Annotated in this window: 112 protein-coding genes, 1 tRNA gene, 1 pseudogene and 1 CRISPR repeat array (1 of these 115 only partly in view); of the genes and pseudogenes, 52 read left to right on the forward strand and 62 right to left on the reverse strand. The window is 69.2% G+C overall.

Annotated elements, in window-relative coordinates:
* On the reverse strand, positions 1-240 hold a 240-nt coding region (locus AAFN86_RS29605; RefSeq protein WP_408906614.1), incomplete at its 3' end, for a helix-turn-helix domain-containing protein.
* 41 nt (positions 241-281) lie between these two features.
* Here AAFN86_RS29605 and AAFN86_RS19515 point away from each other — a divergent pair.
* From AAFN86_RS19515 to AAFN86_RS19590, 16 genes and pseudogenes are all read left to right on the forward strand, one after another.
* Positions 282-653, forward strand: a pseudogene (locus AAFN86_RS19515) (SOS response-associated peptidase family protein); the annotation flags it as partial.
* A 22-nt stretch (positions 654-675) separates the two neighbouring features.
* A protein-coding gene (locus AAFN86_RS19520) for an IS3 family transposase (RefSeq protein ID WP_347545222.1) occupies positions 676-1,913 on the forward strand; the annotation gives its coding sequence in 2 pieces (ribosomal slippage) (positions 676-1,012 and positions 1,012-1,913; 1,239 coding nt in all).
* Between the two features lie 1,098 nt (positions 1,914-3,011).
* Positions 3,012-4,250 carry an integrase arm-type DNA-binding domain-containing protein gene (locus tag AAFN86_RS19525; RefSeq protein WP_347545223.1) on the forward strand — a complete coding sequence of 413 codons (1,239 nt, stop codon included), beginning with the start codon at positions 3,012-3,014 and terminating at the stop codon, positions 4,248-4,250.
* A gap of 279 nt (positions 4,251-4,529) precedes the next feature.
* Entirely contained in the window at positions 4,530-4,772 is a 243-nt protein-coding gene (locus AAFN86_RS19530; RefSeq protein ID WP_347545224.1) for a helix-turn-helix domain-containing protein, read from the forward strand.
* Between the two features lie 58 nt (positions 4,773-4,830).
* A complete protein-coding gene (locus AAFN86_RS19535; protein WP_347545225.1) occupies positions 4,831-5,277 on the forward strand; it encodes a hypothetical protein in 447 nt (148 codons plus the stop codon).
* 84 nt (positions 5,278-5,361) lie between these two features.
* Positions 5,362-8,160: a hypothetical protein gene (locus AAFN86_RS19540; protein WP_347545226.1), complete on the forward strand. Its 2,799-nt coding sequence runs from the start codon at positions 5,362-5,364 to the stop codon at positions 8,158-8,160.
* Positions 8,161-8,747: 587 nt separating this feature from the next.
* Positions 8,748-9,593 (forward strand): hypothetical protein, encoded by an 846-nt coding sequence (locus AAFN86_RS19545; protein ID WP_347545227.1) that lies wholly within the window; start codon positions 8,748-8,750, stop codon positions 9,591-9,593.
* The gene (locus tag AAFN86_RS19550; RefSeq protein WP_347545228.1) at positions 9,569-9,886 is read left to right on the forward strand and encodes a hypothetical protein; all 318 of its coding nucleotides are present in this window, start codon (positions 9,569-9,571) and stop codon (positions 9,884-9,886) included. Before AAFN86_RS19545 ends, AAFN86_RS19550 begins: the two co-directional genes overlap by 25 nt.
* Before the next feature lie 509 nt (positions 9,887-10,395).
* Positions 10,396-11,088 (forward strand): recombinase family protein, encoded by a 693-nt coding sequence (locus tag AAFN86_RS19555; RefSeq protein ID WP_347545229.1) that lies wholly within the window; start codon positions 10,396-10,398, stop codon positions 11,086-11,088.
* Between the two features lie 536 nt (positions 11,089-11,624).
* Positions 11,625-12,305, forward strand: coding sequence for a hypothetical protein (locus AAFN86_RS19560; protein WP_347545230.1), 681 nt, complete (start codon positions 11,625-11,627; stop codon positions 12,303-12,305).
* Positions 12,302-12,937, forward strand: coding sequence for a hypothetical protein (locus AAFN86_RS19565; RefSeq protein WP_347545231.1), 636 nt, complete (start codon positions 12,302-12,304; stop codon positions 12,935-12,937). The genes AAFN86_RS19560 and AAFN86_RS19565 overlap by 4 nt, the downstream gene beginning before the upstream one ends.
* Before the next feature lie 38 nt (positions 12,938-12,975).
* Positions 12,976-13,521: a type I-E CRISPR-associated protein Cas6/Cse3/CasE gene (locus tag AAFN86_RS19570; protein ID WP_408906618.1), complete on the forward strand. Its 546-nt coding sequence runs from the start codon at positions 12,976-12,978 to the stop codon at positions 13,519-13,521.
* A complete protein-coding gene (locus AAFN86_RS19575; RefSeq protein ID WP_347545233.1) occupies positions 13,518-14,588 on the forward strand; it encodes an RAMP superfamily CRISPR-associated protein in 1,071 nt (356 codons plus the stop codon). The genes AAFN86_RS19570 and AAFN86_RS19575 overlap by 4 nt, the downstream gene beginning before the upstream one ends.
* 43 nt (positions 14,589-14,631) lie before the next feature.
* A CRISPR array of direct repeats spans positions 14,632-15,390; the repeat unit is 36 nt; unit sequence GATGCAGCCGCCCCGGATTTGGGGGCGGACTTCAGG.
* Positions 15,391-15,734: 344 nt separating this feature from the next.
* Entirely contained in the window at positions 15,735-17,630 is a 1,896-nt protein-coding gene (locus AAFN86_RS19580) for a helicase C-terminal domain-containing protein (protein WP_347545234.1), read from the forward strand.
* An 8-nt stretch (positions 17,631-17,638) separates the two neighbouring features.
* Entirely contained in the window at positions 17,639-18,196 is a 558-nt protein-coding gene (locus AAFN86_RS19585) for an HNH endonuclease signature motif containing protein (protein WP_347545235.1), read from the forward strand.
* 30 nt (positions 18,197-18,226) lie between these two features.
* The gene (locus AAFN86_RS19590; RefSeq protein ID WP_347545236.1) at positions 18,227-18,748 is read left to right on the forward strand and encodes a GIY-YIG nuclease family protein; all 522 of its coding nucleotides are present in this window, start codon (positions 18,227-18,229) and stop codon (positions 18,746-18,748) included.
* Between the two features lie 11 nt (positions 18,749-18,759).
* Here AAFN86_RS19590 and AAFN86_RS19595 read toward each other — a convergent pair whose 3' ends face one another.
* Complete coding sequence (locus AAFN86_RS19595; protein ID WP_347545237.1) at positions 18,760-19,281, reverse strand: hypothetical protein; 522 nt, start codon at positions 19,279-19,281, stop codon at positions 18,760-18,762.
* A 4-nt stretch (positions 19,282-19,285) separates the two neighbouring features.
* A complete protein-coding gene (locus AAFN86_RS19600; RefSeq protein ID WP_347545238.1) occupies positions 19,286-20,422 on the reverse strand; it encodes a hypothetical protein in 1,137 nt (378 codons plus the stop codon).
* A 690-nt stretch (positions 20,423-21,112) separates the two neighbouring features.
* Between AAFN86_RS19600 and AAFN86_RS19605 the strand changes: the two genes are divergently transcribed.
* The gene (locus AAFN86_RS19605) at positions 21,113-21,475 is read left to right on the forward strand and encodes a hypothetical protein (protein WP_347545239.1); all 363 of its coding nucleotides are present in this window, start codon (positions 21,113-21,115) and stop codon (positions 21,473-21,475) included.
* Positions 21,476-21,659: 184 nt separating this feature from the next.
* Here AAFN86_RS19605 and AAFN86_RS19610 read toward each other — a convergent pair whose 3' ends face one another.
* From AAFN86_RS19610 to AAFN86_RS19640, 7 genes are all read right to left on the reverse strand, one after another.
* Positions 21,660-21,797 carry a hypothetical protein gene (locus AAFN86_RS19610; RefSeq protein ID WP_347545240.1) on the reverse strand — a complete coding sequence of 46 codons (138 nt, stop codon included), beginning with the start codon at positions 21,795-21,797 and terminating at the stop codon, positions 21,660-21,662.
* A gap of 532 nt (positions 21,798-22,329) precedes the next feature.
* Positions 22,330-22,406, reverse strand: a tRNA-Met gene (locus AAFN86_RS19615).
* Positions 22,407-22,425: 19 nt separating this feature from the next.
* Complete coding sequence (mnmA, locus tag AAFN86_RS19620; RefSeq protein ID WP_347545241.1) at positions 22,426-23,529, reverse strand: tRNA 2-thiouridine(34) synthase MnmA; 1,104 nt, start codon at positions 23,527-23,529, stop codon at positions 22,426-22,428.
* 16 nt (positions 23,530-23,545) lie between these two features.
* Positions 23,546-24,247 (reverse strand): TenA family protein, encoded by a 702-nt coding sequence (locus AAFN86_RS19625; RefSeq protein ID WP_347545242.1) that lies wholly within the window; start codon positions 24,245-24,247, stop codon positions 23,546-23,548.
* Positions 24,248-24,251: 4 nt separating this feature from the next.
* The gene (locus tag AAFN86_RS19630) at positions 24,252-24,581 is read right to left on the reverse strand and encodes a ferredoxin family 2Fe-2S iron-sulfur cluster binding protein (RefSeq protein WP_347545243.1); all 330 of its coding nucleotides are present in this window, start codon (positions 24,579-24,581) and stop codon (positions 24,252-24,254) included.
* Between the two features lie 4 nt (positions 24,582-24,585).
* A complete protein-coding gene (locus AAFN86_RS19635) occupies positions 24,586-25,776 on the reverse strand; it encodes an aminotransferase class V-fold PLP-dependent enzyme (RefSeq protein ID WP_347545244.1) in 1,191 nt (396 codons plus the stop codon).
* Between the two features lie 370 nt (positions 25,777-26,146).
* Positions 26,147-27,058: a hypothetical protein gene (locus tag AAFN86_RS19640; RefSeq protein WP_347545245.1), complete on the reverse strand. Its 912-nt coding sequence runs from the start codon at positions 27,056-27,058 to the stop codon at positions 26,147-26,149.
* 289 nt (positions 27,059-27,347) lie between these two features.
* Between AAFN86_RS19640 and AAFN86_RS19645 the strand changes: the two genes are divergently transcribed.
* From AAFN86_RS19645 to AAFN86_RS19655, 3 genes are all read left to right on the forward strand, one after another.
* Positions 27,348-27,764: a DUF5990 family protein gene (locus AAFN86_RS19645; RefSeq protein WP_347545246.1), complete on the forward strand. Its 417-nt coding sequence runs from the start codon at positions 27,348-27,350 to the stop codon at positions 27,762-27,764.
* Between the two features lie 93 nt (positions 27,765-27,857).
* Positions 27,858-28,826, forward strand: coding sequence for a 2-hydroxyacid dehydrogenase (locus AAFN86_RS19650; protein WP_347545247.1), 969 nt, complete (start codon positions 27,858-27,860; stop codon positions 28,824-28,826).
* 300 nt (positions 28,827-29,126) lie between these two features.
* Positions 29,127-29,474 (forward strand): hypothetical protein, encoded by a 348-nt coding sequence (locus tag AAFN86_RS19655; protein WP_347545248.1) that lies wholly within the window; start codon positions 29,127-29,129, stop codon positions 29,472-29,474.
* 88 nt (positions 29,475-29,562) lie between these two features.
* Here AAFN86_RS19655 and AAFN86_RS19660 read toward each other — a convergent pair whose 3' ends face one another.
* Positions 29,563-30,684 carry an aminotransferase class V-fold PLP-dependent enzyme gene (locus tag AAFN86_RS19660; RefSeq protein ID WP_347545249.1) on the reverse strand — a complete coding sequence of 374 codons (1,122 nt, stop codon included), beginning with the start codon at positions 30,682-30,684 and terminating at the stop codon, positions 29,563-29,565.
* Positions 30,681-31,166 (reverse strand): Rrf2 family transcriptional regulator, encoded by a 486-nt coding sequence (locus tag AAFN86_RS19665; protein ID WP_347545250.1) that lies wholly within the window; start codon positions 31,164-31,166, stop codon positions 30,681-30,683. The genes AAFN86_RS19660 and AAFN86_RS19665 overlap by 4 nt, the downstream gene beginning before the upstream one ends.
* Before the next feature lie 256 nt (positions 31,167-31,422).
* On the opposite strand from AAFN86_RS19665, the gene AAFN86_RS19670 reads away from it, so the two are divergent.
* Positions 31,423-32,226 (forward strand): alpha/beta hydrolase, encoded by an 804-nt coding sequence (locus tag AAFN86_RS19670; RefSeq protein WP_347545251.1) that lies wholly within the window; start codon positions 31,423-31,425, stop codon positions 32,224-32,226.
* Between the two features lie 193 nt (positions 32,227-32,419).
* Here AAFN86_RS19670 and AAFN86_RS19675 read toward each other — a convergent pair whose 3' ends face one another.
* Complete coding sequence (locus AAFN86_RS19675) at positions 32,420-33,283, reverse strand: alpha/beta hydrolase (protein ID WP_347545252.1); 864 nt, start codon at positions 33,281-33,283, stop codon at positions 32,420-32,422.
* 218 nt (positions 33,284-33,501) lie between these two features.
* On the opposite strand from AAFN86_RS19675, the gene AAFN86_RS19680 reads away from it, so the two are divergent.
* Together AAFN86_RS19680 and AAFN86_RS19685 are read left to right on the forward strand one after the other, a co-directional pair.
* Positions 33,502-34,464, forward strand: a complete 963-nt coding sequence (locus AAFN86_RS19680; RefSeq protein ID WP_347545253.1) for a tripartite tricarboxylate transporter substrate binding protein — start codon at positions 33,502-33,504, stop codon at positions 34,462-34,464.
* A 5-nt stretch (positions 34,465-34,469) separates the two neighbouring features.
* The gene (locus tag AAFN86_RS19685) at positions 34,470-35,369 is read left to right on the forward strand and encodes a dihydrodipicolinate synthase family protein (protein WP_347545254.1); all 900 of its coding nucleotides are present in this window, start codon (positions 34,470-34,472) and stop codon (positions 35,367-35,369) included.
* Between the two features lie 29 nt (positions 35,370-35,398).
* On the opposite strand, the gene AAFN86_RS19690 is transcribed toward AAFN86_RS19685, so the two are convergent.
* The gene (locus AAFN86_RS19690) at positions 35,399-36,373 is read right to left on the reverse strand and encodes an AraC family transcriptional regulator ligand-binding domain-containing protein (RefSeq protein WP_347545255.1); all 975 of its coding nucleotides are present in this window, start codon (positions 36,371-36,373) and stop codon (positions 35,399-35,401) included.
* A 199-nt stretch (positions 36,374-36,572) separates the two neighbouring features.
* Here AAFN86_RS19690 and AAFN86_RS19695 point away from each other — a divergent pair, with 199 nt between their 5' ends.
* From AAFN86_RS19695 to AAFN86_RS19725, 7 genes are all read left to right on the forward strand, one after another.
* Complete coding sequence (locus tag AAFN86_RS19695) at positions 36,573-37,715, forward strand: 3-keto-5-aminohexanoate cleavage protein (protein ID WP_347545256.1); 1,143 nt, start codon at positions 36,573-36,575, stop codon at positions 37,713-37,715.
* A gap of 67 nt (positions 37,716-37,782) precedes the next feature.
* Positions 37,783-38,175: a VOC family protein gene (locus AAFN86_RS19700; protein WP_347545257.1), complete on the forward strand. Its 393-nt coding sequence runs from the start codon at positions 37,783-37,785 to the stop codon at positions 38,173-38,175.
* A gap of 23 nt (positions 38,176-38,198) precedes the next feature.
* Complete coding sequence (locus AAFN86_RS19705; RefSeq protein ID WP_347545258.1) at positions 38,199-38,939, forward strand: carboxymuconolactone decarboxylase family protein; 741 nt, start codon at positions 38,199-38,201, stop codon at positions 38,937-38,939.
* Positions 38,936-39,904 (forward strand): hypothetical protein, encoded by a 969-nt coding sequence (locus tag AAFN86_RS19710; protein WP_347545259.1) that lies wholly within the window; start codon positions 38,936-38,938, stop codon positions 39,902-39,904. Before AAFN86_RS19705 ends, AAFN86_RS19710 begins: the two co-directional genes overlap by 4 nt.
* Positions 39,905-39,909: 5 nt before the next feature.
* On the forward strand, positions 39,910-40,500 hold the full coding sequence (locus tag AAFN86_RS19715) for a chromate transporter (RefSeq protein WP_347545404.1): 591 nt from the start codon (positions 39,910-39,912) through the stop codon (positions 40,498-40,500).
* Entirely contained in the window at positions 40,497-41,018 is a 522-nt protein-coding gene (locus AAFN86_RS19720; RefSeq protein WP_347545260.1) for a chromate transporter, read from the forward strand. Before AAFN86_RS19715 ends, AAFN86_RS19720 begins: the two co-directional genes overlap by 4 nt.
* A 56-nt stretch (positions 41,019-41,074) precedes the next feature.
* Positions 41,075-41,662 (forward strand): hypothetical protein, encoded by a 588-nt coding sequence (locus AAFN86_RS19725; RefSeq protein WP_347545261.1) that lies wholly within the window; start codon positions 41,075-41,077, stop codon positions 41,660-41,662.
* A gap of 12 nt (positions 41,663-41,674) precedes the next feature.
* Here the strand turns inward: AAFN86_RS19725 and AAFN86_RS19730 are convergent, their stop codons facing one another.
* Together AAFN86_RS19730 and AAFN86_RS19735 are read right to left on the reverse strand one after the other, a co-directional pair.
* Positions 41,675-42,730 carry a site-2 protease family protein gene (locus AAFN86_RS19730; RefSeq protein WP_347545262.1) on the reverse strand — a complete coding sequence of 352 codons (1,056 nt, stop codon included), beginning with the start codon at positions 42,728-42,730 and terminating at the stop codon, positions 41,675-41,677.
* Between the two features lie 102 nt (positions 42,731-42,832).
* Positions 42,833-43,927: an anhydro-N-acetylmuramic acid kinase gene (locus AAFN86_RS19735; RefSeq protein WP_347545405.1), complete on the reverse strand. Its 1,095-nt coding sequence runs from the start codon at positions 43,925-43,927 to the stop codon at positions 42,833-42,835.
* Between the two features lie 66 nt (positions 43,928-43,993).
* On the opposite strand from AAFN86_RS19735, the gene tyrS reads away from it, so the two are divergent.
* Positions 43,994-45,226 (forward strand): tyrosine--tRNA ligase, encoded by a 1,233-nt coding sequence (gene tyrS / locus AAFN86_RS19740; protein WP_408906615.1) that lies wholly within the window; start codon positions 43,994-43,996, stop codon positions 45,224-45,226.
* A 17-nt stretch (positions 45,227-45,243) separates the two neighbouring features.
* Here tyrS and AAFN86_RS19745 read toward each other — a convergent pair whose 3' ends face one another.
* From AAFN86_RS19745 to folK, 11 genes are all read right to left on the reverse strand, one after another.
* On the reverse strand, positions 45,244-45,831 hold the full coding sequence (locus AAFN86_RS19745; protein WP_347545264.1) for a hypothetical protein: 588 nt from the start codon (positions 45,829-45,831) through the stop codon (positions 45,244-45,246).
* Positions 45,832-46,121: 290 nt separating this feature from the next.
* Positions 46,122-47,264, reverse strand: coding sequence for an alpha/beta hydrolase (locus tag AAFN86_RS19750; protein WP_347545265.1), 1,143 nt, complete (start codon positions 47,262-47,264; stop codon positions 46,122-46,124).
* 116 nt (positions 47,265-47,380) lie between these two features.
* Positions 47,381-49,603: a DNA topoisomerase IV subunit A gene (gene parC / locus AAFN86_RS19755; RefSeq protein ID WP_347545266.1), complete on the reverse strand. Its 2,223-nt coding sequence runs from the start codon at positions 49,601-49,603 to the stop codon at positions 47,381-47,383.
* Between the two features lie 36 nt (positions 49,604-49,639).
* Positions 49,640-50,383, reverse strand: coding sequence for a DNA repair protein RecO (gene recO, locus AAFN86_RS19760; RefSeq protein ID WP_347545267.1), 744 nt, complete (start codon positions 50,381-50,383; stop codon positions 49,640-49,642).
* 10 nt (positions 50,384-50,393) lie between these two features.
* A complete protein-coding gene (era, locus tag AAFN86_RS19765; RefSeq protein WP_347545268.1) occupies positions 50,394-51,290 on the reverse strand; it encodes a GTPase Era in 897 nt (298 codons plus the stop codon).
* Positions 51,287-51,955, reverse strand: a complete 669-nt coding sequence (rnc, locus tag AAFN86_RS19770; protein ID WP_347545269.1) for a ribonuclease III — start codon at positions 51,953-51,955, stop codon at positions 51,287-51,289. Before rnc ends, era begins: the two co-directional genes overlap by 4 nt.
* Positions 51,952-52,707, reverse strand: a complete 756-nt coding sequence (gene lepB, locus AAFN86_RS19775) for a signal peptidase I (RefSeq protein WP_347545270.1) — start codon at positions 52,705-52,707, stop codon at positions 51,952-51,954. The genes rnc and lepB overlap by 4 nt, the downstream gene beginning before the upstream one ends.
* 89 nt (positions 52,708-52,796) lie before the next feature.
* Positions 52,797-53,204 (reverse strand): holo-ACP synthase, encoded by a 408-nt coding sequence (gene acpS, locus AAFN86_RS19780; RefSeq protein WP_347545271.1) that lies wholly within the window; start codon positions 53,202-53,204, stop codon positions 52,797-52,799.
* Positions 53,205-53,541: 337 nt separating this feature from the next.
* The gene (locus AAFN86_RS19785; RefSeq protein ID WP_347545272.1) at positions 53,542-55,824 is read right to left on the reverse strand and encodes a bifunctional (p)ppGpp synthetase/guanosine-3',5'-bis(diphosphate) 3'-pyrophosphohydrolase; all 2,283 of its coding nucleotides are present in this window, start codon (positions 55,822-55,824) and stop codon (positions 53,542-53,544) included.
* A gap of 138 nt (positions 55,825-55,962) precedes the next feature.
* Positions 55,963-56,355: a DNA-directed RNA polymerase subunit omega gene (gene rpoZ, locus AAFN86_RS19790; RefSeq protein WP_347545273.1), complete on the reverse strand. Its 393-nt coding sequence runs from the start codon at positions 56,353-56,355 to the stop codon at positions 55,963-55,965.
* A 111-nt stretch (positions 56,356-56,466) separates the two neighbouring features.
* Complete coding sequence (gene folK / locus AAFN86_RS19795) at positions 56,467-56,979, reverse strand: 2-amino-4-hydroxy-6-hydroxymethyldihydropteridine diphosphokinase (protein ID WP_347545274.1); 513 nt, start codon at positions 56,977-56,979, stop codon at positions 56,467-56,469.
* Positions 56,980-57,068: 89 nt separating this feature from the next.
* On the opposite strand from folK, the gene AAFN86_RS19800 reads away from it, so the two are divergent.
* Positions 57,069-57,746, forward strand: coding sequence for an NYN domain-containing protein (locus AAFN86_RS19800; protein ID WP_347545275.1), 678 nt, complete (start codon positions 57,069-57,071; stop codon positions 57,744-57,746).
* The gene (locus tag AAFN86_RS19805; protein WP_347545276.1) at positions 57,743-58,378 is read left to right on the forward strand and encodes a uracil-DNA glycosylase; all 636 of its coding nucleotides are present in this window, start codon (positions 57,743-57,745) and stop codon (positions 58,376-58,378) included. Before AAFN86_RS19800 ends, AAFN86_RS19805 begins: the two co-directional genes overlap by 4 nt.
* Here the strand turns inward: AAFN86_RS19805 and AAFN86_RS19810 are convergent.
* From AAFN86_RS19810 to dapA, 5 genes are all read right to left on the reverse strand, one after another.
* Positions 58,359-58,814 carry a hypothetical protein gene (locus tag AAFN86_RS19810; RefSeq protein WP_347545277.1) on the reverse strand — a complete coding sequence of 152 codons (456 nt, stop codon included), beginning with the start codon at positions 58,812-58,814 and terminating at the stop codon, positions 58,359-58,361. The two genes, AAFN86_RS19805 and AAFN86_RS19810, sit on opposite strands and share 20 nt — an antisense overlap.
* A 353-nt stretch (positions 58,815-59,167) precedes the next feature.
* Entirely contained in the window at positions 59,168-59,725 is a 558-nt protein-coding gene (locus AAFN86_RS19815; protein ID WP_347545278.1) for a glutathione peroxidase, read from the reverse strand.
* Entirely contained in the window at positions 59,718-60,386 is a 669-nt protein-coding gene (locus AAFN86_RS19820; RefSeq protein ID WP_347545279.1) for a sulfite oxidase-like oxidoreductase, read from the reverse strand. Before AAFN86_RS19820 ends, AAFN86_RS19815 begins: the two co-directional genes overlap by 8 nt.
* 114 nt (positions 60,387-60,500) lie before the next feature.
* Complete coding sequence (gene smpB, locus AAFN86_RS19825; RefSeq protein WP_347545280.1) at positions 60,501-60,995, reverse strand: SsrA-binding protein SmpB; 495 nt, start codon at positions 60,993-60,995, stop codon at positions 60,501-60,503.
* 157 nt (positions 60,996-61,152) lie between these two features.
* Positions 61,153-62,031: a 4-hydroxy-tetrahydrodipicolinate synthase gene (gene dapA / locus AAFN86_RS19830; RefSeq protein ID WP_347545281.1), complete on the reverse strand. Its 879-nt coding sequence runs from the start codon at positions 62,029-62,031 to the stop codon at positions 61,153-61,155.
* Positions 62,032-62,140: 109 nt separating this feature from the next.
* Between dapA and AAFN86_RS19835 the strand changes: the two genes are divergently transcribed.
* From AAFN86_RS19835 to AAFN86_RS19865, 7 genes are all read left to right on the forward strand, one after another.
* On the forward strand, positions 62,141-64,102 hold the full coding sequence (locus AAFN86_RS19835) for a lytic transglycosylase domain-containing protein (RefSeq protein WP_347545282.1): 1,962 nt from the start codon (positions 62,141-62,143) through the stop codon (positions 64,100-64,102).
* A complete protein-coding gene (locus tag AAFN86_RS19840) occupies positions 64,099-64,950 on the forward strand; it encodes an alpha/beta fold hydrolase (protein WP_347545283.1) in 852 nt (283 codons plus the stop codon). Before AAFN86_RS19835 ends, AAFN86_RS19840 begins: the two co-directional genes overlap by 4 nt.
* On the forward strand, positions 64,947-65,396 hold the full coding sequence (locus AAFN86_RS19845; protein WP_347545284.1) for a phosphatidylglycerophosphatase A: 450 nt from the start codon (positions 64,947-64,949) through the stop codon (positions 65,394-65,396). Before AAFN86_RS19840 ends, AAFN86_RS19845 begins: the two co-directional genes overlap by 4 nt.
* A 2-nt stretch (positions 65,397-65,398) precedes the next feature.
* The gene (locus tag AAFN86_RS19850) at positions 65,399-65,881 is read left to right on the forward strand and encodes a nicotinamide-nucleotide amidohydrolase family protein (RefSeq protein WP_347545285.1); all 483 of its coding nucleotides are present in this window, start codon (positions 65,399-65,401) and stop codon (positions 65,879-65,881) included.
* A gap of 203 nt (positions 65,882-66,084) precedes the next feature.
* A complete protein-coding gene (locus AAFN86_RS19855; protein WP_347545286.1) occupies positions 66,085-66,696 on the forward strand; it encodes a DUF882 domain-containing protein in 612 nt (203 codons plus the stop codon).
* A gap of 106 nt (positions 66,697-66,802) precedes the next feature.
* Positions 66,803-67,288 (forward strand): hypothetical protein, encoded by a 486-nt coding sequence (locus AAFN86_RS19860; protein ID WP_347545287.1) that lies wholly within the window; start codon positions 66,803-66,805, stop codon positions 67,286-67,288.
* Positions 67,285-68,418, forward strand: a complete 1,134-nt coding sequence (locus tag AAFN86_RS19865) for a DUF2252 family protein (RefSeq protein WP_347545288.1) — start codon at positions 67,285-67,287, stop codon at positions 68,416-68,418. The genes AAFN86_RS19860 and AAFN86_RS19865 overlap by 4 nt, the downstream gene beginning before the upstream one ends.
* A 35-nt stretch (positions 68,419-68,453) precedes the next feature.
* On the opposite strand, the gene AAFN86_RS19870 is transcribed toward AAFN86_RS19865, so the two are convergent.
* Positions 68,454-69,521: a threonine aldolase family protein gene (locus AAFN86_RS19870; protein ID WP_347545289.1), complete on the reverse strand. Its 1,068-nt coding sequence runs from the start codon at positions 69,519-69,521 to the stop codon at positions 68,454-68,456.
* 78 nt (positions 69,522-69,599) lie between these two features.
* Between AAFN86_RS19870 and AAFN86_RS19875 the strand changes: the two genes are divergently transcribed.
* Both AAFN86_RS19875 and AAFN86_RS19880 read left to right on the forward strand, forming a co-directional pair.
* Positions 69,600-70,145 carry an amino acid synthesis family protein gene (locus AAFN86_RS19875; RefSeq protein ID WP_347545290.1) on the forward strand — a complete coding sequence of 182 codons (546 nt, stop codon included), beginning with the start codon at positions 69,600-69,602 and terminating at the stop codon, positions 70,143-70,145.
* A gap of 61 nt (positions 70,146-70,206) precedes the next feature.
* On the forward strand, positions 70,207-70,767 hold the full coding sequence (locus AAFN86_RS19880; RefSeq protein ID WP_347545291.1) for a DUF4337 domain-containing protein: 561 nt from the start codon (positions 70,207-70,209) through the stop codon (positions 70,765-70,767).
* A gap of 173 nt (positions 70,768-70,940) precedes the next feature.
* On the opposite strand, the gene AAFN86_RS19885 is transcribed toward AAFN86_RS19880, so the two are convergent.
* The 13 genes from AAFN86_RS19885 to AAFN86_RS19945 all read right to left on the reverse strand — a co-directional run bounded on the left by AAFN86_RS19885 (position 70,941) and on the right by AAFN86_RS19945 (position 84,349).
* Positions 70,941-71,588 carry a glutathione S-transferase family protein gene (locus tag AAFN86_RS19885; RefSeq protein WP_347545292.1) on the reverse strand — a complete coding sequence of 216 codons (648 nt, stop codon included), beginning with the start codon at positions 71,586-71,588 and terminating at the stop codon, positions 70,941-70,943.
* Positions 71,589-71,645: 57 nt separating this feature from the next.
* Entirely contained in the window at positions 71,646-72,260 is a 615-nt protein-coding gene (locus AAFN86_RS19890) for a hypothetical protein (protein ID WP_347545293.1), read from the reverse strand.
* Positions 72,261-72,265: 5 nt separating this feature from the next.
* Positions 72,266-72,742 carry a type II toxin-antitoxin system RatA family toxin gene (locus AAFN86_RS19895; RefSeq protein ID WP_347545294.1) on the reverse strand — a complete coding sequence of 159 codons (477 nt, stop codon included), beginning with the start codon at positions 72,740-72,742 and terminating at the stop codon, positions 72,266-72,268.
* A gap of 1 nt (position 72,743) precedes the next feature.
* Complete coding sequence (gene lipA, locus AAFN86_RS19900) at positions 72,744-73,772, reverse strand: lipoyl synthase (RefSeq protein ID WP_347545295.1); 1,029 nt, start codon at positions 73,770-73,772, stop codon at positions 72,744-72,746.
* Between the two features lie 137 nt (positions 73,773-73,909).
* A complete protein-coding gene (gene lpdA / locus AAFN86_RS19905; protein ID WP_347545296.1) occupies positions 73,910-75,304 on the reverse strand; it encodes a dihydrolipoyl dehydrogenase in 1,395 nt (464 codons plus the stop codon).
* Complete coding sequence (locus tag AAFN86_RS19910) at positions 75,304-75,792, reverse strand: GNAT family N-acetyltransferase (protein WP_347545297.1); 489 nt, start codon at positions 75,790-75,792, stop codon at positions 75,304-75,306. Before AAFN86_RS19910 ends, lpdA begins: the two co-directional genes overlap by 1 nt.
* Positions 75,789-77,063 carry a pyruvate dehydrogenase complex dihydrolipoamide acetyltransferase gene (locus AAFN86_RS19915; protein ID WP_347545298.1) on the reverse strand — a complete coding sequence of 425 codons (1,275 nt, stop codon included), beginning with the start codon at positions 77,061-77,063 and terminating at the stop codon, positions 75,789-75,791. Before AAFN86_RS19915 ends, AAFN86_RS19910 begins: the two co-directional genes overlap by 4 nt.
* A gap of 18 nt (positions 77,064-77,081) precedes the next feature.
* Complete coding sequence (locus AAFN86_RS19920) at positions 77,082-78,464, reverse strand: pyruvate dehydrogenase complex E1 component subunit beta (RefSeq protein ID WP_347545299.1); 1,383 nt, start codon at positions 78,462-78,464, stop codon at positions 77,082-77,084.
* 1 nt (position 78,465) lies between these two features.
* Complete coding sequence (gene pdhA / locus AAFN86_RS19925) at positions 78,466-79,488, reverse strand: pyruvate dehydrogenase (acetyl-transferring) E1 component subunit alpha (protein ID WP_347545300.1); 1,023 nt, start codon at positions 79,486-79,488, stop codon at positions 78,466-78,468.
* Positions 79,489-79,643: 155 nt separating this feature from the next.
* Complete coding sequence (locus AAFN86_RS19930; protein ID WP_347545301.1) at positions 79,644-81,338, reverse strand: mucoidy inhibitor MuiA family protein; 1,695 nt, start codon at positions 81,336-81,338, stop codon at positions 79,644-79,646.
* Between the two features lie 82 nt (positions 81,339-81,420).
* Positions 81,421-81,741: a septum formation initiator family protein gene (locus AAFN86_RS19935; RefSeq protein WP_347545302.1), complete on the reverse strand. Its 321-nt coding sequence runs from the start codon at positions 81,739-81,741 to the stop codon at positions 81,421-81,423.
* Positions 81,742-81,878: 137 nt separating this feature from the next.
* On the reverse strand, positions 81,879-83,156 hold the full coding sequence (gene eno, locus AAFN86_RS19940) for a phosphopyruvate hydratase (protein WP_347545303.1): 1,278 nt from the start codon (positions 83,154-83,156) through the stop codon (positions 81,879-81,881).
* A 302-nt stretch (positions 83,157-83,458) separates the two neighbouring features.
* A complete protein-coding gene (locus AAFN86_RS19945) occupies positions 83,459-84,349 on the reverse strand; it encodes a hypothetical protein (RefSeq protein WP_347545304.1) in 891 nt (296 codons plus the stop codon).
* 108 nt (positions 84,350-84,457) lie between these two features.
* On the opposite strand from AAFN86_RS19945, the gene AAFN86_RS19950 reads away from it, so the two are divergent.
* Positions 84,458-84,904 (forward strand): MaoC/PaaZ C-terminal domain-containing protein, encoded by a 447-nt coding sequence (locus AAFN86_RS19950; RefSeq protein WP_347545305.1) that lies wholly within the window; start codon positions 84,458-84,460, stop codon positions 84,902-84,904.
* On the opposite strand, the gene AAFN86_RS19955 is transcribed toward AAFN86_RS19950, so the two are convergent.
* From AAFN86_RS19955 to fusA, 6 genes are all read right to left on the reverse strand, one after another.
* Positions 84,894-86,198, reverse strand: a complete 1,305-nt coding sequence (locus AAFN86_RS19955) for a hypothetical protein (protein ID WP_347545306.1) — start codon at positions 86,196-86,198, stop codon at positions 84,894-84,896. The genes AAFN86_RS19950 and AAFN86_RS19955 overlap by 11 nt on opposite strands.
* 85 nt (positions 86,199-86,283) lie before the next feature.
* Positions 86,284-86,535, reverse strand: coding sequence for a hypothetical protein (locus AAFN86_RS19960; protein ID WP_347545307.1), 252 nt, complete (start codon positions 86,533-86,535; stop codon positions 86,284-86,286).
* A 13-nt stretch (positions 86,536-86,548) separates the two neighbouring features.
* On the reverse strand, positions 86,549-86,794 hold the full coding sequence (locus AAFN86_RS19965) for a hypothetical protein (RefSeq protein ID WP_347545308.1): 246 nt from the start codon (positions 86,792-86,794) through the stop codon (positions 86,549-86,551).
* A 200-nt stretch (positions 86,795-86,994) separates the two neighbouring features.
* Positions 86,995-87,993, reverse strand: coding sequence for a tripartite tricarboxylate transporter substrate binding protein (locus AAFN86_RS19970; RefSeq protein WP_347545309.1), 999 nt, complete (start codon positions 87,991-87,993; stop codon positions 86,995-86,997).
* Between the two features lie 15 nt (positions 87,994-88,008).
* A complete protein-coding gene (locus AAFN86_RS19975; RefSeq protein ID WP_347545310.1) occupies positions 88,009-89,421 on the reverse strand; it encodes an amidohydrolase family protein in 1,413 nt (470 codons plus the stop codon).
* A 158-nt stretch (positions 89,422-89,579) separates the two neighbouring features.
* Positions 89,580-91,661, reverse strand: coding sequence for an elongation factor G (fusA, locus tag AAFN86_RS19980; protein ID WP_347545311.1), 2,082 nt, complete (start codon positions 91,659-91,661; stop codon positions 89,580-89,582).
* 232 nt (positions 91,662-91,893) lie between these two features.
* Between fusA and AAFN86_RS19985 the strand changes: the two genes are divergently transcribed.
* From AAFN86_RS19985 to AAFN86_RS19995, 3 genes are all read left to right on the forward strand, one after another.
* Positions 91,894-93,195 (forward strand): DUF1800 domain-containing protein, encoded by a 1,302-nt coding sequence (locus tag AAFN86_RS19985; protein ID WP_347545312.1) that lies wholly within the window; start codon positions 91,894-91,896, stop codon positions 93,193-93,195.
* Positions 93,192-94,394, forward strand: a complete 1,203-nt coding sequence (locus AAFN86_RS19990) for a DUF1501 domain-containing protein (RefSeq protein WP_347545313.1) — start codon at positions 93,192-93,194, stop codon at positions 94,392-94,394. Before AAFN86_RS19985 ends, AAFN86_RS19990 begins: the two co-directional genes overlap by 4 nt.
* 226 nt (positions 94,395-94,620) lie before the next feature.
* Complete coding sequence (locus AAFN86_RS19995) at positions 94,621-95,292, forward strand: hypothetical protein (protein ID WP_347545314.1); 672 nt, start codon at positions 94,621-94,623, stop codon at positions 95,290-95,292.
* 9 nt (positions 95,293-95,301) lie between these two features.
* Here AAFN86_RS19995 and uraH read toward each other — a convergent pair whose 3' ends face one another.
* The 5 genes from uraH to AAFN86_RS20020 form a co-directional block, all read right to left on the reverse strand.
* Entirely contained in the window at positions 95,302-95,664 is a 363-nt protein-coding gene (gene uraH, locus AAFN86_RS20000; RefSeq protein WP_347545315.1) for a hydroxyisourate hydrolase, read from the reverse strand.
* A gap of 8 nt (positions 95,665-95,672) precedes the next feature.
* The gene (locus AAFN86_RS20005; protein WP_347545316.1) at positions 95,673-96,674 is read right to left on the reverse strand and encodes a hypothetical protein; all 1,002 of its coding nucleotides are present in this window, start codon (positions 96,672-96,674) and stop codon (positions 95,673-95,675) included.
* 5 nt (positions 96,675-96,679) lie between these two features.
* On the reverse strand, positions 96,680-97,339 hold the full coding sequence (locus AAFN86_RS20010) for a hypothetical protein (RefSeq protein ID WP_347545317.1): 660 nt from the start codon (positions 97,337-97,339) through the stop codon (positions 96,680-96,682).
* Complete coding sequence (locus tag AAFN86_RS20015) at positions 97,339-98,052, reverse strand: hypothetical protein (protein ID WP_347545318.1); 714 nt, start codon at positions 98,050-98,052, stop codon at positions 97,339-97,341. The genes AAFN86_RS20010 and AAFN86_RS20015 overlap by 1 nt, the downstream gene beginning before the upstream one ends.
* Positions 98,053-98,134: 82 nt before the next feature.
* Complete coding sequence (locus AAFN86_RS20020) at positions 98,135-99,313, reverse strand: urate hydroxylase PuuD (RefSeq protein ID WP_347545319.1); 1,179 nt, start codon at positions 99,311-99,313, stop codon at positions 98,135-98,137.
* Positions 99,314-99,465: 152 nt separating this feature from the next.
* Here AAFN86_RS20020 and serA point away from each other — a divergent pair, with 152 nt between their 5' ends.
* The gene (gene serA, locus AAFN86_RS20025; RefSeq protein ID WP_347545320.1) at positions 99,466-100,716 is read left to right on the forward strand and encodes a phosphoglycerate dehydrogenase; all 1,251 of its coding nucleotides are present in this window, start codon (positions 99,466-99,468) and stop codon (positions 100,714-100,716) included.
* Positions 100,717-100,864: 148 nt separating this feature from the next.
* Here serA and AAFN86_RS20030 read toward each other — a convergent pair whose 3' ends face one another.
* From AAFN86_RS20030 to AAFN86_RS20045, 4 genes are all read right to left on the reverse strand, one after another.
* On the reverse strand, positions 100,865-101,887 hold the full coding sequence (locus AAFN86_RS20030) for an amino acid ABC transporter substrate-binding protein (RefSeq protein WP_347545321.1): 1,023 nt from the start codon (positions 101,885-101,887) through the stop codon (positions 100,865-100,867).
* Positions 101,888-101,955: 68 nt separating this feature from the next.
* Positions 101,956-104,247: a TRAP transporter fused permease subunit gene (locus tag AAFN86_RS20035; RefSeq protein ID WP_347545322.1), complete on the reverse strand. Its 2,292-nt coding sequence runs from the start codon at positions 104,245-104,247 to the stop codon at positions 101,956-101,958.
* A 36-nt stretch (positions 104,248-104,283) separates the two neighbouring features.
* Positions 104,284-105,276 carry a TAXI family TRAP transporter solute-binding subunit gene (locus tag AAFN86_RS20040; RefSeq protein ID WP_347545323.1) on the reverse strand — a complete coding sequence of 331 codons (993 nt, stop codon included), beginning with the start codon at positions 105,274-105,276 and terminating at the stop codon, positions 104,284-104,286.
* A gap of 40 nt (positions 105,277-105,316) precedes the next feature.
* On the reverse strand, positions 105,317-106,348 hold the full coding sequence (locus tag AAFN86_RS20045) for an amino acid ABC transporter substrate-binding protein (protein WP_347545324.1): 1,032 nt from the start codon (positions 106,346-106,348) through the stop codon (positions 105,317-105,319).
* A gap of 198 nt (positions 106,349-106,546) precedes the next feature.
* Here AAFN86_RS20045 and AAFN86_RS20050 point away from each other — a divergent pair, with 198 nt between their 5' ends.
* From AAFN86_RS20050 to AAFN86_RS20070, 5 genes are all read left to right on the forward strand, one after another.
* Positions 106,547-108,133, forward strand: a complete 1,587-nt coding sequence (locus AAFN86_RS20050; protein ID WP_347545325.1) for an ABC transporter substrate-binding protein — start codon at positions 106,547-106,549, stop codon at positions 108,131-108,133.
* Positions 108,134-108,233: 100 nt separating this feature from the next.
* Positions 108,234-108,893, forward strand: coding sequence for a hypothetical protein (locus AAFN86_RS20055; RefSeq protein ID WP_347545326.1), 660 nt, complete (start codon positions 108,234-108,236; stop codon positions 108,891-108,893).
* 72 nt (positions 108,894-108,965) lie between these two features.
* Complete coding sequence (locus tag AAFN86_RS20060) at positions 108,966-109,433, forward strand: RidA family protein (protein ID WP_347545327.1); 468 nt, start codon at positions 108,966-108,968, stop codon at positions 109,431-109,433.
* Between the two features lie 96 nt (positions 109,434-109,529).
* Entirely contained in the window at positions 109,530-110,117 is a 588-nt protein-coding gene (locus tag AAFN86_RS20065) for a LysE family translocator (RefSeq protein ID WP_347545328.1), read from the forward strand.
* Between the two features lie 229 nt (positions 110,118-110,346).
* A complete protein-coding gene (locus tag AAFN86_RS20070) occupies positions 110,347-112,431 on the forward strand; it encodes a hypothetical protein (RefSeq protein WP_347545329.1) in 2,085 nt (694 codons plus the stop codon).
* Between the two features lie 267 nt (positions 112,432-112,698).
* Here the strand turns inward: AAFN86_RS20070 and AAFN86_RS20075 are convergent, their stop codons facing one another.
* Positions 112,699-112,701: the 3' portion of a tripartite tricarboxylate transporter substrate binding protein gene (locus AAFN86_RS20075; protein ID WP_347545330.1), read on the reverse strand. Its footprint extends 972 nt past the window's final position; 3 of the gene's 975 nt are visible here — the last part of the coding sequence; its start codon lies off the right edge, out of view; it ends in the stop codon at positions 112,699-112,701.

A 112,701-nucleotide genomic window follows, 5' to 3' on the forward strand; every position in this document is an offset into this window, starting at 1 on the left:
CCCTGCCTCACCCTCGGCGGCGAAGCGGGCGCGCCATTTGCGCACCGTCTTGGCGGTCACGCCCACCGCCGCCGCAACGGCCGCCACTGATTGACCCTCCGAAAGCCGCCGCACTATCAGCATTCGACCATGCGGCGTCGTTCGGGCATTCTTATGGCTGTCCATCCGGGGCTCCGAGTTGCTGGGTGTCGGCCTCGCAACCACAGCCAACCAACTCAGCCCCGGAGGGACAACCTCCATAGCAATGACATCTAGTCCTGGCACTGGTGCCGCGGGCGGGCGTGGAACATCGCTGCCTGGTGCCCTTAACCAGCTTCAGCGACCCCGAGCCGCAGCCTGATGGCAAGAAGCCGCCGGCATGATTCGCCTTGTCGAAGGATCGACCCCTCGCCTTCTTCGCCGGCGTCTGGACGCCGCAGTGGAAGTCCGTGCGCAAGGTGAAGGAGGGCGAGGTGACGGCCGACTTGTTCGCCTTCCTGACCTGCGAGCCGAATGACGAAGTCGCCGTGCTTCACCCCAAGGCAATGCCGGTGATCCTGACGGAGGAGCATGAGCGCGAGACATGGATGACCGCGCCGTGGGAGGAGGCGAAGGCGCTGCAGTGGAGCGGCCCCCAATTCGACCGGACAGGCGGCATAGCCCGGAGGGCCTAGGTTCAAGCCTAGGCGCACGCCTATGTCGAAGCCCATTGAGCGCGTCGAGATCATCACCGGCATCCACCGCCGCCGGCGCTACACTGCCGAGGAAAAGGTCCGGCTGGTCGAACAGTCAATGCAGCCCGGCATGACGGTCTCCGCCGTCGCCCGGCTGCACGGCGTCTCGTCCAGCCTGCTGTTCCAATGGAGGCGGCGCATGGCCGAGGGTGGGCAGGAGGCGGTCAGGGCCGACGAGGAGGTCGTGCCCATCAGCCGCGTCCGGGAACTCGAGAACCGCGTCCGCGAACTCGAACGCATGCTCGGCCGCAAGACCATGGAGACCGAGATCCTGCGCGAGGCCCTCGAGCAGGCACGCCCAAAAAAACACGCGTGGCGCTTGCCCTCGCCGCCACCGGCAGGTTCCCGGTGAAAGCCGTGGCCGACACGATCGGCGTCGCCAGGTCCAACCTGATCGACCACCTCCACCAGCCTGAGCGGCCGCGGCGTGGCCCCTATCGCCGCGCCGAGGATGATGCTGTGCTGGCCGAGATCCGCGTCATCACCGACGCGCGCCCAACCTACGGCTATCGCCGCGTCACGGCGCTGCTCAACCGTGCGAGGCGCAGCTCGGGCGAGCCGCCGCTCAATCACAAGCGTGTCTTTCGCCTCATGCGCCACGCTTCATTGCTGCTGCAGCCCCACACCGGCCGGCGCGCCATCCGCGCACACGAGGGCACCGTCATCGCCGCGGCTTCCAACCAGCGCTGGTCCTCGGATGGCTTCGAGATCCCCTGCTGGAACGGCGAGGTCGTCCGCGTCGCCTTCGCCATCGACACCCACGACCGCGAGGTCATGGCCTGGGTCGCCACCTCCGGCGGCGGCATCAGTGGCGAGATGATCCGCGACATGATGCTCGACTGCGTCGAGCGCAGGTTCGATGCCCTGCGCACCCCGCATCCCGTGCAGTGGCTCGCCGACAACGGTTCCGCCTACACCGCCGGCGAGACCACCGACTTCGCCGTCGCGCTGAACCTCGTCGCCTGCTTCAAGCCGGTCCGCAGCCCCGAGAGCAACGGCGTCTGCGAGGCCTTCGTGAAAACCTTCAAGCGCGACTACGTCCGTGTGAACCCAAGGCCCGACGCCATTTCCGTCCTGCAGCGCCTGGCCGAATGGTTCGAGGACTACAACACCATCCACCCTCACAGCGGCTTGCGCATGCGATCGCCCCGTGAGTTCATCGCTGCGCAGTCAGCAACCCACGCCGCTTGTCCGGTTTGATGGGGGCAACTCCATGCAGCGACCTCTGCCGGATGGCTCGCTGACGATTGTAGCGCGGGGCGAGAAGAGGGATGGCTGACCTGGACGCGCAACCGGCCCCCGGCGCCGCCTCCCGACGAAACCGAGGCACAGATGCTTTTCTTGCGATCTCTAGACTCAAGCGTTATCAATAGGTTGGAGAATTTTCTTCATCGCACAGCTTCGATTAGAGCAAATTTTGGTATTTTGATAGTATTTTAAGACTTTATGTGGCTATTTTTTAGATGCATAAAGTTCGTAGCAAGGTCTTGTGCCCCCGGCTTTGCTAAAGGTGGCCGCCGCACTTAGTGACCTGAGTGCGGCGGCGCCTCCGGCTGACACGCTTCGTCGCGGAAGCGGAAAGGCGCTGTCACCCCAAGAACACGCCAGTCTGGATGCCCGCGAACAAGGCCACGGTCAGAGCTTGGACCGGCCGCTGCTGAATTCGCTCGACAGTCCGAATGGCGCATACCGCTGCCGCGTAAACGGCACTCTTCGTAGCATCCGCTGCTGCCTACGCGGCGCCCTGCGCACGTTCGGATACGCCGTCGATCTGGTCGGTGTTGCCGCTCATGGTCGTTCGCTCGTGGAGACACAGCAGCGCCCGAAGAGCCGCGCCGTTTGAGCCCGGCGCGAGAATGTCCGAGTTCGCGGCGGCGCGGAAAGGGTTGCGGGGCGCCGACTACGACATCCTAGAGCAGTGGTCGGAAACCAACGCAGCTTCCGGCCCAAACACAACGGCCGCAGATCCGGGGGCGGCCCGCGTCTGCATCGGCACCGTAGGTCGGCGGTAGTGATGGGCGGGTTGGTGCGAGGGACCGCGTTTCGGGGCAACTTGCCCCAGGCTTGCCCCCGGGTCTTTCGATGGTAGCGGCGGGCGGACTTGAACCGCCGACCCCGGCATTATGAGTTTCGTGCTCCGCGAGGCACCAACTGGCCCTGCTGGGACATTATACCAGTAATAACAAGCTATTAAATGTTCCCATGGGTTCCTATCGTCTCTGGTGATTTCACAGCGTCGCGGCTATTTTGGGACCCGGTTGGGACCCGGAAATTGTCGGGTCCCACACGGGGCCGACCATGACACCGACCAAGAAGCCGCTGACCGACGCCTATCTCCGCAGCCTCAAGCCGCCCGCGGAGGGCGACCTCCTGGTCCGCGATCCGGGCCACGCCGGGCTGGAACTGCGCATCCGTTCGGGCGGCGCCGCCACCTGGGCCATCCGCGCCAGGAAGCCCGACGGGGAGCGCGTGAGGGTCACCTTGGGCCGGTATCCCACCATCGGGCTGGCAGCCGCCCGCAAGGCCGCCACGGTCGCGCTGGCGGCCGTCCAGGGCGGCCGGAACCCGGTGGAGGAGAAGCGGCAGGCAACGGCAGCCAGGGAGGCCGCAGCGGCCGAGCCGACTGTGCAGGATTGCGTCGAGGCATGGCTGGCCGCCCGCGCCCCCACATGGCGCCCAAGCACCTACGAGACAGCCGAAGGGCACATGCGCCGCCTGGTGCTGCCGAAACTCGGCAAGCGAACCTTGCGTGGCACCATGCGCGCCGACTGGGTGGGGCTGGTGGAGGAGAAGCGGCGCACGCATCCTGGCGGCGCCGCGACCGCCTACAGGTGGATCCAGTCCTTCCTGAACGACGCGGAGGCATCGGGCTGGATCGACGCGCCGCTGCTGCCGAGGAAGGGCGCGCAGCGCATCGCGCCCCAGGGCGCGGCCCGCGAGCGCGCGCTCTCCGACGACGAGTTGCGCGACGTCTGGCGGGCCGCAGGCAAGCTGTCCGCGAAGCCGCGCGCCTTCGTCCGGTTGCTCATTCTCACCGCCGCGCGCAGGGAAGAAGTGGCGGGCATCCAGGCCGAGGAGATCGACTTGTCGGCCGCGACATGGATGATCCCCGCCGCCAGGTCGAAGAACGGCACAGCGCTGACCGTGCCCCTGTCGAACCTCGCCATGGCCGAGATCCATGCCGTGCTGCGCGAGGACGCGACCGGCCATCTGCTGGGACGCCACGCCTCGGGCAGCATGTCGGGCTTCTCCAAGATCAAGGCGCAGCTCAACCAGCTCCTGCCCGCCGACATGGCAGCCTGGCGGCTGCATGACCTGCGCCGCACGGCGCGCACCGGCATGGGCCGCCTGGGCGTGGCCGACACCGCCGCCGAGGCAGCGCTGAACCACCTCTCGGGCCGTAGCGCCCTGGTGCGCACCTATGACCGGCACGACTACGCCGCCGAGGCCACCCAAGCCCTGACGACGTGGCAGGGGCACGTCACGGGGCTGGCGGGTGCAGGCGCCGAGGTGGTGCCACTGCCGAAGCGGGTGTGAAGGGGCGCTCGTCGCATTAAGATTTCGTTAGAATAGGTGTGTGGCTGACCCTTTTTTGTATCGTTTGATCAAACCTAGTGTCGTTCAACACCATTTCCTTCCTTCCCGCCTGTAATGCGAAAGTAAATCGTAGTGGACGGTAGACATTCTGGTTGAATAGTTCGTGGTCCCCACCCCTGGAGGACCACAGTGAAATCCCCAGCAACCACCACCTCCCACGACGCGAAGCGGGCGCGCGCGCCGCGCCGCCCACGCGGGGATGTTCCCGCGCCGAACGTCATGCTCCTGAACGGCAGGGAGGTGGCGGCGATGCTCGGCGTAGGCGCCAGCACGGTCTGGCGCCTGACGCAGGGCGGGCAGTTGCCAAAGCCCATCTATCCCACGCGCCGCGCCCCCAGGTGGCACCGGGCCGAGATCGAAGCGGCGATCTCGAAGATGTCTCGCGATCCGGCGAAAGCCCCGCTCACGCAGGAGTGGGATGGCAGCCGCCTGCGCGCGGCCAGCGTGGATCCGATGTCATGAGCGGCGTCCTGGCGCCTGCCGCGCGCGTGGGCGTGCAGGTCGTGCGGGGCCAGCAGACGTGAACAGGCAGCAGCGCCGCGCCGCCGCAGCTGACGCCCGCCGCACCGCCACCATCCGGCTACCAGACGGCACGACCTTCTCAGTGCCGCGCGCGCCGGGCGACAAGGATGAGGCATGGCTGAAGGGTGACCGGGCGTGGTTCGTGGAACATCCGCGCCGCCGCTTCCGCGTGCGCGATGCCGCGCCCGACGAGTTCAGCCCCAGCACGCCGCCCGCTCTCCTGCGCGACATGGCAGACGTCCGCGCAGCGGGGAGGCGTGTGGTGATCGTGGTCGAGCAGATCCGGCCGGGCGTGCGTTCGCGTCGCCCCTTCCTCCTCGGCCCGCTTATCGAGATCGAGGGTCTGACCGAGGCGGGTATCCTGCGCCTCTTCCCTGACGTCGCCGACCCGCCAGAGTTGGTGCGCCGTGTGCGCGAATGCTTGGAGCGCGACGCGCCCACCTAGCCATGAACGAGAAAAGGCCGCCCGCCGACAGGCGGCCCCACGCAGCCGAGCAGCCCAATTCAAACGCCCTCAAGGGAGCGTCCCGTGGACAATACCACGCCGCCCGGTGCTCCGGGTCCGGTTATCGGGTTTGACCCCCGCCTGCGGCCCTTCCGCGCCAACGGCGACGGCAACCTCACCGTCATCCGCGCCATCAGCCCCGGCTTCGTCGGCAAAACCTACAGCCGTGACAAGGCGGGCGAGGAGCGGAAGGAGGCGGTCGCCACGATCTTCGAAGGCATCGGCTTTCCGCTCACTGTGCCCGACGCGGCGGCGATGCAGAGCCTGCTGGAGGTGCTGACCAAGGCAGGCGATCTCGCCGTGTGCAGCGGGCACTTCAACGACACCGACGGCCAGCCTTTCCGCATCGCGACCGCGAAGGGTTTGGCGAAGGAGCTGAAGGTCCAGCTCAGGGACGTGCCGGCCGGGGTGCAGGTGATCAACGGCGAGCGCGTCGCGGCGCGGCTGAAGCACGACCCCAGGGAGGAGCGACGGGCGCGCGGCATCGAGGCGACCGAGCCGCTGCTGCTCGATGCGGACAACCCGGAAGGTATCCCCGAGGCGTGGGCCGTGCTCGACCTCCCGGCGCGTCTCGCGATGCTGGAGAAGATCGTGCCGGGCATCTCGGCATGCGAGCGCGTCGAGCTGCGCGGATCGACATCGCGCGTCGTGCGGACAGGCGGTGCGCCCGGCCCGCGCACGCATGCCTGGATCCGCGTCAGCGACCCCGACATGGTCGAGACGCTGCGCGAGGGCGTGCGCGTGCGGATGGTGAACGCAAACCTTTCCTTCCTCTCGCCGCGCCGGTCCAGAGAGACGGGTGGGATCATCGGCCACGAGCCTCGCACAGTGCTTGACCTCGCAACATGGCAGCACGGGCGCCTCGCCTTCTGCTCCCGGCCCGACGTGCGGATCGACGGCTGCAAGGTAGCCGATGCGGACGTCACCATCGTGAACGAGGGCGCCGGGCCGCTTGACATCTCCGGTGTTTCGCTGCCCGGCCAGGATGAAATGGACGAGTACAAGCGGCGCACCGGGCACGACATCAGCTACAGCCCGGGCGGCGGGCGCCTCCGCGTCGCGGTGTCGGGCGCCCTGACGCCGGATACGATCATCGAGCATCGCGGCCGGGAAAAGACGGCGCGCGAGTGGCTCTCGGAGATGAAGGAAGGGGACAAGCTGCGCTGCGAGGCGCCGTTCCGCGCCTCCAGCAGCGAGGCTGCCTTCCTTCTCAAGCTCACAGGCGAGCGCGCCTTCGTCTACGACGCCGGCACCGGCATCTCGTACTTCATGGGCACCCCGGCCGAGTTCGATTTCGCGGACCTCCCCGCCGAGCCGGGCGAGGATGCGGAACCGCATCCGGCGCCCGGCGATGGTGACGACGGAGAGGATGCCGCGGCGGAGGAGGAGGAGGAGGAGGACGAAGGTGTACCCGACGGGCTGCTCGACGGGCTGCGCGCGTATCCCGTTGTCGCGGCGCTGCTCGACTATTGCGACGCGCATCAGCGCGAACCCGCACCGGCCTTGCTAATCGGCACTGTCATCTCGGTACTGAGCGCGGCGGCCGGGCGTGGCTGGCGCCTCGACTACGCCGACCAGGGCCGCCTGAACCTGGTGGTGCTGGGTGTCGCGAGCAGCGGGCGAGGCAAGGACGCATCGTCCCGTGCCGCCGCGAAGGTCGTCGACGTTATGGCGCGGGACATGCTTCTCCGCGGCGCCGCCGGCAGCACAGCCGGGCTGCTAGACCTTCTCAGCGCGCCGCAGACCGGCGGCGAGCTGTTCTGGCTGCACACGGAAGCTGGCGAGGTGTTGCGCGGCATGTGCGGCGACCGGCGCGTCGGTCAGCACATGCAAAACTTGGGCGAAACCGTGCTCGATCTCTTCACATCGGCGACGAGCTTTTTTCAGGAACGCCCGCTCGCGCGCGACCGGCGCGCGCGGGGGCCAGCCCCGCTACCGCGGCGGATCCGGGAGCCATATCTGGCCGCGCTGTGGATGACGACACCTGAAGGCTACGACATGGCGCTGGATGGAACGGCCGCTGCCCAGACGGGCCGCGGCACCACCAACAGGCTGCTGGTGTTCCGCGAACACGGCGACGCAGATCCGGCCCTGCGTCGCCGGGGTTGGCGCGCGCCGGGCGCGCCGCCGGACGCCGTAATTCTATGGGCGCATGTCGTGCGCGCAGCGGGTCAGGACGAAGGGCTGCGCGTGATTGGCATCGAGCGAGGCGTGATGGAGGCCCTCGACGACGCAGTGCTGGTCAAGGAGCTGCGTGCACGCATCGCCCGGCTGCCCGAGCGGCGCCAGCGCATCGCCCGCGACGTGGCGGGACGAGCAGAGGAATTGACGCTGAAGGTGGCCGGGTTGTTGGCGCTGGCCCGCGTCGACCCGGTGCCTGTCATGGCCCGGGTGGAGCACAGCGAGGAAGGGATGGGGTTGGTCGAGCCCCGCCATGTCGTCGCCGCCGGGGTCGAGGCACCAGTCGTGACGGTGGTCGACTTCGCGCTGGCATGGCGGCTGGTGCGCTGGTGCATCGCAAGCGCGACCGGACTGGTCGTCGATGCCCACGAGAACCCCGACCGCATGCGCAGCGGCCCCGAGAAGTGCATGCGGCAGGCCGAGCGTATTCTGGTCGAGCAGCGGCAGCGTGACAGGAACAGGCAGGTGGCGGCGCGCGGATGGATGTCCCGCCGTGACCTCATGCGGCGCGGCGGCGGCACCATGCGGGAATGGACCGAGGCCCTGGGCACTTTGCTGGAGGCGGGCACCATCGAGGAGGGCCGGGTGCCGGTGCGCGGCAAGGCCGTTTCCCGCTACCGCCTGGCCCGCGGCGACGGCTGAGCGGCGTGTGGCCGGGCAGTGCGGCTTTGGCGCCGATCTCGGCGTCGGAAAAGCTCGACGCTATTCGACGCCGAGATCGACGGCCAGATCTGACGCAAAGCCTTACAAAGTATAGAGGAGAAGGGGGGGGGGAATGAGTGTCAGTGAGATTTCCACCCCCTGCCACCGTGCGGCCTGACAGGATCATTTCCCGGTGGTGTCATGTGTGTGTGTGTATGACCTCCCGCCGACGTCCGACGCCCTGGCCTTAAACCCGCAGGAAACTGCGATTTTGGCCGTCAAGTGGGCGTCGATCCGGTCCTCCGCGACAGCCGTCGCCACCGGCGGCCAAAACGGGCCGAAGCCGTGCGTAGGCGTCCACGGATGCCCATCCGGGGGCTGGAGGGCCTGTTCGCCGAGATCGAAGTTCGAGCGGCTTGTGCCCAAGCAGGTGGGGCGAAAAGGCGACTATCGCCATAACACTATCGATCCCCCCGAGCGCGATGGTTGTCGACGAAGTGGTCGGCGTGGTGGTCAGAGAAATGTGGTAATATGTTACCGCGACCTTTCCAGCTGCCGGAGCCGCTATGCCCCGTTACGACCCGCGCATGGACGCCGTGGCCGAAGGCCTTTTCCGCGGGCTGCCGGCCGAACACGCCGTAGTGCAGGCGGGGTACGCGACGACCACAGGCCGCCACAAAGGATCAGAAATCGCCAAGCGCCCGTACATCCAATTTCGCCTCAAGGAACTGCGCGGCGAGACGGTGCTGCCACCGCCATCCGCCACCAAGATTGTCCCGGCGTTCCGCCCCAAGCTGCGCCAGACCAGTATCTCGGCCCCGCTGTCGTCCACCGCGCGCCGAGCCGATGACATCCCCGTATCCCCCGCTGCACAGGACATCGCGCACGCTATCGAACTGGAACAGCCGACGACCTGCGTCCCGGCCATAGACTTCGGCATGGCCAGCCAGGCGGAGCTGCGGGCATGGTCGCTTGCGGTGCTTGGGGCGATCAGCCTCCAGGGCCTCGCCACAAACGACAGACGGGCGACCATCGCCGCCGTAGCTGAAGTCGGGCGCATCGCAGGATTAGCCACGCAGCGCGTCGAACTGGTGCAGCAAACATTCCTCGACAGGCTCCCCCGGCGCGAGTTGCAGCAACTGCGCGTTCATCTGCTCGTCCAGGCGCGCGAGCATGAGCAGGATGGGCGCCGCCTATCGTCCCTTAGCGCTGAGGATGCGCGGCTCGTCGGACTTGATCTGACCGACGCGGACATCGGTTCGGATGGCTTTGTCGTGCTCGCCTCCATGCGTGGCGCCGATGGGCGGCCTGAGTACCGCCTGCTGGCTGATGCCGACGACGATGCGGCCATCGTCGCCACCGCCGAAGCGCATGCCGACATCGGCCCCAAGACGCAGGAAGGATCGGCATGTACCGAAAATCCCCTCGACTGACGCGGCCTCAACCCGACATCGAACGCCTTCGCATCGAGGCGGTGACCGCGCCGCGCGACTACCCGTCACGGCTGCTGACCTTGCAGCATCTCGTCGGTCCAGGGCACGCCATCGAGCAGGCGGCGGCCGGGATGATGCGCCGCCTGGGCCGCGGCGACCGCCCGCTGCGGCAGGCGGCGCGGCTGCTCGCCTGCGTCGGCTTCACCGCTGACGGCAGGCTGCACGGCGAGCCACATCTGCGCCGCCTGATGGCGCAGTGGCTGTCGTATCAGACTGACAATCCGTTGGCCTGACCATGATCCGTTGCAGTTGGGCCGCAGGACCGCGCCGCCGGACCCGTTGCTGCGAGGCGCCGGGCAGCGCCGGGCCGTGTCTGCGCCGAACACGCCACACGCGGGCTCGCCGTACGACGTGCCGAGGCAGGGCTCGACGGCGACGCCGTCGGCTTCGACCTTTGTCCTGCGTCAGAACGGCCGCGCCCGCAGGCGGCGAGACGCCTCCGCCTGCACCTCGCGGAGCAGGGCCAGCGGCAGAAGGCGCTCGCGCGGAAGCGGGCCGAGGCGCTTCGGCCGATCCTGCTCGACCTGATCGGCGGCGGCGTCACCCTGGGCGGCATCGCCCCGCGCCCTGGCTGATCGCGGTGTTCCCACGGCGCACGGCGGGCGGTGGAACGGGCATCAGGTGCAGCGCTCGCTGCTGCGTCTCGGCCTTGATCTCAAAGCGGTGCCCATCGCGGCGGCTGAGCGGGTGCTGGCCGCATAGGGCCTTGAGCACAACAGTGAAGGTCGCTACACAGTTGTGTATGGACATCGCGCCGCGCCCAGCCGTCGCCTATATCCGCGTCTCGACCGAGCGTCAGGGCCGTTCCGGCCTTGGCCTCGACGCGCAGCGCGACGCCATCCAACGCTTCGCCGCGGCCGAAGGCTTCGAGGTCGCGGCGACCTTCACCGAAGTCGAAACCGGCAAGGGCCAGGATGCGCTGGAGCGCCGCCCCCGCCTACGCGCCGCCCTGGCGGCGGCCAGGAAGGCGAAGGCGCCCGTGCTGGTGGCGAAGCTCGACCGTCTCAGCCGCAACGTCGCGTTCATCTCGAACCTGATGACGCAACGCGTCCCGTTCATCGTCGCCACGCTGGGCGCCGACGCCGATCCGTTCATGTTGCACCTCTACGCTGCGCTGGCGGAGAAAGAGCGGGAGATGATCAGTGAGCGGACCCGCGACGCCCTCGCCCGGAAGAAGGCCGAAGGAATGCGTCTGGGCAACCTCGCGACGTTGCCGGAGGCCGCGGCGAAGGGGCGCGAGACGCAGCGGTTGGCGGCCGACCGGCACGCGGCGGAGGTCGTGCTGCCGCACGTCGAGGCGATCCGGCGATCTGGTGTCACCACGCTGGCGGGCGTAGTGGAAGAACTAACCCGGCGCGGTGTAACAACCGCACGGGGCGGCGCGTGGCACGTCACCACCCTGCGCCGCTCTCTCGTCCGAGTTCCCCTTGGCTAGTCATCACCCGGGCGACCAGCGGTCGCCATATCTGCTGGGGCCTCACAGAGGTCGCTTTCCCAGGCCGGGGCTATCCAGCAGCCAACCGCCGAACCTCCGTGCAGCGCCACACGAGGGGCGGCGTGCGGCATCCTGGCGCGTGGCTGCGTTTCTCGGAACGACCGCCGTCACCGACCCGCCCCGCGCTGCCCCCCCCCGTGCCCCCTCGACCCCAGGCAGGTGGAGCGGCCGGGGGTGTACCCCCTGCAACACCCCCCATCCCCATGTGTCTTCATGCCTGTCGCCGCCTGCAATTTTTGGCGGTGCGTTGTCGCGTGCCTACCGGGCCGTGGCCGACGTTCACGCCGCGGGGCGTCTACTGTGTGAGGCGCAATCGCCGATGTTTCACGGGATAGGATCTTCAGTAAAGGACGCCCAGCCCATCCTCGCCGAAATGCTGACGGCAAAGCTGCTACCGTCGGAAGTCTACATCTCGCCAAAGCCGGCGAAATGCTACATCATGAAATCAGCTTTTAAGTCGGGTGCGGAAACGTTTCTTGGATCAACCTTTCGCCGTCGAGTTCGACCTTGCCGAGCCAATCGTGATGGACCACGGCATCAATCTCGCCGGGCTACTGGCCAGACGTATCTATGACTTGGGCGACGACGACCCACTCCCAAAAGTTCCCCTTAAATCCGTCGATGGCATCTTCGCCGGATCGGATCTCTTAGCGGTCGGACCGGGCCTGGAGTTCTCGTTGCCCTTCGTGCGTTCGCTGCGGCCAACCGCGATGCAGCATGACCTCGCGCTGCATGACCGTCGGGGGAAGCGAATGACGCAGATCACCCTGCGCGACGAGCGCAAGAACCTCCTCGACCATCGTCGCGCCATCAGTGTCCCTTTGGTCGTCGCCTTCGGAACGGGCGACGCCGGTCAAGTCGAACGCCTGCTGCGGGGCATCACGCATATCGGGGCGAAGCGATCCGGCGGACATGGCGCTGTAGAGGCGTTCCGCATCACGCAGCTTGACCACCCGCACGCCGGGTTCGCCAACCGTGATGGTAAGCCAACGCGCGCCGTTCCTCTGCCAGTATGGCAGTCGATGAACCTGCCACCCGCGCCCGTGCGATATCTCGTCGCACGACTACCGCGGTGGTCGGCCCCCCGCGAACCTTGCGTCGGCCCGCGTGACTGGCGCATCGAGTTCGAAACACTCGACCGCGAGTTCGGCCTGTGACCGCTGCGGAACTGCTCGCCACCCGCGTCGCGCCCCTGTGGATGCCGACCGGAATGGTGGCGGGCCAACACCTCGCCTACGCGATGGCAGCGCTCGGTCAGCGGCATCGAAAAGCCGACGGCACGTCACTCACGCAGTTCAACACGGGCGGCCTTGTCGTGCGCGAGGCGACCATCCTGGCACTCACCGACTGCCACCCGATCAGCACCCCTGTCGCGCTGCAGCTGCGGCCGCCATCCAAAGCGCGGCTTGCCGTCATCGAAGACATCCGCGCGCATGGCCCGCCACTGCTAGCGGTGCTGTTTGCCAAGGGGGCGCTCGACATTCGCGCCTGGGCATGCAGCACGCCGGATGAGGTGGTGATCAACGGCGTTGCAGGGCCGGAGGAGACCGCAGCGATGGAAGATGTCGCGGAACTGCGCGCTCTGCCGGGTACGCCGCGAGATTGGCGCAGGATGGCGTCGCTCTGTGCGGATGCCCTCGCGGACTTGGCCAAAGCCCCAACCCTGCATGCCGAGGCCGACAAGATGGGCAAGAAACACGAGATCGCCCGCGAGCAGGTGCTGGATGTAGCCTATCGCCTTCGGCGCGCGACCGGCCTGACCTTCGACCTCGCGGCCACTGACGCATGACCGGAAACGCTAACACACCCCGCGTCATCGCCCGTGACGTGCTGCTTCAAATAGCCCCCGACGCTGACCGCTACGGGGTCCACGCCGCGCTGGACGCGCGATGGGGTCGCCGCGGCGAGGTTGGCTTCCTCTGGACGCTCGGGCGAGTAGAGGGCACGCGCGCCGCGCGCGTTCGCCTTCCGCCTGAGCATGCCGATGGCAATTCGGGCCTCCCGATCCTTGCCCCTGCGCTGGGTGCACGGTTCGGGTTCCGCCTCTGCGCGAACATCACCCAGAAGGATCGCAACACCGGCAAGCGGCGCTCCTGGGTGCGCGAAGACATCGCACCGCGCCGGGGATGGCTCGACCGCCGCGGGGCCGAACACGGCTTCAGCATCGAGGCGGTGCAGATTGACGTGGGCCGCTGCTTCATCCGCAAGGGGCGAGGCTTCTGGATCGACGAGACCCAATTTGCCGGGTCGCTCCAGGTCGAGAACGCTGAGGCTTTCACCGCCGCCCTCGCGGGCGGCGTCGGCCAGCGAGGCGCCTTCGGCTTCGGCCTGCTTGAAACCTTCGCCCCCTCACCCCGGACGGAACACGCATGATTACGCTGCTGCTCGACGGCACCATCACCGCCGTTTCGCCCATCGCCATCATCCTGCCCGGCAGCGAAGACCGGCGAACTCCGGCAGGCGCGCCGCGCAAGCGGCTGCTGCGGAACGGCGAGATGGTGGAAACGGTCTACGTCCCGCCCTCCAGCCTCCGGGGTCGCCTGCGCCATCTGCTGACCAGCGAGGTGATGCGCCTCCAGCACGAGCAGGACGGGCGCGTGTTCACGCCGGAGAACTACATCGACACGGCGCTGGGCGGCGTAAAGGACCGAAAGGCGGAGGGGGCCGATGAGCGCCTGGTGGATTTGGCGGGCATCCGCCAACTGCGCGAACGCAATCCCATCGTCTCCTTGTTCGGCTCGATGGTGTCGCGCGTCGCGGGACGCCTGATGGTGGGCGACCTGACGCCGCTTGATCCGGTGGCTTCAGTTCCCACGGGAAGGTCGGTACGCGCCGATCCCTTCGTCCGCAATCCAGCGGTGATCGGATTGCTCGACAAGGACCTGTTCGGCCAATTCACGCAGCTCAACGCGCTGCGCACGCAAGCTAATCGCGACGAAGATCAGAGCGAAATCGTCAAGCGTAGGGCTGTCGTTGCGAAGCGCGAGGGGCGCGCGAAGGATGACGTGGACGCGCTGGAACAGGAGGCGAAGGCGCTAGCGGAGAAAGCCGCGGTGGGCTTCAAGTCCGCTGGCGGTGCCGTGAACATCCAGCAACTGCTGGACGGTTACGATGTCATCCCCGAAGGCACCGTCATGGCTCAGCGCACGCGGCTGTTGGATGCGACGGAGACGGAGGTGGCGCTGCTTCTGCTTGCGTTGCACCTCTTCGCGCAGCGACCCCTGATCGGTGGCCACACGGCGCATGGCTGTGGCGAGGTGATGGGAAGTTGGGAGTTGCGTGTTGTCGAAGGGGGCAGCGAGCGCAAGGCCGGATCGGCGCTGATCGAACCATTCGCCGGGCTCTCGGTGGAGAGCGAGGACGGGCTGCTGAAGCGGGCGATGGATCGTGCACTGAATTTCAAGGAGGAGGCGTTGGGCTACGATTTCCGTGGTGCTTGAGATGGCCTTTCTCCCACCATTTCAAAGTGTTGGACTATGAGCGGATGCAGCCGCCCCGAATTTGGGGGCGGACTTCAGGAGCACCGCGGCGCACGGGCACATGCCTTCCGATGCAGCCGCCTCGAATTTGGGGGCGGACTTCAGGTATGCAGCCAGTCCGACCAGCGCGAGGGAGTATGCAGCCGCCCCGCATTTGGGGGCGGACTTCAGGGTGTCGGCGATGATGAATTCGCCCAGCGTCGATGCAGCTGCCCCGGATTTGGGGGCGGACTTCAGGTTCGTCGCGCCGAACGTGCAGGGCCGCGTGGGTGCAGCCGCCCCAGATGTGGGGGCGGACTTCGGGGTCTTGGCGTAGTCCTCCGGCATGAAGTTGATGCAGCCGCCCCGGATTTGGGGGCGGACTTCAGGACCCGCCCGCGACGTGTGCAACGGAGGAACGATGCAGCCGCCCCGGATTTGGGGGCGGACTTCAGGGGCATGCAGCCGGAGCAGATCCGGCGGAACGATGCAGCCGCCCCGGATTTGGGGGCGGACTTCAGGACAACGCCCGGCTGGCGCGCGAGCGGGATGGATGCAGCCGCCCCGGATTTGGGGGCGGACTTCAGGGTGTTGGTCAGGCCATACCAACCGTCCAGGGTGCAGCCGCCCCGGATTTGGGGGCGGACTTCAGGTACGGGGTGACCGATGCCGGCATCCAGCGGGTGCAGCCGCCCCAGATTTGGGGGCGGACTTCAGGTACATCCCGCTAACCTCAAGCGGCGTGATGATGCAGCCGCCCCGGATTTGGGGGCGGACTTCAGGTTCTGCTCGGTCCATTCATCGACCGTGGCGCAGGTGGCCGCCCCGATATGGGGGCGGACTTCAGGGATCCGACGACCGGATCCCGTCGGCCTCGGTGAAGCCGCCCCGAATTTGAGGGCGGACCTCAGGTACTATGCCCTCGCCTACATCATGCGGACGACGCAGCCGCCCCGCAATTGGGGGCGGACTTTAGGTACGACGTTCTGGAAGACAACATGGATCGAATGAAGCCGCCCCCGTGTTGGGGGCGGATTACACAGGCGGCACTGCAAGCGGCGCCGCCCACTTGCGACATGAACCCAGGCCCGTGCGAGACTGACGCATGGGCCTGGGAGTTCGCACCGCATGATCCCTGACTTCGGCGCGCTTTCGCGTGCTTTGAACCTTGAAGAACGAGCATTCCAGACGGCCCTCTCCAGCATGGTGAGCGACGCCCTCAAGCCCGGCACGCCCGTCACCGTCGCAGTGCAGGCCGGGACTGGCATCGGGAAGACTTGGGCGGTGACGCATCCGGCCCTCGCCGCCGCCGCGGCTGGGCGACGTGTCGTCTGGTCGACCCACACGATCTTCCAGCGCGAGCAAGTGATTGAGACCATGCGGAAGGCGCGCGGTGCCCTGCCCGACATTCCCGCCGTTGCGGAGCGCCGGGGTCGCTCTGACTACGTCTCGCCGAGCCGTACCAACCGCTTGCGGCATGCCCTGGAAGCTCGTGGCGAGGCCAAGGAGACGCTGGGGCTTCTCGACGACCTGGCAAGGGCCGGCGGCCTGTTGGCAGCCTTCACGCGCGAACGGGGCGATCTCCCAGTCGCGCCCCGCCTCGTCTGCTTGACCGCCGCTTGCCCGGATGAGGAACAGGCCGACTACGAGGCCCAGAAGCACGTGGCGGAAGGTGCGGGGATCGTGGTGCAGACCCATGCACTGACCTTGCTGCAGGCGCGCTTCGGACGGCTGACGGCCGACCTAATCATCTTCGACGAAGCCGACACACTGCCCAGCGTCGCAGCGGGCGCCGTCGAGACGCGCCTGCCGCTCGACGACATCGCCGTCCTGGCCGAACAGGTGAATGCCGGAACCGCGCCGCTGATCGACGCGCTCCGCGCACGCGCGAACGACCGCATCGTCTGGTGCGATCAGCCGATGTCGAAGTTGGTAATTGGCCTCGCGCAGCAGCTGAGCGCGCAGGCCCGCGCATCACGCGACACCGCCCCTGAGCTGGCGGAGGCACTCGACGACATGGCCGAGGAGCTGCGGGACTTTGGGCGTCGTGGACTACCGCCGACCGAACGCGACGGCGATGTAGAGGACCAGCACTCGCGCCGCGTCGGGGCCGCACTCATCGAGGATGCGGGACCCACTCTGGCAGTGGCCGCAGTCGATGCGGCGGGGTGGCTTGGCCACAGGCTGAAGGACCGCCAGGTGGTCCTGATGTCGGCCACGCTCGGTCGTCACGACGAAGAACTCGACGAAGTGCGACGCGCGTGCCGACGTCTGGGCTTCTTCGACGTGGCCTCTACCACCATCAGCCCTTTGCAGTTTGGCACGGTCAGGTTCCATCTGGCCGCGCGCGATATCCCGCCGCCTTTCAAGAATGACCGGGAACCCGACCCGCGTTTCTTCGACGTCGCGGCGGATATGGTGCGACAGGCGGCGCGGAATGGGCGAACCCTAGTGTTGTGCGCGAGCTTCGCGGATGTGGAGGAACTCGCGCAGCGCCTTGATAAAGGCGTGATTTTCCATCGGCGTGGGGAGCGGCTTTCGCCGCTGACAGCCCGGCTTGAAGCGGAACCGGGCGCGGTACTGGTCACGCCCGGCGCGTGGGCCGGTCTGGACCTGAAGGATGGCATCGAGAACGTCGTGATCGTGCGCCTGCCCTTGGGCCGCCCGGACGCGCTAAGACAGGAACTGCTGTCCCGCTTGCTGGAACGGCGCGGCATGTCCGCCGTCGACGCCAGGAATATCCTGGCCGCTGAGGCGCGCGGCGACGCCATGCGTCGCATGACACAGGGCATGGGGCGAGGCGTGCGCCAGCCTGACCATCACTGCGATGTGTGGATCGCGGATCCTCGCTTTCCACTTCCAGCCGGCATGGTCGCTGACGTGCGGCGGGGCATCACACAAGGCGCTGCGACGGGGTGGGAGGAGTTTGCAAAGTCCATCCCGCTTCGGTTCCGGCGGCCTTCTGGGCGCAGCGCGTACGACCGGGCAAAGGTGTTCCAGCCCGCTGCGATTGTCGCTACCTGAGGCCGCAGGTGATCTTCCTTCGGCTCGATGACCCGGATGCGACCCAGTTCCATCTGGCAGGTGCTGAACGCTTGGACGGGACGCGTTGCACCTTCACCGACACAGACGGGCAGGCACTTGGGCATGCCATCATCCGCATGGTTGCGCCTGACACGCTGGAACTGGCCGACGCGCAGATGTTCAGCGCTGGCCAGGGCTTCCGCGTGCTGCGCGAGGACATGGTGACTGCTGTCGCCGTCAGTCGCGGAGAAGTCGTCAGGCGCCGCGAGCAGGCTGCATTCCGGCGCCGCGTGGGCGAGGCGTGGGGATGGCGCTGCGCGATTACGGGCGAGACGGTGCGCGAGGTACTGGAGGCTGCGCACTTGCCGGGATCATCCTGGCGCGCGGGCGATAACCGAGCAGTGGACGGCATCCTCTTGCGGCTCGACCTGCATCGCTTGATGGATGCGGGGCTGCTTCGGATCGAAGGTGGCAGTGTCCGGGTCTCAGTGGGCAACTACGCCGCGCTGGACGGAGCCCAAATGATTTGGCCACGGCGTAAACCAAGGCGCGGAACGAACGATTAGTATGCACGGCGGGGAGAAGGTTGGAGAGACTTGAGCATCAAACCTGAGGGATATGTTTACATAATTCAAAACAGCAGGATGCGCGGTGTCCTGAAGATTGGCTTCACCACGAAAAGCCCTGTACTGCGGGCTACCGATATTCATGGATTTGGCGGCGTCGCGATGCCCGGAAAGACAGTGGTAATCTTCGAACTTTTCGTGCCCGACGCACGTGCTGTTGAAAAGGAAGTCCACTCCCGCCTTTCCAGCTATCGACAGAAGGGTTCCGCCGGCGGTCGGCGCGTACGGACTGAGTGGTTTAGCTGCTCTATCGATATTGCGCGGGAATGTATCCTGGAGGCCACAAGAGCGCTCGCCGGGCCGAGGGGAGGCCTTGGTCAATACGCCACGGGTATGGATGCTGTGCGGCGCGCGCAGGCGATGCACGATGAGATGAAGCGCGAGCGCCCGGGGGTGCCTCGTCCCGTAACCAGTCAGACGGATGTCGTGACGCGGGCTCTGGCCATGCGCCGGGAACTTGACGCAGAGATGCGCGCTAAGAAGCGGCGTTAAATGCCCAGCCTTCAGGACGAAGCTCGCCGGGCGTCGCCGAGCGGTTCGCCCTGCGGCACCTCGCGTCCCAAACACGATGAGTTTGCGTTGGGCGTCGATGGGAGACGGCGGTGCTGCTGGTGCCCAGTAGCGCGGCCAGCGTCTCGTACTCCTCCACCAATTCCTGTGCCCCTGAAGGCACCGCCAGCGGCTTTCCGCCGCCGCCCGGCCCCCTCTCCTCTCCCCGGGTCGGGCTTGCCCTGCAGTGCCTTCAGCGCGGCCTGGACGCGCCCGATCTCCGCTGCGATCCGGTCGGCGCGGGCGTAGCCGCTGGTCTGGGCGCGGCGGCTGCGCAGCTGCGCCTTGGCGGCCTGCAGTTCCTCGACGCTGTCGAGGCGCGCCGGCTTGTCCATGTGTTCGGTGTGGATGGTCGCCGCCTGATCAGACGGTGTCGCGGCGGCCGACAGGCTGCGCGGCCGGTGCAGCTCCGCCAAGGCGTCGGATCGAAAGTCGAGCTCGCTTCGCATGCTGTAGTCCTCGAACCATTCGGCCATGCGCTTAGCTTCCGGCGCCCTCCGGTGCGAGGACTGCATCGGTGCCCCATGGGCATTTCGCCCGCGCCACCCACACCGTCATGCCGTTCGGCGCGTATTGATCCTTCCGCATCTTCACCACACCAGGAGCGATCTCCGCCGCCTCGTGCAAGCCCAGTTCCTTCTGGACCCTCGATGTCGGGCCAGAGGGCACGTGTAAGCGGTTGCCGATTGGTTTCATCAGCAACCACACAGGCCCGTAGCTGCTGCGTTTGAGCCGGGCCGGTACGCGCACCTTGCCGCGCCAGAGCCCCGTAAATCGCCACACGCCGCCTTGACCGTCGAGTTCGGCCCGCAGCTTCTCCATCTGCGGAATTGCCTCAGCCCGTGCCTGCGCGAGCTTGTCCGCCCTCGCCTGTGCCATCGCCTTTGCCTCCGCGCTGGAGATGGAAGGCGCGAGCGCCGCTTTAGACCACATCGTCCGCACCATGGAGTTGAACCTGGCCTCAGGCATGGCTGTTGGCCAAAATGGTCGCGTCCGCACTGCTTCCGTCGCGCGGGCCGCAGCCAGGATCTCATCGAGGCACCGCAGCGCCGGTGCGTGCTGGGCGGATGATCCGCCCCACTCCAACTCGCGCCACGGTAGAACGAAGGACAGGGTTGGCTCCCGCACTGTGCCTTCCCGCATGACGCGCCGCGCCAGGAGCCGCACGTCAGGCCACAGAACCCCTCCGATCAGCCTCTCGGCGGCAATCGCGGCCTCCAGCACCTCCGGCCCGGCTATCCATGCGCCCGTACCGATGACATCCCAGTCAGACCTGGAGAAGGCGCCCCGGCCGCGCAGTAGGCTTGTCCAGGCAATAGCCTTGTCCTTCAGCCGCTCGGTCCAGACCTTCTCCGCAGCTACCCCAGCGAGACCAAGAAATGCCTGAGCGACTACTGTTTCCGCATGCGCCGCCTCGCACAGGCCCGCGAACGGAGTAACCCGGCGCACATTCGTCTTCTGATTGGGAGCCTTCCACACATGCAGCGCAGTAACGCCCAGACCAAACCAGAGCGCCATCGCCGCATGCCCGGCCTCGTGCAAAGCCGTCAGGCGTCTCTCGGACGCCACAAAACGCGCGTTCACCCAACCCTCACCGTCATGTTCAACGTATTGCAATCCCAAGCTCGTTTCGAACCCCGGTCGCATAGGCATAGATGTCGCGCCAACGGCCCGCGCAGCTAATGCAATTTCTGCAGGTGAAGGATGGATGCCGTCCATAATCCGCACGGCCGGTCAAAGGTCCCGCTTCTGGCCGGGCGCGCCCGTGGTTATCGGCCGTCGGGCCACGGCGATGCCGAACAGATACTGCGGTCCACCTTCCGCGCTATCGCTCCGGCGCTGATCACCCGCCGAGCCGGACAGCATCCATGACGCCAGCCGACGGCGCGCTCAACACGATTATGAAAAGAATACATATCCGTTCGCAATTCGGATCGAATATCTGAGGCCCCGCCGGGCCTGCGGCAATTGCTTGGGCGGGATTACCGGCGACGTGCGGCAGGGATCCTGCTCAGCACGAAGATCACCCGCGAAGTGAGAGAGATGTTCAAAACAATCGCTATTGCATGCACCACGGTGCTTGCTCTCGTTACCGCCGCTTTGTCACCCGCCTTCGCACAGGACCAGTGGCTCTTCAGGGAATTTTCGCCCGGGGGGCAATTCCCGGCCTGTGTCGGGGCAAGCTCGCCAACGACCTTTCGCAACACTGGGGTGTCGGTCACTGTGTAGTGGTTCGATGGAGACGACGCGCTGGTAGTTCAGGTCCACAACAGATACTGGAACATTCGCGCGCGTGCTGATGCGCCGATGGTCGTGCAGTTCGACCGGAATAGACCTTTCGAGGTATCGGCCGTGGGTTACCCGCCAAGCGAGACGCAATCCGGTTCCATGGTGCAGTTCCGCGTCGGCCGGAGCGAGGCCGGCATTCGCTTTGGAAACGAAATCGTCAACGGCAATCTCATGCGGATCGCCTTCGCCGCTCCGGACGTGCCGGTGCTGGCGGTGCCTCTGCGCGGATCAGCGGTTGCGCTTACGCAGATGCGCGAATGCCTAGTCCGGCGCGGCGCCTTCCAGTTCATGGGTCCAGCGCGCCGGACTGATCCTACGGTGCAGGCGCTGCCTGATCCGACTGCCCCGGCGATCTCGGCCGCTTCCGGCCGCCGAACCTGAGAACACCGGCGGCGTCGTGGCGGCTAGCCCACGCCCGGCCTGCAATCGCCTGATCCGTTTGCACCTCAACGGCGCGCCGCGTGCCGCGTGGCTGCTCCACCACCCAGGTTTGATCCGGGCGGGCGGGCGGTCGCCGGCCAACAGGATGAACCTGTCAGTCAGGCCCGGCTTATGGATGAATGTCCTAATACACTACGCCGCCATCGTGCTCTTGCAGGCGCCGCGCGGTGGCGACCTGCTCCGTCTCCCAGTGCGTCGGGTCGCTGCGCCACACGGTCAGGTCTTCCGCCGTCGCGAAGCGCCCATCGGTGCTGACGCTCATCGCGTGATCCAGCGCGTCGCGCGCGGTGCAGCCGCCAGCAATCAGGCTGCGCCCCCCCTGCCAGCGCCGACCAGCGACCCGGCCCACCGCGCAGCACGACGACGATGCCGTTGCAGCGAGCCGCCAGCCCGTGGATCAGCGCCATGATGGGCGCCCGCGCTGCCAGGCTCTCACAGCTCGGGCAGGGGCGCCTGGAACGCCGACTGGGGCGTCGCGGTGGCCGACAGGCCCGTGCGCCCTGACCGCCCTGCGGGTGCCTCCCTGGCCCGCCGCAGGGCCATGTCCTCCAGGCCTCCTTGTGCTGCTCGATCTCCATGCGGGCGGTGTCCGTCTCGCGCTGCAGCCGTTCGAGATCCGCCTCGTACAGCAGACCGGCGGTAAACAGGGCGCGCATCTCACTGGCGATCTGATCGTGGTCGGCCGTGGATCCAGGATGCATCGGCGTGCCGGCGAGCTGCTCGTCGGAAAGCTGCCTTGTATTGGGGGTATCGGCTTCTCGTTGGGACCCCGGCGGGACCCGAGAGACTATCGATGGTAGCGGCGGGCGGACTTGAACCGCCGACCCCGGCATTATGAGTGCCGTGCTCTAACCAGCTGAGCTACGCCGCTATCCAGCGAGGGCCGCGAGTTAGGCCGCGGCCCGCGCCCTGTCAACCGTCCCGGCCGCGCGCAGGAAGCCGCCGCCGAGGACGCGATCCCCATCATACATCACGCAGGCCTGCCCCGGAGCGACGATGCCGGGCGCAGCCAGAGCCAGCCGCGCCTCGCCCCTTGCCGCATCCCAGGCGACGACGGCCGCGCGGGGCACTTCGCGCGCGCGCAGCTTCACCGCGCACCGAACCGGGTCGGCGGGCGGATCGATAAGCCAGTTCACCTCGCCCACCAAGGCCTGCGTCGTCTCCAGCGCGCCGCGGGGGGCGAGCACGACGCGTCGCCGCCCGGCATCCACCCCGGCGACGTAAAGCCGTTCATCGCCGTCCCAGGACGCCGCGCCGAGGCCCCGGCCCTGCCCGACCGTGTAGCGGGCGATACCGGCATGGGCGCCGAGCACGCGCCCATCGGCATGGACGACCTCGCCGGGGGCCACGGCATCCGGGCGCAGCCGGGCCACCAGCGAATCGTAGCGACCTTCCGGCACGAAGCAGATGTCCTGGCTGTCGGGCTTGTCCGCGACGGCCAGGCCCAGGCGCGCCGCCACGGCGCGCACCGCCGCCTTGTCGGGGTATCCGCCCAAGGGGAAGCGCGCGAAGTCCAGCTGGTCCCGCGTCGTGGCCGCGAGGAAATAGGACTGGTCGCGCGCCGGGTCGGCCGCACGGTGCAGTTCGGGGCCATCCGGGCCATCGATGCGGCGCGCGTAGTGGCCGGTGGCCAGCGCCTCGCAGCCGAGGTCGCGGGCCAGGGCGACCAGGTCGCGGAACTTCACCGTCTGGTTGCAGCGGATGCAGGGGACGGGCGTCTCGCCACGGGCGTAGGTGTCGGCGAAGTCGCCGATCACCTCGCGCCTGAACACCTGCTCGCGATCGAGGACGTAGTGCGGGACGCCGAGGCGATCGGCGACGTCGCGCGCGTCGTGGATGTCCTGGCCGGCGCAGCAGGCACCCTTCTTCTGGATGGCCGCGCCATGGTCGTACAGCTGCAGCGTGGCGCCGACGACGTCGTGGCCTTCCTCGGCCAGCAGGCCGGCGACGACGGAGGAATCGACGCCCCCCGACATGGCGACCAGGATCTTCATGGCTGCACGGCGCCCGTCATGACGCGACGTCCAGCCCCTGCTGCCAGAAGCGCTGCTCCAGCCGCGCGGCCTCGGCGAAATCCGCCGCGAGCCGGGCGAAGCGTGCCTCGCCACCGTGGCTCACACCGAGCGCGTCGATGCGCAGCGCGGCGGCGCGAGCCATGGCCTGGTAATCCTCGGATCCGTAGGTATCGATCCAGGACTGGTAGGCATTGCCCTCCAACTGTCGCGCCGGATCGGCGAGCACGCGCAAGGCCACCTCCCCATACCCCACGGTGCAGGGCACCAGCGCCACTTCCAGGTCCAGGATGTCGCCGAACAGCCCGCGATCGAGCACCCAGCGGGTGTAGGAAACGGTCTCGGCGGATTCCGGCGTGGCGATCACCGCGGCCTCGTCCAGGCCCCAGCCGGCGCAGTACTTCAGGTGCAGCTTGGTCTCGTCGAGGATGGCAAGCACCGCGGCGGCCTTGTCGCGCATGGCGGCCAGGCTCTCGCCCTTGACCACGGCCAGCGCCTTCGCGCGGGCGAAATGGATCAGGAACAGGTAGTCCTGGATCAGATAGGTGCGGAAAGCCGGTAGCGGCAGCGACCCGTCCGACAGGCGCTGCACGAAGGGGTGCCACGTATAGCCCGACCAGGCATCCGCCGCGGCCGCGCGCAGCCGGCGGAACAGGCCGCCTTCCGCGCCGAAATCGGTCTCCCAGCGCGGCGCGGCCATCGCCTCAGCCGCCCGCGTTGCGGCTGCCGGCAGGCAGCTTCACCACCAAGCCGTCCAGCTTGTCGGTCATGATCAGCTGGCAGCCCAGGCGCGACGTCTCCTGCAGGTCGAAGGCGAGGTCGAGCATGTCCTCCTCATCCTCGGTCGGGCTGGCGAGCTTGGCGAACCAGGTCGGGTCCACCACGACATGGCAGGTGGAGCAGGCGAGTGAGCCCTCGCAGGCGCCCTCGATATCGACATCGTGGCGGTGCGCGATCTCGAGCACCGAAAGCCCGAGCGGTGCATCCACTTCCTTGCGCGACCCATCGCGCAACACGAAGACCATCTTCGGCATAGACCTACTCCGCCGCCCTGCTTGTTCCGGAAACCGCGCGCGACCATCCCTCCGCGAGCATCGCGGCGGCACGGTCCACATCGGCGGGCGAGGTAAAGCGTCCGATGCCGATCCGCAAGGTCGCGCGCGCCCGGGCATCGTCCAGCCCGATGGCGCGCAGGACATAGGAGGGTTCGACCTCGGCCGAGGAACAGGCCGATCCGGTGGAGACGCAGACGCCAGGTGCTGCCGCCATGATGGCCTGCGCCGAGACGCCGCCGGGGAAGGCGATGTTCAGGTTGCCGGTCACGCGCGGGGCCTCGGGCGCGTTGATCGTGATGCCTGGCACGGCGGCTTCCAGGGCGGCCAGGAAGCGTTCCCGCTGGCCGCCGATGCGGCCTGAATCCAGCATGTGCTCGATGGCGGCGATCCGCGCCGCTTCCCCGAAGCCGACCACCAGCGGGGCCGGCAGCGTGCCCGAGCGCAGGCCGCGTTCCTGCCCGCCGCCGGAGACCAGCGGCGCGATGCGCACGCGCGGGCGGCGGCGGACATACAGCGCGCCGATGCCCTTGGGACCGTAGATCTTGTGGGCGGAGAGCGAGAGCAGGTCGGCACGGATGTCCGCCACATCCAAAGCGATGCGGCCGGCCGCCTGGGCGGCATCGGTGTGGAACAGCGCGCCGGCCTCCTTGGCGATGGCGCCGATGGCGGCGAGGTCCTGGATCACGCCGATCTCATTGTTCACGGCCATGACGGAGACGAGCAGCGTGCGGTCATCCACCGCGTCGCGCAGCGTGTCGGGGTCGAGCAGCCCGTTGCCATCCACCGGCAGGAACACCGGCTCGAAGCCTTCCTCGGCCAGCGCCTTGACGCTTTCGAGGACGCATTTGTGCTCGGTTGCAACGGTGACGATGCGGCGGCGGTCGGAGCCCTGGGAGGCGGCGAAGCGCGCGGCACCCTTGATGGCGAGGTTGTTGGCCTCGGTGGCGCCGGAGGTCAGGACGATTTCCTTGGCGTCGGCGCCGATCAGGTCGGCGATGTGGGCGCGGGCCTGTTCGACGGCCTCTTCCGCGGCGCGGCCCATGGCGTGTTCGACGGAGCCGGGGTTGGCGAAATTCTCCTCCCACCACGGGCGCATGGCGGCGAGGACGCGCGGATCGACGGGCGTGGTGGCGTGGCAGTCGAGGTAAATGGGGCGGTTGGGCGGGGCGGTCATCGAGGCAACATGGGCTGAATGAGGGAGAAGTGGGAGAGCAACTTATGGTTGAAGAAGTCGTCAAAAGTGTCGGTTTTGGACAAATTGTCAGTTGGGGCGCGGCTGCCGAAATGGAACACACCAATGCTACGCGGCATCAGAGGTGCCATCCCATGGCTTGATGAGGACGAACTGATCCCAACGCAGCACCCTCCAGATCGGGGGCATCATGTTACTAGGAAATAATACTTAAAGCAAGCCCGAGGACGCACGTCTTCGGCGCATAAGTTTTGCTGCAACCGTTGCCATGATGTTTTACGATTGCGTCTGCTCTTCTCGAGCAATCGATACGCACCCTTCCCGGCCTGCTGCGAGGCTCGTCACGACATCGTTAGCACCTGAGAATGAGGCTCTTCATCCAGGCCATCGAACTCTCGAGTGCCCAAGCAGTCTGTTTTTCGTTGAATGCAGGCGGCGGTTGGCTTCCCGCCCCGTGACCGTGTGGGTTTCGCACGTGCTTAAAGAACGCCTTCAGCAATTCGGCTTCCCACGGCGCGATGAAACGGCCGTTTTGCTGGCTAACCAAGTTGTCGATGTAGGCGCTTGCGCCATTCTCGTTTCCGCGGGTCCATCCCTTCTGATCGCTGATGACCTTCACCACGCTTTCAAGTGCTTTGGCTACGTGGAACGCCGCGTCGGCACGGCGTCCATCAGCAGCGTGGAATGCCTCCTTCAGTTCGATTTCGGCGTTCGCCCAAACGGCGTCGCGCAGCAATGCCCAGCACGGCTCTGACAACCTGCTCTGGATGAGTCCATCCTGTGCAAACTGAAGAAGCCCGTTGTGGTAGTGAAATTCCAGCCCGGCAGCTCGCATCCTGGCGTTCAACTCCGTGATCGCCTGTTCGACCATGGCTCGTGCGGCTACGGCGTCTGGTGCGCCCACTTCCCGCCCCAGGATTCTCGCCAGTCCGGGCTTCCGCGCCGACGCGGCCTGTCGTGCAACCCGCTCCTCGATCGCACGGAACAGCAGCTCGACAAGACTAAGGCGAGACTTCAAAAAATAATCGGCACTGCCGTGGGAATCGTTCCACAGATCGTACGGCTGCAACAGGAAACCACCGCACACTGCATCGTACGTTTCCCCGTTTACGAGGCGACCGACGCCCAACTCGCGCGCCAGTGCGTTATGCACGTCACGGAAAAACTCGGGCTGCAGGGCGAGCGCGGGAGTCAAATCGCTGAAAACGATGTGGGCGACCTGACGAGGAAACGATGAAACTCCGGCGGAGGATGGTCCCGCCACCACAGTTGTTGCTGGTACCGGGTCATGAGGATATCGTGCAGCACTCTTTGAACTCTCCGGCCAAAGCGCTTCCTGATTACATTGCTCGTTCCGCTTATGTGAAGAAGCGATGAGGCGTGGGGTGGCGGAGCAGACCGGCGCTAGCGCCGCTCCTGAGAACCCAGCCAAGCAATAAAGCGACGTCCAGCACAGCGTCAGCCACCCTCTAGTCGTGCCGTACCCTGTGAGCGACTTCATCCAAGTCCGGTTTCGGGTAGGCTGCCGCTTGCGGCACAGGGGAAACGAAACAATGGCAGGCCAGGCCATCACCTTGAGGCTGACGATCGAAGACCCGTTCCCCGGCGTCGCCTACAGCCTTCAGAACAAGAAAAGCGAGCCGGTCGGAGAGGTCATCGCCGGCGACGACCCCATCTCCTTCGACGTACCGCTACGGATGGCGCCGGGACCGAGATTCCTTGGCGATTTCGTCCGTAGCGAAGGTCCGACTAGACGCTTCATCTACATCGCAATCGGCGTGCAGGCCGGCCAGCGTCCCTCGGCCTGGAGCCGGCGCGCCAAGATCGACATCCACCTGCTGCCTCCGGCGCTGCTGGACAAGGCTCTCGAGGGCAACGTTCTTGAGGCCCTGCTTCCCGGCAAGGCCAAGGACGGTGGACCGGCCTGCGCGACAGTGCCGCCCATCGGCGCCTGGCGGGTCGCCGAGTAACCACGGCCGAATGCAGCAGGCCGGACCGCCCGCCGCTTGCCGGGTTCCGCTGGCCGCGTATCGTGGCGGCAAGCAACCCCAGGAAACACCCGCGTGGCGCCCAAGATCCTCATGATGGAGAGCCCGCTCTCCGACATCCCGACCGCGCGGGAGATCGCTCCGCCGGGGATGGAACTCACCATCGCCACCTTCGGCAGCGACGCCTTCAAGGCCGCCATCGGCGATGCCGATTTCCTCGTCGGCTTCGGCAACAAGGCGATCGATCCCGGCTTCTATGCCGCAGCACCCAAGCTGAAGCTCTTCCAGCTCCTGTCCGCCGGCTACGACACCGTGGACATCGAAGCCGCGCGCGGCGCCGGCATCCCCGTTTGCAACAATGGCGGCGCCAATTCCACCGCCGTGTCCGAGCACGCGCTGATGCTGATGATGGCAACCTGCCGGCGCCTGGTCTGGCAGCATGACAGCGTGGTCAGCGGCCGTTGGCGCGGCAACAACCCCGGCTCGGTGAAGCTGTTCGAACTGCGCGACAAGGTGCTCGGCCTGGTGGGCCTGGGTGCCATCGGCAAGAAGGTCGCGCGGCTGGCCAATGCCTTCGGCATGCGCGTGCAGTATTACGACATCAAGCGCGTGTCGGAAGCCGAGGAGGATGCGCTGTCCGTCCGCTTCCGCCTGCTGAACGAGGTCCTGCGGACGTCCGACATCGTCTCCCTGCACGTCCCGCTGACGCCGGCGTCGAAGCACATGATCGGCGCGGAGGCGCTGGCGATGATGAAGACCACCGCCTTCCTGGTGAACACCTGCCGCGGCCCGGTGATCGACGAGAAGGCGCTGATCGCGGCCCTCGATGGTGGGGTGATCGCCGGCGCAGGGCTCGATGTGTTCGACCAGGAACCGCCGCCGGCCGACAATCCACTGTTCAAGATGGATAATGTGGTGCTGACGCCGCATTACGCCGGCCCGACCTGGGACAACCAGCCGGCGCGCTTCCGCAACGCCTTCGACAATTGCCAGCGCGTGGCGCGGGGCGAAAAGCCGCTCTGGGTGATCCCGGAATTGCAGTAGGGCCGGGGTGGGTCCGCATCCTCCTCGGGTGCGGGCCAGCCCACGTGTCGCGGTCGCGCGATTGGAGCGTGATCGGTTCGCGTTCGTTCACCCATCACGCTCCAACCTGTTGTTTGGGCGCGTGATTCAGACCTTCGGTGCATGCGCACGTAGGGCCATCACGCTCTAGTTGCGATTTACTCTCAATCGCGCTAACTGCCGGAGTGCCCGCTGACGTTCACGCGATCCGCAGCCGGGCGATGCGATGGGCCGCATCGAGCATCGGGCAGACCGCGGTGGTGGCGGCGAAAGGCAGTTGGAATGGCACGGGGAATATCGGCTGCGGCCGCGGCGTTGTGCGGGGTCCTGCTGCTGCAGGGCTGCGCCACCAGGTCGGGTTTCGAAGCCCGGATGGGCCAGTATGTCGGTCGGTCGGAAGCCGACCTTGTCGCCGCGCTCGGCGTACCCGTCCGCAGCTTTCAGGTCGGCAACCGCAGCTTCGTCCAGTATGAGCGCCGATTGATCACGGCGGACCGGGGCCCTGGGTGGGGCTGGGGCGGCGGGGTCGACGTCCAGACCTGGGATTGCGCCACCACCTTCGAGATCGTGGACGGCCGGGTGGCAAGCTTCACCAGCCGCGGCAATGACTGCCTCGCCACCGCTCCCTGACGAAACTCGCGCGCCCTCGACGCCGGCGCCAATAGCCAGAAAAAGGAGTGGGGGGGTGGCGGGGGGCGTGTCCCCTCCCCCCCTGACCCTACGCCGCCCGCCGCACCAGCCGGTCCCGCATCGCCTTCCACGCCGCCACGAACCGCTCGGCCGCGTCATCCGGCGCGTTCCACGGCAGCGACACCCGGATGGCGCAGGCGGCATCGGCACCGAACCCCATCGCGGCCAACACATGCGATGCCCCGACCTTGCCCGACGAACACGCCGCCCCGGCGGATACGCGCATGCCTGCGAGGTCGATCGCGATGACCTGGGTTTCCGCCGGCACGCCCGGCAGCAGGATGGAGGTGGTGTTCGGCAGGCGGGGCGCGCCCTGTCCGGGGAAGCGGGCCTCGGGCGCGATGCCGGCGATGGCGGTCTCGATCGCGTCGCGCAGGGGCGCCAGACGTGCAGCGGCGGCTTGCGTCGCGGCCTGGGCGGCGGCTGCGAAACCGGCGATGGCGGGCAGCGGTTCGGTGCCGCCGCGGCGGCCGCGTTCCTGGCCACCGCCGGCGAACAGCGGCGCCGGGTCGAGGCCCGGCCGCAGCAGCAGCGCGCCGGCTCCCTTGGGGCCGCCGAGCTTGTGGGCGGACAGCGCCAGGCTGTCGGCGCCCTGTCCCAGACCCTGGCTATTCGCGCCCTGTCCCAGGGCGACGCGCCCGGCCGCCTGGACGGCATCGACATGCAGCAGCGCGCCGTGCCGGCGGCAGAGCGCCGCGGCCGCCGCGATCGGGTGCAGCACGCCGGTCTCGTTGTTGGCGGCCATCAGGCAGACCAGGGCGGGGCCGCCGGCCGCCAGCATGTTGTCGAGGGCCGCGAGGTCGATGGTGCCATCGGGGTGGACGGGCAGAAGCGTCGCCTGGGGCGCGGCGCGCAGCACGGCGGGGTGCTCGGTCGCCCCTGCCAGGATGCGCCGGCCGGCGGACAGGCCGTGGATGGCCAGGGCGTTGGCCTCGGTGCCGCCGGCGGTGAGGACGACATCCTGCGGACGGGCACCGAATCGTGCGGCGATGCTGGTGCGCGATGCTTCCAGCAGGCGCCGCGCGGCGCGCCCTTCGGCGTGGACCGAGGAGGGGTTGCCCGGCAGGTCGAGCGCCGCGAGCACCGCCGCGCGCGCCTCGGGGCGCAGCGGTTCGGTGGCGTTGGCGTCGAGGGCGAGGCCTGCGGTCATGGCGTGGCGGGGGCGGCCGCCTCGGGTCCGGCGGGCGGGCGGGCGCGGCCGGTGACGCGGCCTCCGACCACATCGGCGAGAGTCATGGCGCCGAGGAACAGCCTGATCTGGTCGCCGAGCTCGGCCCAGAGGTCATGTGTCAGGCAACGTGTACCACCGCCGAGGCAACCTGGTCCGCCTTCTTCACAGCGCGTGGCGATGATGGGTTCGTCGGCGGCCTCGACGATCTCGGCGATCGGGATGGCGGTGGCGGGGCGCGCCAGGCGGTAGCCGCCGCCGGGCCCGCGCGCCGAGGCGACCAGGCCGGCGCGGCGCAAGCGGCCGAACAGCTGTTCCAGATAGGCCACCGACAGTTGCTGGGCCGCGGCGATATCGTTGAGGGTAACGGGCCGGCCGCCGGCGCAACCCTCGGCGCGGCACTCGCGCGCGGCCATTTCGACAAGCGCCATGACGGCGTAGCGTCCGCGGGTGGACAAGCGCATGGCCTACTCCGCTCCCTCCGCAACCCTGGTCCGATGTTCACACATGGGCGCTCTGTGGTGATTCTGTTATGCGATCGCGACACCGTTCCCATATAGTGCGGGAGCCCTGGGACACGGGAACCTCCCCCGGGGCGATATGGAATGCTCCCAGACCGTTGATTTTTCAGGAACGCAGCGATGCGGGCCGGGGTGTGGATCGACGCTATGTTTTCCGACTGCCCTAGTCAACATTGACGGGCAGCCACTTGAGCAATCCATGACGCGGCGCCCCCCGGCGCCGTCGTTGCGGGGTTCCCCACACTGCGGCAGGTCGCCGCCAATCCCAGCCCAGGCTCCTAGGACGGAGCGGGCCAGGGTGGTTCGGCCTGCGGCAAAGCGCATTGGACTGAAGATGCCCGAGGTCATGTTCGCTGGGCCGGATGGTCGGCTCGAAGGACGATACCACCACTCGAAGCGCCCCAATGCCCCAGTTGCCTTGATCCTTCACCCGCACCCGCTGCATGGCGGGACCATGAACAATCGGGTGAGCTACTCGCTGTACCAGCGCTTCCAGGCGATGGGCTTCTCCGTGCTGCGCTTCAATTATCGCGGCGTGGGTCGCAGCCAGGGCCGGTATGATGGCGGCATCGGCGAAGTGTCGGATGCCTGCTCGGGGCTGGATTTCCTCCAGGCGGTGAACCCGAATGCGTCGATGCTGTGGGTCGCGGGGTATTCCTTCGGGTCCTATGTTGGCATGCAGGTGCTGATGCGGCGTCCGGAAATGGGCGGCTTCATCTCCATCAGCGCGCCGGCCAGCCACTACGATTTCGGCTTTCTCGCCCCCTGCCCCTGCAACGGGCTGATCTTCCACGGGGCGGATGATGAACTCGTGCCGGAACCGTCGGTGCGGAAGCTGGTGGACAAGCTGAACACCCAGAAGGGCATCACCATCGACTACCGCGTGATGCCGGGTGCCGGCCATGTCTACACGCCGGAGCAGACGGAAAAGGTCGTGGACGCGGCCGAGGACCACGTCATGGGCATCCTCAACCGCGGCCGCATGGCGCTCGCCGCGGACTGACGCGCGCCGCGAGGCTGATTTCGTGCGGGGCCGCCGGGTGACCGGCGGCCCTTCGCATGTCTGGCGTCGGCCATCCCGGTCAGGGGCGGCGCCGAAGGCGGGAACCTCGGGCGGAACGCTGCACCGAAAGCCGGGGCCGGCGCATTGATCTAGATCACATTGCGTTGAGTGCTGGAAGCGCGCGGCATGGCCCTCACCCGGCATGCACCCGCGCCAGGAAATCCCGCACCAGCGCACCGATCTCCGCGCCGCGCGTCTCGAGCGCGAAATGGCCGGCGTCGAGCAGGTGGATCTCGGCGTCGGGGATGTCGCGGCGGAAGGCCTCGGCACCGGCCGGCAGGAAGAAGGGGTCGTGGCGGCCCCAGACGGCCAGCAGCCTGGGGCGGTGGCTGCGCAGGTAGTCCTGGATCCGCGGGTAGAGCGCGACATTCGAGCGGTAGTCGAGGAACAGGTCGAGCTGGATCTCGGCGATGCCGGGCCGGTCGAGCAGCGCCTGGTCGAGCGTCCAGGCCTCCGGCGCCAGCAGTGCCTCGTCATGCGCACCATGGGTGTATTGCCAGCGCGTGGCCTCCAGGGCGAGGAAGCCGCGCAGCGCAGCGCGGTTGGCCTCGCTGGGGTCCCGCCAATAGGCCTGGATCGGGTTCCAACCCTCGCTCAGACCCTTCTCATAGGCATTGCCGTTCTGGGTGATGATGGCGGCGATGCGTTCGGGATGGCGCAGGGCCAGCCGGAAGCCGACCGGCGCGCCATAGTCGAAGACCATGATGGCGAAGCGGTCGAGGCCGAGCGTTTCGGTGAAGCGTTCGATCAGTCGCGCCAAGGCGTCGAAGCCATAGGCGAAGGCATCGCGCGCCGGCGCGGCGGAGAAGCCGAAACCCGGCAGGTCGGGTGCGACGACATGCCACCGATCGGCCAGGCGCGGGATCAGGTGGCGGTACATGTGCGAGGAGGTCGGGAAGCCGTGCAGCAGCAGCACGGTGGGGCGGGACGGGTCGCCGGCTTCGCGGTGGAAGATCTCGACGCCGTCGATCAGGGTGCGGCGATGGCGGATGGTCATGGCGGGTTCTCCTGGGAGGCCGGCGCGGTGCCGGGCCGTTGCCGCCAGTTGCGCCTGTCCTCACCGCGGCTGAAGGCGCGCCCGGCGCTCTGGTCCGTTGCGGTTCGCGCAACGATGGCGGGCGTAACCGGCGGCCGCGCCACGACGAACCCCTTTGCGGCGCCTGCCGCGCCGTGCATCGTTGGGCGGCAACGATACCTCCGTGGGGAAACGACCGAATGACCGCCACTCGTCGCGGCGTGCTTGCCGCCGCACTTGCCGCGCCCGCCATCGCCCACGCGCAGGGGACCGGCTGGCGGCCGGACCGGCAGATCACCATGATCGTCGCCTATGCGGCCGGCGGGGGCACCGACACCGCGGCACGCACCATCGCCCGCTTCATGGAGAAGGACCTCGGCCAGCCCGTGGTGGTGCTGAACCGGCCGGGCGCAGGCGGCGAGATCGGGTTCAGCGAATTGGCCCGCGCGCGGCCGGATGGCTACACCATCGGCTTCATCAACACGCCATCCATCGTGACAGTGCCGATCGAGCGGCGGGCACGGTTCAGCCTGGATGACTTCGCGCTGATCGCCAACATCGTGGACGATCCCGGCGGCATCTGGGTGCTGAACGACAGCCCGTTTCGCGATTTCCAGGGCATGCTGGCGGCGGCGCGGGCACGGCCCGGCACCATCGGCTACGGCACCACCGGGATCGGGTCGGACGACCATCTCGCGATGCTGGCCATCGAGCGCGCCAGCGGCACCTCCTTCCTGCACATCCCCTTCGCCGGGTCGGCCCAGGTGAAGCAGAACCTGCTGTCCCGCGCGATCCCGCTGGCCGTGATGAACATGGCCGAGGGCATGAACGAATGGCGCCAGGACGTGATGCGCCCGCTGGTGCAGATGGGTGCTACGCGCTGGGAACCGGCGGCCACGGTGCCGACGCTGAAGGAACTCGGCCTTGATATCGTGGAGGGGTCGATGCGCGGCATGGCCGCCCCGGCGGGGATGCCGCCGGAGGTGATGGCGCGGCTTGCGCTGTCCGTGCGGCGCACGGTGGATGATCGGGAATTCCAGGCGCTCGCCACCCAGCAGAGCCTGCCGCTGCGCTTCCTGGCACCGGATGAATACCGCGCCGAGCTGCTGGCGCTGCGCGACCGCTACCAGGCGCTGTGGAACGCTCATCCCTGGAAGGAATGAGGCCGGTGCGTGACTTCCGCGGCGTCTGGCCGATCCTCTATGCCTTCTTCGATGCCGACGAACGGCTGGACCGCGCCGCGATGCGCGCGCAGGTCGAGGCCTGCATCCGCGGCGGCGCGCATGGCATCGCGGTGCTGGGGCTGGTCACGGAGTTCCACAAGCTGACGCTGGTGGAACGGCGCATGGTGATCGACTGGGTGCTGGAGGATGTGGCCGGGCGCGTTCCAGTGGCGGTGACGGTGAACGAACCCGGCGTGGCCGCCGCGCTGGAAGTCGCCCGCGCGGCGGAAGCGGCGGGCGCGACTTGGCTGGTATTGCAGCCGCCCCAGATGGCCGGGCTGAACGAGGCGGCGCTGGTGCGCTTCATGGGCGCGCTGGCGGAGGGTGTCTCGATCCCCTGCGGACCGCAGAACAATCCTTCCATGATGGATGTGGCGCTGTCGGCCGCCACGCTGCGGGTGCTGAACCGGCAGCATCCGCATTTCCGCATGATGAAGGGCGAAGGCCCGATCCTGTACGTGCAGCGCCTGATCGAGGAGACCGAGGGCGCCTTCTCGATCTTCAACGGCCTGGCCGGGCTGGAACTGACCGACACGCACCGCATCGGCTGCGCGGGGATGATCCCGGCCCCCGACGTCTTCGACGTGCAGGTTCGCATCTGGAACCTGATGGAGGCCGGCGACGAGGAGGGCGCGGAGGCGCTGCACCGGTCGGTGCTGCCGCTCGCGACCTTCATGATGATGCCGCGCACGGCGGAGCATTTCGCGGCCTATGGCAAGCCGTTCTTCGCGAAGCGCGCAGGGATCGCGCCGCCGCATGGCCGCCGGCCCTGCGTGGAACCGCACCCGCTGGGGGCGGCGATCCTCGATCGTCTGGGGCGCGGCCTGCCGTCCCTTGCCGGATAGCGCAGCGGCGCCGGCGCCTCGCGTCCTGGTCAACCGCGCGCCTTGCGCCACTCACCGGGCGGCTGGTGTGCGGTCCGCCGGAAGGCGCGCACGAAGCCGGCCGGCGAGGCATAGCCGAGCGCAGCGCTGATCTTGGTCGCCGGCATGCGCGTCGCGGCGAGCAACTGGCACGCGGCGTCGTGGCGCGCCTGTTCGAGCACGGTGCGGAAGCTGGTGCCCTCGGCCTCGAGCCTGCGGTTCAGGGTCCGCGGGCCAAGGCCGAGCGCGCGCGCCACCAGCGCGAGTGACGCCTCGCCGGCCGTCACCTGCGCCGCAAGCGCACGCCGGGCCTGTTCGGCGACGGCGGGCTGGGACCGCGCCCAGTATTCGGTGACCTGCCGCTGCAGGATCCGCCGCAGCGCCGCATCGGCGGTGCGCACCGGCGCGGCCAGCACTTCGGGCGCCAGCACGAGGCAGGTCTGCTCGGCATCGAAGGACACGGGAATGCCGAGTGACAGGCGATGGGGCGCGAGATCGGCAGGCGGGCTGTGGCCGAACCGGGCTTCCTCGCCCTGCCGCCCGCAGAGCTGCGCGATCATCCTGATGCCGATGCCCATCGCCGCGTCCTGGATCGCGGCGAGGCCGCGCAGCGGCTGCGCCTGCACGGCATAGCCCCAGAGCCCGACACCACCCTGCACCGTGAGATAGGTGACCGCACCGTCGATGTAGCGCACCTGGTTGACGCAAAGATCCAGGATCGCCTCCCGCACGGTCGGCGCGGTTCCCATCAGCCGGCCGACCAGGCCGAGGCTATGCAGCCCGCCGCGCAGGCCAGTTAGGAGCCCGACATGCGGGCAATTGCTGGCGGCGACCGCCGTCTCAAGCAGAGCGCCGAGGACGGGGAAGGAGATCCGATTCTCGGGGTCACGGAGCAGGTCGGGCTGCACCCCCGCGGCGGCCAGCACGGGCTTCGGATCAACCCCGAGCGCCAGCAGCGTCGCAGGAAGTTCGGCCGCGACCCCCACCCTGTGCGTTCCTGCCCTGCTTTGCGGGCCCTCAAGATCACTCGCCATTAGGTCAGCAGTCCCCTTCACCGGACATGAAATGAATTTCACGCGAGCATGTCGCAAACTGGCAAGTCGAAATGTCGCGGCCGGTGCGCTTATGCGCGCGCATCGCAGCCCCCTCCGTTCGCTGGCGGTGCGCCGAGAGAGGGATACCTGAATGCGCTACACAAACGAATCCACGCTTCCCGAAAACATGCAGCCGCTGATCATCACGGCGGCTCCCTTCGGTCCGCAGTGGCTGCCGGGCGATGCCGACATCCCCGTGACCTGGGACGAGCAGGTGCAGGCGGCGGTGGATTGCTACAATGCGGGCGCAACCATGCTTCATGTGCATGTCCGCGACCCCGCCACGGGCCATGGCTCGTTGGATATCGACCAGTTCAACTACTTCATCGGCCGGCTGCGCCAGGCTGTGCCGAAGATGATCCTGCAGGTCGGCGGCTCGATCTCCTTCGCGCCGAAATCGGCGGACGCCCAGGCGAAGTGGCTCGACTACGACACTCGTCACATGCTGGCCGAGATCGACCCGAAGCCGGATTGCGTGACCATCGCGGTGGGGACGACGCAGTGGGACATCATGGCCTCGATGATCCCGGACGACATCAAGGGCACGCATCTGGAGAACAATCCGAAGGTGCAGGAGCAGTGGAAGGGCATGTGGGTGGATGCCGGGCCGAAATTCTACCTCGAGCACCTGAAGCGCCTGCGCGAACATCGCATCCAGCCCTATTTCGTGCCGGGCCATATTCACCAGATGGAGCTGATCGAGGGGCTGATCCGCGCCGGCGCCTATATGGGCCCGCTGAACATGGCGGTCGCCGCCTATGGCGGCGGCACGCTCGGGCGCAACCCGTACCATCTGATGCAATTCCTGCAGGATGTGCCGCAGGGTGCGTCGGTGACGTTCTGGTCCAGCATGCGCGGCAACATCCCGATCCAGGCGATGGCGCTGGTCCTCGGCCAGCATGTGCGTGTCGGCAATGAGGACAATCTGTGGGGGCCGGACAAGACTCGCCGCACGGCGGTCCAGCAGATCGAAGGCACGGTGCGCATGGCCCGTGAATTCGGCCGCAAGGTCGCAACCGCCGAGGAGGCGCGCGAGCAGATGAAGATTGGCGTCTGGTACGACAGCGTCGAGGAGACGCTGCACAATATCGGCCTGCCGCCGAACCGCCGCGACGGCGAGAAGGGCTTCGTCGTCTACGACACGGACGGCAAGAAGGGCCTGGGCAAGACGGCAGGCGACAGCCACCCGATGGCCTATTGCATGGTCGCGCCGCCCGTCGCCGCGACAGCCTAACTGACGCCATCCGCGTCCCCGCCGCCCTCCTGGCGGGGACGCGCCCCCCTTCATCAGGCAGGTCACGATGAGCTTTCCCTTCACGCACGCCGAAGTCTTCGGCGAGGATCCAGCGGCGTTGGCCGAATTCTACCGCGCGGTGCTCGGCTGGACCGTCACCCAGGCCGACGGCGTTGATTACTGGCGCATCGCCGCAGCCCCCGCCGGCGCACCAAGCGCCTTTGCCGGCGGCATCGCGCACCGGCCGGATTTCATGCCGTCAGGCTGGCTTCCTTACGCGCAGATCGAGGACATCGAGACCTGCGTCGCGGAAACGACGCGGCTCGGCGGCAAGATCGTGCGAGAGCCGACCCCGGTGCCGCGCACCGGCTGGTATGCGGTGATCGCCGATCCCGAGGGCAATCGCTTCGCCGTCTTCCAGCACGACCCCAAGGCAATGCCGCTGCCCGAGCCCGACTGAACGGCCCGCAGGAGAAACGTGCGATGACAACCGATCCGATGGCGGAGCACGGCCCCTGGTCGAGCGCCGCGCTCAGCCTGCTGCGCGAATGGGATCCGGACTGGGTGGCCGATTGCGAGCGCATGACGCGCGCCGCCTGGCAGGCCGGCGGGCTGACGCCGCGCGTCGCGTCCCTGGTCGCGCTGGCCGTCGCTTGCGCCAGCACCGCGCTCGATGGCGACGGCACGCGGCGGCACATCGCCGCCGCGCTCGCTTCCGGAGCAACGCGGGCCGAGGTGCTGACCGTGCTCAAGATGGCGGCGCTGCTGTCCATCCATACCTGCAGCGTCGGCGCGCCGATCCTGCTCGAGGAAGCCAAGGCGGCGGGGCTGCCCGAACCGGTTGCGCCCGTGCCCGCGCCAGCGACGCCGGCCTGCGAGGGGTTGCGCGCTGCGGGCCAGTGGAACAGCGCCTGGGATCCCTTCTATCAGCTCGATCCTGCCTGGACGGATGCCTTCATGGCGACCGGCGGTGGCATCTATCTCGGTGGCATCGAGCCGAAGCTGGCGGAACTGCTGAGCATCGCCTTCGATGCCTCGATCCGCCACCTCTACGCGCCTGGCATCAGGCGGCACATCCGCGCCGCACTCGGGCATGGCGCGACGGTCGCCGAAGTGATGGGCGTGCTGCAGATCTGCGTCGCGCAAGGCGTGCAGGCGCTGAATGCCGGCGTGCCGATCCTGGCAGAGGCGTTGGCGCACGGTACCGAGTCGGCACGACCGTGAGCGCCGCCTCCGAGGCTCGCAAGCCCGTTCGTCGCGCGGCGGCGAAAGCAGTCAGAGAGGCTGCGCCCGTAGCGGCGGCCGCCGTCCGTTCCGCGGCGCGCTATGCCGACGGCACGCCGTTCGACGACGTCACGTATCTCGAGGCGAAGCTGATCCTGAAGCCGGAGCCGTTCACCTCGGTCCAGCGCTTCCGGGACTTCGCCAGATATGTGCGCAGGGTCGCGCGCCGCACGGATGTCGGCTTCACCGAGGACAAGACGCTGAGCGAGCGGCCGGAGATCCGCGAGATCGTCTTCCTCGATACGCCCGACTTCGCCTTGTACAACAACGCCTTCATCCTGCGTCGGCGTATCGCCTATGAGGACGGCTTCCCGGTCGGCGATCCCGAGATCGTCTTCAAGTTCCGCCATCCCGACCGCGAGCGCGCGGCCGCGATCGACGTGCGGCCGCAGATCGCCGGCAGGTTCAGGATCAAGTTCAAGGCCGAGGCGCTGCCGTTGAAGGACGAGGTGGGCGGCTGCCGCATCCTGTTCTCGCACAACTGCCAGTTCGGGCTGAGCCAGGCCACGGATGACGACAGGACATCCCTCGCGACGCTGTCGCGGATGCTGCCGCCGCTGACCACGCTGAAGCGTCGCGGCGGAGAGCAGGTGCAGCTGGTGAATGAGGGCATCGTCGAGGAAGTCCTGCTGCATCTCGGCGTGCTGGATTTCGGCAAGGGCGTGACCGCGAAGTGCGACATCGCGCTGTGGCGGACGCGCGGCGAGCACAAGCCGCTGGTCGGTGAGTTCGCCTTCCAGCTCAAATTCCCGCGCAGCGACGATTTCCGCGACAAGCCGAGGCAGCGCTGCGCGCAGTTCTACACCGCCCTTCAGCATGAGGTGGCGGATTGGCTGGCGCTCGGCGTGACCAAGACGGCGATGGTCTATCGCCTCAAGGGCAACCCGCCGAAGAGCCACGAGTGACCACGATGCCGGTATCCGACAATGCGTCGTCCGAGGGCGGGAAAGACGCCATCGGCGTCGCGCAGCTTTTCCTGGCCTTCCTGGCCATCGGCGCCACGAGCTTCGGCAGCACGATCCCCTATCTGCGCGCCAGCCTGGTCGAGCGCCGGGGGTGGCTGGCCGACAAGGAATTCGTCGAGCTGCTCTCGATCAGCCAGGCGCTGCCGGGGCTGAACGCGACGAACATGGCGATCCTGGTCGGCCAGAAATTCGCCGGCGCGCCTGGCGCCATCGCCGCAATCCTGGGCGTCTGCCTTCCCGGCGCACTGCTCATGCTCGCGGTCGGCATCGTCTATCGCTCGCATGGCGACCATGCCTGGGCGAGCGCCGCGCTTAAGGGGGTGTCGGCGGCGTCCGTCGGCCTGACCCTCAGCACCGTCCTCGGGCTCAGCCGGCGGTCCCTGGCCGGGCGCTTCGACTGGATCTTCATCGTGCTCACGGTGATCGCGGTGAACCGACTGCACCTGCCCGTGCTGGCCGCGCTGCTGGGTGTCGGGTTGCCGGCCGTCTTCTGGCATCGGCCCGACGCGGACGCCCGGCGGGAAGCGCGCCGATGACCGATCTCGCGACGCTGTTCCTCGTCTTCGCCTATCTGTCGCTGCTGACGGTCGGCGGTGGCATGGCGGCCTTCCCGGCCATGCATGTGCTGGCGGTGGACGTCCATCACTGGCTGACCTTTCCGCAGCTCGTGCATCTCTATGCCGTCGGGCAGCTCGCGCCCGGCCCAAACATGATGATGGTGGTGCCGATCGGCGATTGGGTCGGCGGCCTGCCCGGGGCGCTGGTCGTGCTGTTCGGCTTCTTCGGGCCGACCGCCCTGCTAACCTTCATGGTGGGGCGGGGGTGGCACCGGCTGGAAGCCTGGCCCTGGCGCCCTGCCATCGAGAACGGCCTGGCCCCGGTCTCGATCGGGCTGCTGCTCGCGGGGTGCTTCACCATGGCGAAGGGTGCGATCATCGACCTCGACACCGCCGCCATCGCGGTCGCGGTGCTGCTTGTCCTGCAACGCTACAAGATCAACCCGGCACTGCTCGTGATCGGCAGCGCGGTGCTTGGATTGCTTTCCTTCGAATGATTGTTGCAAGTGGGGCGCGAATCCACCCTGATGGAATTGGAAGGAATGATCGACGCATGAGCGATCCGACGACGCAGCAAGGCGAAGAGGCGCCGACGGGTTCCAGCCGGCACGAACGGCTGGAGAAGGTGAAGCATGTGGCGATGGAGGAATTCCGCAGCTACGTCGTCGCCACCGTCTATATCTGGGTGCTGCTGGGCATGTTCACCCTGCATGAGGAGATTGCGCTGCGGACGCATGGTGGCGTCACGCAGGCGCTGCCCTTCGCGCCGCATGGCATCGCGCTGATCAATGCGCTGGTGCTCGGCAAGGTGGCGCTGGTGGTGGAGAGCCTCAGGCTCGGGTCGCGCATCAAGGCCCAGCCGCTGATCTACCCGATCGTCATCGAGGCCTTCCTGCTGGCCGCTCTGTTCATCGCCATGCATGTGCTGGAGAGCGTCATCGCCGGATGGGTGCGTGGCGAGGCGCTGGCGGCCAGCGTGCCGGCGGTGGGCGGCGGCGGCCTGGCCGGTCTCGTGTTCTCGACGGTGAGCTTCTTCGTGGCGATGGTGCCGTTCTGCGCCTTCCGCCAGATCACCATCGCCATCGGCTGGCCGCGGATGCGTGCGCTGCTGCTCGGCCCGCCGCCGGGCGGGGCGGCCTGACGGCGCGGGCCCTCAGCCCTTCAGCGCCAACAGGTCGGCGATGTTGGCCGGGGTGATCAGCCCGACCAGCCGCCCGCCCTCCTCCACCGCGATGGCCGGCGCATCCCGCAGCCCGCGCATCGTGGCTTCGAGCGGCGCGCGGCGTGCGACGCGCGGGATGTCGCGCATGGCATCCGCGACCGGCGTTGCCGGCCCGCCCGCGCGCAGGGCGTGGATGATGGCATCGCGCGTCAGCAGCCCCATCAGCCGCCCCTGCCCGTCCACCACGGGGAAATCCTGCTGGGGGGTGCGCAGCAGCGCCTCGGCGGCGGCGGCGACATCGGCCTCGGTCGGCAGGGCCTCGAAGCGTGTCTCCATCGCATCCTCGGCGGCAAGGCCGCGCGTCGCGGTGCGCAGGGATTCCTCGGCACTTTCCCCCGCCGCGCCCAGCCAGACGAACAGGGCGATGAAGATCAGCAGCGGCGCGCCGAACAGCCCCAGGAAGCCGAGCAGGATCGCCACCCCCTGCCCGACCTGCGCGGCAAGCCGCGTCGCCGCCGCATGGGGCATGCGTAGCGCGAGTGCCGCGCGCAGCACCCGCCCGCCATCCATCGGGAAGGCCGGGATCAGGTTGAACAGCACCAGGAAGGCGTTGACCCAGAACAGCCGCGGCAGGAAGCCGGCGCGCGGGTCCTCGACCGTCAGGCCTTCGGTGGCGGACGGGATGCCCCCCAGAACCGCCGCCAGCACCAGGCAGATCGCGACATTCACCGCCGGGCCGGCGAGCGCGATGGCAATCTCCCGCCACGGTTCCTCGGGGATGTGGTCGAGCCGCGCCATGCCGCCGATCGGCAGCAACGTGATGTCCGGCGTGGCGATGCCATAGCGCGCGGCGGCGGCGGCGTGGCCGAGCTCGTGCAGCACGACGCAGGCGAAGACCAGGCTGATGAAGGCGATGCCCGCCACCGCGTCGCCGATGCCGCCGCGCGCCGCATGCGTCGCGCCGATCCAGGCGAGCAGGAGGAAGAAGGTGACATGGACGCGGATGACCGTGCCGCGCACAGTGCCGATGGGGAAGGACCAGGCCATGGGTTGCTCCTGCCGCGCGGTCAGGTGCGCGGGTCGTCGGGGGTCATCCTGACATGTGGCATGGCGAGCGTCCTGCCGATCGGCAGGCCCCGTACGCAAGCCCTACAGCAGCGACCCCACGATCCGCCCGCCCGTCAGCGGCCGCGGCGCCCCCGTCGTACCGGGGAAGGTGATCGGCAATTTGCGCGACACCCGCGCGGCCAGCAGCCCGAAGGCCTGCGCTTCCAGCGCATCGCCATCCCACCCCGCGACCTCCACCGGCCGCACCGGTTCTTCCAGCGCGCCCGCCAGCGCCTTCATGATCGCCGGGTTGCGCCGCCCGCCGCCGGCGACCAGCCATTGCAGCGGCGGTTCCGGGAACAGCCGCGCCGCCGCCGCGACGCACACCGCGCAGAACGCACACAGCGTCGCCGCGCCATCGGCGGCCGACAGTTCCGCCGCCCCCGCTTCCTTCAGCGCCCGGTCGAAATCCAGCCGATCCAGCGATTTCGGCGGCGGCGCCGTCAGGTAAGGATGCGCCATCAGCCGCCCCAGCACCGCCCCATCCGCCTGCCCGGCCAACGCCAGTTTCCCCGCCGCGTCGTAATCCTTGCCGGTGTGCTGGCGCGCCCAATCGTCCAGCGGACCGTTGGCCGGGCCGGTGTCGAAGGCCAGCATCTCGCCATCCGGACCGAGCCAGGTGACATTGCCGACCCCGCCCAGGTTCAGGATCGCCAGCGGCTTCGGCAGTGGCGCGGACAATGCGCGGTGGAAGACGGGCACCAGCGGCGCCCCCTGCCCGCCCGCCGCGACGTCAGCCGACCGGAAATCATAGGCGACGGTCATCCCGGTGCGCCGCGCCAGCGACACCGGATCGCCCACCTGCCAGGTGAAGGGCGTGAAATTGCGCCCCGCCACCGGCGGCCGGTGCAGGATGGTCTGGCCGTGGAAGCCGATCAGGTCGGCCTCCAGCCCCAGCGCCTCGACCGCCTCGGCATGGCGGTCGGTCAGGCGCTTCACGACGTCCAGCAGTTCCGGATCGTCGTCCCGCAGTGACTCCGCGCGGTCGAGCAGCCCCCGCAGAGCGCGGCGCAGCTTGGGGTCGTAGGGCAGGGTCAGGCGCGGGCCGAGACGGGCGATCGTCTCCCCGTCCGTCTCCAGATAGGCAGCGTCCACCCCGTCCAGCGAGGTCCCGCTCATCAGCCCGATGGTTCTCAGCATGCGGCTGACGTGCTAGCCCCCCAGCCCTTCCGGCGGAAGTCCCGGCGTGAACAGGATATGACAATGAGCGGCCCGAACAGCGATTTCCTGCGCATTGCCAAGGAGCGCGGCTACATCCACCAGACCTCGGACGAGGCGGAGCTGGATGCCGCCCTGCTGAAGGGCGGGCTTGTCGCCTATATCGGCTATGACTGCACGGCCGACAGCCTGCATGTCGGGCATCTGATGCCGACCATGCTGCTGCGCTTGCTGCAGAAGACCGGCGGGCGGCCCATCGCGCTGATCGGCGGCGGCACCACCAAGGTCGGCGATCCCTCCGGCAAGGATGAGGCGCGCCAGCTGCTGACCGAGGAAATCATCGAGGCGAACAAGGTCGGCATCCGCCGCACCTTCAATGCGCTGCTCGACTTCAACGGCGGGGCGCTGATGCTCGACAACGCCGCCTGGCTGGATGAGCTGCGCTACATCCCCTTCCTGCGCGATGTCGGGCGGCATTTCAGCGTGAACCGCATGCTGACCATGGACAGCGTGAAGCTGCGGCTGGAACGCGAGCATTCGCTCTCCTTCCTCGAATTCAACTACATGCTGCTGCAATCCTACGACTTCCTGGAACTGAATCGCCGCCACGGAGCGGTGCTGCAGATGGGCGGGTCGGACCAATGGGGCAACATCGTCATGGGTGCGGAGCTGATCCGCCGCATGGAAGGTGGCCACGCCCATGTGCTGACCACGCCGCTGCTGACCACCGCATCCGGCGCCAAGATGGGCAAGACGGCCGCCGGCGCGGTGTGGCTGAACCCGGATCGGCTGAGCCCGTATGACTATTGGCAGTTCTGGCGCAACACCGAGGATGCGGATGTCGGCCGCTTCCTGGCGCTGTTCACCGAACTGCCGATGGATGAGGTGCGGCGCCTGGGCGCGCTGGCCGGCGCCGAGGTGAACGAGGCGAAGAAGATCCTCGCGACCGAGGCGACCGCCCTGCTGCACGGACGCGAGGCGGCGGAGGCCGCCGCCGAGACCGCGCGGCGTGCCTTCGAGGAAGGCGCGGCGGCCGAGACGCTGCCGTCCATCACCGCGGCACTGCCGGCGGCCTTCATCGACCTGGCGGTGCAGGCGGGGCTTGCCGCGTCCAAGGGCGAGGCGCGCCGGCTGATCGCGCAGAACGGGCTCCGGCTGAACGATGCGGCGGTGACGGATGCGACGCTGACGGTGACACCCGCGGACCTGCGCAACGGGGCCGCGAAACTGTCGGCCGGGCGCAAGCGGCATGTGCTGGTGCGCACCGCGGATGCCTGATCGGTCAGCCAGATGGGTCAGGGCTCGCCCGGCACGCCATTGAAGGGCATCAGCGGACCGTCATCCTCCGTCTGCTTGATGTAATGCGGCTCGTTTCGCAGGGTCGCCATCAGGTTGCCTGCCGCCTGCCCTGGCACCTTGTAGCCGCCGGCGAGAATGCCGGCCGCCATCGAGGCCGCTTGCCGGCGCATGAAGGCGCCTTCGGCACTCGGGCCGCCGATCGGCGGAAGGCCCTTCGCACCGCGGAACACCGCCTCGGCGACATAGGCGATGGCCTCGGACCGCTCGCGCGGCACGCTGCCAATGGCCTGGAGGTCCATATGCGCGTGCGTGGCTTCGTGCAGCAGCAGAGAGGCCGGGTCGTCCTTGCTGACGTCGAAGCCCGGCGGCAGCCGGAACTCGTTGTAGCGAAGGTCGTAGGAGGCGCCCGCACCCTCGTTCAGCGCGGTGTCGATGCGCACGCCGATGCGCCCCTTCTTCACCGCCTCCGCGATGTCCGTCTTGTAGGCGGAGGGATAAACCTGGAAGCCGTCGAACTCGAAGTTCACCTTATCGATCGCGGTGTCGCTCTGGAGGAAACCGACGACATCGTCCTTGATGGCCATGGGGTTGTCTCCGATGCGCGGTGCGGGATGGCTCGGCGCAAGCGAAACATGCGCCTTTCATCACGGAAGCGCAGCGAAATACATCACGGCACCGTGAGGTTCCCAGCGGAAGAGATGGACAGCCGGCAGTCGCGGCGCGGAGCACCACTCCCAAAACCAAACGCGACGCCAGGAAGCGTGCCCCATGCCGGCTCACGCCCCGCATCGCCTTGGCGCATGCCGCAACGCCCTGCGTTCGGTCGTCTCGCCGAAGGCACGTCGTTGGGTCGTCGCTCGCGCTTGCCGCCGCGCTACACCCCCGTGAAGGGCAGGATCATGTGCCGTGCCCTCTCGCTTTGGACCCGATCCGCCGGATCGAGCACCACGCGCCCCGCGGGATCCCGCCCGGCGAGGACCTCCGCCAGGTCCGCCCGCGCCTTGTCGTCGTTGCGGTAGTACTGGTGCTCGACGATGTCCCATTCGGTGCCGCCGACCTCAAACAGCTGCGGCTTGGATGCCGGCGCGTGCAGCCCCAGGAAGTAGTCCACCACCGTCACGCCCGGCGGCAGCAGCGACAGTTGCGCCGGGCCGAAATGGCCGAGCCGGCGGGACCCGTCATTGGCGATGCGGCTGGCGATGGCGAGCGTGCTGTCGCGGCTGGTCACGACCGTCACGCCGCTCGCCAGCAGCGCGATCTCGCTGAGCGGCTCCTGCGGTTCCAGCGAATTGTGCGGCACGTCGGAGGCGACCAGCACGGCGTGATCGAAGGTGCCCGCCATGGGCGCCGTCAGCAGGCCATTGCGCATCACCGCAAGGCCGGCAGCCAGCGCAAGGTTGCCCATGCTGTGCGCCAGCAGGACCATGCGCGGCAGGCGGCGGCGTTTCTTCGCCCGCAGCCGGGCGCGGTTGATCTCCCGCAGCAAACGCGACAGCGCGCCGCCGGCGGCGATCGCATCCGTCTGGTCGGAGCGGTATTGGGAGATTGCCGCACCGACCAGCGCGGCGAGTTTCTGCGGGTCGATCACCAGCCCGTCCGACGGCCATGAGAAGGCGAAGGGCGCGAGCGGGACCTGCCCGCTGTAGAATTCGGTAATCTGCGCGGCGCGTTCGATGGCCGAGCCGAAGCTGTTGGCGAAGCCATGCACGAAGAACAGCGCGACCGCACCGCGATCCACCGCGTTGTCGAGCCAGGCGTCCAGCAGCTTGGCGGCGGAGCCTGCATCCGGGTCGGCGAAATCGTCGTCGCCAGGGATCTCGGGGTGCGCCAGCAGGCGGCGGCGGGCTTCGGTCTGGGCGGGGTCGCCGATCATCTCGACGGCGGCCTTGCCGAGCCAGAGCCTGCGATTGTCCGGCACCTCGCCGCTGATGGCGTCGAAGGCGTCCGAATTACGCCGCCGGTTGGTGGCGTAGAAGACGACGAGGGATTTCGGATCGGCTGCCGCGCGAGGGGGCATGGCTTCGTTCCTCCGTTGGAAGGAAACCTGCACCCGCGCGGCCGCGCCAGGCAAGCCAATGTCGAGGCTCGCCTGTGACGCGGTTCACAAGGCCGATGCGCAGCGGCCGCGACGGGCTACTCGAACCGGTTCGCCTTCGGGAAGCCGTTGGGCGGCTGCTTGCCGGCGCCGGCACGGTTGCCGGCCCAGGGCCGCAGGTCGGTCTCCGTGCGGGTCCGGCCGCCCAGCGTCCAGGTCAGGCCATCGGCGCGGCGGAACACCTTGGCGTCCGACAAGCCGCCGTCGCGATAGGCCTGGAGCTGCACGCCGCGACCGCGCGTCATCTCCGGCACCTGATCGAGCGGGAAGACCAGCAGCTTGCGGTTGTCGCCGATCACCGCGACGGCGTCGCCATCGACCGGGGCGCAGACCGATGCCTCGACCGGCGGATCGACGTTGAGCACCTGCTTGCCGGTGCGCTTTTCGGCCAGCAGGTCCTCCCCCTTCACGACGAAGCCCTTGCCGTCGGAGGCGGCGAGCAGGAAGCGCTTGCCGTCCTCATGCACGAACATCGTCACCACCGCGTCCTCATTGGTGAGGTCGACGATCAGGCGCACCGGCTGGCCGTCGCCGCGGCCGCGGGGAAGGGTGTCGGCCTTCAGGGTGTAGGCTTTTCCGTTGGTGGCGAAGATGACGATGCGGTCGGTCGTCTCCGCATGCATCGCGGCGAGCAGCCCATCGCCTTCCTTGAAGCGGATTTCGCCATCCAGCGGAATGTGCCCCTTCTGGGCACGGATCCAGCCCTTCTCGGACAGGATGACGGTGATGGGCTCGCGCTCGACGAAGGCGGTCTCATCTACCAGCACAGCGGGCAGGATGCGGCCTGTTTCGGTACGGCGCTTGCCGAGCGGGCCGTCGCCGAACTTCGCCCGCGTCGCGGCGATCTCCTCGCCGATCGCGTCCCAGCGCTTCTTCTCGGAGCCCAGCAGGCCCTGCAGGCGCTTCTGCTCGGCCGTCAGCTTCTTGTGCTCCTTGCGGATCTCCATTTCCTCGAGCTTGCGCAGGGCGCGCAGGCGCATGTTGAGGATCGATTCCGCCTGGAGGTCCGTCAGTTCGAAGCGCTTCATCAGGGCAGGCTTGGGCTCGTCCTGCTCGCGGATGATGCGGATCACCTCATCGAGGTTGAGATAGGCGATCAGGTAGCCGTCGAGGATTTCGAGCCGGCGCGCGATGGCGGCCAGGCGATGTTCGGTACGACGGACCAGCACGACATGGCGGTGGTCGAGCCAGGAGCGCAGCACCTCCCGCAGGCCCATCACGCGCGGGGTGCGGTTGGCATCGAGCACGTTCATGTTGAGCGGGAAGCGGGATTCCAGCGCGGTGGCGCGGAACAGCGTCTCCATCAGCACGGCGGGTTCGACGGCGCGGGTCTTGGGTTCCAGCACCAGGCGGACGACGTCGGTGCTTTCGTCGCGGACATCGCCGAGCAGCGGGAGCTTCTTTTCTTCCAGAAGCTGGGCGATCTGCTCGATCAGCTTGGCCTTCTGGACCTGGTAGGGGATCTCGGTGACGACGATCTGCCAGGTGCCGTTCTTCAGCGCCTCGCGTTCCCAGCGCGCGCGGACGCGGAAGCCGCCGCGGCCGGTTTCGTAGGCGTCGCGGATCGCGGCTTCCGGTTCGACGAGGACGCCGCCGGTGGGGAAGTCCGGGCCCTTGATGTGCGCCAGCAGATCGGCGTCCGGGTTGGCGATCAGTGCCAGCGCGGCGTCACAGAGTTCCCCCGCATTGTGCGGCGGGATGGAGGTCGCCATGCCCACCGCGATGCCCGCCGCGCCATTCGCCAGCAGGTTCGGGAAGGCAGCCGGCAGGACGATCGGCTCGCGTTCCTCGCCGTCATAGGTGGCGCGGAAATCGACGCTGTCTTCCTCGATGCCTTCGAGCATCGCCTTGGCAACCTCGGTCATGCGCGCTTCGGTGTAGCGCATGGCCGCGGCGTTATCGCCGTCGATATTGCCGAAATTGCCCTGGCCTTCGACCAGCGGGTAGCGCGCGGCGAATTCCTGGGCGAGGCGGACCATCGCCTCGTAGATCGAGCTGTCACCGTGCGGGTGATACTTGCCCATCACGTCGCCGACGATGCGGGCGCACTTTTTGAAACCAGTCGCCGGGTCCAGGCGCAGCTGGTGCATCGCCCAGAGCAGGCGGCGATGGACGGGCTTCAGCCCATCCCGCACATCCGGCAGCGACCGCGCGGTGATGGTGGACAGCGCATAGGCGAGGTAGCGCTCGGACAGGGCGTCGGCGAGCTTCGTTTCGCGGGTGTGACCGCCCTCGGGCAGGTCCTTGATGTCGTCGGGCATGGGGCTGATTCGCGCTTCGTTCTCGTCAGGCACGGCTTACACGGATGCGGCCAGCGCCGCCACCCGATGCGCCAGCCGATGCCGTGCCTCCGGCACCGGACGGTGGCGGGCCCCGAAGGCGTCGCGTTCCAGGAAATGGCCCGTCAGGCGCAGGCCGGCGTCCCAGCCAGCGGGGTCGCCGGCGGCCTCATCAGTCAGCAGGAAGCCCGGCAGGGCCAGCAGCCGGTCACCGTAGGGCGCGGCTGCCTCGGCGGACACCGCCCGCCCCGTGCGCGGCGAGACATGGGTCAGCCCGTCCCGCACCCCGGTCACGGCGCAGGCCGACAGGTCCAGTCCGTAGCCGAGTTCCGTCAGCACCAGGGCCTCCCAACGCACATAATCGGCCAGCACATCCTCCGCGCCACCCGCCAGATGGGCGATGACGGACACCAGGGCGTGGAACGCGCGCGGATGCGCTTCCCGTTCCGGCAGGGCATCGGCGGCGATGGCGCAGGCCGAGGAGAGCAGCGCCAGCGCCAGCGGGTCCTCCATGGCCAGTGCGGCGGCCGGGTGCACCATCTCCCCGGACAGCGCGCCAAGCTGGTCGGCCAGCCGTGCGATCCAGCGCGCCTCGATCAGGTTGCCCGGCAGCCAGAGCCCGGCCTGGGCGCGGGATGCGCCTCCCTTCGCCAGGCCCGCATGCCGGCCGTGCTCCTCGGTCAGCAGGGTGACGACGGCACCGCCTTCGCCATGCGGACGGACCTCCAGCACCACGGCGGGGGCGGCCCATTCCACGCTCATGGCCCGGGCGTCACCCCATGTCCTCGAGGCCGATCGCCCTGATCCGCGCCCGTTCCTCGTCCCAGCCGGTGCGTTCCTTCACGTTCAGGAACAGGTGCACCGGGCGTTCCAGCAGCTTGGTCAGTTCGATCCGCGCGGATTGCCCGATCGCGCGGATGCGCGACCCCTTGTCGCCGATCAAGATCGCCTTCTGCGTGGCACGGGAGACATAGATCGTGCAGTCCACCCGCACCGAGCCGTCATCATTCTCCGTCCACTGCTCGGTCTCGACCGAGGCATGGTGCGGCACTTCCTGGTGCGTCTGGCGCAGGATCTGCTCGCGCACGATCTCCGCCGCCAGCATGCGGTTGGGCAGGTCCGACAGTTCGTCCTCGGGGAACAGGTACGGCCCCGGCGGCACCGCCGCGGCCATGTGGTCCTGCAGCCGATCCACCCCCTCGCCTTTCTCGGCCGAGATCATGAAGGTCTCGGCGAAGGGCAGGATGGCATTGAGTTCGGCGGTCAGCGGCAGCAGGCGTTCGCGCGGGATCAGGTCGGTCTTGTTCAGCGCCAGCCAGACCGGCTGGCGCGACTTGGCCAGTCCTTCCGCGATCTTGCGCACCGCATCCGTCAGCCCGGCCCGCGCATCGACCACCAGCAGCGCCACATCGGCATCCTGCGCGCCGCCCCAGGCGGCGGCGACCATCGCGCGGTCCAGCCGCCGGCGCGGGGCGAAGATGCCCGGCGTATCCACCAGGATGATCTGCGCGCCGGCATGCATCACCACCGCGCGGATGCGGAAGCGCGTCGTCTGGGGCTTGGGCGAGACGATGGTTACCTTGGTGCCGGCGATGCGGTTCACCAGGGTCGATTTCCCGGCATTGGGCGCGCCGACGATGGCAACCAGGCCGCAACGCGTCGTGGTCATGCTTCGACCCCCAATAGCCAAGCCTCGGCCGCGGCGAGTTCCGCCGCACGCTTGGAATCACCCGTGCCTTCGGCCTCACGGCCCGCGGCCAGCACGGCGATAACGAAGAAAGGCGCGTGGGACGGGCCGGCTGTCGAGACCACGCGATACTGCGGCAAACCAAGCCCACGCCCCAGCGTGTATTCCTGCAGGCGGTTCTTGGCCGAGACCGGCGGCTTCACATCGGCATCGAGCAGCGCAGCCCAATGGCGACGAACGACGCCGCGCGCCGCCTCAAGCCCGCCATCGCGATAGATCGCACCGAGCAGCGCCTCCACCGCATCGGCCATCACCGTCTGGCGGGCGCGTAGACCCGCGCGTTCCTCGCCCGGCGGGATGCGGATGGCCTCGGCAAGGCCCATCGCCTCGCCAACCCGGGCCAGCGCCTCGGCCGCCACCACGGAGGACAGCCGGCGTGTGAGATTGCCTTCGCGCTCGGCGGGAAAGCGGTCGATCAGCCATTCGGCCATCAGCAGGCCCAATACGCGGTCGCCCAGGAATTCCAGCCGCTCATTCGAATCGAGCTGGCCACCGCGCGCATCGGCGGCGCTGCGATGCGTCAGCGCTTCCGTCAGCAGCGCTGGATTGGCGAAGCGGTGGCCGAGGCGGTCCTCGATCCCGCTCATCGGACGCCGGAGAAGATCCGGCTCCAGCGGATGGCGAAGGGCCAGGCCCAGACCTCCCACCAGGAGGCCGAGCCATCCACCGAGAAGAAGATGAATTCCGCGCGGCCGACCAGGTTTTCGATCGGCACGAAACCGACGGCATTCATCGCCCGGCTGTCGAGGCTGTTGTCGCGGTTGTCGCCCATGGCGAAGACATGGCCTTCGGGGACGCGGAACTCCACGGTGTTGTCGAACGGCCCGTCATCGGTCGATTCGAGGATCTGGTGCGAGACCGGGGGCAGACCGGCCGAGCCCGGCAGCGTCTCGCGATACAGGCGCACGGTGATGCGCGGCCCATCGCCTTCGACCGTATAGGGGCCGAGGCTTTCGCGCGGCACCTGTTCCCCGTTCACGTAAAGCCGCCCGGCGCGCACCTGGATGCGGTCGCCCGGCAGGCCGATGATGCGCTTGATGTAATCCGTGGTGCCGTCGCGCGGCAGCTTAAACACCGCGACATCGCCGCGCCGCGGCAGCGACCCGAAGATGCGGCCGTTGAACAGGTTCGGGCTGAACGGCATCGAATGCCGCGAATAGCCGTAGGAGAACTTCGACACGAACAGGTAGTCGCCCACCAGCAGCGTCGGGATCATGGACCCCGATGGGATGTTGAAGGGTTCGAAAGCGACGGTCCGGATGCCGATCGCGATCAGCGCGGCATAGACGATGGTCTTGACGCTTTCCAGCCAGCCGCCGGTCGCCTTCTTCTTCAACATCGTATGGGGTGCTTCGACGGCCTGGTCAGGGGTGGGCACCGCGTCGGGCGGCGCGGAGGCGGCAGGGAAAACAGCGGGGGGGCGCGCTGTCAAGGAAGCGGCACGGCGGTGATGACCACCATGGCCTGCGCGTAGGGGAACTCATCGGTCATGGTCAGCGCCACATCGGCGCGGTGGCCGGGCGGGGTGATGGCGGCGAGCCGTTCGGCCGCCCCGCCCGTCATGCGCAGCGTCGGCTGGCCGGAGGGCAGGTTCACCACGCCGAGGTCACGCCAGAACACCCCGGCGCGGAAGCCGGTGCCGAGCGCCTTCGACGCTGCCTCCTTGGCGGCGAAGCGCTTGGCGTAGGTGGCGGTGCGGATGCGCTCGGTGCGCCGTTCCGCCTTGGCGCGCTCGACCGGCGTGAAGATGCGGTCGAGGAAGCGGTCGCCATGCTTCGCGATGGTCTTTTCCAGGCGGCGGATGTCGAGGACATCCGAGCCGATGCCGATGATCATGGGTGGTGCGGTGCCCCGGGCGGGAAGGATGGGCGCGGCGGTGCGCTGGTGGGGGCGCTCAGCGGGGCAAACCGGAAGGGGCTTTGCCCCCTCCGGGCCACCCCCACCAAAGGCCATGGGGCCTTTGGAATGCCGTCACCCGGCGCCGGGCACGGCCGATGGGCCGACATGAATGGGTGTGCGGCGGGCACGGTGCGCGGGCGGCGGGCGCGGCGCGGCCTTGCCATCGTGTCGTGACCGCACCGCTCGCCGCCAGGTATCGGTTTCCAAAGGCCCACTGGCCTTTGGTGGGGTGGCCTGGAGGGGCAAGGCCTCTCCAGCCTTTCTTCGCCCCGCATCATCCCTTCGCCCGCTCCACCTGCGTCACCCCCGTGCAGGCCCGCAGCGCGGCGAGGATCGCGGCCAGGTGCGCGGTGTCGCGCACCTCCACATCCACCAGCACCTCGCACCAGTCGCCCGCCCGGTTGACGATGCGCAGATTGTTCACCGCGCCATCCTGCCGGGCGATCGCCGTGGTCAGGCTCGCCAGCGCGCCGGACTTGTTCTCGGCCGTCAGTTCGATGCGCCCGACATGGGTGCCGCGGACGCCATCCTCATATTCCCAGTCCACGTCGATGAAGCGTTCGGGTGTGGCGGAGAAGGCTTCAAGCCCGTGGCAGTCATTCTTGTGGATGGTGACGCCGCGGCCGGTGGTGACGATGCCGACGATGCGGTCGCCGGGCAGCGGATGGCAGCAACCGGCGAAATGCACGGCCATGCCGGCGACCAGGCCGGTGATGCCCATGGCCGCTTCGCCGCGCCGAGGGCTGGTGGGCCGCTCGGCCTTGCCTGCCGTCAGCAGCGGGCCGGTGCCCAGGCGCCCGCGCGGCCGCGCCAGCGGCATCTGGTCCACGCTGCGCGCCGGCGTGCGCAATTCGGGCACGGCGGCGGTCAGCACGTCGCGCGGCGTCAGGTTGCCCGAGGCGACGGCCACGCACAGCGTCTCGAAATCCGGCTGCTTCAGCGTCTTGACCGCGGGCTCGACCAACTTTTCCGAGAAGTCGAGGCCAGCGGCGCGGAATGCTTTGGCGATGGCCGCGCGGCCTTCTTCCTTCTGCGTCGCGCGCTGGCGGGCATGGACGAAGCGGCGGATGCGCGCGCGCGCCTTGCCGGTGGCGACGAAGCGTTCCCAGGCCGGGTTCGGCGTGCCGCCGCGCGCGGTGATGATCTCGACCTGGTCGCCGTTTTCCAGCGGGTGGCGCAGCGGCACGATCTTGCCGTTGACCTTCGCACCCACCGTGTTGTCGCCGACCTGGCTATGCACCTGGTACGCGAAATCCACGGGCGTCGCGCCGCGCGGCAATTCGATCAGGTCGCCCTTCGGCGTGAAGCAGAAGACCTGGTCGCGATGCAGTTCCAGCTTGGTGTGGTCGAGGAAATCCTGCGGGTCGGAGGCGGATTCGAGGATTTCCAACAGGTCGCGCACCCAGGGGTAGCGCTTGCGCGTGGTGCCGCCGCCTTCGCCCTGCTTGTAGATCCAATGCGCGGCGACGCCGAATTCGGCGATCTCGTGCATCTCCCGCGTGCGGATCTGCACCTCGATCTTGGCGTTGCGCCGTTCGGGCACCGTCACGCCGGTGTGCAGCGACTGGTAGCCGTTGGTCTTGGGCGTGCTGATCCAGTCCTTGAAGCGGCCGGGCACCACGCGATAGGCGGAATGGATGCCGCCGAGGGCCGCGTAGCAATCGTGCTTGTCCTTCACGATGACGCGGAAGGCCATGATGTCGGACAGCTGCTCGAACGCGACGTTCTTGCGCTGCATCTTCAGCCAGATGGAATAGGGCGATTTCTCGCGGCCCAGCACCTCGACCTGCTCGACGCCGTTCTCGGCGAGCACGCGGCGAAGATCCTGCTCGATCTCCTCGATCAGGTCGGCCCCCTGCCCGCGCAGATAAGTCAGTCGCGCGGCGATGGTCTGCCAGGCATCGGGGTTCATCTCCCGGAAGGACAGCGTCTCGATCTCGGTCTTCAGCGCGTCCATGCCGATGCGTTCGGCGAGCGGGGCGTAGATCTCGATCGTCTCGCGTGCCGTGCGGGCGCGCTTCTCGGGGCTGCCCTTGCCGCCCAGGGTGCGCATGTTGTGCAGCCGGTCGGCGAGCTTGACGATGAGGACGCGGATATCCTCGCTCATGGCGAGGACCAGCTTGCGGAAATTCTCCGCCTGCTTGGTGCGTTCGGATTGCAGTTCGAGGCGCGTCAGCTTGGTGACGCCATCGACCAGCCGGGCGACTTCCTTGCCGAAGCGCTTCTCCAGCTCCGCCAGGGTGACGCCGGTATCCTCGACCGTGTCGTGCAGCAGCGCGGTCGCGACCGTCGCGGCGTCAAGCCGGTAGCCCGCCAGGATGTCGGCGACGGCAAGGGGGTGGACGATGTAGGGCTGGCCGTCCTCGCGCCGCTGTGGCGCATGCGCCTCGGCGGCCAGCGCGTAGGCGCCCTCGATCAGCTTGAGGTCGGCCCGGGGGTCGTAGGCGGCGACCTTGCGGGCGATTTCCGCGCCGGGATTGGTCGCCTCCTGGGTGCGCAGGCCCTCGGGGGCCTGTGCGGGGCCGGATCGTCGGGTGCCGATGGCGCCCTGGCCCATGCGCGGCTCCCTCACGCCATGGACGCGCCGCGCGGCGTGCCCGAGCTGCGGCTGCGGCCCGCTCCAGCGGTCACCCCACCAGCATCCTGGATGGGTGGCCGGGTGGGTGTGCGGGCCGGTGCCGTCATGCAGGAACCCCTAGCGCTTGCCGCCCAGTTCCGCGGCGATCGCCGCTTCGATGTCGTCGGGCGAGAAATCCTCGGAGGCAGCTTCCGGGAGGGTTTCCTCCTGGACTTCCATGATGCCGAAGATGTTCTCGTCGGTGGCGATGATGTCCATCACCTCCTCCTCGGCGGGCTCGGGTTCCGGCGCGCGGGACAGCGACTTGATCAGGTCGCCTTCCAGGCCGGCCAGCTCCACCTTCTCCTCGGCGATCTCGCGCAGGGCGACGACGGGGTTCTTGTCGTTGTCGCGCTCGACCTCGATCGTCTCGCCACGGGCAATGTTGCGTGCGCGCTGGGCGGCGAGCAGGACGAGTTCGAACCGGTTCGGGATCTTCTCGATGCAGTCTTCGACGGTGACGCGCGCCATGGAGGCTCCAAACACGTTTGGGGGCGCGCGGAAGTGGGTCCGTCGCACCCGGAAATGCCGGTGAACCCTCCACATAGCCATGGGCTCGCTGCACTGCAAGGCGAAAGCCGGTCAGGCCGACGGCAGGCGGCGGATCTCCTGCGGATCGAGCATTGCGATCAGGGCCTGCACGCCCTTGCCCAGCACCGGATGCACCCAATCCGGCGCCACCTCGAAGAGCGGCCGCAGCACGAAGGCGCGCGCGGCAGCCCGCGGATGCGGCAGGATCGGCGCCGGCCCGGGCCGGACCCGGCCGCCAATGTCGATCAGGTCGAGGTCCAGCACGCGCGGCGCATTGGGATACGGGCGGGCGCGGCCGGCCTGGTCCTCGATGGCGTGCAGCGCGGCAAGCAGCGCCCCGGGTTCCGCCACACCCTCCAGCCGCGCCACGCCATTGATGTAGGGCGGCGATCGGGGGTCGGGCGGGATCGGCGCCGATTCCCACCAGGAGGAGACTGCTGCGACCCGCATGCCGGGAATGCGGCCAAGCCGGCCGACCGCCCATCGGCAGGTCTCGCGCGCCGTCGTGCCGTCCGCCCGTGGCAGGTTGGCCCCGATCGCGACCAGCGCGGTCTCAACGGCCATGGCGGGCCGCCGGACCATGACAGCCCCGCGCAAATTGTGTAGCGGGCACACGGCCGGGCCTATCCGGGCAGCGGGCGGAGTATGCGGAAATGGCTGGCACCATGCGGCGATCGGGCGGGGCGGAACGGGTTGGGGTGTTCGTGGATGGAGCGAATCTCTACCACACCTCGCGCGCGCTGGGCTTCGAGATCGATTTCGCCCAGTTGCTCGACTATTTCCGCGGCGGTACCTACCTCGTGCGCGCCTTCTACTACACCGCGCTGATCGAGACCGAGGACTACTCCCCGCTGCGCCCGCTGACCGATTGGCTCGCCTATAATGGCTGGCAGGTGGTCACCAAGCCCGCCAAGCAGCAGACCGACCCGACCGGGCGGCTGCGCCTGAAGGGCAACATGGATGTCGAACTCGCGGTCGACATGCTGGAGATGGCGGTACATCTCGACCATGTCGTGCTGTTCTCCGGCGATGGCGACTTCCGCCGGCTGGTGGAAGCCGTGCAGCGGATGGGCGTGCGGGTGACCGTGGTGTCGTCCACCCGCGCGCAGCCGCCGATGATCGCCGATGAACTGCGCCGGCAGGCCGACAGTTTCCTCGACATCGCCGACATCGCGCCCGAGATCGCGCGGCGGCAGGTGGAACCGCGCGGCCGCGCCGCCGCCCCTGCCCCGCCCGCCAGCCCGGCCGCGGTGCCCCAGGCGGCACGCCCCACGCGCGCGACGCCGGCCGATCCCTACGCCGACGTGGTGCCACCGGAGCCGGAGGCGTGATCGAGGCGCCGGCCCGCGACTGCCCGCTCTGCCCACGCCTGGTCGACTACCGCACCGCCAACCGGGCGGCGAACCCGGCATGGCACAATGCGCCGGTGCCCTCCTGGGGGCCGGTGGACGCGCCGCTGCTGGTGCTGGGCCTCGCACCCGGGGTGCGTGGGGCGAACCGCACCGGGCGGCCTTTCACCGGGGATTACGCGGGCAAGCTGCTGTACGGTACGCTGCTGAAATTCGGCGTGGCGCGCGGCGAATTCCGCGAGGACCCGAATGACGGCATGGAACTGCTCGGCTGCCGCATCGCCAATGCGGTGCGCTGCGTGCCGCCCGAGAACCTGCCGACGCCGGCCGAGATCCGCACCTGCAACGGATTCGTGAAGGCGGAACTGGCGGGGATGCCGGCGCTGCGCGCGGTGCTGGCGCTGGGGGTGGTGGCGCATGGCGCGCTGCTGCGGGCCAAGGGCATCCCGGCGGCGCGCTTCGCCTTCGGCCATAGCGCGATCCACGTCCTGCCCGATGGGCTGCTGCTGGCGGATTCCTATCATGTCAGCCGGTACAACACCTCGACCCGGCGGCTGACGCCGGAGATGTTCGAAGCGGCGGTGCAGGCGCTGCTCACGCGTCTCGAAGGCTGATCCCAAGGGGGCCGGCGTGCATCCGGGCCTGCCACGCCTCGTTCACGACCGGGCCGTCGGCAGGCTGGCACGGCACGCGCCCGCCGAGACAGGCGGGATGGGCGTGCGGACTGCCGGCCGCGGCGAAGGACCGGCCGATGACGCGGACCAGCGCATAGCCGGCCAGGAAGATCAGTGCCCATAGCGCCAGGGCGATGATCATGCCGAGGCCCACGCGGACATGGCGCGGCTGATGGTTGAGGCGCCTGACGGTGCTGTCCCTGGCAAGGCTGGCCGGGCCGGCGTCCCGCGGCGAGGACCCCGGCGCGGCGCGGGCGCCGGGACCCGCCGGTGGCTCGGCGGCGCCATCCGCCCGGCTGCGGGCGCCTTGCCCGTCGGCCCGCCGCCAGATGGCGAGGCGTGACAGTATGGTTGTCAACCGAAGCGGGGCAGGCATGGCCGCACGCCCTCCATCGGCGATGCTGAGGTGCAGAGTTTCGTTCTAATTGGGGAACTGGGTCCCCGGCATCGGCGATTGGTGCCGCAGGATGACTGTTGACCATCGCCCCCATCGGAGTTGTGACCTAGATCACAACCCTCAATATTTTCAATCTGTTTTTCGCTTCAGAATTCTTCATGGACACCCCGGATACTTGATCGATCCGGTCATGAATTGTTCATGAAATAGAACGTATCGGCCGAATTCCTGGGTATTTTGGCCCGATGTACCTGCTCATTCGCCATTATCTGGCATGACAGGAATCCTCGTTGCATTCAAATACCAAAACGAAATAACGCACCGCGCGAATGCTATGAGGATACAGACAACGCGGCCTGGATCGCCCGCAGCATCTCGATGCTCTCCGGTTCGACGCCGGTGGCGAAGCCGCGGACCGATCGACCGTCCCGCCCGACCAGGTATTTGTGGAAATTCCAGCGCGGCTCTCCGCCGCCCTGCGCGGCCAGCCAGCGGAACAGCGGGATCGCCTGCGGCCCGCGCACATGCGACAGCGCCGCCATCGGGAAGTCGATGCCGAATTGCGCGTCGCAGAATTCGCGGATCTGCCGATTATCCGCGCTTTCCTGGTTGAAGTCGTTCGACGGCACGCCGAGCACGGTCAGCCCGCGCGCCTGAAAGCGTTCGTGCAGCCGCTGGAGGGCGGCGTATTGCGGGGTGTAGCCGCAGAAGGACGCAGTGTTGACCACCAGCAGGACCCGCCCACGCCAGGCGGAAAGGTCGTGCTCTCCGCCTTCCAGCGAGGGCACGCGGAAGGACCAGGCCGTGGTCGGAGCGGGGCCGGCGGCCATCAGCAGGGGCGCGGCCAGGATCGCGCGGCCCAGCATCGCGCGGCGACATGCATCAGCCATACCGCTCCTCCGTCCAGGGATCGCCGTGGTTGTGATAACCGCGCACCTCCCAGAAACCCGGACGGTCCTCGGCGAGCAGTTCCACCCGCGTCACCCATTTCGGGCTTTTCCAGAAGTACAACTTGGGCAGCACCAGGCGCACCGGGCCGCCATGCTGGCGCGCCAGGGGTGCGCCTTCCCAGGAATGGGCGAACATCACGTCGGCCTCGGCAAATTCATCGAGGGCGAGGTTGGTGGTGTAGCCGTCATAGCAGGTCAGCGAGACGAAGCGGGCGGTGGATTTCGGCCGCGCGAAATCCAGCAGGTCGCGCGCCAGCACGCCGGCGAAGCGGTTGTCGTAGCGCGACCATTGGGTGACGCAATGGATGTCGCGCACCATCTCGGTCTGCGGCAGCGCCATGAAGCCGTCCCAGTCGAGCGCGAGGCGATTCTCGACCAGGCCTTCCAGCCGCAGGCGGAACTTGTCCTTCGACACGTCCGGCTGCACGCCGAGGTCGAGCACCGGCCAGTCCTTCACCAGCATCTGGCCCGGCGGCAGGCGATCGCGCGTCGGATCGGCATGCGTGCCGGTCAGCAAACGGCCTTCCTCGGCCCAGCGTTCCTTGGTGCGGATCAGCTTGTCCTTGACCGCGCCGGTCAGGGGGATGTCGTCCTCGGCCATGGGGACCTCCTTACCGGCATTACGTGCGGCGCAGGCCCCCGGATGCAAGGGCCGGAAAGTTGCCAGATCGCGCTAACCAGACCTCGGGCGGCTGCGCGCCCGTGGCCGTCGTGGCTACTCCCGCCCCTTGTTGCGCATCATCCGCGACTTGTCGCGCTGCCAGTCGCGCTCGGCGATGGCGGCGCGCTTGTCGTGCTGCTTCTTGCCCTCGGCGACGCCGAGCAGGATCTTCGCCAGCCCGCGTTCGTTGAAGTGGATGTCGAGCGGGACGATGGTGGCACCCTCGCGCGCCATGGCACCCGCAAGGCTGGCGACCTGCTTGCGGTGGACCAACAGCTTGCGCGGCCGGCGCGGTTCGAAATGCGACACGAAGGACCCGGCCTGCCATTCCGGGATGTAGCAATTGAACAGCCACATCTCGCCGTCGCGCTCGCCGGCCCAGGCTTCGGACAGCGTGGCGCGGCCGGCGCGCAGGGACTTCACCTCTGGGCCGACCAGCATCAGGCCGGCCTCGATCGTCTCGCCGATCTTGTAGTCGTAGCGGGCCTTGCGGTTCTGCGCGGCGATGCCGTGCGAGATCAGGCCCTTCTTCTTCGGTGGTGATGTCATTTTACTCTGCCCTCAAACGGCGGGCGGCGGCCATCCGGCCGCCTTGCCTTCGCGCCCTGTACTGTTTGCGCCGGGAACCCCGGTTGGTCTGGGCGCGGTCGCGCTTTGCGCTCGCGGCCCGAGGCACGGCCCCGGGCTGTTTGGTCTTCACATGGCGTCAGTTCAACAGCCCCACCGAGACCATCGCCTCGCGGACCCGTGCCTTGCTCGCCTCGCCGACCGGGGCGAGCGGCAGGCGGCAGTGATCCGTGCTTTTCGCCAGCAGGGACGCGGCATACTTCACCGGGCCCGGCGAGGTCTCGCAGAACAGCGCGTCGTGCAGCGGCACCAGGCGGTCCTGGATCGCCATCGCCTCATCGAGCTTGCCGTCGCGCCAGGCCTTGTGCATCTCGGCGCACAGGCGCGGGGCGACGTTGGCGGTCACGCTGATGCAGCCCACCCCGCCCGAGGCGTTGAAGGCGAGCGCGGTGTGGTCCTCGCCGGACAGCTGGATGAAATCCTCGCCGCAGGCACGCTTGGTGTGCAGCGGGCGCGTCAGGTTCGCGGTCGCATCCTTCACGCCGACGATGTTCTTGTGCTTCGCCAGCCGCCCCATCGTTTCGACCGACATGTCCACCACGCTGCGGCCGGGGATGTTGTAGATGAACATCGGGATGTCGGCGGCATCGGCGATCGCGGAGAAGTGCAGGAACATCCCTTCCTGCGTCGGCTTGTTGTAGTACGGCGTCACGACCAGCGTCGCATCGGCCCCCGCCTTCTTCGCGTGCTGGGCGAAGTCGATCGCCTCGGCGGTCGAATTGCTGCCCGCGCCGGCGATCACCGGCACGCGGCCACGCGCGGCGGCGATGCACATCTCGACGACGCGCTTATGCTCGCCATGGGACAGCGTCGGGCTCTCGCCGGTGGTGCCAACCGGGATCAGCCCCTCGGTGCCCTCGGCGATCTGCCACTCGACCAGTTCCTGGAAGGCTTTGTCGTCCACGGATCCGTCGGCACGCATCGGCGTGATCAGCGCGACCATCGAACCCCTGAACATGACTGCGTCCTCCATCTTCTTCGGCAGCAAGGGCGCAACCTAGGCGCCACCCCCGGCCGGGACAAGGTCGGCGGGACAAGCGACCGGTTGTTCGGCTAGGAAGGCAGCCATGCGCCGCCTGCTCCTCCTCGCCCTGCTCGCCCTGCCGATTCCCGCCACCGCCCAGCCCTGGGCGCCCGAAGGCGCCCGCGTTGCCGGCCGCCAGGCGCTCGCCGCCGCCTCGGCCGGGCGATGGGGGGAGGCCGACAGCTTCGCCGCGGTGGCCGACCCGCTCGCCGCCAAGATCGCGCTGTGGATCCGGTTGTCGAATCGCGCCGCGCCGGCGTCGGCGGCCGAACTCGTCGCCTTCATTGCCGACAATCCGGACTGGCCGTTGCCCGATGCGCTGATCCGCCGGGCCGAGGTGGCGCTGGCCATCGATTCCGACGATGCCCTGGCGCTGCGCCATTTCGCGCGCAACCCGGCGCGCACCCTGCAGGGCACGCTGCGCCAGGCGGAGGCCCTGGACCGCGCCGGTCGCAGCGCCGAGGTGCAAGCCACCCTCCGCCAGGGCTGGGCCGATACCCCCGGCGACGCGCTGTCCGAGGAGACGCTGCTGCTGCGCTTCGGCAGCCAGCTCACCGCCGAGGATCATTGGCGCCGCTTCGACCGGCTCGCCTTCGCGCGCGACTACGCCGGCGCCGGCCGCGCGGCCGCGCGGCTGGCCGGCCCGCAGGCGGCCGCGGCGGCCACGCGGCTTGCCCTGGTGCAGGACAATGACAGCGTGCTGTCCGCCACGCCGACGGATATCGGCTGGGCCTATGAGCAGGCGCGGCTGCTGCGCCGGCGCGACCGCGACGCCGAGGCCGCCGCCGCCTGGGTCGCGGCGGAGCGCTTGCAGCCCGGGCTCGAGGGCGCCAACGCCCGCGCCGTCTGGGCGGAACGGCAGGTGCTCTCGCGCAAGCTGCTGCGGCTCGGCCAGGACCGCGAGGCCTATCGCACCGCCGCCGCGCATGGCCAGGCGACGCCGGGCGAATCGCGGCAGGAAGGCGAGTTCCTCGCCGGCTTCATCGCCCTGCGTCGGCTGAACGACCCGGCCACGGCGCAGCGGCATTTCGTCGGCGTTGGGGAAGGCAGCCGCTCGGTCATCACCCGCGCACGGGCCGCTTATTGGGAAGGCCGCGCACTCGCCGCCCGTGGTGATGCCGCCGGGGCGAGGACGCGCTTCGCCGCCGGTGCGGAGCTACCGGTCGCCTATTACGGGCAGCTCTCGGCGCTGGCGCTGGGCGAGGATGCGGCGCGGCTGTCCGCGCGCATCGCCCGTGCCCCCGCCCCACCCGTGACGCAGCCGCGCGCGGTGGATTTCAGCGGGCGGGAGTTGGCGCGCGCGGTACTGACCCTGGCCGATCTCGGCGATACTCGCCGCGCGAGGATCTTCCTGCTGCGGTTGGAGGATCTCGCCGCCGATGGCACTGACCGGATGCTGGCGGCGCGGCTCGCCGTCCATATCGGCCGGCCGGACCACGCGGTGTGGGTGGCGCGCCGCGCCGGGGCGGCGGGGGACATGATCCTGCCCGAAGGCTGGCCCACCCCCTATCGCCCGCCGGTGACCAGCCCGGAGCCGGCCTACATCAACGCCATCACCAGGCAGGAAAGCAATTTCGATACGGAAGCGGTGAGCGGCGCCAATGCGCGCGGGCTGATGCAGCTGCTGCCGTCAACCGCCGCGCTGGTCGCACGCCAGCTTGGCGTCGCGTATCAGGTCGGGCAGCTCACCGCCGACCCGCAAGCCAATATGCGGCTTGGCGCCGGGTATCTGGACCAGATGCTGAACCGCTATGCGGGTGCGCTGCCGCTCGCCGCCGCAGCGTACAACGCCGGCCCCGGTCGGGTCGACCAGTGGCTCGGCACCTATGGCGACCCGCGCGGGGGCGATGTCGACATGCTCGACTGGATCGAGCAGATCCCCTTCACCGAGACGCGCAACTACGTCCAGCGGGTGGTCGAGAACGTCATCGTCTATCGCGCCGCCGACCCTGCCGCCGCGACGCGGGACCATCCCCTCGCCCCGTATCTGCGGCAGGCGCGGTGACCGGGCAACGCGTCGAGATCCCGGCCCATGACGGGCTGCGCCTGGCGGCGAGCGTCTGGCCGGGCGACCCGCGACGCACGGCACTGTTGTGCCTGCCGGGGATCTGCCGCACCGCGCTCGACTTCGCCGCGCTGGCGGGGCGCCATGCGGGGCGGCGGCGGGTGGTGGCGCTGGATTATGCCGGGCACGGCGAAAGCGCGCGCGCCGGCGAAGCGGAACGCTACCGGCCGGAGGCGCTGATCCGCGACGTGCTGGATGCGATGGCCGCGCTGCACCTGCATCGCGTCGCGCTGATCGGAACGTCCTTCGGCGGGCTTGCGGCCATGGCGATCGGCGTGATGCGGCCGGGCGCGCTGGCCGCCGTGGTGCTGAACGACATCGGGCCGCATATCGAACCGATGGGTCGCGCGGCGGTGGTCGAACTGATCGGCTCCGATCCGTCATTCACCTCGCTGGAGGCCGCCACCACCTGGCTGCGGCAGCGCCACCCGCCCCTGCCCGCGCTCGACGAGGCAGGCTGGCGCGCCTTCACCGCGCGCACCTATGGCCAGGCCGAGGACGGTCTGTGGCATCCGCGCTGGGACATTCGCGTGGGCCAGCAGGCGGTGGGCGACGCGGCCGGCGCGCCGCCCGACCTGTGGCCGTATTTCCACAGCCTGGCGCGGCTGCCGCTGATGCTGGTCTGGGGGCAGGAAAGCCACCTGCTGACGGCCGATACCGTGGCTGCCATGCGCCGGGCGCGCCCCGACATGCGGGTCGTCTCGCTGCCCGGCACCGGGCATGCGCCGACGCTCGAGGAAGCCCCGGTGGTGGCGGGCATCGACGGCTTCCTGGCGGGGCTGGCGTGACGCCGTCGATGCTGGTCGCGACCGTGGGCGGCGTCGGGCGGCTGCGCCCGGCGCCGGGCACCTGGGGTTCGCTGGTCGCCCTGCCGGCCCTGCTGCTGGGGCGCGAGGCCGTGCTGGTCCTCGCCGTGCTGGTGGGCGCGATCGGCTGGGTGGCGGTGTCCGCGGTGCTGCGCGGCCGCCCGGCCGAGGATCCGGGCTGGATCGTGGTGGATGAGGTGGCGGGGATGCTGGTCGCCCTCGCCGCGCTGCCGCCCGATGCCGGCTGGATCGGCGCGGCGGTGGCCTTTGCGCTGTTCCGCGCCTTCGACATCATCAAGCCCTGGCCGGTATCCTGGGCCGATGGGCTGCATGGCGCGACCGGCGTCATGCTGGACGACATCCTGGCCGGGGCGATCGCCGCGGCGCTGCTGCTGCTGTTCGGCTTCGTGCTGCCGGGGGTGCTGTGACCATGCTGCCGATCGGGACTCTGGACCAGGCGCGCGACCTGCTGGCCGCGCTGGAAGCACGCGGGCTGACCCTCGCCACCGCGGAATCCTGCACCGGCGGGTTGATCGCCGCGGCGCTGACGGCGATCGCCGGATCGTCCTCGGTGGTGATGGCGGGCTTCGTCACATACTCCAACGCGGCGAAGATGCGGATGGTGGGGGTCGGCGCCGCCGCGCTCGACACCCATGGGGCGGTCAGCGAACCGGTGGCGCGGGAGATGGCCGAGGGCGCGCTGCGCGAGGCGCGGGTCGATGTCGCGCTGTCCTGCACCGGCATCGCCGGGCCGGGCGGGGCAACGCCGGGCAAGCCGGTCGGGCTGGTGTTCATCGGCTGTGCGCGGCGCGATGCGGCGACTGTCGTGGAACGCCACGTCTTTCCGGGTGATCGCGCGGCCGTGCGCGCCGCGACGGTGGCTGCGGCGTTACGCCTGGCAATGCCGGGCTGATACCGGCCAGCCTTTCGGCCGACGTGGTGCGAGGATCCTGCTGGCGCGGGCAGCCGCCACACCGGCATTGCGCGCCTGCCGGTCAACCGCATGATCAACAAAGCGCGCCGGCATGAGACGCGACTGCAACACCCGCCGCGCACGTCTTGCGCGAATCGCAGTGCCGCTTGCGCGCGTCGCCGGCCCGGTCGCAGAATTGAGATATGGTTAAGGAACCGATACGGACCCTGCCGTTGCTGCGCCGGCGCGCCATGCTCGCCGGGCTTGGCGCGGCCGCGATCGGTGGCGGCACGGCGCGGGCCGATGTGCTGGGGTATGGCGATGCTCCTCCGGCGCCGGCGCCGCCAGCCGCCGAGCCGCCGCAGCGCGACCGCTGGCTGTGGCTGCAGAACAATGCCGGCGAGGAGATCGCCGTCGCCTATCGCACCGGGCAGGACTACAACATTGCGGCACTGGCCAGGCTCCAGGCGCTGTTCCGCGACCTGCGCGAGGATGCGCCGGGGCCGATCCCGGGGCTGCTGCTCGACATGCTATCGCTGGTCCAGGAACGGCTGGGCTATACGCGGCCGCTGCGGCTGATCTCCGGCTACCGGACGCCGGCGACCAATGCCACGCTGCCCTATGCGGCGCCGAACAGCCTGCACATGCGCGGCATGGCGGCCGACATCGTGGTGCGCGGCGTGCCGCAGTCGGAGATCTGCAGCCATGCGATGGTGCTGTCCCAGCATCTCGGCTTCATGGGCATCGGCTGGTACGGGTCCTTCACCCATATCGACATCGGGCCGAAGGCGTCGTGGACGCGGATGCTGAACTGATCCGGCGCGATCGGCGCCGTGCGACGGCTGCCGCAGCAAATCATGGTCATTTGTCGCCGGCAGGCATAACGCTTTGTCCTCGATCCGTTCAGGGATGGAGGCTTCCATGGACGAACCCAAGCGGCAGGCACGCAACGCGCAGCGGCTCGGCGATTGCCGCCCGGCCTTCGCGGCACGGCTGGCACGCACGATCCTGCGATGGGAGGATGGCGGATTGCGGCCGCGCACCCAGGACGCCTGGCACGCGATCGAGCACCGTGTGATCGCCTTCAACACTGGCCATGCGCAGGTGACGTTCGGCTTCCACAACGTCACGGGGCTGGCCGGGCAGAAGGCATCGCTGGCGGCGGACCTGCTTGACGACACTGCGGCGCTGAAGCCCGGAGCGCCCCATATCCCGCGCCTTGCCGCCGCCGCGCGCACCGAAGGGCTCGATACCGACGTGCCGTGGGGACTGCCGGCAGCGCTGCGCGCCGGCACCGACGCAGCCGGCGACTTCAAGGCCCCCGCCAAGGTCCGCCCGCAGCCTCGCCATGTCGAGCCGACCGGCATCGCCATCGAGGAGGCCATGGCAGGGAAACTGCCGACGTGACGGGCATCGTCGCGGCGGCGGACGCCTATGACGACTGGCTGCGCGACCAGCTCGGCGGGGATGCCATCGAGGAGGATCTGGCCGACCGCCGTCGCAAGATGGCCAAGGGGCCCTTCCCGTTCTTCCGCGCGACGTATTGGCGCTGGGCTGAAACGGTGGGCAAGGACTGGACACCCGACCGGCCCGGCCAGGCGGTGCTCGCCGTCGGCGATATCCATCTCGAGAATTTCGGGACCTGGCGCGACGCCGAGGGGCGGCTCGCCTGGGGCGTGAATGATTTCGACGAGGCCGCCGTGATGCCATGGCCGCTCGACCTGCTGCGGCTTGCCACCAGCGCGCTGCTGGCGCGGGACGCCGGACCGGCCGTCGCGGGACAGGCCGATGCGCGGGCGATCATGGCGGGGTATCACGCCGGGCTCAGCATTCCGCGTCCGATCGTCCTCGACCACGACTTCGCCTGGTTGCGGGGGCAGGTCATGGCGGTCCGCGACGAGAAGGCCTGGAAGAAGCAGGAAGAGGCGCGGTCGGAGTTCTGGACCAGCAAAATGGCCCCGCCCGACCCGATGCCGGATCGCCGCCCACCGGCCCGGATGATCGAGGCGCTGCTGGCCTCCCTGCCGCCGGGGGCGTCCATCACCGGCGTCTGGCCGCGCAGCGCGGGGGCGGGCAGCCTGGGGCGGCCGCGCTGGGTGCTGCGCGCCGATTGGCAGGGCGGCCCCATCCTGCGCGAGGCGAAAGCGATGCTGCCCTCCGCCTGGCTGCGCGTGGTGCCGGCGGCGCCCTTCCTGTGCCGCGCCGCCGAAGTCGCGCAGGGTGCCTATCGCGCCCCCGATCCCTTCCTGACCTTCCATGACGGGGTCGCGGTGCGTCGCCTGTCGCCGAACAACAGCAAGCTCGAGGCGAAGGATCACGCTGAACGGCTGCTCGATCCGGAGATGCTCGACGCCATGGGCCGGGATCTGGCCGGCATCCATGCCGCCACGCCGGGCGCGGCGGCGCATATCCTGGCGGAGATCGCTCAGGGCAAGCCGCTCGACCTCGCCGGGCAGGCGCTGGCGGCGGCTGCGGACAGGCTCGCTGCCCGCGCACGCCAGGAACAGGCGACGCTGCGCCGAGCCATGAAGGACTGACGGCCGCCGCCGATGCGGGGCAGCGGCCGCCGGTGTCAGGCGGCGGCGAGAGCCGCCCTGATCTCGCCGATCGCGTCGTCGATCATCGGCGCGGTGACATCCAGATGCGTGCAGGCGCGCACCCGGCCGCCGAGGCCCGACACCGCGACACCGCGCATCTGCAGCTTCGCCTGCAGCGTCGCGACATCCATCCCCGCGCCCTTGATGTCGAAGAACACCAGGTTGGTGTCGGGTTCCTCGACCACCACGCCGGGGATCTGGCGCAGGCCACGGGCAAGCGCCTTGGCGTTCGCGTGGTCGTCGGCCAGCCGGTCGATGTTGTTGTCGAGCGCGTAGAGGCAGGCAGCGGCGCAGATGCCCGCCTGGCGCATCGAACCGCCCAGGCGCTGCTTCCACCGCCAGGCGCGGCCGATGAATTCTGCGTCGCCGCACAGCACGGCGCCGAGCGGGGCGCCGAGGCCCTTGGTGAAGTCGAGCCACACGCTGTCGTAGTTCGCCACCATGTCCTTGGCCGCGATGCCGGCACCCACGCAGGCATTCATCAGCCGCGCGCCGTCCATGTGGGTGGACCAGCCCTGTTCGTGGGCGACATCCGCGACCGCGTTCAACTGCGCCAGCGGCCAGATCGCGCCGCCGCCGATATTGGCGGTCTGCTCGACCTCCAGCAGGCGTTGGGGCGGGGCGTAGCGGGTCTTGGGGCGAACCGCGCGGCGCACGTCGTCAGCGGTGAACATGCCGCGCGGGCCGGTCATCGGCATGATCTGCACGCCGGTCAGCGCGGCATGGGTGCCGCCTTCGGAATGCAGGATGTGGCTGGTCTCATGCGCGATGACCTCATCGCCCTTGCCGCAATGGGTCAGGATGGCGATGACATTGCACATGGTGCCCGACGGCAGGTACATCGCCGCCTGCTTGCCCATCAGCGCGGCCATGCGGTCGCACAATTCGTGCACCGTCGGGTCGTCGCCATGCTGCTCGTCGCCGACCTCGGCGCGCATCATCGCGTCCTTCATCGCAGGCGTCGGGCGCGTCTGCGTGTCGGAATACAGGTTGATGCGGGTGGGCGGGGCGCCGGCGGGCGGGCGGTTCGGGGCATGGACCATGGGGCGCGTCTTCCTGCGATGCGGTTGCGCGGAGCATGCCCCCGGCGCCACGATCCGGCCAGAGGGAGGACCCCAGCCATGGTCGAGATCCGCAAGGTGACGCTGCTGCGCGAACAGGCGTTTGCCGAGATGGGCCACGCCGCCAAGCGCCCGGTGGTGCGCGCGGTCGCCCTGGTGGCGATCCAGAATCCCTTCGCCCGGCGCTTCATCGGCGACCTGACTGAGTTGGTGGATGCGGGTGCCGCGCTGGCGCAGCGTTTCGCCGGCGACCTGGTGAAGATGCTGGACGGGCCGGCGGTGTCCTATGGCAAGGCGGCGATCGTGGGGTCGATGGGGGAATTGGAGCACGGCCATGCCCTGCTGCATCCGCGCATGGGCGCACCGCTGCGCGCCGCGATCGGCGGCGGGGCGGCGCTGATCCCCTCCGCGGTGAAGTTGGGCGGGCCGGGGACGGCGATCGACGTGCCACTGGGCCACAAGGACGATGCCTGGTCGCGCGGGCATTTCGACGCCATCACGGTGATGATGGGCGATGCGCCGCGGCCCGAGGAGATCGTTGTGGTGATGGCGTTGGCGGATGGCGGGCGGCTGTTGCACCGGATCGGCGAGGGGGCGCCGCGCTGACCCCTTCCGCGAATCGGTTCGCGCGGGCAGATGGCACCCCTGTAACGAAAGGGAGACTGCCATGGCTGGGGGCGCTCATGTCGATCATGGGTCCAACAAGGGTGTCGCGCTGCTGATCGCGGTGCTGGCACTGTTCCTCGCGCTGGCGGAGACCGGCGCGAAAAGCCAGCAGACCCAGGCGATCAGTTCCAATATCGAGGCCGCCAACCTGTGGGCCTTCTTCCAGGCGCGCACGATCCGCCAGACCACGGTGCGCACGGCGGCCGAGCATGCCGCGCTCGGCCTGCCGGTGATGCCCGAGGCAGCGCAGGCCGCCATCGCCCGGCAGCAGGAGGCCTGGCGTGCCACGGCCGCGCGGTGGGACAGCGAGCCCGAGACGGGCGAGGGTCGGCGCGAGTTGATGACGCGTGCGCGCTCGGCGGAGGAGAAGCGCGACCGGTCGCTGGCCGCCTACCACATGTACGAGATCGGCTCGGCGGCCTTCCAGGTCGGCATCGTGGTGGCCTCGGCGAGCGTGATCACGGGCGTCGCCTTGCTGGCGGTCGCGGGCGGCCTGCTGGGGGCGATCGGCGTCGGCTTCGCCGCGTTGGCCTTCTTCGCGCCGACGCTGGTGCATTTCTAGAGCGTGATTGGTTCACATTCGTTCACCCATCACGCCCTAACCATTTGTTTGATCGCATGATTCAGACCTCCGATGCATTCGCACCTGGGGCCATCACGCTCCAGAAGCCCGCGGGGTCCGGGGGGCGCGTACGCCCCCCGGCGGGGTGCAGGGGCGGCGCCCCTGCCCTTCCTTCACCCCGTGGAAAAATGGCGCCCCCAGACCGGCGCGATCGCCGGACGGGCCGCGACGGCCCGCCCCAGCGTGGCCAGCCGCGGGCAAGCTTCCGGCAGCCAGGTCGCACCCTTGAGCCAGCGCGACAGCACCGCGAGGTAGATGTCGGCGACGGTAAAGCGCTGCCCCAGCAGGAAGGGTGCGGCAGGGTCGCCGGCCAGCCCTGCCTCGGCTTCCACCAGCCGCCAGAGGTCGCGGTACATCTCGAGCGCGCGGGTGCGGATCGGCGCCGCGTGGGTGGGGTCGGGGCTGAAGCGCTCGGGGTAGTCGAAGCGGGTGACGTGGGGGTAGCCCTCGGCGCCGGCGACCATCATCCAGCGCAGGGCGCGGGCGCGGTCCGATGAACCGGGCGGTGGCAGCAGCGCGGCGTCCGGATGGCGGTCGGCGAGCGTCAGCAGGATGGCGATGGATTCGGTCAGCACTGTGCCGTCGGGCAGCAGCAGTGTCGGGATGCGGCCCATAGGGTTGATGCGGCGGTACGCGCCGGCGCGTTGCGCGTCGGTGGACAGGGGAACCGCCCGCAATTCGACCGGGGCGCCGATCTCGGCGAGCGCCATCTCGACGGGGGCGGAACCGGAGCCGATGTCGCCATAGAGGATGTAGTTCATGGTCGCAGCTTGACTGCCGCGTGCGGCGCCTGCCAACGCAAATCCCTGATGGCGCCATCAGGCACGTTGAAGGGCGGGGTCGACGTCGATGGCGGCCTGCAGCGCAGCAGCGAGGCGCGCGAACGCCGCGCGGTCGGCGCGATGCGACAGCCGGCGGGCAAGGTCGGGGCCCGGATCATAGGCCAGGCCGACGACCACATCGCGCCCGCCCTCGCTGCTCACGGACAGCCAGAAACGCTCGGTGCCGGCTTCCACCCAGGCGCCGGCGCCGTAGTCCTCGCGGATGGTCTCGCCGACAGTGGCGGCACCGCCCCCCAGCGCCACGCCAAGACGGGTGGCGAGCGTCGCCGCGGCGACCGGCCGGCCCGCTTGGCGCAGCGCGATCGAGAGGTCGAGGCCGCGATTGGCCCGCGCCGTCGCGCGCATCCTCAGCAGCACGAGGACCAGGACCGCCCAGGCGAGCGCCATGATGCCGGTGAACCAGGGCGAGGCGCGCGCCATCGGCACATGGCCCGGCGTGACGAGCGCCCGAATGAGTTCCAGGACGATGGTGCCCGCGAAGACCGCCATGGCGATGACGAAGCAGAGGGCCGGCAGGCCGAGAAGGACCAGGATGACGGGACCGCTGCGAGGTGAATGCCAGGCCCGATGCAGCCGATCCCGCAACGCCACCGCGGTCAGCCGGTGGAGGGTGCCGGCGAGCCTGGCGCGACCGGTGCGCTGCTGCGGCCGTACAGCGCCATGGCGCGGCGTTCGAAGGCGCGCACCATCAGGCGCACCGCTTCGTTGAACACCACGCCGATCGCCATCTGCAGGATGCGGCTCTTGAACTCGAAATCGACGAAGAACTCGACCTCGCAGCCCTGCGGCGTCGGGCGGAAGCGCCAGTGGTTGTTCAGGTAGCGGAAGGGGCCGGTCTCATAGGTGACATGGACATGCTCGGGGCGTTCCAGTGCGACGCGGGATCGGAAGGTCTCGCGGAACATCTTGAAGCCGATGGTCAGGTCGGCGGTCAGTTCCGTCTCGCTGCGCGTCAACACCCGCGCGCCGACGCACCAGGGCAGGAATTCCGGGTAGCGATGCACATCCGCCACCAGGTCGAACATCTGCTCGGGCGAGTAGCGCAGGATCTTGCGCTCGGCATGCGTCGGCATGTCAGGCGCGCGCCGCCGGGCGTTCCTCGCGCGCCACGCGCAGCGTCTCCTCCCGCGCGCTTCGCAGCTTCTCCTCCCGCGCGCTTCGCAGCGCGACAAAATCGCGATCGGCGTGGTAGCTGCTGCGTGTCAGCGGCGTGGCGGAAACGAGCAGGAACCCCTTGCCGCGCGCGGCCGTGGCGTAGTCCTCGAACTCGTCCGGCGTGACGAAGCGGTCGACAGCGGCGTGCTTCACGCTGGGCTGGAGATACTGGCCGACAGTGAGGAAATCGACATCCGCGCTGCGCAGGTCATCCATCACCTGCAATACCTGGAGCCGTTCCTCCCCGAGGCCGACCATGATGCCGGACTTGGTGAAGATCGAAGGGTCGAGCTGCTTCACCCGGTCGAGCAGCCGCAGCGAATGGTAGTAGCGCGCCCCGGGCCGGATGGTCGGATACAGGCCGGGCACGGTTTCGAGATTGTGGTTGAACACATCCGGCCGCGCTTCGACGACGACCTCCAGCGCGCCGTCCTTGCGCAGGAAGTCGGGCGTCAGGATCTCGATGGTCGTCTCGGGCGTGTTCGCACGGATGGCACGGATGGTCTGGGAGAAATGCTCCGCGCCACCATCCTTCAGGTCGTCGCGATCCACGCTGGTAATGACGACGTGGCGCAGGCCGAGCGTGGCCACCGCCTCCCCCACCCGCCGCGGTTCATCGGTGTCGAGCGGCTTGGGGATGCCCGTCGCGACATTGCAGAAGGAACAGGCGCGCGTGCAGGTCTCGCCCATAATCATCATGGTGGCGTGACGCTGCGACCAGCACTCGCCGATATTCGGGCAGGCGGCCTCCTCGCACACCGTCACCAGATTGCTGTCGCGCATCAACTTGCGCGTCTCGTGGTAGATCGGATGCGTCGGCGCTTTCACCCGGATCCAGGACGGCTTGCGCTGGATCGGGTTGTCAGGGCGATGCGCCTTCTCCGGATGCCGGTCGGCACCCGTGCGGGGCGTGCGATGGTCGATCTCGATACGGGTGGTGCTGGTCATCAAGGGCCTCAGGGATGGCCATATAGGGGGTGGACCAGGTTTCGGCGAGGCTTAAGGCCGGGGGAAAGTATTCCCCCGGGACCCCCTTCTATTTTTGTCCGTTGCACTGTCGCACCGGGCGCGGCACGACCGCACGATCAGATGTGCAGGACCTTGCCGTAGGCGTCGAGCACGGACTCATGCATCGCCTCGGACAGGGTCGGGTGCGGGAAGACCGTCGCCATGAGTTCGGCCTCGGTCGTTTCCATCGTGCGGGCGATGCCGTAGCCCTGGATCATCTCGGTGACCTCCGGGCCGACCATGTGGGCGCCCAGCATGGCACCAGTCCTGGCGTCGAAGACCGTCTTGATGAAGCCTTCCGGTTCACCCAGCGCAATCGCCTTGCCATTGCCGATGAAGGGGAAACGGCCCACGCGAACCTCATGGCCGGCGGCCTTTGCGGCTGCTTCGGTCAGGCCGACGGAGGCGACCTGCGGGCGGCAATAGGTGCAGCCCGGAATATTGGTCACGTCCATCTCGTGCGGGTGGCTGCCGGCGATGCCCTCGACCACGATCACACCCTCATGCATCGCCTTGTGGGCGAGCCAGGGCGGGCCGGCCAGGTCGCCGATGGCATAGACGCCCGGTTCGCCCGTGCGGCCATACCCGTCGATGACCACATGGGTGCGGTCCACCTTCACCTTGGTGCCCTCAAGCCCGAGATCCTCGACATTGCCGACGATGCCGACCGCGGAGATCAGCCGGTCGGCCTTGATCTCGGTAACCTTGCCATCGACCTCGATGATGGCGGCCACGCCGCCGGCTTCCTTGCGGACACCCTGGACCTTGGCCCCGGTGATGACCTTCATGCCCTGCTTGGTGAAGGCCTTGGCGACGAAGGCGGAAACCTCGGCATCCTCGACCGGCAGGATGCGGTCCAGCACCTCGATCAGCGTCACCTCGGAGCCCATGTTGAGGTAGAAGGACGCGAATTCCGACCCGATCGCGCCGGAGCCGATGACGATCAGCTTCTTGGGCAGCGCATCGGGCACCAGCGCCTCGCGATAGGACCAGATCAGCTTGCCGTCCGGTTCCATCCCCGGCAGCACGCGCGCGCGCGCGCCGGTGGCGAGGATGATGTTCTTCGCGGCGACCTCGGCGACCGGCTTGCCGTCCTTGGACACGGCGATCTTGCCGGGGCCGGCGAGCTTCCCATGCCCGTCGAACACCGTGATCTTGTGCTTCTTCATCAGCCCCTTCACGCCGGAGGAGAGCTGATTGGCGACGTTGCGCGACCGCTTGATCACCTTGGCGAAGTCGAAGCGCGGATTGTCCACCGCGAAGCCATAGTGATCGAGGCTGTGCAGCATGTGGTTGATCTCGGACGCCTTGAGCAGCGCCTTGGTCGGGATGCAGCCCCAGTTGAGGCAGATGCCGCCGAGATTCTCGCGCTCGACCAGCGCGACCTTCATCTTCAGCTGCGCGGCGCGGATCGCCGCGACATAGCCGCCGGGGCCGCCGCCCACCACCATCAGGTCGAATGTCTCGGCCATCACCTTGCCTCCGCTGCCAGGGACCTGAGCGCATCGCCGGCGAGGCGGCGCGTGATCCATTCCTTGAGAGTATCCGCGCCCATCGCGTCATAGGTCGCGATGGCCGGGGTGTTCCAGTCGAGCACGTTCCAGGCAAGCCGCTTGCCACCTTCGGCCAACGTCTGCTTCGCCAGTTCCGCAAACAGCGCCTTGGCGATGCCGCGCCGGCGGAACTGCGGTTCGACCCACAAATCCTCCAGCCAGCGCCCATGGCGGGCGAGGAAGGTGGAGAAGGTCCAGTGGTACAGCGCCATGCCGGCGGCTTCGCCGTCGATATCCGCGATCAGGCAGCCGGCGCGTGGCGGGCTGCTGAAGATCGCGGCGTGGTAGTCGGCCTCGGTGCCTGTCACTTCGTGTGCAAGCTTCTCATACTCGGCCAGCGCGCGCACGAAGCGCGCGATGGTCGGGACGTCGGCGGGTGTGGCGTCCCTGACAGCCAGGGACGTCACAGCATCAGGCTCAGCGGATCCTCGATGGTGCGCTTCAGCGCCTGGATGAACTCCGCCGCCAGCGCGCCGTCGATGACGCGGTGATCGACCGACAGCGTGCAGGTCATCACCGTCGCGATCGCCAACGCACCATCCTTCACCACCGGCTTCTGCAACCCGGCGGACACCGCCAGGATGCCGGCCTGCGGCGGGTTGATGATCGCGGAGAAGTCGCTGACGCCATACATCCCCATGTTCGAGATGGAGAATCCGCCGCCCTGGAACTCATCCGGCTTCAGCTTGCCGGACTTCGCCCGTGCGGCGAGGTCCTTCATCTCGTTGCTGATAGCAGCGAGGCCTTTCTTGTCGGCCCCCTTCACGATGGGCGTGATCAGCCCGTCGGGGATCGACACCGCCACCGAGATGTCGACGTCGTGGTACTGGATGATCGCGTCGTCGGTCCACGACGCGTTGCAGGACGGGAAGCGGCGCAGCGTGGCCGCCGTCGCCTTGATCACCAGGTCGTTGACCGACAGCTTGTAGGCGCCGGGTCCATCCTTCGGCGAACGTGCATTCAGATCCGCGCGCAGCTTCAGCAGCGCGTCGATCTCGATATCCATCGTCACGTAGAAATGCGGGATGGTCGCCTTGGATTCCGACAGGCGGCGGGCGATCACCTTGCGCATCGTGCTGTTCGGCACGGCGGTATGCGCGGCGGTGACGACCAGCGGCGCGGCGGCCGGCTTCGGCGCGGGTGCAGCGGCCGCGGGTGCCGGCGCAGCAACCGGACCGCGCGCCAGCGCAGTCTCGATATCCGCCTTCACGATGCGGCCATTCGGGCCGGAGCCCTTCACACCGGCCAGGTCCAGCCCCGCCTGCTGCGCCATGCGCCGCGCGAGCGGCGAGGCGAAGACCCGGTCCCCGCCCGACGGCGGCAGCGGCTGCGGGTTCAGCGCGACCGGCGCGGCCGCAGGTGCAGCGGCGGCCGGTGCGGGCGTGGCGGCAGGTGCCGGCGCGGCGGCGGCCGGCGCACCGGACGGCACGGCCTCCCCTGCCTCGACCAGCACCGCGATCACGTCGTTCACCTTCACGCCTTGCGTACCATCCGGCACGACGATCTTGCCGAGGATGCCCTCATCCACGGCCTCGACCTCCATCGTCGCCTTGTCGGTCTCGATCTCGGCGATGACGTCGCCGGACTTGACGCGATCGCCTTCCTTCTTCAGCCACCGCGCGAGATTGCCCTCCGTCATGGTGGGGGAGAGCGCCGGCATCAGGATATTCGTGGCCATGTGCTGGTTCCCCCGCCCTTACTTGTAGGTCACGCGCTTGGCCGCCTCGACCACCTGTTCGAGGCGGGGCAGCGCGAGCTTCTCTAGGTTCGCGGCATAGGGCATCGGAACATCGAGGCCATGCACGCGCACCGGCGGCGCATCCAGGTGATCGAAACAGGTCTCCATGATCTGCATCGCCACTTCCGCGCCGATGCCGGCGAAGGGCCAGCCTTCCTCGAGCGTCACAAGGCGGTTGGTCTTGCGCACCGAATTGGCGATCGTCTCGGTGTCCAGCGGGCGCAGGGAGCGCAGGTTGATCACCTCCGCGCTGATGCCCTGTTCGGCCAGCTTCTCGGCGGCCTGCATCGCCATGCCGACCATGATCGAGAAGGCGACGATGGTCACGTCCGTCCCCGCCCGTTCGACCTTCGCCTTGCCGATCGGCACGATGAAATCCGGATCGGTCGGGCAGTCGAAGGTGTGCCCGTACATGATCTCGTTCTCGAGCACGATGACCGGGTTCGGGTCGCGGATCGCGGCCCGCAACAGGCCCTTCGCATCCGCCGCCGACCAGGGCGACACCACCTTCAGCCCCGGGCAATGCGCGTACCAGGATGCGTAGCACTGCGAATGCTGCGCCGCGACGCGCGATGCCGCGCCATTCGCGCCGCGGAACACGATCTGGCAGCCCAGCTGGCCACCCGACATGTAGAGTGTCTTCGATGCCGAATTGATGATCTGGTCGATCGCCTGCATCGAGAAATTGAAGGTCATGAACTCGACGATTGGCTTCAGCCCGGTGAAGGCAGCGCCCACCGCCATGCCGGTGAAGCCATGCTCGGTGATCGGCATGTCCATGACCCGCTTCGGGCCGAATTCGTCCAGCAGGCCCTGGCTGATCTTGTAGGCGCCCTGGTACTGGGCGACCTCCTCGCCGATCAGGAACACGTCCTTGTCGGCACGCATCTCGGCGGCCATGGCGTCGCGCAGCGCCTCGCGCACCGTGATGGTGGCGGTCGGGCCCCAATCCTTCTCATCGGGTGTGGCCGGCGCCTTGGCGGTCGCCGGCACGGTCACGTCCGCGCGCTGCGCGGTGCCGGTCTCGGCGATCATCTTCTCGTTCTCACGCGGGTTCTTGTTGGTGATGCCATGCATGGTCTTGGCCGCGGCATCGGCCGCCCCGCCATCCAGTTCCGCAATCGCGCTGTTCACCGCGACACCCTCGGTGCCCTCGGGCACCAGGATGGCGGTGACGGTGCCTTCGTCCACCGCCTCGACTTCCATCGTCGCCTTGTCGGTCTCGATCTCGGCGATCACGTCGCCGGACTTCACCGCGTCGCCGACATTCTTCAGCCAGCGCGCCAGCTTGCCCTCGGTCATGGTCGGCGAGAGCGCCGGCATCAGGATCACGGCGCCCATGTCACTTCGCCTCCACGAGAATATCCGTCCACAGCTCGCTCTCGGGCGGCTCGGGGGATTGCTGCGCGAAGTCGGCGCTGTCCTGCACGATCGCCTTCACCTCGTCGTCGATGACCTTCAGCTCTGCCTCGGTCACCGCGAACTGGTCCACCAGCATCTTGCGCGCCGTCTCGATGCAGTCCGACGTCTCGCGCATCTTCTGCACTTCCTCCCGCGTGCGGTACTTCGCGGGGTCGGACATGGAATGGCCGCGATAGCGGTAGGTCTTCATCTCCAGCAGGTACGGCCCCTTGCCGGCGCGGCAATGGGCGGCGGCGCGATCGGCGGCCTCGCGCACCGCGACCACATCCATGCCGTTCACCTGCTCACCGGGAATGCCCCAGGCCGCGCCGTTCTGCGACAGGTCGCGCGAGGCCGAGGCGCGCTCGACCGAGGTGCCCATGCCGTACTTGTTGTTCTCGATAACGAAGATGCAGGGCAGCTTGAACAGCGCGGCGAGATTCAGGCTCTCGAACACCTGGCCTTGGTTGGACGCACCCTCGCCGAAATAGGTCACGGCGATGTGACCGTCCTCGCGGTACCAGTTGGCGAAGGCGAGACCGGCGCCGAGCGACACCTGCGCACCAACGATGCCATGCCCGCCATAGAAGCCCTTCTCGCGGGAGAACATGTGCATGCTCCCGCCCTTGCCCTTGGAATAGCCGCCGATGCGCCCGGTCAGCTCCGCCATGACGCCGCGCGCTTCCATGCCGGTCGCCAGCATGTGCCCGTGGTCGCGGTAGGAGGTGATGACCTGGTCGCCCGGCTTGAGGCACATCTGCACCCCCACCACGACCGCTTCCTGGCCGATATACAGGTGGCAGAACCCGCCGATCAGGCCCATGCCGTAAAGCTGGCCCGCCTTCTCCTCGAAGCGGCGGATCAGCAGCATGTCGCGATAGGCGCGGAGCAGGTCGGCCCGCGCGATCGGCGGTTCCTTCCCCTTGCCACGGCGCTTGGTGGTTGTCTCCGCGGCCTGGGCCATGGCGCGTCTCCCTCGGGAAGGCTGTCTGCTGCCTATTAGGCGCCAGACGGCTTTTTTCGCAAGTCGAACCGCACGAAAATCCTTCTATTGCAACGCAATAAGACACTTAACTAAATTTCAGTTAAGTCCTTCTAACACCGCGATCTGCCGCCCGTTCAGCGCCCCGGCAGGCCCTGGACCTGGCGATCGCGCGGCGCCGTCACCGTGTAGCCGAAGCGGATCCGGCGTTCCTGTTGCGGCGCCAGGGTCAGCGTCCAGGCGACCACCCCGGGGCGGTCATCGACATCGCGAGCGCTCGGTGCCGGATCGGCCTGCATGGCGACCGTCAGCTCCGCATCGGAGGAGACGGGCACCTGATCCTGCACCGTCACCTCGATCGGCCGGGCGTGGAAGCTGCGCAGGGTGATCAGCGCCTCGAAATTCTCGGTGCTGGTGCGCCCGGTCAGCAGGCTGCCTTCCTGGGCACGCCGACGGGCCTGGGGTTCATAGGCGACGCGGATGCGGTCATCGGCACCGAAGGCGAGCGACACCTCCTCCCCGGCCCGCAGCAGCGGCAGCGCGGCGCGGCCGACAAACACGCCGTCGAGGAACAGCGAGGCCGCCCCCGGCAGGGTGGGCGCCGAAGCCGCATGGGCAAAGCGGGCCTGCAGGAAGGCGCGCGGCGCGACGCGCGGCACGGTGAAGGCGGACACGACCGCATCGGCGGACATGTCGGCGATACGCACCCGCCGTTCGGAGCCGTCCGCGCGAACCGTGGCGCGGCCGGGAATGACGTATTCCACCGCGAAGCCGGCGGCCTGCACCGTCGCGCCAACCACCTGCACTTCCTGACGTGCCGCGGCCACCGGGGCCGGGGCGGCGGCCGGCATCGGCGCGCGCGACGCCGCACCGCCGAGCACGCCGTCGCGCGCCGCGCGTTCGCGTTCCAGCCGTGCCGGATCGACCAGCGCGATGCGCCAGGGCGACAGGCTCGGCGCCGCCGTGCCTTCGGACGGCCGGGCGGTGGACAGGGTCAGCGCCACATCGGTCCAGTCCTCGCCGCTGGACTGGGCGACGATCGCCTCCTGCCGCAGCGCGACGCGGCCGGCCTGGCTGTCGAGCCGCACTTCATAGACCGGCAGCCAACGCGCGCCGCGGATCTGGTAGGTGATTTCGAGTTCTATGCGGGCCGGCGCCGCCGCCTGCACGCTGACGGCGATCTCCAGCGCGCCCGGGGGCGGGCCGCCGAGCGTGCCGAGTTCGGCCTTCAGCGCATCACGCCGCTGCTCGGCGCTGCGGCGGTCCAGTTGCAAGCGGCGCGTGGCCTCGGCCGCCTCGGCGGTGCCCTCGCGCACCGCATCCCAGGCGGCGCGCCAGGCGGCGGGATCGGCCGACAGGCGCGGCGGTGGCTCGTTCGGTGCCGTCGGTTGACGCTGCGCGGCGACGAAACCGCCGGACAGGCGTTCAATCAGCCGCAGCTGCGCCGCCTGTGCGGCGATCTGCACGTCGAACGCGGCGATCGCGTCCTCGGCCTCGCGCAGCCGCGCCTCCAGCCCGGCACGGCGGGCATCGACGTCGCGCCGGTCGAAGCTCGCCTGGCGCAGTTCGACGGCGCCGATCGACACCGATCCGCTGGCCTGGCCGCGTGCCGTCACGCTGTCCCGCAGTACGCCCGCCGGCACGCCGGAAAGCACCAGGATGCTGTCGCCCGCCGGCACATCCACCGCGCCGCGACGGGTGACGGTGGCCTGTTCAGGATAGACGGTAACGGCGGCCGGCGGCGCGGTCAGCGCGACGCGGGTAGGCTCCTGGCCAAAGGCCGGCCATGCCAGCGGCACCAGGGCAAGGGCGGCGAGGATCGAACGTCGCATGGTGGCGGCCTCCGCGTTTCGCGGCAGGATCGACCCTTGATGCCGCACCGTGCAAGCCGGCCGGCGTGACGTGGCGCACCCGTCAGTAGAGACGGCGCTCCGGCGAATACGGCACGACGATCTCATCGCGCCCGACCATGTTCAGCAACGCGCGGGCACGTTCATCGAGCTGGTCGCGGTCGACGCGGTCCCCGCGCAACCCGGTGACGCGGCGTTCCATCGCGTCGCGATCCGCTTCGGCGCGCGCCAGTTCCGAACGGGCCGCGGCGATGTCGGCCAGGCGCTGTTCGCGAGCGATCAACCCACGGTCGCCATGCATGGCATGCCAGGCAAAATAGCCCGACAGCGCCAAGAACAGGCACGGCAGCGCGATGGCCTGGATGACTCGCCTGATAAAACGCAACGAACACACCTGACGTTTGGCGACGCGCCGATTCTAACCACCGCGACGAATCCGTGTCACGCGCTTCGTCCAGGAAATCATCGCGCCGCCCAAGAATTTTGCAGGCAGTGCGATGAAATGGACTCACCCCATGGCCGTCAGCGCCGCAGCAAGCCCCGCCCGGCATAGCGCGCCGCACTGTCGAGCGCCTGCTCGATGCGGATCAGCTGGTTGTACTTGGCCAGCCGATCCGACCGCGACAGCGACCCAGTCTTGATCTGCCCGCAATTGGTCGCAACCGCGAGGTCGGCGATGGTCGCATCCTCGGTCTCGCCGGAACGATGCGACATCACGGCGCGATAGCCGGCGCGATGCGCGGTCTCGACCGCCTCCAGCGTCTCGGTCAGCGTGCCGATCTGGTTGACCTTCACCAGGATGGCATTGGCCGTCTGGCGCTCGATGCCCAGGCGCAGGCGCTCGGGGTTGGTCACGAACAGGTCGTCCCCGACCAGCTGGACCTTGCCGCCGAGACGGTCGGTCAGCGCCTTCCAGCCGGCCCAGTCATCCTCGGACATGCCGTCCTCGATGGACACGATCGGCCATTTGGCGGTCAGCGCCGCGAGGTAGTCGACCATGCCGCCGGCATCGAGGGTCTTGCCCTCGCCTTCCAGCTTGTAGGCACCGTCATGGAAGAATTCGGTCGCGGCGCAGTCGAGCGCGAAGACCACATCCTCGCCCACGCGATGACCGGCCGCCTCGCAGGCCTTGGCGATGAAGCCGAGCGCCTCGTCGGCCGAACCGATGTTCGGTGCGAAGCCGCCTTCGTCGCCGACATTGGTCGAATGGCCGGCGTCGTGCAGCGCCTTCTTCAGCGCCATGAACACCTCGGACCCGATGCGCACGGCGTCCGCGATGGTGCCGGCGCCGACCGGCATGATCATGAATTCCTGGATGTCGATCGGGTTGTCCGCGTGCTTGCCGCCATTGATGATGTTCATCATCGGCACCGGCAGGGTGCGCGCGAACACGCCGCCGACATGCCGGTACAGCGGGATGCCCAGTTCCGACGACGCCGCCTTGGACACCGCCAGGCTGACCGCCAGCATCGCATTGGCGCCGAGCCGCGCCTTGTTGGGCGTGCCATCCAGCTCGATCATCGTCTCGTCGATATGGACCTGGTCGAAGGCGTCCATGCCGGAGATCGCGTCGAAGATCTCGCCCTCGACATTGGCGATCGCCTTGAGCACACCCTTGCCGCCATAGCGGGACTTGTCGCCGTCGCGCAGTTCCACCGCCTCATGCGCGCCGGTGGAGGCGCCGGAGGGCACGATGGCGTGGCCGCGCGCGCCGCTTTCGAGCACGACCTCGGCCTCGACGGTCGGATTGCCGCGGGAGTCGAGCACTTCGCGGGCGATGATGTCTGCGATGGCGGCCATGCGGGCGGCTCTCCGGTCGGTCAGGGATGCGGGTGGCTACACCGGGCGGGGCGGGGCGCCAAGTCCCGGAGAGGGCTTCGCCCCCTCCGGACCTCCCCCACCAAAGGCCGGTGGGCCTTTGGAAACCGTCACCTGGCGCCGAGCATGGAGGTTGAGCCGCATCAGGCAAGCCGCGCATTGCACGATCCTGGGCAAGCTTCCGGGTGTCACGCCCATCTCGTCATGGCATCACCGCCAAGCCCGGCTCCGGAGCCGGCTGGCCCCTGGCGGGGCGGCTTTGAGGGGCCGCGCCCCTCCAGCCTTCACCGCGCCTGCGCCGCCAGCGACTGCATGCGCGCAACCTCCGCGCCGAACGCCTCGACCCCCGCGGCATCGCCCGCGCCGGCCGCGGCATGCGCCGCCGGCAAGGCGCCGAGCATCCTGTGCAGTTCCGCCCCCGCCACCTCCGGCGGGTCGGCTGCCAGCCGCGCCTGCGCGGTGCGCCAGATCTCCATCCGCTGGTCCGGCCCCAGGCTGCGGTCGTTGCGCACGGTGTTGAGCATCGCCGTCTGCGCCGCGCGCCAGGCCTCGTTGCGCTGCGCCAGCGCGCCACGCAGGCCGCTGCGCTGGTCACTACCGACCACGGCGCGCATCAGCAGCACGGCATCGCCCATGGCCTGCTGCCGCGCCGACGCCAGGCTGGCCACGTCGCTGCCCGGCGGGGTGGGCTCGGCCAACAGGGCGAAACCGGCCATGCCGCGCCGGCGCACCGCTTCGGACGGCCAGCGGCCGGGCAGGCCGCGCAGCGCCGCGAGGCCATCCTGCAGACGGCCCATCAGCGCCGCGCCCAACTGGCCCTCGGCCAAGGGCTGACCGCCGGAAAGCGCGGCCAGCCGCTGGGCTTCCAGCGCAAACAGCTTCATGCCCGGATCGAGCACCGCCCCGGCTGCCGGCGCCGCGGGGGGTGGCGCTGCCGGCGGCATGGCGCCGGCCGCGAACCGCAGCGAGGAGGCTTCCTGCACCTCCTGGCGTTCCCGCCGTGCCAGATGGTCCACCACCTGGCCCGCCGACTGGTCCGCGGCCGCCACCAGCGTTGCGAAGCGGCCTGCCGGGCCCGGCGGCACCTGCGGTGCGGCGACGCAGCCCGCCACCAGCCCCGCCATCAGCAAGGCAAAGCCCGGCACGATCCTGTGACGATACGGCGCGACAGCCATGGTTCCGGACTCCGTCGGGGGCGGGAGCCTGCGGCAGGGCTCCGGCATGGCGCAAGCGCCGCCGACCGCGATTCCGCGTGAGCGCGAAACCGCCTAGTATCCCCGCCGATGATCGACCCCATCCGTTCCCTCGACGACCTCGCGCCCGGCCAGTCCTGGGACCTCGGCACGCTCTCCCTGCCGCTGGCGGAGGTGGTCGCCTTCGCCGCGCGCTTCGACCCGCAATACTTTCACCTCGATGCCGAGGCCGCGAAGGAGAGCCTGTTCGGCGAGCTGGTGGTGAGCGGCCTGCACACCCTGTCGGCCGTCTTCGGCCATCTCATGGGCAGCGGGCTGATCGCCGGCATCTCGATCGGCGGCAACCAGATCGACAGCAAATGGCCCGCCCCGCTGCGGCCCGACGAACCGGTCGCCGTGCGTGTCGAGGTGCAGGAGATCCGCCCGTCGCGCTCCGGCCGCCCGCTCGGCATCGCCAAGCTGCGCTATACGGCCAGGCGCGTGGCCGATGGAGTGCTGGTGCTCGACGCGGTGGGGACGCATTTCCTCAGGCGTTGAAGGGCAGCGAACGAAGGGCGCCGTCATCGGTCGCGATCGCGACCAGCAGCTCGGGCGCGTCCGCGCCTTCCCCGGCCCAGCCTTCCAGCACCAGGTGGCGCGGCCCCGGCAGCACGCTGCGCAGCCGGGTGATGGACAACGCGGCGCGCCAGGTGGGGCGGCCATCGGCACCGACGCGCGTCAGGGTCAGCGCCTCCCCGGCCGGGCCGGCGAGGACCAGCAGGCCGGGCGGGCCGGTCAGCGCCAGCGGGGTTTCCGTCCCGGCGGTCAGGAAGCCGGCCCAAGCGAGCCCGGTCGTGCCCGGCACCGTGGACAGGTCCACCACCTGCTCCGCCTGTCCCCAGCGGTTCGGCAGGTTCGCCGGCCAGCCCGGCGGCGCGACCGACCCCATGCGGACCGCGCCATGCCACATCTGCTGGCCACCACCGCCCGACGGCATCGCCGCCGCCGGCAGGAAAAGCCGTTCGGCGCGCGTGGCGGCCAATGGGGCAGCCAGCTTGGCCGTCTCGGCCGGAAGCGCGAGCCAATCGGTGCCGACCAGCGCCTCGGCAATGCGGAAGGCGGTCGCCCCACCGGGGCCATGGGCCGCGCCCGGATTGATCTGCGGCAGCGGCCGCGGTGGCGGCAGGTTGGCCGCCGAGGCCAGGAAGTCGCGCGGGTCGAAGCGCCAGGCGCGGGGCACGGGGCCGCCTTCGAGGACCAGGGCATCGGCGGTGCGGAACGACCGCCGCATCGCGGTGCCGAGGGCTTCCGCCAGCGCAGGGTTCAGTTCCGCCAGCCCATCGGTGTCGGCCAGCACCTGGCCATCCACCGCCGAGACCGCACCGAGCCCGTCGAGCCACAGCCAGATCGTCGCCCCCTGCTCGGCGATCAGCCCCGCATCGGCCATGCCGCCAAGCGGCACCGAGGCGAGGTGGACGGCGAAGCGCGGGTCGAGCCCGGCCGTACCAAAGGCCAGCAGTTCAAGGCGTTCGCGCGGCGCCGGGGCGTCGGGCGGGTCGGCCGCGTCCTGCTCGCTGCGGCGGGCCAGGGCGTAGATCACGCCCTCCCCGCGCAGCGTCGTGCGCAGCAGCGGCGGCACCAGCCGGCGCGGGCCGAGGCGTTGCGGCCCCTGCGCGGGCGTGCCGGGGGACAGCAGGTAGACGCCGAGGCCGCCGACCAGCAGCGCCGCGGCCCCGCCCAGCACCAGCCGCCGCGCGAGGCGGCCGCGCGGCGGCGGCGGGCCCGCCGGGCCTGGCCGGGCCAGCAGGATGCGAACCGTCTCGTCGCTGTTGCTCGGCGGCGGGACCGTCACGGCGTCGGATGGTGCGCGGCAGGCATCAGGGCGAGGATGCGGCGCACGGCCCGCGCCGCGCAAGCGGGCCGGCGCCTCGGTCTCGTCATCGGCAGGAACACGATCCCCCGGTGCCGCCGAAATTGCGCCGGGCGAAATTCTCGGCATCGCTGCGCGTGCTGAAGGATGGGCCCATCGCGCAGAAGCTGGACCCCCGCGCGATGCGCATCTGGTCCGGATCGCGGCTGTCGACCGCGATGCGGCCGCTGTCGCAATAGACCCAGTAGTCGGCGCGCGCGGCGGCGGGGGCGAGCATGACCAGTCCCACGGCGACCGCCGCGATGTGGCGGGGCATCATGGCCAGCGGCGCGTCAGCGGCAGGAACAGGAGCTGCCGGGGCCGCCGAAATTGCGCTGCGCGAAGTTCTGCGCATCCGACAGGAAGCCGAATTTCGGACCCATCTGGCAGGTGCCCGAACCGCGGGCGCTGGCCATCTGCTCGGGGTTGCGGCTGTCCACCTCGATGCGGTTGTTCGCGCAATAGACATAGTAGTCGGCGCGGGCTGCGGCCGGGGCCAGCAGGGCGGCCATGGCCATGGCGGCGAAGACGTATCTCATGGTGCGATCCCTCCGGTACTGTCGTCCCCCTCCGGAGGATGGGACACGCGACGGCCGCGCGGCAAGCGCGCAACGATCCACGCCGGCCGCGAGCCCGGTCGGCGGCGTCGCAATGACCGGCAGCCGTGCGGCTTCCGCCTGAGCGGGTCGCACCCGGTCACGCATGCGGCAGCGTGGTGGCGCGCGACCGGGCTGCCGCCTCAATCGACGCGGGCGCCGGAGACTTCCACCAGTCGCCGCCAGCGCGGCGTCTCGCTGGCGATCATGGCGGCCATCGCCGCGGGGCTTTCGCTCGGTGCCGCGTCATAGCCGAGCGGCCGGAGAGCCTCGCGGAAGGCCGGCTGGACGGCAACCTGCCGGATCGCGGCAAACAGGCGCTGCACTTCGGCGTCGGGCGTGCCTGCCGGGACCATCATCGCGTTCCACGACCGGATATCGATGTCGCCGAGGCCGAGATCGGCATATTCGGCGAAGGACGGCACGTCGGGCAGCAACCCGAAGCGGCGACGGCTGCTGACGCCAAGGGCGCGCAGCCTGCCGGCCTCGACATGCGGGATCAGCGCCGTCGGCAGGTCGGCCGACCCGTCCAGCACGCCAGAGACCGTGTCCGTCGTCGCCTGTGCCCCGCCGCGATAGGGCACCTGGGTGAAGCCCACGCCGCTCGCCGCTTCCAGCGCGGCCAGGGTCAGGTGGCTGACCGTCGCGACGCCGGAATGCGCAAGGCGCAGCGCGCCGGGATTGGCGCGCGCCCAGGCGAGCGTGGTGCGCAGGTCGGTCCAGCCTCGCTCGGTCGCGCGCTGGGCATTGACCACCAGCAGCACGGAGGCATCGGTGATCTGGGTGACCGGCCGCAGGTCGCGCACCGGATCGAAGGGCATCGAGGCCTGCAGGAAGGGCGCGGCGCAGATCGTCGCGGCGCCGATGATGCCGATGATCGATCCGTCCGGCGGGCCCTTGGCCACGGCATCGGCGCCGATCAGCCCGCCGGCGCCGCTGCGGTTGTCGACCACGACCTGCTGGTCGAGCACGGCCGGCAGCCGGTCCGCCAGGACGCGGCCAAGACTGTCGACCCCGCCGCCAGGCGGAAAGGGCACGACGATGCGCAGCGGGCGCCGCGCGCCCTGCGCATGCAGCAGCGCGGGCGCCGCGAGAACCGAGACCCCCGCGACGAGCAGGAGTGACGATCGGCGGAGCATCATGGGGTCATCTCCCGGTCAGGCATGGAGGGATGCGGCGCGGCCGGCGCGCTCGGCGACGCTGCGCGGGATGCGGCCGCGGCGCAGCGCTTCCTGCCAGACACGCTCGATGGCGGCCGCGCCGCGGCGTGTCACGGCGCGTTCATCGGCGACCGTCACGCGGCCGTCGCGCAGCAAGGTGCGCCCTTCGACCATGACAAGCGACAGGTCGGAGGCGATGCCGCTGGTCAGCAGCGCCTTCAGCGGGTCCCAGACGGGCTGGTAGCGGGAGGAGGAGAGATCGACCGCGATCAGGTCCGCCCGCGCGCCGGGGGCGATGATGCCGAGATCCGGCCGCCCCAGCGCGAGGGCCGCGTCGCGCGTCGCCGCGCGCAGCACCCGGGGGGCGGACAGGCCATGCGCTGCGCCCGACTGCACCTTGGCGAAGATCGAGGCGGTGCGGACTTCCTGCACCATGTCGAGGGTCACGCCATCGGTGCCGATGCCGAGCCGCACGCCCGACGCCTCGAACCGCGCCAGCGGGACGAAGCGGCCGCTGCGCGCGAAGGCCAGCGGGCAGGAAGCGATGGCCGCACCGCCAGCCTTGACCAACGCGAGCTCCTCATCGGTCGCATACATGGCATGGGCGACCACGACGCCTTCGCGCAACAGGCCGAGGTCGCGCAGATGCGCCATCGACCCCGTGCCGTGGCGCTGCCGGACGATCTCGACCTCGTGCAGGTTCTGGCAGGCGTGGATGGAGACGAGGGTGTTCATCTCCCGCGCCTTGGCATCGACCCGGCGCAGCAGGTCAGGGGTGCAGGAATCCGGGCCATGCGGGCCGAAGCCGACGCGGGTACGGCCGCGCGGGCCTTCGTCATGCGCCTCGATCAGCCGGACAATGGCGTCAAAGCCGGGATCGGCGCTGCCTTCCGGGCGATACAGCGGCGTGCCGTCAGCCGCCATGTCGAGCCCCGGGGTGGAGAACAGGTAGGGGCAGGAATAGCTGCGCAGCCCAAGGCCCCGCGCGCGGGCGATGAAGGGCGCCTGCTGAAGCCGGTACACGTCGAGCACCGTCGTCATGCCGCAGCGCAGCCCCTCGAGCAGCGCCATCTCGGCGGCGTCGCCGACCTCCTCGGGCGTCATGATCTCGGCCGCGAGATCGCCCATCGGCATCAGCAGCGAAAAGACGATGTGGCCGGGCAGGTCACCCGGGGCGATGTCGTCCGCCAGGCCGCGGAACATCGGGCCGGACATCGCGTGATTGTGCAGGTTGATCAGGCCCGGCAACAGCAGGGATTCTGGCAGTTCGACGCGGCGTGCCGCGATGGAGGGACTGTCGGCGACGACATCGAGGATGGCGCCATCGGCACCCACCAGGATGGCCTGGCCCTCGCGCAGCCCGGCCTCCGGGCACCAAGTCCAGCGCGGCGCCAGCAGCGTCACTTCCATCCCGACATCCTCGGCCTTGGTCGGTGGCCGGGCGATCCGACATCAGCGACATCGCCAGGATGCGGCGCCCGGCCAGCCGTGTCGAGGCACCCCGAAATGCGAAGCGGCGCGGAGGGGATCCCCTCCGCGCCGCCTTCAGGTCGGTCCGAACCGTTGGATCAGGCGGACTTCGCCATGATCTCCTCGGCGACGTTGCGCGGCACCGGGTCGTAGTGGTGGAACTGCATGGAGAAGGACGCGCGGCCCTTCGTCATGCCGCGCAGGTTCGAGATGTAGCCGAACATCTCCTTCAGCGGGACGTGGGCGCGCACGATCACCGAGGTGCCGGCCATGTCCTGCGACTGGATCACGCCACGGCGGCGGTTCAGGTCGCCGACGACGTCGCCGACATGGTCCTGTGGGGTGGTGACCTCGACGTCCATGATCGGCTCGAGGATGACCGGGCCGGCCTTCTTCATGCCTTCGCGGAAGCAGGCTTTGGCGGCGATTTCGAAGGCCAGCGCGCTCGAGTCCACGTCGTGGTACTTGCCGTCCACCAGGGTGTACTTGAAGTCCACCGTCGGGAAGCCGGCGAGCACGCCGGTGTCGGCCTGCACCTTGATGCCCTTTTCGACCGCCGGGACGTATTCGCGCGGCACCGCGCCGCCGACCACGCCGTTGACGAACTCGATGCCCTCGTTCCGTTCCTTCGGCTCGAAGACGATCTTCACCTCGGCGTACTGGCCCGAACCACCGGTCTGCTTCTTGTGGGTGTAGATCTCGGTGTGGGGCTTGGTGATCGTCTCGCGATAGGCGACCTGCGGGGCGCCGATGTTGGCGTCCACGCCGTATTCGCGCTTCAGGCGATCGACAATGATCTCCAGGTGCAGCTCGCCCATGCCGGACAGGATGGTCTGGCCGGTCTCCTGGTCGGTGCGCAGGCGCAGCGAGGGGTCCTCGCCGGCCAGCTTCTGCAGGCCGATCGTCATCTTCTCGACGCCTTCCTTGGTCTTCGGCTCGACCGAGATGTCGATGACCGGGACCGGGAAGGCCATGCGCTCGAGGATCACGGGGTCGTCGTTCGACGCCAGCGTGTCGCCGGTGCCGGTGTCCTTCAGGCCCACGAAGGCGGCGATGTCGCCGGCGGAGACTTCCTTGATCTCCTCGCGCTTGTCGGCATGCATCTGGAACATGCGGCCGATCCGCTCGCGCGAATCCTTCGTCGTGTTCTGGATCATGTCGCCCTGGCGCAGCGTGCCGCGATAGACGCGCACGAAGGTCAGGTTGCCGTACTTGTCGTTGATGATCTTGAACGCCAGGCCGGCGAAAGGCGCATCCGGGTCGGCCGGGATGTGGCGGCGTTCCTGCGTCTCGTCATGGCCCTCATCCGGGGCGACCTTGATGCCCGGGACGTCGATCGGGGACGGCAGGTACTGGATCACCGCATCGAGCAGCGGCTGCACGCCCTTGTTCTTGAAGGCGGTGCCGCAGAGCACCGGGCGGAATTCACCGCTGATGGTGCCCTTCTTGATGCAGCGGCGCAGCGTCTCGACGGAGACGTCGCCCTTGTCGAAATATTCCTCCATCGCCGTCTCATCGACGCCGACGCAGGTGTCGATCAGGATCTGGCGGTATTCGGCCGCCTTCTCCTTCAGGTCGTCGGGGATCGGCGCGTCATGATAGGCGGCGCCGAGTTCGTCGCCTTCCCAGATGATCGCCTTCATCTCGACGAGGTCGACGACGCCGAGGAAGGTGTCCTCGATGCCGATCGGCAGCTGCAGCGTCACCCAGTTGATGCCGAGCTTCTCGGTCAGCGTCGCCGCCGCCTTGTAGAAATCGGCGCCGGTGCGGTCCAGCTTGTTGATGAAGATGATGCGCGGGACGTTGTAGCGGTCCGCCAGGCGCCAGTTCGTCTCGGACTGCGGCTGCACGCCGGCCACGCCCTCGATGATGAAGATGGCGCCGTCGAGCACGCGCAGCGACCGGTTCACCTCGATGTTGAAGTCGATGTGGCCCGGGGTGTCGATGACGTTGATGCGGTGGTCGTCCCACACGGCGGTCACGGCGGCGGAGGTGATGGTGATCCCCCGCTCGCGCTCCTGCTCCATGTAGTCGGTCGTGGTGTTGCCCTCATGGACTTCACCGATGCGGTGCGACTTGCCGGTGTAGTACAGGATGCGCTCGGTCGTGGTGGTCTTGCCGGCGTCGATATGCGCCGTGATCCCGATGTTCCGGATCTTGTCGAGAGGGGTGCGCGCCACGATGGGCCTCCATTAAGCAGAAACGGGGCGCCCGCGCTGGAGCATTCGCTCCGCGCCGCCCTCAGGGTTCACGCCGATCAGTCGGTGCGGCTATCTGCGACGTCCGGCCGCGCTTTGCAAGCGCAACATCGCCGATTCAGCCCTGCGCGCATGGCGGCCCGGGCATTGCCACGCCCGGGCGACACGCTTTGTTGCGTGCCCCCGGCCCGCCTCCGGGCTTAGAATCATGACCATGGACGCCAAGCCCGTGATCGCCGCCATCCGCTTTGCCCAGGGGCGCCGGCCGTCCGACCCGGTGCCGGCGGACCCCGTCGCCTGGCTCGATTCGCAGCTTGCGCCCGGCCTGCCGGGCCCGGAACTGCCCTCGGACCTGCCCACCACGCAGCCGGCGGTCTTCGCCGCCATCCTCGAGGACAACGCCCTGCTGCGGGCGGGTACGGTGGGGCGGCCGAACCAGGCCCGCATCGTCCGGGGCGAAACAATCGCGGCGCTCGCACTGTCGATCGGCGGGCAACAGGGCTTCCGGGAAAGGCTGGTCGCCTTCTGGGCCAACCACCTGTGCGTCCAGCGCGCCCGGGTGCCGAACTTCACCGGCCTGTATGTCCGGGAGGTGATCCGCCCCCATGTCACCGGCCGCTTCGAGGACATGCTGCTGGCCATGGCGCGCCATCCGGGCATGCTCGCCTACCTCGACAACAACGGCTCGGTCGGGCCGAACAGCCCCGTGGGGCTGCGCTCGCGCCGCGGCCTGAATGAAAACCTCGCGCGCGAAATCATGGAATTGCACACCATCACCCCCGCCGCCGGCTACAGCCAGGAGGACGTGACCAGCTTCGCGCGCATCCTGACCGGCTGGGGCTTCGAGCAGGTGCGTGCGCCGACCGGCTTCGTGTTCCGCCCCCAATCCCACGAACCCGGCCCGAAGACCGTGATGGGCAGGACCTTCCCCCCTGGCGAGGAAGGCGGCGTCGAGGCGCTGCTCTGGCTGGCCCGGCATGACAGGACGCACCGCCACCTCGCCACCAAGCTGGTGCGGCATTTCGTCGCCGACGACCCGCCGCCGGCCGCGGTCGATCGCATCCATGGCGTGCTGCGCGACACCCGAGGCGACCTCGGCGCCGCCGCCCACGCCCTGGTGCGGCTGCCCGAGGCCTGGGCGAACCCGCTCGCCAAGCTGCGCAACTCGCAGGACTACGTGATCGCCGTACTGCGCGCGGTCGAAGCGCCGGCCGACAGCGCGGAACGGGCCGATGGGGTCATGCGCCTGCTCGGCCAGACCCTGTGGAGCGCGCCGGCGCCGATCGGCTACCCGGACAGCGCGGCGGCCTGGGCCGCGCCGGAATTGATGATGCGCCGCATCGACTGGGCCAATGGCATGGCGGGGCGCGGTGCGGGGCGCGACGCCGCCGACCTGTCCGAGGCGGTGCTTGGCCCGCTCAGCCGTCCCGAAACGCTGCGCGCGGCCGGCCGCGCCGGCTCGGCGCGCGAGGCGCTGACCCTCGTGCTGACCGCCCCGGAGTTCCATCGCCGATGAACGCCCATCTGCCTGCCCTCGGCCGCCGGTCGCTGCTGCTCGGCCTCGGCGCCGCCATTACCCTGCCGCGTGCCCGCGTCGCCTTCGCCCAGGCACCGGGGGAAGCGCGGCTGGCGGTCGTGCTGCTGCGCGGCGGCCTCGACGGTCTGTTCGCCGTCCAGGCCTATGGCGAACTGAGCTTCGGGGAGCTGCGCGGCCCCCTGGCCCTGCCCGAGCCCGGGCGGGAGGGCGGGCTGCTCGACCTCGGCGGCCGGTTCGGGTTGCATCCGCGCATGCCGCAGTTCCACGCGATGTACGCGGCGAATGAGGCGATGGTGATCCATGCCGTCGCCGGCAACTGGCGCACGCGCAGCCATTTCGACGCGCAGGACCTGCTGGAATCGGGTGCCGATGAGCGGCTGAACAGCGGCTGGCTGAACCGCGCGCTGTCCGCCGTACCGGCGCGGCCGGGGGCGCAGCCGAACGGGCTCGCGGTCGGCACCGACATGCCGCTGCTCATGCGCGGGCCGACCCAGGTCGGCACCTTCGCCCCGCGCGGCGGCGGCATGCCTTCCCCGGACCTGCTCGCCCGGATCGCCGAGCTGAACCACACCGATCCGGTGACCGGCCCCGCCATCCTGGAAGGGCTGAGCGCCCGCGGCTATGCCATGAATACGCTGGGCGAGGAGAGCCGCGGCCGCCCGCAGCCGCCCGGCGGTGCCTTCCGGGTGCTGGCCCTGGCGGCCGGACGGCTGCTCGCCCAGCCGGACGGCCCGCGCATCGCGGCCTTCGAGCTGAGCGGCTGGGATACCCATGCGCAGCAGGTGAACCGGCTGAACAACCCCCTGTCGCAGCTCGATGACGGGCTGGCGGCGCTGAAGGAGGCGCTGGGCGAGACCTGGCGCCGCACCGCGGTGCTAGTAGTCACGGAATTCGGCCGCACGGTGCGCATCAACGGCACCGGTGGCACCGACCACGGCACGGGTGGTGTCGCTTTCATCCTGGGCGGCGCGGTGGCCGGCGGGCGCGTCGCGGGCGACTGGCCCGGGCTGTCGGAACGCGCGCTGTTCCAGGGCCGCGACCTGGCGCCGACCACCGACCTGCGCAGCTTGGCCAAGGGGCTGCTGCGCGATCACGTGAAGCTGCCGGCCCAGGCGGTGGCGCGCGCCTTCCCGGTCAGCGATGCGGTGGCGGGCATGGGTGGTCTGGTCCGCGCGTGACGGGGGCCGGCGGTGTGTGACATCACCGGCGCGACGTCCTGACCGGCGCCGCGGCCACGATTGCGGCCCGGCGAAGCCCGGTAGGCCGGAGGTTTGCGCCCATCGCCACAGGGCGCGAAAGCCGCAGCACCAGCGGGCCATGACATGGCCGTTGGTGTGAAACCCGTCACCGCGCGCGCAGGTCGTTCCATGGCAGGTTGGCCGGCATGGAATGGAGCAAGCCCCGATGCGCCCCGCCTGGATGACCCGCCAGATCGCCGCCTTCGTCGCGCAATTCTGTGCGCCGACCAACCTCGCCTGGATCGGGGTGCAGAGCCTCCAAGGCCTGGGCGGCATGGTGGAGGACGGGCTGTGGCGGCAGGGCGGGCGCTTCGAGATCGCCCCCGACCTTGACCTCAGCGAGGGCTTCGTCTGGCGCTCGGCGACAGGCGACGTGCCGGAGCTGTGGCTGGCGCCGGAGAAGACCGGCTATCGCCGTGCCTTCGAGCGCTTCGCGGTGCGCGAACTCGGCGCGGCGGGCCTCGACGGGGCAGATGTGCAGATCGACCACGTCTTCCCGAAGGGAGCAGGTCGCGCCGGCGGCCTCGGCTATGTCCGGATGCTGGCGGTGCCGCCCGAGAGCAACATGGCGGCCGGCCGCACGCTCGAAAAGGCGATGGTCGGGCGCAACACCGCGCTGGGGGCGCGCGCCAAGGCGACGCGGCTCGCTACCTATTTCTCGGTCGGCAAGGCCACCGGCTTCGCGCAGTATGACAGCCTGCCGGACGATGAGGGGTCGGGAAACCTCGCGCTCGCCGCGGCGCTGATGGCGCATCTGCGCGCCTTCGGCCTGCCGGGCGAGGTGCTCTCGGCGCTCGATGCGCGCCTCACGGCCGACCGTGCGGCCGATCTCCGGTAGCGGTGCCCGTCACGAACCGCGATAGGTCGAATACGACCACGGCGTGCAGAGCAGCGGCACGTGGTAGTGCCTGACGCCATCCGCCATGCCGAAATTCACGGCCACCACATCGAGGAACAGCGGGTCCGGCGCGATCCCCCGCGCGGTGAAATAGGCACCGATGTGGAAGCGCAGCTCATAGCGCCCGGCGCGGAAGCCGCCGGCGGGCAGCAGCGGGTCCACCGTGCGGCCATCCTCATTGGTCAGCGTCTCGGTGACCTGCGCCGGATCGGGGTCGAGCCGCCACAGCTCGACGCGCACCCCGGTGCCGGGGATGCCCTCGGCGGTGTTGAGAACATGGGTCGAGAGCGTGCCCGGGCCGTTGCCTGCCATGCCGAACCTCAGAAGCTAATGCCGATGCCGACCGACGTGCCGGTGACGTTGTTGTCGCCGATGAAATACCGCGCCACCAGCCGAATCCGCGAGATGTTGAGCCCGGCGGCGCCAACCTCGTAGCGGCCGACGTCGATCTCGATGCCGCCACCGAGCTTGGCCGCCCAGCTGAAGCCCAGCGTATCCTCCTGGTCGCCGAGATAGCTGGTGAAGGACCCGTCGAGCACCCAGCGCACCGGCCGGCCGAAGGCCTCCCACCCGGTCGGCCAGCGGTAGCGCGCCCACAGGCCGAGCGTCTTGGCCATCGAGGTGCCGCGCGCCGCCTGGATCGTGTCGCCGAAGGTCTGGAGGTAGATCTGCGTGTAGCGCAGCTCGACATCGATATCGCGGGCCGGGCGGTGGTCGTAGTAGGCCAGCATCAGCGATCCGCCGATGCCCCAGACATTCACGTGCTTGTCGGTCAGCGCCGAGACGTCGCGATCCGTGCGGTAGTTGACGAAGCTGCCGAACAGCGCGGCATCCGACGCGGCAAAGCCGCCCGACAGGTTGAGGATCGGCCGCAGCCACAGGTATTCTCCGATCCGGACGTCGTAGCCGACGCCGATGGTGGCGGCGACGTTGTTCCAGCGCAGCGGGGTCTGCCGCGGCGGCAGGTTGGTAAATACCGCGCGGGGATCATAGCGCGCGGTGCCGAGATAGCCCTCGAGCCAAAGGGGGAAGCTCTCGGCAACGGTAAAGCCGGCGCCAAGCTGGCTGAGGGTCAGGACCGACGAGCCGAGCTCGGTGGCGGCGTTGCCGCGGCTGATCTGCAGCGAATTCGCGGAACCGTCGGGCGTCATGTTGTAGCCCATCAGGCCGAGCACGCCCGACCCGCGCGCACCCAGCTGCTGCTGGATGTCGTCGATGCGGCCGAGGATGGATTCGATCCGCTCCTCGCCGGTCTGCGCGGCGGCGATCGGGGACAGGCCTGGCATCGCCGCGACGGCGATCAGCCACGGCAGCCACCGCATCCGCTTCACCGGGACGGCCCGGCAACCGTCATCGCCGGCCGCGGCAGAGCGAGCACGGCGCGGCGCATGCGGTCCTCGGCGGCGCGGATCAGTTCGATCACGTCCTCGTCCGTCAGGTCGGCGGCGCGGGCCTTGAGCAAGGCGTGATCCTCGCCGATCCGCACGATGATGGCGGCATATTGCTGGCGCGCCGTGGCGATCGCGGGGGGTTCGCCCGGCTCGGCATTGCGGCCGACCGCCGCGGTCAGGGACCGGACCAGCGCCTGCACGGAGGGGTCGGCGACGCCGATCGCCTCGCGCAGCCGCGGCGCCTGCCAATTCTGCCGGGTCGCCCGGCGCAGGAAGGCGCCAAGGTCGGCGACCGGCTGCTCCCCGCCGGTGCCGGCGCGCCCGGCCTGCGGGGCGAGTTCGGCGAAGGGGTTCTCCGGATAGGGCAGCACGCCGTCATCGGCCATGCGGGCCAGCGCCGTGAGGTAGGTGGCGAGCGCGTCGCGCATCGCCAGCGCCCCGTCGCGCACATCCGCCGAGCGCGGGGGCGGCAGGCGCCCGGTCGGGAAATCGGCGGCGAGGCTGGCGGTGCGCGCCCAGTCCCGAACCGGGGTGTAGTCCGGCGCGGCGCAGGCAACGGGCAGCGCCAGCAGCACCGCCAGGGCGATGCGCCGCATCACGGCTGCACCACGGCGCCGACCATCCCCGCCGGGTCGGGCCGCAGCCCCACCGCGGGATCGGGGGCGAGGATCAGCATGAGGCGACGCAGCCGGTCCTCCTGCGCCATGATGTCGCGCGCCGTCTCCCGTTGCCGGATGTCCGGCGCCAGCGCCTTGAGCATGGCGTGTCCTTCCCCGATCGCGGCCAGCACCTGGCGGTAGGTGTCCTGTTCCGACCCGGCCACGCCGACCGCACCGCGCGACAGCGTTCCGACCAGCAGTTGCACGGGCGCATCGGCGGCGCGGATCAGCGGGCGCAGGCGCAAATCCTCGATTACGGTCTGCGACCCGGCGCTACGGGCGCGCGCGCCAGGCGGAAGGTTGGCAGCCTGCGCGGCGGCGAGCAGGCGGCCGATCTCGGCGACCGCCGGTCCGGCGGCGGGGTCGGCCATGGCAGCACGCGGGGCCAGCGGGGCGAAGGCCTCGGCGCGGAAGGTCAGGGTGCTTTCCTCCTGCGCCAGCACCGACAGCGCATAGAGATAGACGGCGAGCGCTTCCTGCTGGGCGACCAGCCCGTTGCGGCCGGGCGGGGCCATCGGCGCGATGGCATCGGGCTGATCGGCCAGGACGCTGGCGAGGCGCGCCCAGTCGCGCAGGGCGGTGTTGGGCGGCAGCGCGCAACCGGACAGCGGCAGCAGGATGGCGAGAAGGGTGAACGCGGATCGCAGCACGACTCGCCCCCCTTCACCGCCGGTGCGCCATCCTGCTTACAGGCCAGGATGGCGGGACGGCAACCACCGCGGCCGCGCGGCGTCAGTCGGCCGGCGCCCCCGCCGCGACCCAGGCGAGCAGCTTCGCGCGCTCCTCCGGCGTGATCTCGGTCATGTTGCCGGGGGGCATGGCTTCCGTCTGCACCTGCTGGCGCAGGGCGGCCGCCCAGCGACGGATCTGCGCGGGGGTCTCCATCATCACGCCCTTGGGTGGCGCGGCGAAGCCTTCCATGGTTGGGCGCGCGGCGTGGCAGGCGACGCAGCGGGAGGCGACGATGGTCTGCACCTCGGCGAAGGGGGGCGCATCGCCCGCGCTGCCGCGATCGGGCGCACCCGTCACCACCAGCAGGGCGACGACGGCGGCTCCCGCTGCCGGCAACCACACCGGATTGGCGCCCTTCTGCCGCAGCACGAAATATTGCCGCACCAGCGCGCCCGACAGGCCCACCGCCAGCAGCACCAGCCAGTTCCAGCGCGACTGGTAGGTCATCGGATAGTGCGGCGAGATCATGATGAAGATGACAGGCAGCGTCAGATAGGTGTTGTGGACGCTGCGCTGCTTGCCCCAACGGCCGTATTTCGGGTCGGGCGTGGCGCCCTGCTTCATCGCCGCGACCATCTTCTTCTGGCCGGGGATGATCACCATGGCGACATTGGCCGCCATGATGGTGCCGGTCATCGCACCCACCTGCAGGAAAGCGCCGCGCCCGCCGAACAGGTGGCAGCAGACGAAGGCGGTGACGGCCAGGGCGGCGGCGCCGATCGCGCCGAGCAGCGCCTCGTTCTCACCCAGTTTCGACCGGCAGAGCAGGTCATAGCCGACCCAGCCGCCAACCAGCAGCGCCGCGCTGACCGGCACGGCGACCCAGGGCCGCATGTCGAACACCGCCGGATCCACCAGGTAGGTGCTGGCCTGCCCCCAATAGATCAGCACGAACAGCGAGAAGCCGCTGAGCCAGGTCCAATAGGCTTCCCATTTGAACCAGTGCAGCGTGTCCGGCAGCTTCTCCGGCGCCAGCAGGTACTTCTGCTTGTGGTAGAAGCCACCGCCATGGATTGACCATTGCTCACCGGCGATGCGGGGATTGCCGTCCCGGGCCGGGTCGAGCTGGTTGTCGAGGCCGATAAAGTAGAAGGAGGTGCCGATCCAGGCGATGCCGGTGATCAGGTGCAGCCAACGCAGCAGCAGGTTGGCCCATTCCGAAAGATAGGCAGCGTCCATCGCGGCATCCCCATGCGTCACCCCCGGCCGCCGCGCCGCGGCCTGCCGGGTTCCCAACCGGACTAGCAAGCGCCACGCCATGAGCGCCAGCCCTTGTCTCGGCCGCGCCAAGGGCGCAGGAAGCGGCCCCCTTCCCTGTTCCGGCGCCCCCGATGTCCCCAACCCGCCTGTCGCTGCCCAAGGAAAAGATCCGCATCCTGCTGCTTGAAGGCATCGCCGACAGCGCGCTGGAACGCCTGGCCGATGCCGGCTACGCGACGGTGAAGCGGGAAGCGAAGGCACTGGACGGCCAGGCCCTGATCAAGGCGATCAAGGGTGTCCACATCCTCGGCATCCGGTCGCGCACCCAGGTGACGGCGGACGTGCTCGAAGCCGCCGATCGGCTGTTCGCCATCGGCTGCTTCTGCATCGGCACCAACCAGGTGAACCTCGATGCCGCGGCCCATCGCGGCATTCCCGTGTTCAACGCGCCGTTTTCCAACACGCGCTCCGTCGCCGAGCTGACGCTGGGCGAGATCGTGATGCTGATGCGCGGCATCTTCGCGAAATCCAACGCGGCGCATCGCGGCGAATGGGACAAGTCGGCGGCGAATTCCTGGGAGGTGCGCGGCAAGACGCTGGGCATCGTCGGCTACGGCAACATCGGCAGCCAGTTGTCCGTGCTGGCCGAGGCCTTCGGCATGCGCGTCATCTACTGGGACCGCACCGGCAAGCTGCCGCATGGCAATGCGCAGCCGATGACGTCGCTGCACGCGCTGCTCGCGGAAGCCGATGCAGTGACGGTGCATGTGCCCGAGACGCCCGATACGCTGAACATGATCGGCCCGGCCGAAATCCGCGCCATGAAGCCCGGCGCGGTGTTCGTGAACAACGCCCGCGGCACGGTGGTGAACCTCGATGCGCTGGCCGACGGGTTGCGCGAGGGGCATCTGCTGGGGGCGGCGATCGACGTGTTTCCCGTCGAGCCCTCTCGCAACGGGGAGGCCTTCGTGTCTGCGCTGCAGGGGCTGCCGAACGTGATCCTGACGCCGCATATCGGCGGTTCGACCGGCGAGGCGCAGTGGCGCATCGGCGAGGAGGTCAGCCGCAAGCTGATCGAATTCTCCGACACCGGGGCGACGATGGGCGCGGTGAACTTCCCACAGGTGGAACTGCCCGCGCGGCCGACCGGGGCGCGCTGGGTGCATGTGCACCGCGACGCGCCGGGCATCCTGTCGCGCATCAACGAAAGCTTCGCCAAGCGCGGCCTGAACATCTCCGGCCAGTACTACCAGACCGCCGGGTCGGTCGGTTACGTGGTGGTGGACAGCCAGGAGGCGAAGCGCGACGCCGAGGCGATCCTGGAGGAGTTCCGCGCCCTGCCCGGCACCATCCGGGCGCGGCTGATCTACGAACGGCGCTGAGGCGCAACCCTTACGCCGATCGCCGCGTTCCTCCGCACAGACCCTTGTCCTGCGGAGGAAACGTCAGATGAAGTCGATCCTGTTGTGGCTGCTCGGCGTACCGGTGACCGTCATCATCCTGCTGAACGTATTCGGCGTGCTGGGGTGATCAGCGGATCGGCGGCGCGTACATCAGCCCGCCCTGGTTCCACAGCGCATTGATACCGCGCGGCAGGCCGATCGGGGTGTTGGGGCCCATGTGGCGGTCGTAGATCTCGCCATAGTTCCCCACCGCCTTGATGGCGTTGTAGGCCCAGCGTCGGTCCAGACCCATCAGCGGTCCATGATCCCCGGTCTGGCCCAGCAGCCGCCGGATGTTCGGGTTCTGGCTGTTGAGCATCTCGTCGACATTGGCCTGGGTGACGCCGAGTTCCTCGGCCTCGAGCAGCGCGAAGATGGTCCAGCGGACGATGTCGAACCATTGGTCGTCGCCATGGCGCACGGCCGGGGTCAGCGGTTCCTTCGAGATGATGTCCGGCAGGATGATGTGCTCGGACGGGTCGCGCTGGGTCGAGCGGATGCCGGCGAGCTGGGAGGCGTCGGTGCTGTAGGCATCGCACCTGCCGGCGGTGTAGGCGTTGCGGGTTTCCTCGTTCTGGTCGAACACGAGCGGCTGGACGCGCACGTTGTTGGCGCGCGCCCAGTCGGTCAGGTTCAGTTCGTTGGTGGTGCCGGAGGTGACGCAGACCGTGGCGCCATCAAGCTCGCGCGCCCGCGTAACATTGGCCGACCGGCGGATCAGGAAGCCCTGACCGTCGTAGAACGTGACCGCGGTGAAGTTCAGCCCGTTGGCCGTGTCGCGCGTCTGCGTCCAGGTGGTGGTGCGGGCAAGCAGGTCGACCGAACCCGATTGCAGCGCAGGCATCCGCGATTGCGAGGAGAGCAGCGTCCAGCGGACCTTCTCGCCATCGCCGAGCGCCGCCGCCGCCACGGCGCGGCAAGTGTCGGCGTCGAGCCCGCGATAGACACCCTGGCTGTCCATTACGCCGAAGCCCGGCGAACCGGGATGCGCGCCGCAGGCCACCGCGCCGCGCGCGCGGACGGTGGTGAGCGTGGGTCCAGGTGCGGCCATTTGCGCGACGGCAGGGCCGGCCGCCAACAGGGCGAGCGCGGCAAGAGTGATCCGATTCATGGTGTCTTCTCCCAAGTTTCATTGTTGTTTCAACCGGGGGCAGTGCATCCCCTGGGCAGTAGGAGCGCTCAGCGGATCGGCGGGCTCCAGAGCAACCCGCCGGCGTTCCACAGCGCGTTCGGTCCACGCGCCAGCCCGACCGGGCTGTTGGCGCCGAGATGGCGGTCATAAACCTCGGCGCAATCGCCGACCGCCCTGATCGCGTTGAGCAGCCAAGCGCGCTCGAGAACCACAGCAGGCCCGAGATCTCCGGACCGGCCGAGCAGTCGTTGCTCGGCATCGACACCCTGCCAGACGCCCTGGCTGTCCGGCGGGCTCCAGGCCGGGTCGCCGGTCGATACGCCGCAGTTCAGCACGCCGCGCGCACGGATGGCCGACAGCGTCGTCCAGGCCAGCTGCGGTGCGGCGTTCTGCGCCATGGCCGGCACAGCGAGGCAGAGGCCCAGCAACACGGCGGCCGTGCGGATCATGGTGTCCTTCCGGGTGCTCAATACCTGCAGGATGGCGATCAGGCACAGGACGCCCCCGCCGACCGCGAACCGCACGAAATCCGGCGCGGCATAGCCAAAGGCCGTGAACAATCCGATCAGCCCCAATACGGTCCGCACCGCCAGATTCATGGGCCGCAGCAGATACCCCGCATAGGCCGCGGTGATCATTACCAGTGCGACGACCTGGATGGAGGTCGCCAGCACGATCTCCATGATGCCCCCGCGCAGCATGATGCCGGGGTCGTACAGGAAGGCGAATCCCACGGTGAAGCCGGCGATGCCGAAGCGTGAGGCGTGCAGGCTGGCGATGGTCGGGCTGGCCTTGGCGATGGCCGCGGCGGCAAAGGCCGATGCGGCGACCGGCGGCGTCGCATCCGCGATCACGGCGAAGTAGAACAGGAACAGGTGCGCCTGCATCATGTCGATGCCCATCGGCCGGCCCAGTTCCAGCAGCATCGGCGCACCGATCGCGGCGGCAATGATGTAGGATGGCGTCGTCGGGATGCCGAGGCCGAGGATCAACACGGTCAGGCACAGCAGCACGGCAAGCAGCGCGAAACTGCCGCCCGACATCTCCTTGATGATGCCGCCGAAGGCCACGACCATGCCGGTCGCCGTCAGCACGGAGACGACGACGCCGGACGCCGCGATGGCGACCGCGAGCGGCGCCATGGTCAGCCCGGCATTGGTCAGGCTTTCGATCACCGCGCGCCAGCCCATGCGCGTGCGCGCCCGCAGCAGGGACACCGCGATCATCGCCAACGTCGCGCAGAAGGCCGCGAAATTGCCGCTCCAGCGTTCGGTCATCAGATAGACGAGCAGGCCGATCGGGATGATCAGATGCGCATCGGCCAGGACCTCGCGCCAGGCGGGAATGTCCTTTATCGCCATCGGCTGGATGCCGATCTTCTTCGCCTCGAAGTGCACGGCGGCGAGGATGGCGAAATAGTACAGCACCGCGCCGATCGCGGCGGCGACGATGATGTCGCCATAGGGGATGCCGGTGATCTCGGCCATCACGAAGGCTGCCGCGCCCATCACCGGCGGCATCAGCGCGCCGCCGACCGAGGCCGCGCTTTCGATCCCCGCCGCGACGGCCGGCTTGTAGCCGATGCGGATCATCAGCGGGATGGTCATCGCACCCGTGGTGATGACGTTCGAGACGGATGATCCGCTCATCGTGCCGAACAGGCCCGATGAGACGACCGCGACCTTGGCCGGCCCGCCGGTGTAGCGCCCGGCGACTGCCGCGCCGAAATTCGCGAATAGTCGACCGGTGCCGCTGCCCTGCATGAAGCATCCAAACAGGATGAACACCGCGATGGTGGTCGCGACGATGCCCGTCAGCGGGCCGTAGACGCCACCGGCCGTCGGCACGAGCCAGGCGGCCTCCATGATCTCGGACGAGGTGAAGACGCGCGTATTCAGTACGCCGGGCAGCAGGTGGCCGAACTGCATGTAGGCGAGGCAGCCCACCGTCATCCAGGCAAGGCCCGGTTCCACCGCACGGCGGATGGCCTCGAGCATCGTCACCATGCACAGGACGGCGAGGCCCATCATCAGCGGCGTGAAGGGATCGACATATTCCATGCGGTCATTGACCGCATCCGCGTGGATGAAGACCCACAGATGCGGCGCCGCCGAGGCCGCCGCCCAGATCCAGTCGATCACGCTCGGCCGGTTCTTCGGCGAGCGCGTCTCGAAGGCCGGGTACATCAGGAACAGCGGCGGCGTGAAGACCAGCAGATGCAGGCTGCGGATGGTGATCGGCTCCGGAAACCCGAAGCCGCCCCAGTAGAGATGCACGGCGGACCAGAAGGCGAGCCAGCCGAAGATTGAATGCCTGAGCCAGGGTGAAAGGTCGCGCACCGCGCTCTCCTTAACAATGAACGCGGTGCGCGGGAATCATGCGCCTGGCGGATTGACGCCAGCGGCGCGGAACGCCGCGACCGCGCCAGGGTGGAACGGCACGCCGCGGTAATTCACTGCCTTGGCCGGTGTCCAGCCGCCCATCGACGGATGGATCGTCGCCAGGCGCTGGCCCTGGTTCTTGATCAGCGTCGCGGTGATCTTCTGCACGATCTCGGCGGGGACCGATTCATTCACCACAATGACGCTGTCCATCATCGTCACCGGAATGGCGCCGTCGAGCAATGCGGGATAGTCCGACTTCTCGAGCGTGCCTTCGGCATAGGAATATTCGTCGATCATGTGCTTGCGGACATCGTCGGGGAAGGCGGTCAGGCGGCCGCTGCGGCGGCCCTGCGCGATCTCGGTCATCAGCGCGGCGGGCTTGGCGAGGGCGACATAGACGTAGTCCACCTGGCCGTCATTGTAGGCCGCACCGATGTCCGAATAGGACCCGTTGAGATAGCGCCCGCCTTCGGCGCGGATCTTGTCCGGGCTGGATCCGAGGAAGCGCAGGATGCGCTGCAGGGTCATCTCGTCGGTCGAGGAGCGCTGCGGCGCACCGATCTTCAGGCCCCGCTGCGTCAGGATGCCGCGCATATCCGCCGGCCCGGCGCCGGTGTGGCGCAGCAGCAGGTGCTCGGTCGGCGAATAGCCGGTGCCGAGGCACTGGATCTTCTCGTGCTTCGCGCTGTAGGGCTCGGTGCCCTTCACGGCAGAGGCGGAGAAGGTGTCGATGCCCCAGCCGATCTGCGACTGGCCGTTGTTGATGCGGGTCGGGTTCGCCAGGCCGCCGCCGGGCACGACGCGGATCTGGATGTCCGGGTTCTCCTCCCGGATCAGCGAGGACAGGCCGGCGGCCATGGTGTACCAGCCGCCGCCTACCGAGCCGGCCACCCATTCGAGCGTGGTCTGCGCCGTGGCCGTGCGGATGAATGGCAAGGCCAACGCGCCGCCCAGCGCGATGCGGCGGGTTGTGGTGAAGTCCATGATCTATTCTCCCTGCGGCCCGGTTCCGGGGTTGTCTCGGTCAGCGGATGGGGGGCGCATACATCAGCCCGCCCCGCGTCCAAAGGTCATTGATGCCGCGGTCCAGCCCGATCGGGCTGCCATGGCCGACATGGCGTTCGAAGATCTCGCCGTAGTTGCCGACGGCGCGAATTGCGTTGTAGGCCCAGCGCCGGTCGAGCGCCATCATCGGCCCATGGTCCCCTGCATTGCCGAGCAGCCGGCGGACCGAGGGATTGTCGCTGGCCAGCATCTGTTCGGCGTTGGCCTGGGTGACGCCGAGCTCCTCGGCCTCGATCAGCGCGAAGATGGTCCAGCGCACGATGTCGTTCCACTGGTCGTCGCCCTGGCGCACGGCCGGCGTCAACGGTTCCTTGCTGATGCGTTCGCGCAGCACGGTATGGTCGGACGGCACGCGCATGGCGGTGATCAGGCCGATCAACTGCGATGCGTCGGTCGAGATCGCGTCGCAGCGGCCATTGTCGTAGGCGATGCGCGCCTCGTCATTCTGCTCGAACACCAGGGGCGTGTACTGCACGCGGTTGGCGCGTGCCCAATCCGCCAGGTTCAATTCGCTGGTCGATCCGGCGAAGGTGCAGATGGTGGCGCCGGCGAGGTCGGTGGCTTGGCGGATATTGGCCGATCTGCGCACCAGGAAGCCCTGGCCGTCATAGAAGACAGGCGTGGTGAAGTTCAGCCCCACCGCGGTATCGCGCGAATGCGTCCAGGTGACGGTGCGAGGCAGCACATCAATCTGGCCCGATTGCAGCGCGGCGAAGCGCGCCTGGCTGGTCAGCGGAAAGAAACGGATCTTGGTGGCGTCGCCCAGCACCGCGGCGGCGAGCGCGCGGCAGATGTCGGGGTCGATCCCCTGCCAGTCGCCGCGGCTGTCGGGCGCGCCGAAGCCAGGCGCATTGGGTGCCGCGCCGCACAGCAGCGCATCACGCTGGCGCACCCCCTGCAAGGTGGGCCCCGGCTGCACGTTCTGCGCCGCCGCCTCCGTGGCGAAGGCAACGGCAAAGGACAGCGCGATGGCGCGAAGGATGTCTCGCATCGCTCAGTCTCCCTCTCTCGCCGATGTTCGTGCCACGGGCTGCCGGGCGGGCATTGGGAACGGTGGCATGCAGGGCGGCAGGCACGCAAGCCACCGGGGCGTGCCCCGCCACGGCTTGCTTCGGCCCGCATGCACGCGATGCTTGCAGCCGGCGCAGCCCCTGCCGAGACTGCCGGCTTCGGATGCAGGAGCCCGGGCATGCAGCGCAGATCCATCCTTCTCGGCGGGGCGGGGCTCGCCGTCGCGCCGCAGCCGCGCCCGGCGATCGCGCAGGGGGCCGCGGCGCACACATTGCGCTTCATTCCGCAGGCCGACGTCACCGCGGTCGATCCGATGTCGACCACGTCCTACGGCGTGCGCAACCACGGGCACATGTGCTGGGATACGCTGTATGGCCTCGACACCGATTTCGTGCCACGGCCGCAACTGGCCGAAGGCCATGTCGTCGAACAGGACGGGCTGCGCTGGGTCTTCACACTGCGCGAAGGCACACGCTTCCATGATGGCGAACCGATCCGTGCGGCGGATGCGGTGGCATCCATCCGTCGCTGGGCGCGGCTCGATTCCCTTGGCCAATCGCTGGCGGAACGCACCGAGGCGATGCGTGCCATCGATGACCGCCGCTTCGAGATCCGCCTGAAGACGCCCTTCGGCGTGATGCTCGCCGCACTCGGCAAGCCGTCATCCTATCCCTGCTTCATCTATCCGGAGCGCTTCGCCGATGTCGATCCGGCGCGGCCCTTCACCGAGGTCGTCGGCTCCGGCCCCTATCGTTTCGTGGCCGAGGAACGGCTGTCGGGTGCACGCGCCGTCTATCGCCGCTTCGATGCCTACCGGCCCGCGCCGGCGGCGCCTTCCCTGCTGGGCGGGGCGAAGCTCGCGCATTTCGAACGCGTCGAGTTCCGCATCCTGGCCGATGTCGGCACCGCCGCCGCCGCAATCCAATCCGGCGAGATCGACTGGTGGGAACAGGTCGCCCCCGACCTGCGCCCGGTGATGCGCCGGCATCGCGACATCATCCTCGAGCGCGTCGATTTCGGCGGGTTGATGGCGATGCTGCGCTTCAACCACCTGCATCCGCCGTTCAACGATCCGGCGATCCGCCGCGCGCTGCTGCACAGCATCAACCAGGCGGATTTCATGACGTCGATCATGGGCGACGACCGCTCCCTGTGGTCCGACGGGATGGGCGTCTTCCCGCGTTCCTCGGCGCTGGCGAATGATGAGGGCATCGCCGCCGTCACCGGTCCGCGCAGCACCGATGCGGCGCGCGCCGCGCTGCAGGCGGCGGGCTATGCGGGGCAGAAGGTGACGGTGCTGCACCCCACCGATGTCGTGAACAACAACGCGCTGACCACCGTGCTGACGGATGCGCTGAAGCGGTCCGGCCTGAATGCGGAAAGCGCGACATCGGACTGGGGCACGGTGCTGCAGCGCCGCGCCAACCGGAACCCGCCGGACCAGGGCGGGTGGAATGCGCTGGTGGTGCTGTTCGGCGGCATCGACCTTGCCAATCCCGGCCAGCATCCGCTGCTGCGCGCGAACGGGGCGAATGCCTGGTTCGGCTGGCCGACCAGCCCGACGCTGGAAGCCATGCGCGACGCGTGGTTCTCCGCCGGGCCGATCGACATGCAGCAGCAGATCGCCCGCAGCATCCAGGCGCAGTTCTGGCAGGACCTGCCGTTCATCCCTCTCGGCCAGTACTTCATCGACAGCGCCTGGCGAAGGGACATCAGCGGCGTGCAGAAAGGCATGGCGCTGCCGATCAACGTGCGGCGTAGTTGAGGGCAGCGGCATCGCGCCGGCGGCTTGTTGCGGAGCCGAGAGGAAGCCCATAGGCTGCCCGCCGAAACGGTCGGGTTCGACCGCAGGGGAGACACGCTTCATGGACGTGCCGGGCTACACGAAGACGTTCGACATGTCGCAGGGTGCGGTGCTGTCGAACGATCAGGAATTCCAGGCGCTGTTCAACGCGCCGCTGAACGACGCCAAGCGCCAGGGCATCTGCTGCGGCCTGTCGATGGTCTGGGTTGCGCGGCGCATCATGTTCCACGATGAGACGCCCGAGGAGCGCAAGGCCGCGCTGGTGAGCCATGCCGGGTTCCGCTTCGGCGGTCGCAGCCAGGACATCATGATGGCGAGCGACGGCGATGGCGGCACCGAGGAACTCTACCGCGGCTGGTTCGGGCCGGCCCTCGAAACCTACGTCCTGCGGATCATCGCCGGCACGGTGGTGGACAACCCGCGGCCTGCCTCGATCGATGCGCTGGTCCGTGGCGCCACCACGACCGGCGCGTATTGCCTCTACAACATGGGGCTGAGCACCACCTCGGGCGACGCGGCCCACATGGTGGCGTCCTACTGCTCGCACGGCACCTTCGGGCTCGGGTTCAACCGGAGCTTCTATTTCTTCGACCCGAACATGGGCGAGTACAAGGTCGGCACCGACGACGTCGCGCCCTTCCTGCGCGCGATGAAGACCGCCTATGAGGGCGAGTTCCTCGGCGTGAACGACATGGACCAGTTCCAGGTCGAGCGCGGCTGAACCGCCGCATCCGCCCTTGCCCGGATAGCCGGGCTCGTGTCGCATGGCGTGAGTGATGACGGAGCGAACGCCATGTCCGACCAGACCCCCGAACAGCGCCTCGCCGCGCTGGGCCTGACCCTGCCGCCGGTGCCCAAGCCGATCGGGACCTACGTGCCCTATCGCGTCGAAGGGAACATCCTGTGGACCTCCGGCCAGGGGCCGCGCGTGACGACCGGGCCGCGCCCGCGTGGCAAGGTGCCGAGCGAGATGAGCGTCGAGGACGGCTATGCCAGCGCGCGGCTCGTCGGGCTTGGCCTGCTGGCGGCCGCCGCCGAGGGCGCGGGCGGCCTGGCGAAGCTGAAGGCGATCAAGGTGCTCGGCATGGTGAACGCCGACCCTGATTTCGAGGATCATCCGAGCGTGATCAACGGCTGTTCCGACCTGTTCGTCGCTGTGCTTGGCGACAACGGCAGGCACGCCCGATCGGCGGTCGGATTTGCCTCCCTGCCGGGCCGCATCCCCGTCGAGATCGAGGCGATCTTCCGCATTCTCGACTGAGCGGCGGCGGTCGCGCGTGGCAGGATCGCGGCACGCGCATGGGCAACACCACGAGAGCGCACGTGTATGTCAGTATAACTGACCTATCGTCGTATCATGGAAACGCTCCTGCCGCTGTTCGCCTTCGCCATCGCAACCTCCGTGACGCCGGGGCCGAACGTGCTGATGGTTGCGGCTGCCGCGGCCAATTACGGCATTCGCGCGACGCTGCCCCAGATGTTCGGCATCGCGGCGGGCTTCGCTCTCATGCTGGTGGTGGTCGGCCTGGGTCTTGCCGGGCCCTTCGCAGCCTGGCCGGCGCTACATGCCGTCCTGAAATGGGGCGGCGGCGCCTGGCTGCTGGTGCTGGCCTGGAAGATCGCGCGCGCCGGGGCACCGGGCGACGGGCCGTCGCGCCCGCCGCTCGGCTTCATCGGCGCGGCGTTGTTCCAATGGGTGAACCCCAAGGCGTGGATGATCGCGCTGGCCGCCATCCCGGCCTTCACCACGCCGGAAGGCGACATGCTGGCCGAGACGCTGCGCATCGGCGCCGTATTCGCCCTGGTCTGCCTGCCCTGCACCCTGGTCTGGGCGGGCCTGGGCACCGGTGCGGCGCGCCTGCTCCGCACGCGATCGGCGCTGCGCGGATTCAACATCGCCATGGCGCTGCTCATGGTGGGATCGCTGCTGCCCGCCTTCCTGTAGGCGGCACAGCGCGCCGGTCTCCGGGTCGCGGCCACGCCGCGATCCACGCGCGCGAAGCGTGACCAACCCGTCCGTCACCCCCGGCACACCAGTGCACGGCGCGAATCCACGGCGGCCGAGGGCCCGGCAACACCCATCCTGAAGCGGTTCAGGCCTGCCGCCCTCCGTCGCTGGACCGCGCCGGCCGGCCTCCCTACCCTCCGCCGCGCCCCGCGGAGAGGACAACGCCATGCGCCGCCTGACACTCGCCTTCCTGCTCACCGCCTCGACGGCGCTCGCGACGGACCTGCCGGTGCGCAGCGTCACGCTGTCCTCCGCCGGCCTCGCGCAGATCGAGCGCGCCGGCGAGGTCCCCGCCGATGGCAACGTCACCTTCCGCGCGCCCACCGACGAAGTGGACGACCTGCTGCGCAGCCTGATCGTGGTGGACACCGCCGGCACCGTCGAAGGGCTGCGCCTGCCAGCGCGCGACCTGACCGGCGAGGCCTTCCGCGGCCTGCCCCTGCGGGCCGAGGATTTCGACAGCCGCGCCCAGTTGCTCGCCGCCCTGCGCGGCCAGGAAGCCGAGGCGGGCGGCGCGCGCGGGCGCATCGCCGACGCCGCCGAGGTCGCGGCGGTCGCCGGCGCGCCGGGCGGCCTGCGCCTGACGCTGATCACCGGACGCGGCCTGGTCACCGTGCTGCTGCGCGAAGGCGACGAGGTGAAGCTGCTCGACGAGGCGCTCGCCGGACGCGTCTCGCGTGCCGCGGAAGCGCTGGCCGCCGCGCGCAGCGCCGATGAACGGCGCATCGACATCCGCCTGCGCGCCGATCGCGCCCGCCAGGTCGCGGTGCTGTATGTCGCCGGCGCGCCGCTGTGGAAGCCGTCCTACCGGCTGCTGGTGCCGCCGATGGGCGCGGCACCGCCGGCGCCCGCCACGCCCGCCGCCCCCGGGCCGCAGGCCCGCCTGCAGGGCTGGGCGGTGGTCGAGAACGCGTCCGGCAGCGATTGGGACCGCGTGCGGCTGGCGCTGGTCTCGGGCGAGGCCGCCGCCTTCCGCCAGCGCATCTACGACCCGATCACCGTGCCGCGGCCCGAATTGCCAGTGCGCATCGCCGGCGCGGTGCAGGTGCGCCCCGACACCGGCGGACGCCCGATCCCGCTGCCAGCGCCGGCGCCGCCGCCCGCCACCATGGCCGCGCGCGAATCCTTTGCCGCCGGGGCCCCGCAGATGGCGCGCCGCGCCGGCGCCCCCGATGCGCCGGTCGGCGCCGGCATCGCCGACACCGCCAACCCGGCGGCCGGCGCCACGGCCGAGGCTTCCGCCGGGCGCGTCGCCTTCGTGCTCGCCGAACCGGTGACAATCCGCAGCGGCGAGACCGCGAATGTCCCCTTCCTGGATGTCCGGCTGCCGGCCGAACGCGTCTGGTGGATCCAGGACCTCAATGCGCGGTCCCCGCTGCAGGCGGTGCGCATCCGCAACGCGTCCCCGCACACGCTGCCGGACGGGCTTGCCACCGTGTACGGCGCGGAGGGGCCGGAAGCCGGCGTCTTCCTGGGCGATGCCGAGATCCGCGCCATGCCGGCCGGCGATGGCCGCATCCTCGCCTTCGGGCGCGACCGCGACGTGCAGGTGTCGCAGGCCGGCACCAGTACCGAGCGCGTCGCGCGCATCGCGCTGCGCCGTGGTTCCGTCGTGCTCGAGATGGTGCGCACGGAACAGACGGCGATCGCCATCGATCCGCGCGGCGCGCGCGGGCCCGTGGTGATCGACATGCCGGTCCGCCCGGGTGCCACCCCGCGCTTCACCATCGTCTCCCAGGGCGATTTCGGCCTGCGGCATGAAGCGATGCTGGAGGGCGGGCCGCAGACCCTGAACCTCGCCTATGATCGCCCGATGACCCAATCCATCCCGTTCTGGGACAGCGGGCTGGGCGAGCCGATCCTGCTGCGCTGGCAGACCTTCGACCTCGAGCAGAACCTGCGCCGCCTGCCCGGCGGACCGGGCACGATGGAACGGCTGCAGGAGATGCTGGCGCGCACGCCCGCCGATGTGCCGGGCCGCGCCGACCTCGCTGCCGTGGTCGAGACGATGGGCGAGCTGCGCCGGCTGCTCGACGATGCGCGGCTGAAGCAACGCGCGTATCGCAGCACCGACCAGGCGCTGCAACGCGCCCGCCAGGCCGCCGAGGACCGCACCGGGCCGGAGCAGCAGGAAGCGCGTCGCCGCCTGAATGCCGCGAGCCGCGATGCCGACCAGGCGGGTGCGGCCGCGGATCAGGCGTGGGAGGCCTGGCAGCGCGCGGTGATTGCGTTGATGCAGCGCGGGAGCTGAAAGGATGGAGGGGCACCGCCCCTCCAGACCACCCCGCCAGGGGCCTACGGGCCCCTGGACCGCGGGGATTTGGCGCCAGGCGCGGCGGTTCGGTGCCTGCCCGAACGACGAGCACTGCACAAGGGCCATGCCCCTGCCGCGCCAGCTAAGCCCCAACGACTGTCTCCCACCTGTGGCGCCCGGCACCAGGTGAAGGTGTCCAGAGGCCTTTAGGCCTTTGGTGGGGTGGGTCCGGGAGGGGCAAGGCCCATCCCGGTTCCACCGCCCTTA

The organism is Roseomonas sp. CAU 1739 (genome assembly GCF_039839775.1).
GTDB lineage: Bacteria > Pseudomonadota > Alphaproteobacteria > Acetobacterales > Acetobacteraceae > Neoroseomonas.

Bases quoted from the DNA above. Each gene is read 5' to 3' on its own strand.
- AAFN86_RS19715 (WP_347545404.1), top strand. From the start codon at position 39,910: ATGCCGGTATCCGACAATGCGTCGTCCGAGGGCGGGAAAGACGCCATC.
- AAFN86_RS20055 (WP_347545326.1), top strand. From the start codon at position 108,234: ATGGACGTGCCGGGCTACACGAAGACGTTCGACATGTCGCAGGGTGCG.
- AAFN86_RS19855 (WP_347545286.1), top strand. From the start codon at position 66,085: ATGGTTAAGGAACCGATACGGACCCTGCCGTTGCTGCGCCGGCGCGCC.
- AAFN86_RS20045 (WP_347545324.1), bottom strand. From the start codon at position 106,348: ATGCGAGACATCCTTCGCGCCATCGCGCTGTCCTTTGCCGTTGCCTTC.
- dapA (WP_347545281.1), bottom strand. From the start codon at position 62,031: ATGTTCAGGGGTTCGATGGTCGCGCTGATCACGCCGATGCGTGCCGAC.
- AAFN86_RS19725 (WP_347545261.1), top strand. From the start codon at position 41,075: ATGAGCGATCCGACGACGCAGCAAGGCGAAGAGGCGCCGACGGGTTCC.
- AAFN86_RS19605 (WP_347545239.1), top strand. From the start codon at position 21,113: ATGGTCGTGCAGTTCGACCGGAATAGACCTTTCGAGGTATCGGCCGTG.
- AAFN86_RS19595 (WP_347545237.1), bottom strand. From the start codon at position 19,281: ATGGCCGAATGGTTCGAGGACTACAGCATGCGAAGCGAGCTCGACTTT.
- AAFN86_RS19895 (WP_347545294.1), bottom strand. From the start codon at position 72,742: ATGCCGACGCATGCCGAGCGCAAGATCCTGCGCTACTCGCCCGAGCAG.
- AAFN86_RS19545 (WP_347545227.1), top strand. From the start codon at position 8,748: ATGGACGCCGTGGCCGAAGGCCTTTTCCGCGGGCTGCCGGCCGAACAC.
- AAFN86_RS19680 (WP_347545253.1), top strand. From the start codon at position 33,502: ATGACCGCCACTCGTCGCGGCGTGCTTGCCGCCGCACTTGCCGCGCCC.
- AAFN86_RS19580 (WP_347545234.1), top strand. From the start codon at position 15,735: ATGATCCCTGACTTCGGCGCGCTTTCGCGTGCTTTGAACCTTGAAGAA.
- era (WP_347545268.1), bottom strand. From the start codon at position 51,290: ATGACCACGACGCGTTGCGGCCTGGTTGCCATCGTCGGCGCGCCCAAT.
- AAFN86_RS19915 (WP_347545298.1), bottom strand. From the start codon at position 77,063: ATGGCCACGAATATCCTGATGCCGGCGCTCTCCCCCACCATGACGGAG.
- smpB (WP_347545280.1), bottom strand. From the start codon at position 60,995: ATGACATCACCACCGAAGAAGAAGGGCCTGATCTCGCACGGCATCGCC.
- AAFN86_RS19835 (WP_347545282.1), top strand. From the start codon at position 62,141: ATGCGCCGCCTGCTCCTCCTCGCCCTGCTCGCCCTGCCGATTCCCGCC.
- AAFN86_RS20030 (WP_347545321.1), bottom strand. From the start codon at position 101,887: ATGAATCGGATCACTCTTGCCGCGCTCGCCCTGTTGGCGGCCGGCCCT.
- AAFN86_RS20010 (WP_347545317.1), bottom strand. From the start codon at position 97,339: ATGCGGCGCATCGCCCTGGCGGTGCTGCTGGCGCTGCCCGTTGCCTGC.
- AAFN86_RS19630 (WP_347545243.1), bottom strand. From the start codon at position 24,581: ATGCCGAAGATGGTCTTCGTGTTGCGCGATGGGTCGCGCAAGGAAGTG.
- lpdA (WP_347545296.1), bottom strand. From the start codon at position 75,304: ATGGCCGAGACATTCGACCTGATGGTGGTGGGCGGCGGCCCCGGCGGC.
- AAFN86_RS19985 (WP_347545312.1), top strand. From the start codon at position 91,894: ATGGACGCCAAGCCCGTGATCGCCGCCATCCGCTTTGCCCAGGGGCGC.
- AAFN86_RS20040 (WP_347545323.1), bottom strand. From the start codon at position 105,276: ATGGACTTCACCACAACCCGCCGCATCGCGCTGGGCGGCGCGTTGGCC.
- AAFN86_RS19945 (WP_347545304.1), bottom strand. From the start codon at position 84,349: ATGGCTGTCGCGCCGTATCGTCACAGGATCGTGCCGGGCTTTGCCTTG.
- AAFN86_RS19815 (WP_347545278.1), bottom strand. From the start codon at position 59,725: ATGGCTGATGCATGTCGCCGCGCGATGCTGGGCCGCGCGATCCTGGCC.
- rnc (WP_347545269.1), bottom strand. From the start codon at position 51,955: ATGAGCGGGATCGAGGACCGCCTCGGCCACCGCTTCGCCAATCCAGCG.
- uraH (WP_347545315.1), bottom strand. From the start codon at position 95,664: ATGGCAGGCAACGGCCCGGGCACGCTCTCGACCCATGTTCTCAACACC.
- AAFN86_RS19965 (WP_347545308.1), bottom strand. From the start codon at position 86,794: ATGAGATACGTCTTCGCCGCCATGGCCATGGCCGCCCTGCTGGCCCCG.
- AAFN86_RS19920 (WP_347545299.1), bottom strand. From the start codon at position 78,464: ATGGGCGCCGTGATCCTGATGCCGGCGCTCTCGCCGACCATGACCGAG.
- AAFN86_RS19705 (WP_347545258.1), top strand. From the start codon at position 38,199: ATGACAACCGATCCGATGGCGGAGCACGGCCCCTGGTCGAGCGCCGCG.
- folK (WP_347545274.1), bottom strand. From the start codon at position 56,979: ATGGCCGTTGAGACCGCGCTGGTCGCGATCGGGGCCAACCTGCCACGG.
- AAFN86_RS19530 (WP_347545224.1), top strand. From the start codon at position 4,530: ATGCTCCTGAACGGCAGGGAGGTGGCGGCGATGCTCGGCGTAGGCGCC.
- AAFN86_RS19930 (WP_347545301.1), bottom strand. From the start codon at position 81,338: ATGCGACGTTCGATCCTCGCCGCCCTTGCCCTGGTGCCGCTGGCATGG.
- AAFN86_RS19745 (WP_347545264.1), bottom strand. From the start codon at position 45,831: ATGGCCATCAAGGACGATGTCGTCGGTTTCCTCCAGAGCGACACCGCG.
- rpoZ (WP_347545273.1), bottom strand. From the start codon at position 56,355: ATGGCGCGCGTCACCGTCGAAGACTGCATCGAGAAGATCCCGAACCGG.
- AAFN86_RS19730 (WP_347545262.1), bottom strand. From the start codon at position 42,730: ATGGCCTGGTCCTTCCCCATCGGCACTGTGCGCGGCACGGTCATCCGC.
- AAFN86_RS19995 (WP_347545314.1), top strand. From the start codon at position 94,621: ATGCGCCCCGCCTGGATGACCCGCCAGATCGCCGCCTTCGTCGCGCAA.
- AAFN86_RS19675 (WP_347545252.1), bottom strand. From the start codon at position 33,283: ATGACCATCCGCCATCGCCGCACCCTGATCGACGGCGTCGAGATCTTC.
- lipA (WP_347545295.1), bottom strand. From the start codon at position 73,772: ATGACCAGCACCACCCGTATCGAGATCGACCATCGCACGCCCCGCACG.
- AAFN86_RS20065 (WP_347545328.1), top strand. From the start codon at position 109,530: ATGGAAACGCTCCTGCCGCTGTTCGCCTTCGCCATCGCAACCTCCGTG.
- AAFN86_RS19720 (WP_347545260.1), top strand. From the start codon at position 40,497: ATGACCGATCTCGCGACGCTGTTCCTCGTCTTCGCCTATCTGTCGCTG.
- lepB (WP_347545270.1), bottom strand. From the start codon at position 52,707: ATGTTGAAGAAGAAGGCGACCGGCGGCTGGCTGGAAAGCGTCAAGACC.
- acpS (WP_347545271.1), bottom strand. From the start codon at position 53,204: ATGATCATCGGCATCGGCTCGGATGTCCTCGACATCCGCCGCCTGGAA.
- AAFN86_RS19970 (WP_347545309.1), bottom strand. From the start codon at position 87,993: ATGATGCTCCGCCGATCGTCACTCCTGCTCGTCGCGGGGGTCTCGGTT.
- AAFN86_RS19800 (WP_347545275.1), top strand. From the start codon at position 57,069: ATGGCTGGCACCATGCGGCGATCGGGCGGGGCGGAACGGGTTGGGGTG.
- AAFN86_RS19665 (WP_347545250.1), bottom strand. From the start codon at position 31,166: ATGCGCTTGTCCACCCGCGGACGCTACGCCGTCATGGCGCTTGTCGAA.
- AAFN86_RS20070 (WP_347545329.1), top strand. From the start codon at position 110,347: ATGCGCCGCCTGACACTCGCCTTCCTGCTCACCGCCTCGACGGCGCTC.
- AAFN86_RS19525 (WP_347545223.1), top strand. From the start codon at position 3,012: ATGACACCGACCAAGAAGCCGCTGACCGACGCCTATCTCCGCAGCCTC.
- AAFN86_RS20060 (WP_347545327.1), top strand. From the start codon at position 108,966: ATGTCCGACCAGACCCCCGAACAGCGCCTCGCCGCGCTGGGCCTGACC.
- AAFN86_RS20050 (WP_347545325.1), top strand. From the start codon at position 106,547: ATGCAGCGCAGATCCATCCTTCTCGGCGGGGCGGGGCTCGCCGTCGCG.
- eno (WP_347545303.1), bottom strand. From the start codon at position 83,156: ATGGCCGCCATCGCAGACATCATCGCCCGCGAAGTGCTCGACTCCCGC.
- AAFN86_RS19645 (WP_347545246.1), top strand. From the start codon at position 27,348: ATGGCAGGCCAGGCCATCACCTTGAGGCTGACGATCGAAGACCCGTTC.
- AAFN86_RS19990 (WP_347545313.1), top strand. From the start codon at position 93,192: ATGAACGCCCATCTGCCTGCCCTCGGCCGCCGGTCGCTGCTGCTCGGC.
- AAFN86_RS19550 (WP_347545228.1), top strand. From the start codon at position 9,569: ATGTACCGAAAATCCCCTCGACTGACGCGGCCTCAACCCGACATCGAA.
- pdhA (WP_347545300.1), bottom strand. From the start codon at position 79,488: ATGGCCCAGGCCGCGGAGACAACCACCAAGCGCCGTGGCAAGGGGAAG.
- AAFN86_RS19700 (WP_347545257.1), top strand. From the start codon at position 37,783: ATGAGCTTTCCCTTCACGCACGCCGAAGTCTTCGGCGAGGATCCAGCG.
- AAFN86_RS19870 (WP_347545289.1), bottom strand. From the start codon at position 69,521: ATGGTCCATGCCCCGAACCGCCCGCCCGCCGGCGCCCCGCCCACCCGC.
- AAFN86_RS19785 (WP_347545272.1), bottom strand. From the start codon at position 55,824: ATGGGCCAGGGCGCCATCGGCACCCGACGATCCGGCCCCGCACAGGCC.
- AAFN86_RS19885 (WP_347545292.1), bottom strand. From the start codon at position 71,588: ATGAACTACATCCTCTATGGCGACATCGGCTCCGGTTCCGCCCCCGTC.
- AAFN86_RS19625 (WP_347545242.1), bottom strand. From the start codon at position 24,247: ATGGCCGCGCCGCGCTGGGAGACCGATTTCGGCGCGGAAGGCGGCCTG.
- AAFN86_RS19750 (WP_347545265.1), bottom strand. From the start codon at position 47,264: ATGCCCCCTCGCGCGGCAGCCGATCCGAAATCCCTCGTCGTCTTCTAC.
- AAFN86_RS19960 (WP_347545307.1), bottom strand. From the start codon at position 86,535: ATGATGCCCCGCCACATCGCGGCGGTCGCCGTGGGACTGGTCATGCTC.
- AAFN86_RS19655 (WP_347545248.1), top strand. From the start codon at position 29,127: ATGGCACGGGGAATATCGGCTGCGGCCGCGGCGTTGTGCGGGGTCCTG.
- AAFN86_RS19635 (WP_347545244.1), bottom strand. From the start codon at position 25,776: ATGACCGCCCCGCCCAACCGCCCCATTTACCTCGACTGCCACGCCACC.
- serA (WP_347545320.1), top strand. From the start codon at position 99,466: ATGTCCCCAACCCGCCTGTCGCTGCCCAAGGAAAAGATCCGCATCCTG.
- AAFN86_RS20005 (WP_347545316.1), bottom strand. From the start codon at position 96,674: ATGCGGTGGCTGCCGTGGCTGATCGCCGTCGCGGCGATGCCAGGCCTG.
- recO (WP_347545267.1), bottom strand. From the start codon at position 50,383: ATGAGCGTGGAATGGGCCGCCCCCGCCGTGGTGCTGGAGGTCCGTCCG.
- AAFN86_RS19555 (WP_347545229.1), top strand. From the start codon at position 10,396: ATGGACATCGCGCCGCGCCCAGCCGTCGCCTATATCCGCGTCTCGACC.
- mnmA (WP_347545241.1), bottom strand. From the start codon at position 23,529: ATGAAGATCCTGGTCGCCATGTCGGGGGGCGTCGATTCCTCCGTCGTC.
- AAFN86_RS19820 (WP_347545279.1), bottom strand. From the start codon at position 60,386: ATGGCCGAGGACGACATCCCCCTGACCGGCGCGGTCAAGGACAAGCTG.
- parC (WP_347545266.1), bottom strand. From the start codon at position 49,603: ATGCCCGACGACATCAAGGACCTGCCCGAGGGCGGTCACACCCGCGAA.
- AAFN86_RS19660 (WP_347545249.1), bottom strand. From the start codon at position 30,684: ATGACCGCAGGCCTCGCCCTCGACGCCAACGCCACCGAACCGCTGCGC.
- AAFN86_RS19880 (WP_347545291.1), top strand. From the start codon at position 70,207: ATGGCTGGGGGCGCTCATGTCGATCATGGGTCCAACAAGGGTGTCGCG.
- AAFN86_RS19670 (WP_347545251.1), top strand. From the start codon at position 31,423: ATGACGCGGCGCCCCCCGGCGCCGTCGTTGCGGGGTTCCCCACACTGC.
- AAFN86_RS19860 (WP_347545287.1), top strand. From the start codon at position 66,803: ATGGACGAACCCAAGCGGCAGGCACGCAACGCGCAGCGGCTCGGCGAT.
- AAFN86_RS20020 (WP_347545319.1), bottom strand. From the start codon at position 99,313: ATGGACGCTGCCTATCTTTCGGAATGGGCCAACCTGCTGCTGCGTTGG.
- AAFN86_RS19950 (WP_347545305.1), top strand. From the start codon at position 84,458: ATGATCGACCCCATCCGTTCCCTCGACGACCTCGCGCCCGGCCAGTCC.
- AAFN86_RS19850 (WP_347545285.1), top strand. From the start codon at position 65,399: ATGCTGCCGATCGGGACTCTGGACCAGGCGCGCGACCTGCTGGCCGCG.
- AAFN86_RS19575 (WP_347545233.1), top strand. From the start codon at position 13,518: ATGATTACGCTGCTGCTCGACGGCACCATCACCGCCGTTTCGCCCATC.
- AAFN86_RS19975 (WP_347545310.1), bottom strand. From the start codon at position 89,421: ATGGAAGTGACGCTGCTGGCGCCGCGCTGGACTTGGTGCCCGGAGGCC.
- AAFN86_RS19695 (WP_347545256.1), top strand. From the start codon at position 36,573: ATGCGCTACACAAACGAATCCACGCTTCCCGAAAACATGCAGCCGCTG.
- AAFN86_RS19875 (WP_347545290.1), top strand. From the start codon at position 69,600: ATGGTCGAGATCCGCAAGGTGACGCTGCTGCGCGAACAGGCGTTTGCC.
- tyrS (WP_408906615.1), top strand. From the start codon at position 43,994: ATGAGCGGCCCGAACAGCGATTTCCTGCGCATTGCCAAGGAGCGCGGC.
- AAFN86_RS19810 (WP_347545277.1), bottom strand. From the start codon at position 58,814: ATGCCTGCCCCGCTTCGGTTGACAACCATACTGTCACGCCTCGCCATC.
- AAFN86_RS19610 (WP_347545240.1), bottom strand. From the start codon at position 21,797: ATGAGCGTCAGCACCGATGGGCGCTTCGCGACGGCGGAAGACCTGACC.